This is a genomic window from Achromobacter marplatensis, from assembly GCF_002209535.1.
In the GTDB taxonomy this organism is placed as follows: domain Bacteria; phylum Pseudomonadota; class Gammaproteobacteria; order Burkholderiales; family Burkholderiaceae_B; genus Achromobacter; species Achromobacter marplatensis.
The window spans coordinates 115,126-227,709 of sequence record NZ_NJIG01000007.1; the positions used below are offsets into that span (position 1 = coordinate 115,126).

Here is a 112,584-nt window from a genome sequence, read left to right on the forward strand (position 1 = left end):
GCATGGCCTCTTCGACGTTGTCCTCGCGGCATTCGAGCCAATCGAACAGAAGATGGTCCACCAGATGACCCCAGCGCGCCCGGCGCTCCCATTGCGCGCGATCGGCATCGGGATCGCCACGCAGCGACCACGCCCAGTCCAGGCGCGCCTGCGGGATCGGGGCGGTGTGCAGGCGATCCTCCAGTTGGCTCAACGCCTCCTGGAAGGTCTTGGGCAGCGCCGTGCCGCGTTTCGCGACATATTGTTCGAACAGCGCCTCGGCTTCCTGCTTGCGGCCCGCCTGCGACAGCGCGCCAATGGCCGAACGCTGCCAGAGCAGCTTGTCTGGGGATTTCTCGACCAGCTTCATCATCTGGTCGGCGGCATCGTCGTACTGCAGCGTATAGCGCAGCGCGCGTGCATACAGGGCCCGCGTCTGCTCCAGCTCGGGCGCCAGGTCGATCGCCTGCGCAAGCGGCGCCACCGCTTCCTTGTATCGCCCGGCACGCAGCAAGGTCTCACCATAGAGCGTCAGCAGCCTGACATCCGCCGGCGCCGCCTTCAGGCCCGCCTCGAAGTGCGCCAGCGCATGCACCTTGCGGTCGTCCTCGGAAGCACGCCGCAGGTGCGACATCCCCAGCGAGGCGCGCAATGCGGCGCTGTCATGGCCCGCGGCCAATGCCGCGTCGCCAAGCCGGATCGACGCCTCCACCCTGCCGTCCTCAAGCAGGGCGCGCACGGCCATCGTCGCCGCGCGTTCGTTGGGCAGATTGTCCGGCTCCAGCGCCGCGGCAATGCCCGCTGCTTCGGCGGCATCGCCGTTGCGCACGAAGGCAAGCAACCAGAAGTAGGCTTCGCCTGGGTCGCGCTGCGCCAGGCCGAGGGTCGCGCGGGCGACGTCGGCCGCCTCGGCCACGCGCCCGGCCTGCACGCGCAATTGAATCCTTGCGGCATGCAGCGCTGCAGCGTCGGGCTCGATGCGGGCTGCGGCGTCCGCCTCGGCGATGGCGCGGTCCCACTGTTCCGTGCGCCCCAACAGGCTCGCCAGCATGCGGCGATCATCGGCGCGCAAGGGGTAGGCCGCCGCCAGGACTTCGAGCGCGGCGATCGCCGGCGCAAACCTGCCTTCTCGCACGAAGGGAGACACCAGCAAGCGCCGGACGTCGCGCCAGCCGTCGCCGACCTGCGCCAGCGCCGGCGCCAGCCGGGCCATGTGTTGTTCCGGGTCGGCCGCGGAATAAATGTCTTTGATGACCTCGCGCAGCCCGGCCGTGGCGTCGGCCGCGGCACGACGGTTTTCGATCGCCGTATCAACCATGACGCAGCCCCCTCAACAACGCCATCCCGACCCGCGAGATGAACATCAGCACAAAGCCCAGTGCCAGCGCTTGCAGCAGCAGGATTCCCGTACGCGGGCTGCTCGGCCGGTCGGTCGGCACCGGTTGCGCGATGATGGACAAATACCGCTGCAACCGCAGCGCGTCCGTCACGGCCTGCTGGTACGTCTGTTGCGCCAATGTCAGGTTCGAATCCGCGAACGCCTGGGTGTTCCTCAGCGTCTCGTAGGACTTGAGCTGCTTCGCTTCGGTATTGCCGTCGCCGCTCAGGCGACGGCGCAATGACGCGATGCGCTTTTGCAGCGCCGCGACCTGCAGCTCAGCAGGTTTGAGCATGAAATGGTCTTTGTTGCCCAGCGCGCGGATCTTGTCCAGATTGACCTGCGCACTGCTGAGCTCGCCTTCAAGCTGGCTGGACAGGTTCAACAGCATCGCCACCGTGGCGGACGGATCGATGTTGCCGTGCGTGGTGCGCCACGCCGTCAGTGCCTCCCGGGCGGCAAACGCCTTCTGCTCGGCAAGCTTCACCGATTCCTCGCTGACCTTCAATTTGTCGGCCACGCCTTTTTCGTTCATCGAGCTGACGAAGTCCTCGGCCAGGCCGATCAGCGCCTTCGACAGCGTCGCGGCATCCGCAGGCGAGAACGCGCTGACGCGCAGCACGTCGATCTGCTCCAGCGCATTGAACGACACCTGCACCGACGCCTGATAGGCACGATACAGATCGTCTTCGCTCGAGTCTTCGGCAAGATGGTTTACCGGGTCCATGCCCGCACGGATCAGGTATTGGCGTAAACCTACCTTCTTGTCCAGCTGCTGCATGGCGTCGCGCGACTTCAGGAAATCCGCAACCGCCCAGCCGTCGACAAAGCCGCCCAGCATGCCGCCCATGTTGCCTGTGGTGAGCAAGCTTGCCGCGCCGCCTCCGCCGCCTTGCTGGCCGGACCCCGATTGCACGAAGAACCGCGACTCCGCCTCGTAGCGCGGCGTGGCGATGCAAAGCACGTAGATCAGTGCGAACACGACCGGCGCAATCACGATGATCGCATTGATCCAACGGTGACGCCGGCGCTCGCGCAACGACGACTGCCGCTCACGGCGGCGGCGTTCGATCTCGGACCCGCCCTCAGAGGCCGAGCTGCCCTTCCTCGAAGCCGCCTCCGAAGCCGTCGTCGCCTGTGCCGGATTCGCTCCTTGATCGTCGCGGGGGGAACTTGCTGATGCACTGGTCGAGGTCGTCTTCGATGCTGAGAGCGCTTCGTTCATAAATCAAGCCTTTTAGGCAGTAATCCGCCATCTGATTCTGGCGGTAACTGGAAAAAATGAGTGTCCGGCCAATCAGCCGCTCTTCAAACAGAGCCAGCCAAAGGCGGGTGAAACGGCAAGGTTCGAAAGGGATGGCCCCTTCGATCACGTAGACATCGAACGCCGGCGCCAGCGCCAGGGCGAACGAAAACTCCTGCCGGGCGTAGAGCGGCCAATGTTCCATGGGCTTGGCCAGGACTTTCGGGTCGCTGATCAGGTCCGCGACCAGTTCGTACGTGGCATCCACGTCGATCTCGTACATCTCGCACACGAAATCGATGATGCTCAGGCCGCTTGCCTTGCCGCGGATGAAGCCTTGCCGGCCGATCGCCCACGAGACGTTTCCGTCGTGCTTGACGAAGCCCTGGCGCGGCGGCCGCAGGCAGCACAAGACGTCGACGATCTGGCGATGCAGCTCGGGCGAATGCGACAGCAAGGCATAGCGCCCGACAGGAATGTCGAGATCGACATTGGCCAGCAGCGGTTGCCGGCTTCCGAATGCATAGGGTTCGTCAGTGACGCCATTGAGATGAATCATTCTCTTGCCTCACATCGGCTGGACATTGGGACGGGCCAGCCGCTCGGCCGCCAGGGCGACCACCATCAGGAACACCAGCGACGTCAGGAAATAGCCCAGGCTCGCGTCGTGCGACTCGTAGGCCTCGAAGTACGCCGAACGCAGCAGTTGCATGCCATGCGCGAAAGGCGACCACAGGATCCAGGGGCGCAGGTGCTCCGGCAGTTGCTCCGACACGAAGAAGACGCTTGAAAAGATCTGGAGAAACCGCTCGATCACCGGCGCCAGCCGCAGGTAGAAATGCCAGAAGGTCGCGATCGAACCGAACAACACGCCCATCGCCGCGCCGCAACACCCCATCAGCACAACGAAAAGAATGAACCCCGCCCAGCTTTCCGGCAGCGTGATCAGGTCCAACGCATGTCCCGCACTGATCAACACCGCGAACACCACCAGATACACCGATACATAAATCAGCGCCTGCACCAGCGCGCACATCAGTGGCGTCACGCCCTGGAAATTCAGCAGGCCCCGCGCGGATATGTACGCCGCGCTGCTCCGGAAGATGATCTGCCGGAACATGATCCAGGTCGTTGCGCCCAACAGCGAGAACGTCTGCACATCCATGCCCAGGATGTAGTGCGTGCCCATCAGGATGTACAACGACGAAATCAGCGTCAGCAACACCACCGGGCCGACCAGCGCCCACAGCAACGCGATCCGGCTTTCGCCATGTATCACGCGCAGCTGGTAGACGAACAACGCCAACAGCGTGCGCCCCACGGGCCGGACATTGCCGGCGCCGTTTGCGGGATGCCCTTCATGCAAGGCCTGCAAGCGTTCACGCAAGATCGCAAGATCGCCCGCCTCGCTGTCGGGCAGTGCTATCTCCAGCGCAATGTCATTGCGTGAGGCATGGCGGCGCGCTTCGCGTGCCTCGTCCTGCTTGCGACGCTCCACGCGCCGCGCGTGCGCGGCGGCCAATCGCGCGTCTTCCGCCACCAGCTTGGCCGGCATGTACCCCGGCCCGAACACCTCGACGCCCGCGCGGATATCCTGTTCCAGCAGGCGCACGATGAGACGCAGGCGCCGCCGTGAAAAATCGGCCAGCGTCTCGTCGACCGCGCTGCTTGCGATCTCCGCGTCCAACTCCGCCTGCACGGCCTCGTACACCGCCCGGCGGGCGGCCACGGAGTCGTGCGGCTCGCCCTGCAGGCGGGCGAGCAACGGCTTGAACAAAACCGCCGGCGTGGCGTTTGCTTCAAACAGGGCGGCAGGATCCAGGCGCCAGGCCGCGACGCCCGCTCCCACCGCGTAGTTGCTGTCTTTGCGGCGCGAGCGCCAGCCCTTGATCCGGTCCTCGTTACTCATCGACACGCTATTGGGATACGCCGGAACTGGGGCCCGAATCGCTATCAATAGCTCGCGTGGCGCTGAAGCCGGCACTCATGGTGACGCGGAAGGCCGACAAGACCTTCTGCACCTGCGTGAACGGCGCATCCGAGATATAGATGGCCTGGCCTTCATGCACGCTGAATTCACGCGCCAGCGCCACCTGCTCCGGCCGGGTCAGGTCGAACTGATAGACGACCGGCAGCAAGTCCGGCTTGCCTTCGGCCCCGGCCTTGGCAGGCGTGAACAGGAACACGGAACGCGGATCCGCGGTCTTGTCGTCAAGCCCCTTGGAATCGGCCAGCGCATCCAGCACCGTGTAGTTGCGCTTGCTGATGGCCACGCGCCCCTGATTGCCCGCCGCGCCCAGGACAGTCAGGTACTCTTTCGAGTCATACGCGGTAATGACATCCCCCGGCCGCAGCAGGATGTCGTTGTTCTGGTTGCGGTAGATATCCGACAACCGCACCGACGCCACCTGGTTGTCGCGCCGCAGGCTGATGACAAGCTGCTCGGGGTTGGTCTGCACGGGCGCCGCTTGCGCCAGCGCACTGCTCAGGCGTTGCGCGGTCTGCGTGATCGGGAACATGCCGGGCTTGGTCAGGTTGCCCTGCACCGTCACCATCTGCCCGCGCGCGTCCGCAGCGCGCGTGACACTGACGTCGGCGCCGACGACAAGCTTGGCCAGACGCGCAACGATGGCGTCATGCAGCTTGCCCAGCGTCATGCCCTCGGCGTGGAATTTCCCCAGGATGGGAAAACTGACGTTCCCCGCCCGGTCTATCTCCTGGTTGCCCAGGTCGCTCACGCCCGACGGGTCCGCCGCGAACACGCCCAGGCCGCCGCGCTCCCACACCTTCACGTTGATGCCGTCACCAGGCACCAGGCTGTCGAATCCAGCCTTCGTCAGGTCCCGGTAGCGCACGGGAAAGTCCGCGACCTCCGGGACCCGGCTCGCCTGCGCAAGCTGGCGCGACACGGGCATCACGATGACATCCTTCTCGTCGTGAGCCCCCGTCATCTCGCTCAACATCGGACCGGAACGCGGCAGCTGGCATCCCGAGAGTGAAAGTGCGGCAAGCAGCACCATGGTCAAGCCTGCCTTGCGCCGCAGGCCCAAGGCCGGGACGTTCATTTGCATAAAACCCTTTATTTTCAGAACACCGAAAGACACGCCGGCAATCAGGCCGTCATCCGGCACAGCGGCGCAGCATCCATGCGTTCATCGTTCTCGGACATGCCCATGACCGGCATGCACAGGCCCAGAAACTTGGTCAGCATCGCGTCAAGCGAAAACAGCTTCTGCGCCCGCTCGCGGCTTTGCTGTCGAAGTTGCGCATTGCTGCGCACCCGATCCACCATCGAGGCGACCTTCTCGCAGGCCTCGTGCAGATCCGGGTGATCGACGTCGCTCAGCAGATGACCCGTCTCGTCCTCCACGAAACACTCGCCTGCCCCGCCGGCCGGTGTCGAGATCACCGGCACGCCCAGCAGCTGGGCTTCGATCAGGACGTTCGGCAACCCTTCGTAGCGCGACAGCAGCACGCTGGCATCCATTTGCGAATACCAATAGCCGACGTGGTTCGACAGCCCGACAAGCAACAACCGGTCGGTCACGCTCAGCTCTTGCGCCAGCGCCTCGATGATGTCGCGCAGGCGCCCGTCGCCGACGATGACAAAGCGGGCTTGCGGGCGCTCCTTCAAATACAGCGCCGCCAGCTTGATCCACAATTGCGGCCGCTTATCCGGCTCCAACCGGAACACGCCGCCGATCGTCTCGGTGGCGTCGGTCGTGCTTTCCTGGAAGGCCTTCCACTTTTCCTGGTCGGCGCGCGACGCGTCGGTCGCCAGATCTGGCACGCCGTTGTACAGGATGTGAAAACGCATGATCGGGATGTCGAGCCATTCCGCATACGCTTCCGCGGCCTTGCGGCTATTGCTGACGAAAACCACGCCCGGCACCTGCGCCAGGGCCTGGTAAAGCTCGGGATACTCTTCGCGGAAACGGTCCTTGCGGATATTCGGCGGCAGCCCGCGGAAAACCAGATGGATGGTCGGCGCGCCGGCTAGCAACGCGGCCAACGCACCGAACAGGCACGTTCCGTCCTGCCACAGGCTCACCACGTCGAACGAGTTGGCGCGCAACACCGGCGCCAGGCGCGTCACGCCGTAATGGACGGGGGGAGGCAACTGCTCAAGCAGCCGGCCCAGGCTGCCTTCGGGAACGGTTTGATGAGACACCGAAATGGCGGGCAGTTTGTTGATTTCCGTGACCGGGATCTGCGCCTTGACCAGCACGGGCAGGAAAAAATCCAGCTCCTGCTTCTTCTTCGCGGAGCCCGACGGGTCGGTGTGCTGCTTCACCAGCACTTCCACCTTCTTCGGCTTCATCAGCACGTCGGCCAGCTGCAAGTCGGGCGACTCCGCCCAACGCGTCAGTTCGCCGGCCAGCCGCGTCAGCTGCCGCTCTGCGCCGCCCGGCCCAAGACTGCCGGTCACCAGCGCGACCGATACGGGCTTTTCCGGGGGATTCTCGGCAATCTGTCGGTCACGGAAGTGCAGGATCGCATGCTTCATCGACACGATCCTGATGTCCTTTCCCGCCAACGCCTCTTCGGTTTCAAAGCGCTGGTAGAAGGCGTAGTCGCTTGCCAACCCGTCGGCCAGCTCCGCTGCCTTGCTGCCGGGCGCCAGGTGTTTCGCAACGGGCGCGATCGCCTCGAAGGCGTCGGCCAGCAGGCCGCGCTTGCGCAGACGCTTGGCGAACTCGACCCGCATGTTGCGGTCCGTGTATTGCGTGATCAGCCGGCGAAACAGCGCGTCCGATTGCTCGTGCGCGCGGATGTCGCTCAGCAGCTTGGCCCGCGCAAACAGGCGGTCAGGGCTTTCCGCCGACTCGGGAAGGTGGCGGTCGACGAGCGACAGGGCCTCGTCGACATGCCGCTCCTTCACGAGACGGGTCGCGCAGTAGCGGACGATCTGAAGATCGTCCGGGCACTCTTGCAAGAGCGTGGCCCACTGCTCGGCCATGCCCTCGTTCAAGCCCGCCGATTCCTGCAGCCTGAGCAGAAGAAAGCGGACCTTCGAATCTTCCATGTGATCCCGGGCCAGCACTTTCGCCCGAGCCAGGTTCTCCTGTGCCACCTGAACCCGCCCCGACGCGGCGACGATCTCCTCCAATTGCGCTTGGACCCGTTGAAGATCGGACTTGGCGTCCGCCCGTTCGGTTATCAGTGGCGGATTCATGCGGCCTTTCTCCGGTTGATCTTTTCGATCCACACCTGGCAGCGTTCGATGTAGTGGTCAAACTGCGCCGGATTCTCGGAACGTTCCTGCAGCTTTCGCCAGTAAGGCAGGGCCTGCTCGAAGCGATGCAGACGCATGGCGCCCACCGCGGCTAGACGCAGGCCGATGGGATCCTCGGGCACGAGTTGCACGATCTTTTCGCCCAGCGCCAGGCGCTCGGTGGTGCTGGTGGGTTCCAGCGCGCGCGCTTCGGCGTACAGGACGGTGAGGATGCGCCGCTTTTCGTGGTCGACTTCCGACATTCCCGGCCACGACTGGGCCACGCGGTCCAGCAGCTGCCACGCCTTCAGCGGGTCGCCGGCAGACAGGATCTCGCGGGCGCCACGGATGGCGCGGGGGCCGAGCCTGCCCAGCTGGCGCTCGGCTTCTTCCTTGGCGCTCTGGTCGGCTGACGAATGGGCCAGCACCGACTTGTAGGCGTCGATCGCTTCGCCGAACCAGCCGCCGTTGAATGCCACCCGGGCGAAATACAGCTGCGTGCTGAGCGGAGCGGATTCGCCCGCGGCCGCCTGTTCCAGATGTCGCATGGCGGTTTGCTTGTCGCCCAGCGCATCCGCGGCGCGGCCGCGCATGGCGTCCAGCTCGGGGAAATCGACTTGCGTGTCGATGGCGATGTCCGTCAGGTCGATCACTTCCTTGTGGTTGCCCGCCACCAGCGCGGCGCGCACGCCTAGGCGCATCGCACGTTCGAACGCCCGCTGCGCGCGCGCTCCGGCCAAGGCATTGGGATTGAGCAGGCGGTGCGCGCAGATGCGTTCCGCCGCATCGCGCAGGCGTCCTTCTTCCAGGGCGCGATTGCCTTCCTCGGCCCACGCCGTCGACTGCGCAACCAGCCACGCGCGGATGTCCTCTTGCTCGCTGTTGGCCAGGTCGCACGACACGGCAAGCGCCGCTGCCGCCATGATGCAACCGCGCCACGACGCTTCCTTCACGAGTTCCAGCGCGTCCACGTCCTCCAGCGCGGGGGACTCGGAGGCCAGGGCGCGCAGCCCGGCGCGGTCGCTGGCCAGCAGCCGGTCGCGCCACAGCACCGCGAAACCTCGGCCATACGTGGGGATGGCCGCACGGACTTCATGCACCCAGCGTATGGCGGACTCCATGTCGCCGCTTGCCTGCAGCAGCGACAGCACCGTGTCCGCCGCTTCCACGGCGCCTGCCTCGTCCGGCGAGGAAATGCGGAACAGTTGCTTCCAGTTGCCCAGGGACTCGTCGCCGTGGCCCAGTTGACCCGCCGAGACTGCCGCGATTCGGACGATCTCGGGCGTCTCGATCTCATCGCCCAGCAGGCCGGCCGCCAGCGAGTACGCCACGTCATGGCGTCCCAGCTTGAAGTGGTTGCGCATCAGGATCTGCTCGGCCTTGCTGCCGGAAGCCAGCGCGCCGTCGGCGCTGCCCAGAAGCGCCAGCGATCCTTCGTAATCGCCCAGCTCTTCCTGGATCTTCGCGAACAGCAGCATGTGGTCGGGCAGTCCGGGATGGCGGCGCAGCACCTCGCGCACTCGGCGCGAGGCCTCGCGCAGTTCGCCCGAATCCCACAGCTTTTCAATGCGTTCGACGCTTTCGTCGGCGCTGAGCTTGGGCACGGCCAGCTGCGGCGTAGAGGCGCTCATTCTCGGGCGCATGAAGTTCTTGAACCAATCGACGTACAGGCGCTCGGCAAAGGCCGACGTGTAGTGCGTCAGGTCCAGGCCGCCGTCTTCCATCGCATCGGCTTGCCCGATCTTGTTCATCAGCGGCGTCGGGTCGTAGCACGGCACGCCGATGCGCTGCGCGCTGGCGGTGATCGTGGCGATCAACTGCTCACGCTGTTCGATCGGCACGTTATCCGGCGTCAGGGCGTTGACGTGCGTGACGAACACCACCTTGTCGCGGCCCAGCAGTTCGACCAGCTGGCGCATCTCCGTCTCGATCTCGTCATCGGTCTGGTCGCGCTTGACGATGCGCGAAAGCAGGTCGCGATCATCCGAAGACAGGCTCTTGAACACGGGGTCCTGGTCCAGCAACGCGCGCCGTTCGGCAAGCTTGTCGGCGTGGGCCAGCGACCAGAACATGCGGGTGCGCGTGCGGTCGGCGAAGAATTCGCTGAAGTAGCGCACCAGATAGTTGGATTGGATGGGATAGCCGTCGACGGTCAGCAGCTTGCGCGAGGACAGTTCGACCATGTACAGGTCTGCCGGCTTATGCGTGCCGCGGCGCGCCTGCTCGCCGTTCGAGGGCCGGAAGATCACGCGTTGCACGGCGGCGGGAATATCGGCTTGCCCGAACATGAAACGCGCCTGCTGTAGCGCTTCGGCGGTGGTGTGCACGAAACCGTAGTTACGGCCCAGTTGCAGCTTGATCGGGTAGCGGCCCACGGCATCGCGCAGCGGCGTATGGATGCGGCAGGTTCCAATCGGAGCGGTAGTGAATGCGGTCATTGAGGGTCTCTCCTGTAGAGATGGATCGCGAGACCGAACTTAGAGAGTCCAGTACAAGAGGTCGGATTGCAGACGTTTGCTGTCAAGCACGGACTTCAGGTCGCACACCATGCCCCCGCTCTTGACCAGCTGCGGCATGTCTTCCCAGATGGAGTCCATGGTTTCGCGGTGCGGCACCGCCAGAATCAGCACATCCATGTCCCGGAATTCGTCGCGCTTCACAAGCTTGATTCCGTACTCGTGTTCCATCTGGTCGGCGTCGGCCATCGGATCGCACGCCACCGGCGTAATGCCGTACTTGCCCAGGGCGTTGTATAGGTCCACGACCTTCGAATTGCGGATGTCCGGGACGTTCTCCTTGAACGTCATCCCCAGGATGCCGACGCGCGTCGACGCGTTCAGGCGGCCGTTGCGGGCCAGGGTCTGGACCACGCGCGAGGCGACGTGGGTCGCCATGCCGTCGTTGATGCGGCGGCCCGACAGGATGACCTCGGGGTGGTAGCCCAGTTCCTGCGCCTTGGACGTCAGGTAGTAGGGATCCACGCCGATGCAGTGCCCGCCCACGAGCCCGGGCGTGAACTTCAGGAAGTTCCACTTGGTGCCTGCGGCCGCCAGCACTTCCGACGTGCGGATGCCGACCAGGTCGCAGATCTTCGACATTTCGTTCATCAACGCGATGTTGATGTCGCGCTGGGTGTTCTCAAGCACCTTCGCCGCTTCGGCCACCTTGATGGACGAGGCGCGGTGCACGCCCGCGTCGATGATCTTTTCGTAGACGCCGGCGATGATTTCCAGGGATTCCTCATCCTGGCCGGACACGATCTTGACGATCTTCTCAAGCGGATGCTCGCGATCGCCCGGGTTGATCCGTTCGGGGCTGTAGCCCAGCTTGAAGTCGACACCGCAGCGCAGGCCGGATACTTTTTCCAGCTCCGGTCCGCAGATTTCCTCGGTGGCGCCAGGGTGGACGGTGGATTCGAAAACCACGATGCATCCCGGGCGCAGCACGGGGCCGATCGAGCGGCACGCCCGGACCAACAAAGAAAAATCGGGGTTGTTTTTCTCGTCGACCGGCGTGGGCACGGCGACGACGAAAAAGTCGCAGCCTTCCAGTTCCGTCACCTGGTCGGTGAACTGCATCGGGGAAGCCAGCAATACGTCGCGTTCGATCTCGCCTGTCCAGTCATCACCCTCTTTCAGTCGTGCGATTCGCCGCTTGTCCACATCGAAGCCGATGACATCAAAGCGCTTGGAAAATGCGACGGCTACGGGCAGGCCGACATATCCAAGGCCACACACTGCGATTCTCTTTACCACGGGGGACCTCACTGTCTTCATCGTGTCGCAGACACTAGAAATTGACGCCCAGCGACAAGTTATCGACGTGAAATCGAAATAACTTTGTGCTATTTGGGCGGACGTATTGCTTAAGAATAATTACATCTCGATACCCCTTAATACGTGGGGCGAGACGAGCCAACGAATGGTAGAGGTCCCCGACAGCAAACTTTTTTCTAAAAATTTTTATTGCTGTGGAAATAAATCAGAGATGCCCGTAATAAACCCGGGATATCCCTCAAATAATTACATTCATTACACAAACGGCAACACAACCAGGCGGCTGAGTTGTTAGTAAATATGAAAAAGCGTTTTTCTTATTTTTGTTTAACCAAACTGAAAAGACATAATACCCTACCGCGCATTATTTATTAATTACCCGGGGGTATAGCGGCGTAAATGACCGGGATCTCCCCGCATTATTCGCCTTGTGCCGCGCAAATCGGAACCGATCCTGGGCCGCGAGGCAATCCGCATTTGAACGCCACGCCCCGGATCGCCTCGTAATTTGAAACATCGATCAACCTTATGTTTAATAGCGGCCAATCGCGCCCCCTGAAATTCGCTAGCATGCACCCGCGAAGCCAATCCAGGGGACGGCCAACCCGTTGCAGGCAACCCACCCTCTAACCCGACACCTAGGATTCCCATGAGGCCGGCAGTACAAAAAGAAGGGCCGGCCCCGTGAGCGAGGCGTGGACCATCGGCAAATCGCGCTTCAAGCGTCCGATCCAGGCCGCGCTTGCCGCGGCGGCGCTGCTGTATGCCTCCTGGCTGAGCTTTGACGCGGCGGAGGGTCTGCTCCTGCCTCCCGACCCGGCGTCCCTGCACAGCGTGACGATGCAGGTGGACAAAGTGGCCGAATGCCCGTATTCAGACCGGATCCGGGTCGGCAGCCAGACCAGTTGGCGCAGTCCGCGCTGCCTCTATTCCAACGCGTACCCCGGTGCGGCATTGGAGGTGCGCGGCGCGGCCGCCCGCTACACATTCGAACCGCCCATCCGCCTGGACCTGCTGATCGATCGCGACCCGGCGGCCAACCTGGCCAACGAGTATCACGGGAAGATGGCCAGCGTGTTCACGCGGATCGGGGTCTACGGCCTGCGCCAGGACGGCACATGGCTGGCGGACCCGACTGCCCAGTACCAGAGTGTCCTGGCCAACAAGCAGGGCAAAAAGCGCAACGGCTGGCTGTTGATTCTGGCGGCGCTTGGCGCCTTGGCCTATGCCTACCGGCAAGCGAAGAAGGTGTTCAAAGACGACCCCTACCTGTGGTGATCCGGCGGCCTCGGCCATTGAAGGACAGGAACGGGTCGGAGGGCTGAACATGCCCCACATCCATGATCAAAACCAGAAGGGCCGCGATTGCGGCCCTTCTGTGCACCAAAGGTGGAACTCAGGCCAGGCGGGGCGGCACCCGCCTGAAAGTAGGAAATAAAGTCGGTCGCAGATGCCGCTTGCAACCCCTTGATCTTGAAAGACTTCGAAGATTAGAAAAGTTGGATCAAAGTCGGTCGCACCCCAGGCCTTCCCGCCTTCAGCGCAAGAAAATTGAACAAAAGTCGGTCGCAGGAGGTTCGGGTTCGGTAAGTTAGGTCGCTAAGCTACGAAAAGGGCAGCCTATCTCGGGGCTCACACAGCCTAGGTGCCAAGCGAACAGCCGCGCAGTCTTGGAGCGGGGCGGCGCAAAAAGCGCGTGGGGCACCCGGCACCGCCGTCATAAGACAGCTATCGGCCAATTTGATACATTCGCCAACAAGAAATGCGCGAGCGAAAGCTGCCATTCACGGTGCAAGGTAAGCTTCAGGGGCGCACCAGATGCAACAAAGCATAGAATGATGGTTGTGGCCTGTTCACGGCATTAATCCCCCGGAGTCGGATCGCATGAAATCAGCCGCGGACAAGATCATCGATCTGTATGACCGGCATGCGCATGACTATGTCGCGGATCGTCGGCACGGCATCGGGAACGAAGCCGCTTGGCTCGACAGATTCTGTGCGCTATTGAAACGAGGATCAGCGGTACTCGACATTGGTTGCGGTTCAGGCACGCCGATGGCGGAATATCTCGTCAGTCAAGGCTTTGCGGTGGATGGTATCGACAGCTCCCCAACGTTGATAGCGCTCTGCCGTGAGCGGCTTCCGCAACGGTCTTGGCGTGTAGCGGATATGCGTGGCCTCGCGCTAGATCGGATATTCGATGGCTTGCTCGCCTGGGACAGCTTCTTTCATCTCAGCCACGATGATCAGCGCCGAATGTTTCCAATCTTTAAGCGACACGCGTCACGGCGCGCTGCGCTGATGTTTACCAGCGGGCCTTCGCACGGTGAAGCCATTGGCTCTGAAAGTAGGAAATAAAGTCGGTCGCAGATGCCGCTTGCAACCCCTTGATCTTGAAAGACTTCGAAGATTAGAAAAGTTGGATCAAAGTCGGTCGCACCCCAGGCCTTCCCGCCTTCAGCGCAAGAAAATTGAACAAAAGTCGGTCGCAGGAGGTTCGGGTTCGGTAAGTTAGGTCGCTAAGCTACGAAAAGGGCAGCCTATCTCGGGGCTCACACAGCCTAGGTGCCAAGCGAACAGCCGCGCAGTCTTGGAGCGGGGCGGCGCAAAAAGCGCGTGGGGCACCCGGCACCGCCGTCATAAGACAGCTATCGGCCAGAGCCGGCCATTCATATACAGCGTGTCAGTACCGACGCGCAGCGAAAATTGCGGCATTGAGTGCGGCACAATGATCGAAGCATCGGACGCTTACGGAACACGTGAAATGGAGTATTCCTTGCACCCTCTGCCTCCTCCCTCTGTCCCTCAATCATTATGCGACATGCTCGAGGACTATCCGGACTGCGTCGAGCGATTGCAAGACTGCCTGAACAGATACGTAGGCAATCCTTCCTATCGAGACCTATTTAGAGGTGCCATTTTGGCGCTGCAAGGCACGCTGCAAACCTTATCAGCCGAAGCTGGCAATGAACTCGCTGCTGCCAAAGTCACCGACGACGCGAGAATGATCGCCAGCGCATCCAAGAAGCAACAGCAGCTATTTACTGCGGGATGGTTCGTCTTCGAGATGGTGGATATGGAGGACCTTTGGGCTTACTTTCGGGCAAACAAGGACGCTTTCAAATGAGCACTCCTGTGTATCGGTTGAGCCAAGGTATGCGGTCAATTAGCGACGCCTCTGAGCATACGCGAACCGTTGAACTTGGCATTCTCTACCGTAAAGTCATTGAACTTGGGCGACGCTTTGTTTCCTGCCCTCGTCTGGAGCTTTCATCTCCGGCCGCAATCCGCCGTTGAAGAGGCAATGAGGCGCGATCGGGCGGCACTCGCCACACAGCAGCCGTTGGTGAGCGCACGTTGAAGCTTCCGCTTTGGGTCGGATAGCGCCCTTCACCAGCGGCGGCTGGCGGTCGATTCTGTTGAAAACCTCCTTCCAGTGATGCTCGACTACTTCTTGAAGGTGCTTCACCCTTGCTCGGGATGAGATCCTTGATCTGGCGCCGATCTGAAGGGACAATTTTTCGATCCCGGTGCGATTGCGCCCGGAGATCGAGTTTTTCAACAGCATCGGCCGGAAGCCGACGGTCAAGGATTCTGCAAGATCGACTTGCTCTGCCCGAGCGCCGGCTTCCTTAATACCCGCTCACTTCGCACCGACACAGCAAACCGTTAGCCGACAGCCCCTCGGATGCGACCAAGCTAAACGGTCATCGTCAGAATAATTTTCCCCACGTTCTGCGCCGACTCCATCCGGCGATGTGCATCCGATGCAAGTTCAAGCGGATAGGTACTGTCAACCACGGGAATCAGGCCCGCACCTCTGGAAAAGCGGTCCAGCCAGTGTTCGCGAAACCGCTGCACCATCGCGTGCTTTTCAGCCTGCGGACGCGATTTCATGACGGTGCCGAAAATTTGCAGATGGCGATACAGGATGTCTTCCAACGCAACACTGACTTGACCGCCTCCGCCCAGGATGCCCACCTGAACCAACCGCCCGCCGTTAGCCAGCGAGGCAATGTTGCGCGCAAAGTTGGGCGCGCCAATAAAGTCGATCACCACGTCCACGCCACGTTTCGATGTCCGCTCGGCCACGACCTGCGCATAGTCCTGCGTGCGATAGTCGACGACGCAGTCGGCGCCCAGCCGCTGGACCTGCTCAAGCTTGCTGGCCTCGGCCGTGGCGTACACGGTGGCGCCCGTTGCCCGGGCGAGCTGCACCGCCGCCGACCCCACGCCGCCAGCTGCCGCGTGAATCAACACGGAATCCCCCGCTTTCAGGCGACCCAGGTGCAACATGGCTTCGTGCGCCGTGACGAACACTTCGGGGATGGCGGCCGCGTGAACGTAGTCCAGCTCCTGGGGAATGGGCAAGGCCATGCGCCAATCCAACCGGGCGACCTCCGCATACGCACCGCCACCCACCACACCCATCACGCGGTCACCGGGCTTGAAGCCGCGCACGGAGCTGCCGGCTTGCGTCACTTCGCCGGCGATCTCCAGACCCATGATGGTCGAGTCGCCGAAGTTCGGGCGGCCGTAGCCGCCACGGCGGTGCGTCAGGTCGGCGCGATTCACGCCTGCGGCATGGACGCGGACGATGAGGTCGTCGGGCCGCATGTCGGGCGGGGAAACGTCGGCCACCTGGAGCACATCGGCGTCGCCAAACTCTTCAAAAATAATCGCTTTCATTGCTTATCCTTCAGGCCGCTTTCTTGTGACGCGGCCAATGTGGCTTGCGCAATCGCCGAGGCGGTGATTGCGGCGGGAAACCCGACGTAGAACGCCAGGTGCGTGATGACGGCCGACAGCTCTTCCTGTGTCAGCCCATTGCCGACGGCGCGGCGCAGGTGCGCGGGCAATTCATCCTTATGCCCTCCGGCGATCAAGGCGGCCACGGTAATCAGGCTGCGGTCTCGAGGCGTCAACGCGGGGTCGCTCCAGATATCGGGGTACAGCGTGTTGTCGACGAAGGCAGACAGCGCCGGGGTGAAGGCACGCGCGGCTTCGCGCGGATGGCTGAAATCAATATTCGACATGGTGCGCTCCTGGTTCAAGCCTGGCTGATGAACTTGTGCGTAAGGTAGTACTCGATGCCTTCCACCCCGCCCTCCGAACCGTGTCCGCTTTCTTTCATGCCGCCGAACGGCAGTTCCGTGGCCACGATGCGGTATTGATTGATGCCGATCATTCCGGCTTCCAAGCCGTCGGCCACGTCTATCGCCGTGCGGGCATTGCTGGTGAACGCATAGGCCGACAAACCATAGGGCAGCCGATTGGCTTCCTGCAAACCCTGCGCCAGTTCATCGAAGGCCATCAGCACCGCAATCGGGCCGAACGGCTCTTCGTGCATGATCTTGGCCTGCATCGGCACATTGGCCAGCACCGTCGGTTCGAAAAAGTAGCCCGCGCCGTCAATGGCCTTGCCGCCGGTCAGTACCGTGGCGCCGCATGCCACCGCGTCGGCAATCAACGCCTGCATCTTCTCCAACTGACGCGGGTTCGCCAACGGCCCGACTTGCGTATCCGGATCAAGCCCATTTCCGACTTTCAGGGCGCGGGTCGCCTTGACGAATTGTTCGCGGAATTCGTCATAGACGCCGCGCTGGACCAGAAAGCGCGTGGACGAAATGCAGACTTGGCCGGTGCCACGGAAGCGGTTGGCGGCGCCCTCGACCGCGGCGCGCTGGACATCGGCATCGTCAAACACCAGCACCGGCCCATGTCCACCAAGTTCCAGCGTGATGGGCTTCACGCCTTCGGCGGCACGCGCCGACAACAAGCGGCCGATGGGGACGGAGCCCGTGAAGGTCACCTTGCGGATCACCGGCGACGCAATCAGATGCCGGGACACGTCGTCCGGCACGCCGAAGACAACTTGCAGCACCCCTTTGGGCAAGCCGGCATCGTCCAGGGCGCGAGCCAACGCCAGCGCGGTGGCCGGGCTTTCTTCACCGGGCTTGATGATGACGCTGCAACCGGCTGCAAGGGCGGCAGCGAGTTTGCGCGCCGGCGTGATGGCGGGAAAATTCCAGGGCGTGAACGCGGCCACCGGGCCGATCGCCTGCCGCTTGACCAGTTGCTGCACACCGGGGCGATTCGCCGGCACGACGCGGCCGTCAATCCGCTTGGCTTCTTCGGCAAACCATTCGAAATACTCGGCGGCGCGCAACACTTCATCACGGCTTTCAACCAAGGGTTTGCCCTCTTCAAGCGTCATCAGCGTGGCAATGTGCTCGGCACGTTCGCGCATCAATTCCGCACCGCGCTTGAGAACGCGAGCGCGCTCGTTGGGAGCCGTCGTACGCCATGCATTGAAGGCCGGCTGCGTCGCGGCAAGCGCGCGATCCAGATCTGCCGTCGTCGCAAGCGGCACGCGGCCCAATTCCTGACGTGTGGCGGGATTCACCACGCTGGCCGTGTCGCGTTCGCTAGCGCCTATCCATTCGCCGTTGATGAAGAGGTAAAGCGGGTCATAGTTGCCGTTCATGGTTGCAAACTCCGATAAGATTGTTGGTGACCTCGGAACGGAGTCTAGGCGTGAGGGGCGCGCGGATTTAGCCCCTCGCGGAAGAATGACTTTCCCTTCCAGAGGAAAAGTCGCACGAACACAATGGACCCACGATGGACAAGCTATACAACATGTCGGTTTTTGCGAAAGTGGTGGAAATGGGCAGTTTCACTGCCGTGGCCAACCATCTTTCCACCACGGTCGGCAACATTTCACGCGCCGTCACGGTGCTGGAAGAAGGCCTGAATGCCCGGCTGATTCAGCGTTCCACCCGCCGCCTGGTCGTCACTGACGTGGGGAATCGCTTTTATGACCGCTGTATAGCGATCCTGGCCGACGTCGAGCAAGCCGAAGCCGAAGCGGGGCACGCAACGGTCGCGCCACGCGGCGTGTTGCGCGTTCACGCCGTCCCCGGCCTGGGGCGCACCTTGGTCGCCCGCGCAGCCTTGGCGTATAGACAGACCCACCCCAACGTCTCGGTGGACCTGCTTCTATCGCAGCGCATGCCGAATCTGCTTGAAGAACAGTTGGATGTCGGGATCGTGATCGCGCGCGCCTTGCCGGATTCCACCTACGTCAGCCAGAAGATTGGCGTCAGCCACTGCATCTTGGCGGCATCGCCTGAGTACCTGGCGCAGCATCCCCCGGTGCACACTCCCGAGGACCTTGCCCAACACGCTTGCGTCTTGTTGACCACGGTGGACTATGCCCCGGACGAGTGGCATCTGGAAGGTAAGGAAGGCACGTTCAACCATCGGCCGTCGGGCGGGCATCTTGGCGTGAACGACATGGACGCCATGGCGACTGCGCTGCGCGATAGCGCAGGAATTGGCCTGCTGGCGGGTTTCTCAGCAATCGACGAACTTCGCCGGGGCACGCTGGTGCGGGTATTGCCCGGGTTCCACACGAACCAGCGCAACGTGTATGCGCTGTACCCATCGCGTCAGTTTGTCGACGCCAAAATCAAGCTGTTCGTGGACGCGTTGAAGCTGCATGTGGGCGAGCAGCTTGCGGGCTATGCCGCTGAGCTGGGCATCGAGGCGAAAGAGACGACTTAAATACCCCTCGACCTCAACGCCTTATCGGCACCAGCGGGCCAAGAATTCTCCATCTCCGACGTCAGCCTGCACTGATTGAATGACCGAAATGGGTCGGGAACGGTCATCGACCCGACTCGACCGCCCCTCCTTACTGCTCTCGTTCCCCCGTCACTCCCATCACTTCAGTTCTGGAAAGTCCACCACGGTGTCATTCGCACGATTGAACACGTTCGTAAACGTGATGACGGCGATGGCCAATGCGATATCCACGACGGCCTCGTCTGGAAAGCCCGCCGAGCGCAAGGCCGTGAGTTGCTCGGCGTCGAGGGTGCCTCGGCCTTCTTGAAGGTGCCGGACAAACTGGATCAGAGCATCGCGCTTTGCATCGCCGGTCGGCTGCAGCGCCCTGATGGCGCGCACGGTGTCCACGGCCAGGCCCGACGCCTTGCCCGCCAAGCTGTGTGCAGCGACGCAGTAGTCACAACCGGCAATCGCGCTCACCGCCAACTTGATGGTTTCCCGGTCCTGCGCGGACAGGACGCCTTGCGCCAGCACCGCGTCGGCGGACAGCATCGCCTTAAGTGCGGGCGTATTCAAGGCGCCAATGGCCGCATAGGCATTGGGGACCATGCCCACCGCTTTGCGAATAGCGGCGAAAACGTCGGCGGTTTCGCCGGAGGCGCTAGCGGCGGTGGGCGTATTGATACGGGAAGTCATTTTCTTGGTTCCTTTCAAACTGGTGTTGCTGAAAACCGGCAGCGGTGAACCCGCCGATACAGAGAAATTCAAGCTCTACGCGCAATGGCGGCGTTCAGGCCCAAGGCGATCAGTTCCGCCATGGCCGCCACGACGCCAATTGCCCAAATGGCGCCAGCGCCCAACACGGTGGCCCCCAGGGCGCTGCCGATTGAAAATCCGAAATACATCGTCGAGGTGTTAAGCGCTAGCGCAACGGGCGCTTGCGAGGGGACGCCCGCGCCGATAAGCCGTGCCATCTGCGCGGGAAAGAATGACCACACGGTGAAGCCCCACACAGCCACTGCGACCATCACCAGACCCAACGAAACTCCCGATGGCAGCGTCGTTGCAACGGCCAAAGCCAGGAACGACAACGCCAACAGCACGAGCGACCCGCGCACCACCGTGTCAGCCCCGAAGCGATCATTGAGGACCCCACCCGTCATGACCCCAGCCGCTGCACAAAGCCCCCAGAGCGAGACAGACGCTGTGATCTCCAATGGACCAAAGGCCAACACGGCGCTCAGATACTCGGCGATATACGGGTAGGCAGCAAAGGCGCCGATCGACCAGAACAGGCTGACCGCCAGCAAACGCAACACGGAACGCTGCGCCACCACCGAGACACGTTCGCGCAAACTGGCCACCGCGATGCCCTGCCCCGCGTCACGGTCGATGCCAGTCAAAATGCCTGCAATGGCCACCAGGCTCATCGCGCCGACCAGCAGAAAGGTTGCCCGCCAGCCGAACGCGTGGCCGATCAGTCCGCCAAGCGGCAGGCCCAATGCGATGGCCAATGTCTGCCCCCCGCTGACAATGGCAAGCGCACGCCCCCGCATCGTGGGTGGGACGATGACGCCGGCCAGGCCATTGGCGGCGGGCACATATAGCCCCGCCGCAATGGCCATCAGCACGCGCGCGGCGATCAGCACGGTGAACGACGAAGACAGCGCGGCCACGACGTTGCCAATGGCGAACAGAGCCATCGCAATCAGCAGCACCTGCTTGCGCGCCATGCGGCCGGTGGCCACGGTGGTCACCGGCGACGACAATGCCAGCACCAGCGTGAACACGATCACCAACAGGGCGACCGTGGGAACCGGCAGCGCAAAGTCCTTCGCCATGACCGGCAGCAAGGGCGCGATCATGAAGCCTTCGGTGCCAATGGCGAACGTTCCCAAGGCCAGGAATCCCGCCGGCAGCAACACCGTGCGCGAATCGTCGGCAAGCGTTGCGGTCATGACGCAACTCTCCTAAAAATGCAGTCTGTGCGGGCGCAAGCCCGACTATCAGGCGTCTTAGACGGGGATGGGATTGGCGGCGATTTCAGTGTTGAAACCGTCAATCAGCGCATGTTCACCAATGCCGGGGTTGTCTCGCAGGGCACGAATCGCCTCAACAAACACTTCCGGTGCGTCGGTCGCCAGCCCCTTCATCGTTTCGGCGATAAAGGCGTCCAGCGGCATGGCGCGAGGGTCACCGCTCTTTTTGATCAGGTCGGTGTCGACCCACGGAGGCGCGATTTCCTGGACGCACACGCTGGTGCCTTTGAGCATGAAGCGTTGCGACAAGGCATACGAGTGCAGCGCCGCCTTCGAAGCGGAATAGACGGCATTGGTGGCGATAGGCACGTAGGCCAGAACCGAGGTGTTGTGAATGATCGTCGCGCGCGGCTGCGCCTTCAGATGTTCGATCAGCGCAGAGGTCAGCCGGATCGGGCCAAGCAGGTTCGTGTCGAGAATCTGGCGCGACACGGCATCATCGATCCGGCCCGAAGGATCGTCGAACGGCATGATCCCCGCATTGTTGATCAGTACATTCAGCGTCGGGTAGTCGCGGATCAGTTGCGCGGCAACGCGGTCGATGTCGGCCGCATCCGAGATGTCCAGGGCGACGCCCTCGATCCCCGGACGGGCCGCCGCCACTTCATCCAGCAGCGCCTGACGGCGCCCGGCGATGATGACCTTGTTACCCAGGGAATGAAACTGTTCGGCAAGCGCGCGGCCAATGCCCGAGGTGCCGCCCGTGATAAAGATTGTGTTGCCCGTCATCTGCATGATTTGTCCTTGTGTTGCGCCTGGATGGCGCCTTCGATGGACGTACTATGCGCGGGTCGGGTGAAGTCTCAAATGCCATAGATCCGGCAAAAACGGACACGGGTTATAAGCAGGCCGCCCAAGGTCAGTCAGGCGGCGTCGCGGTCTTGCATCGACACCAGGCTCCGCTTCACGCTGGCCGGGGGCTGACCAAGGTTGCGCAGGAAGGCGCGCCGCATTCGGTCACGGTCAGCAAAACCCGTGTCACGCGCCACGATTTCCAAAGGGTGACGACCGTCTTCCAACATGACGCGCGCAGCCTCCAAGCGCAGCATTTCCACGGCTTTGGCCGGAGACCGCCCGGTTTCTTCGCGAAATACCCGGCTGAACTGACGCGGTGACAGGCTGGCAGCCTCGGCAAGCTCTTCGACAGACAAGGGATTGCGCAGGTTTTCACGGGCGTAGGCCAGCGCGCGCTTTACCCGGTCAGAGCGAGGCTCCAGCGCAAGCATCGCCGAAAATTGCGATTGCCCGCCGTGGCGACGATGGTAGACGACAAGCCTACGAGCCAGTGCCCGGGAAAGCGCAGCCCCATGGTCGTCCTCGATCAGCGCAAGCGTCAGGTCGATGGCCGATGACATTCCCGCCGACGTCCAGATGTTGCCGTCACGGATGAAAATTCGGTCCTCTTCGACCCTGACCTTCGGAAAGCGCGCCCGAAGCGCCGGCGCATGCGCCCAGTGCGTGGTGGCAGTACGGCCGTCAAGCAGACCGGCGTGCGCTAGTACAAAAGCGCCTGTGCATACCCCAGCCACCCGGCGGGCTTGTTCCCCCGCACGGGCGAGATACGCACGCAGCCCGGGCGAAATATCCTGGGGCGCCAATTGGCCGGCAACCATCAGGGTATCGGGTATGACACCTAGCGGCGTCGTTTCGATACCTGCGTTCATGGACGACCTGACCGTGCCGCCTTTTTCAGAGAGCACCGTCAGCCGATAGCCTTTATCGCCCAGCTCAATATTGGCGAGCTCAAAGGCAGAGAGCGCCGCCAAACCCATCAGCTGGAAGCCATCTTCCAGGATCAAACCAACGTGCCGCATCATGCTTCCTTTTCAGGCAATGAAAGATCAGCTTAATCCGGCACGGGGAACGGCATCCACGTTGTTGAAAAATATCGGCCCACTTTGTTGCGCCATCTGGACGTCGAAAGCCATCCTTCGTTATTCCTGTTTCCGGCAATCGCGCAGCAGCGCATAAAGCCCCGCCGCACCAAAAGCCGCCATACCCAGGCCCACGCTGACGAACAGCCCGGTCTGCGTGGCGGCGATCAGCCCCCCACCCAACGCCACCACCGTGCGCGCCAAGGCCCCCGCCAACGGTACGGCCATCTTTCCGGTGCCTTGCGCGGCGCAGTACTGGGTGAATCCAAGCCCGAAGAAGCCAAAAAAGGGGCCAACATGGCGCAGGTAAACGCTTCCCGTCGCCACACTTTCGGGGTCCGTCAAAAACGCGCCCAGCCATAACTCGGGCCATATCGCAACCACCAACCCAATAGTCTCAGCAACGCCGAACCCCAGACAGGCTGCGATCAACGCGGCGCGGCGTGCGCGATCGATCCTGCCCGCCGCCGCGTTGGTGCCAATCAGGATCGCGGCGGGCCCGCCGATGCCGAAACTGAGCGGCACCAACAAGAATTCCAATCGCGCAGCCGCGCCGTATCCGGCCACGGCCGCCAGACCGTACGCCCCAACGTAGCCGGTAACGATGGCGATGGTGAGATTGGTACTTGTCGCGATAAGGGCCGACACGCCGCCGACCTTGAGAATTTCGGCAAATAGCCGACGTTGCAGCCGCACCGGTCTGGCGGCCGGCTGCAGCACCCCTTGGCCACGCCAAAGATATATTGCGAAAACCAGGCTACCAACGGCGTAATACAAAACCATTGCCAACGCGCCGCCTGTCACGCCCAGCCCCTGAAAGCCTGCCGCGCCAAAGATCAGCAGCCACGATACCGGTATCAGGATGACGCCACCGCCGCACACCACCCGCATCGGCAAGCGCACATTGCCACTGCCCCGAATGACCGCCAGCAGTGCATTGAACAGCCATATCAGCGGTGCGCCGCCAAAGACGACGGCAGCATAGTGGTCGGCGTGCGCAAGCGCTTCGCCGCTAGCTCCCATGGCACTGAACGCCGCGGAGCCAAAAGCCAAGACGAGCCCTGCCGTGACAAGCCCAAACGCCACCGCAATGGCGACAGCATGCCAAACCAGCGCGTTGGCTTGCACGCGGTCGTTGCGCCCCAGCGCCCGCGCAACCGCGCCAAGCATTCCCCCACCGACCGCGCCGGTCGCAAGCGCCGTCGTCAATGCCAGCAGTGGAAACACAACCGACACGCCAGCGAGCACGTCTTCACCGAGCTGGGAGAGAAACCACACCTCCATCAGTCCGACAAAGGTTTGGCTGAGCATCACCAGCAGTGTCGGGCCGGCAAGCGACAACATCACAGGCAAAATCGGGGCGGTCAGCAGGCGCTCGGTCTGGACGTCACGGCTGCGGGAATCGGTCTGCGCGGTCATGACGGCACTCGAAGACGGTTCTGGGCGAGCGCAGAATAGGCCAATGTCGTGTTGGCGGGAATGTCGAATACACGGCAATTCGCGCCATGCTGAGAGTCAGATGCGAAACAATGGGGTCAGGCTGGACTCACCCGGATTTCCCCGGTTGCTCAAACCAGCCCACATCTGACTCATGCGCCCACGCGCTGAAGCGTCTTCAGTTTCAAGCCATGTGCAGTAGCAGCTTGCCCACGGTGAAACGGCTTGCCATCTCTACGGGGGGCCCTTGCGGCTTCGGCAAGTGGATACTCGCCTCCGATAAGCACTCTGAGCTTGCCTTCGGCTATCCAATCGAACTTCCGCTACGACGGTAATCGGCCAGATGCGGACGCTCGCAAGCGGCTTTCCAAAGCGGCCCTTCGCGCAGCTCAGACTGAAATGCATCATCGACGCCTAGGGTTCTGCAATCTTCGAGCCCGTGAAGCATCACTTCCAATCTGCGTGTGGAAACCAGATCACGACTGAGCAGCGACAGGAACTCGAAATGGCGCTCCCAGCCGATTGAACGCGTTCATCGCGGCGATCGTGATCGTGAGGTCAACCAGATCCTTGGGCGCGAATTGTGCCGAGGCGGCGGCATACGCCTCTTCAGACGCGTGCGTCTCGCTGACACGGGTCACCTCCTCAGCCCAGGCCAGCGCGGCGCGCTCCTGCTCAGAGAATAAATGGTGCACCTCGTCCCATACCGGTACCAAACTGATCTTGTCGATCGACATGGTTTTTCTTAGATCGCGACTGTGCATATCGATGCAGTGTGCGCAGCCATTGATTTGCGAAACGCGGAGGAACACGAGGTGCACGAGTTCCTCCGGAAGGTTCGTCCTTCTCGTGACGTAGTGGTGGATACCGAAAAGTGCCTTTGCGCCTTCAGGTGCGATCTCTTGCCAGTTCAAACGGGTCATCACAGTCCTTTGCTGTTGTTGATGACTTTCGGATCGCGGCCAGCGCGCCCCGAAGGCCGCCTATCGACTTCGACCGCGATCCATGTCATAAGCAGACGTTACTCCACCGGCTGTTGGAGAAACAGGCCCAAAAACTGCCGAAACGACTGACCCAAGATGACTGACTTAAGTAAGTTCGATGCACTGTCGATTCAGGTGGACCGAGCCGCCGTCGCGGCAATCGGCGACCAGATCCATGCGAGCCTGCGACAGGCGATCCTCGACGGCCGGCTTGCGCCAGGACAGCGTTTGCCTTCCGGTCGAGACCTCGCCGCGCAGCTTGGTGTCGCGCGCGGCACCATCCGCGTGGCATACGATCGGCTAATCGCCGAGAACCTGGTATTCGGCGCCGGACCCGCTGGAACGCGCGTAAGCGCTCGGCCGCCTACCATCGAAGCGGTCGACGCCTTGCCAATCGACAGACCTTTGGCGGCTTTCAACCGTCCATTTTCGAGCGCCCCACGGCCGTTCCAAATGGGCGTACCCGCTCACGACGCGTTTCCGGCCAAGCTCTGGGCCCGCATGCGAGCGCGTGCCCTACGCGACGACGCGATCACTGACACGGCCTACGCTGACCCGCGAGGCGAACCCGTGCTGCGGGCCCAGATCGCGAGCCACCTTGCCATCAGCCGGCAAATGCAATGCCATCCCGATCAAATCATCGTCACCGGTGGATACCGGCAGGGCCTGCTGCTTGCCCTCACGGCGCTACGCGCTCAGGGGCGCAAGGCGTGGATCGAAGAGCCAGGTTATCCGCTGGGTAGGCGCGGGCTCGAGCTGATCGGCGCCACCCTCGAACCTGTGGCCGTTGACGCCAAGGGGCTGCGCGTGGACGATGGCATCGCCCGGGCCCCAGACGCCATGCTGGCACTGGTCACCCCAGGCCAGCACGCACCGCTAGGCGTGACCCTATCGCGCGCACGAAGACACGCCTTGCTCGACTGGGCGGCGTCAAGTGGCGCCTGGATCATCGAAGATGACTATCTCGGAGAACTTCAGCTCGACGGTCGGGCGGCACCGGCCCTCGCCTCAGGCGCAGGCGCCGAGCGTGTGATTCACATCGGGTCGTTCAGCAAAACGCTCAGTCCGGCGCTCGGCCTCGGGTTCGTCGTCGCCCCACGTTCGCTGGCGGAGCGTCTGGTCGAGGTCGCCGCCGTGTTGGCCCCGGCTCCGAACCGGATCGCCCAGTTGGCTGTTTCGGAGTTTCTATCCAATGGGCACTTCCTGCGGCACCTGCGGCAGATGAAGGCTCTCTATACCGAGCGCCGCAACCTCGCGCTAACGCATGTAAACAGAGTTCTGCCGGGCACGCTAGCGGCTGGCCTGGGCGTAATCGCACCGCTCCCACAGATTGCCGACGACATCGCCGTGGTGCGTGCCGCCCGCGCACATGGCCTCGCGCCCTCGGCGCTCTCCGCTTGGCACCTTAGCCGCGGGCACGCGCAACGTGGCTTGCTACTCAGCGTGACCAATCTACACCCCGACAACATAGAAACCGCATGCGCGACGCTTGCAAGAATCGTTGCATCTCATTAAATCGTGGGCCGCATATCCCCGTGGATCATGCACCCGGCGTCGGAGCGTCCGGTTCTCGCGGATAGTGACCTCTGCGGTCGGCGGCGAAGTTCCGCCGACGGCCACGACCTGCCGGTGCAGAACGGCAGGTCTCCGGCTCTTCAGCGTGGCCGGCGATGCCTCTTGGCGGCTCGGTCTCAGTCAGTGGCCCACGATGCCGCCATTAGCCTTCTAGTGTTCCAGCCGATTTATATCTCGCAGCCATGGCTTGTTGGCAAAACGCCACTTGGTGACCATAATCTGCCTTACAAGAAAGGGAGAGGTCATGCGAATTCGCAAAGTTCAGATTAGCAATCTGAGAGCCATTGCTGACGCGACTGTTGAGTTTGACGACTACACCTGCCTGGTCGGCGCGAACGGCGCGGGCAAATCGACTGTCCTGTTTGCCCTCAATGTCCTGTTCCGCGAAACCGACGCTCAGGGCAATCCCCTCACCGTCTTGGCGGAGGAGGACTTCCATCGTCGAGATACCAGGAGGCCCGCCTCGGTGACCGTGTGGTTTGACCAGCTGTCTGCCGAGGCGCAAGAAGACTTCAAGGACTACTACCGAAACGGTTTCCTGGTCGTCACAGCTGCAGCTACCTTCGATCAAGCGAAGGGCAAAGCCGAGATCAAACAGTTGGGGCAACGCATGGCGATGGCCGAGTTCGCAGAGTACTTCGGACGAAAGGGCGACGGTGCCAAAGTTGCCGAGTTGAAAGAGCTCTATACGGGCCTGCGTGCCAAGTTTCCGGATCTCAATGCAGCTACGACCGGCCCGGCAATGGAGGATGCACTGCGTACCTTCGAGGCAGCCAGGCCAGACTTGTGCACCTTGATCCCAAGTGAGGATCAGTTTTACGGAGCGACCAAAGGGCAGGGCCGACTCCAGCGGCATATCCAGTGGGTGTACGTGCCCGCGGTGAAGGACGCGAGCACGGAGCAGGCGGAGGGAAAGGCGACGGCGCTGGGCAAGTTGCTTGCGCGTACGGTGCGTGCCAAGGTCAACTTCGCCGAGGGATTGAGCGAGCTCACCCTGGCGGCCCGGCGCAGCTACCAGCAGCTCCTTGACGAGAGCCAGGAGCAGCTGTCGGAGGTGTCTTCGGCCTTGAACGCTAGACTCGCCCAATGGGCACATCCGGAAGCAAGCCTCCGGCTTCAATGGCATCAGGATTCGGAGAAATCCATTCGCGTCGAAGATCCGTTCGCGCGAGTTCTGCTGGGCGAGGGCGAGTTTCAAGGTGAACTGGGTCGCTTCGGCCATGGTTTCCAGCGCTCCTATCTTCTTGCCCTGCTGCAGGAACTGGCCAACGCCGACACCGGCAGCGGTGCGCCCAAGCTCATCTTGGGTTGCGAGGAGCCTGAGCTGTATCAGCACCCGCCGCAGGCGAGGCATTTGGCGGGTGTTCTCCAAGAACTGGCCAACACGGGTTCGCAGGTCATGGTGTCGACTCACAGCCCCCTGTTCGTCGGCGGCGATTCCTTCGAAAGCGTCAGGCTGGTGAGGCGCGACGCGGCTTCCCATGCGACATCTGTTTGCCAGCCAACGCTGGCTACCATCGGCGATGCGATTGCGCACGCACTCGGCGAACAGCCTGTCGCGGAACTGGCGACGCTGTCGAAGATCTATCAGCTTCTTCAGCCCCAACTGGCCGAGATGTTTTTCACGCAACGCCTGGCACTAGTAGAAGGCATTGAGGACTGCGCGTACATCCATGCATGGTTGGCGCTCAAAGACCGCCTGCTGGAGTTCCGTCGGCGCGGCACCCACCTGGTGCCTGTAGGCGGAAAGAGTGAGTTGTTGCGGCCGGCGGTTATCGCTCGGCACATGGGCATACCGCTGTTCCTGATTTTTGATGCCGACGGCGACAAGATTGCGAACGAAGCCCATCGGCGAAATCACGAGCGCGATAACAAGTCTCTTTTCCGGTTTCTGGGTGTTGACGATGCGAACTTGTTCCCTGACGAAACGCTCTGGTCTGGCACGCATGCGATCTGGCCCAAGGAGCTTTCCGACTGCGTCGATGCGGATCTCCGGCAGTCCCTCGGCGATGAAGTGTTTGAGGCGGTGAAGAACAAGGCAGCTGTGCGTTGCGGTCAAGCGTCGGGCGCTAGAAAGCACACGATGATGGTGGGCGCGAAGCTCGCCTATGCTGTAGACGCGGGCGCGTCGTCACCTACGTTGGACCGACTATGCGATCAGCTGATCGCGTTCTAGCAGTTGCAGTCGTGTGCGGAGTGACCCCTTTGAGGCATGAAGGCCGAATGGCTGACTGGCCGCTCAGGGTCGAGAGCGGCCAGTCGTCGACGGCCGCTAGCCCCTAGTGCTCTCAGACGCGCAGTCCCCAACTCCGGCCGGACAGTGCCTGGTGCGCATCAAGCTAATCGGTGCACCAAAAAGAGGGCCGCTCTGCGGCCCCTTTAACGCCCTAGCAACCGATGAATCCATCTTCGCCACACAATTGGTGAAGATATGGCGCGTTCGACTCGCGACCGACTTTATTTCTCGTTTTCAATGGCGGCCGGCCCAGTCCTTACATCACTCCACCGTCACGCTCTTGGCCAGGTTGCGCGGCTTGTCCACGTCGGTGCCGCGTGCGCAGGCCGTGTGGTACGACAGCAGTTGCAGCGGGATCGTGTGCAGGATCGGCGACAGCTTGCCATAGTTCTCCGGCATGCGGATCACGTGCATGCCTTCGGCGCTTTGGATCTTGCTGTCGGCGTCGGCAAAGACGTAGAGCTCGCCGCCGCGCGCGCGCACTTCCTGCATGTTGGACTTCAGCTTTTCCAGCAGCTCGTCCTTGGGCGCGATGGTCACAACGGGCATGTGCTCCGTCACCAGCGCCAGCGGGCCGTGCTTCAGTTCGCCGGCCGGATAGGCTTCGGCGTGGATGTAGCTGATTTCCTTCAGCTTCAGCGCGCCTTCCAGCGCGATCGGATAGTGCATGCCGCGGCCCAGGAACAACGCGTTTTCCTTGGAGGCGAAGCGGTCGGCCCACGCCATGATCTGCGGTTCCAGCGCCAGCACCGAACCGATGGCCACCGGCAGGTGGCGCAGCGCCTTCAGGTGCTCGGCTTCCTGCTCGTCGGTCAGGCGGCCGCGCACTTGCGCCAGCGTCAGCGTCAAGAGGAACAAGGCGGTCAGCTGCGTGGTGAAGGCCTTGGTCGACGCCACGCCGATTTCAACGCCGGCGCGCGTGATGTAGGACAGCTTGCACTCGCGCACCATCGCGCTGGTGGACACGTTGCAGATGGTCAGCGTGTTTTCCATGCCCAGCGAGCGGGCGTGCTTCAGCGCTGCCAGCGTATCGGCCGTTTCACCGGACTGCGAAATGGTCACGACCAGCGAACGCGGGTTGGGCACGCTGTCGCGGTAGCGGTATTCGCTGGCGATTTCGACGGCGACGGGGATCTTGGCGATGGACTCGATCCAGTACTTGGCGGTCAGGCCCGCGTAGTAGCTGGTGCCGCAAGCCAGGATCAGGAGCGAATCGATGTCCTTGAAAATCTTGAAGGCATCATCGCCGAACAGTTCGGGCGTGATGGCTTCGATGTCTTGCAGCGTATCGCCGACGGCGCGCGGCTGCTCGAAGATTTCCTTCTGCATGTAGTGGCGGTAGGGCCCAAGTTCGGCGGCGCCGGTATGCACGTGCACCGTGTGGACTTCGCGGTCCACGTTCTTGCCGTTGGCGTCCACGATCCACACACGCGACAGCTGCAGATCGACGACGTCGCCGTCTTCCAGGTAGATGATCTGGTCGGTCGTGCCGGCCAGGGCCAGCGCGTCGGAGGCCAGGAAATTCTCGTTCTGGCCCACGCCCACCACCAGCGGCGAGCCTTGGCGCGCACCGACCACGCGGTGCGGTTCGTCGCGGCAGAACACGGCGATGGCGTAGGCGCCATGCAGGCGGCGCACGGCGTTTTGCACAGCTTCGAACAGGTCGCCGGCGTACAGGTGGTTCACCAGGTGCGCGATGACTTCGGTGTCGGTCTGGCTTTCAAACACATAGCCCACGGCCTGCAGCTCGGCGCGCAGTTCGTCGTGGTTTTCGATGATGCCGTTGTGGACCAGCGCAATGCGCGGCTCGTCGTTGCCCAGGCGCGAGAAATGCGGATGGGCGTTGTGCGTGGCCGGCACGCCGTGCGTGGCCCAGCGGGTGTGGGCGATGCCGGTGAAGCCTTGGACCTTGTCCTCGGCAACCTGCTCGGCCAATTCAGCCACGCGCTGCGTGCTGCGCGTGCGGCGCAGATGGCCGTCGGCGTAGACGGCGACGCCGCAGGAGTCGTAGCCACGGTATTCCAGCCGCTTCAGGCCTTCAACCAGGATCGGGGTGATGTCGCGCTGGGCGACGGCGCCAACAATGCCGCACATAGGAGAGACTCCGCTAAGTTCGTGTACCGACGCATTGTGCGCGACCCGCCAAGAAATTTGATTTCTTTATGTGGCCAAAAATGGAATTTAATTCTCTTACATAATTGTGATTAAATAATATTTCTTCCAGACGACGATTTTGAATTAATAATGCAAAACATGCCGATTTCGCTACCGGAACTGGATGATCTCGACCGGCGCATTCTTGAACAGTTACAAGAAGACAGCGCGCTGACCAATCAGGATCTGGCCGCGCGCGTGCATGCGTCGCCCCCGACCTGCCTGCGGCGCGTGCGGCGGCTGGTGGACGAGGGCGTGATCGACCGGCAGGTCGCCATCCTGGCCGCCGAGAAACTGGGCAGCACGCTGACGGCGATCGTGGAGATCACGCTGGACGTGCAGGCGGCGGAAAGCCTGGATGCGTTCGAGCAAAGCATGCTGGCCGAACCCGCGGTGCTGCAGTGCTACCGGGTGTCGCCGGGGCCGGATTTCGTGGTGATCGCGCAGGTCAAGGACATGCCGGCCTATCACGCGCTGGTGCACCGGGCCTTTACTGCCCAGGCCAACGTGCGCAACGTGCGTACGTTCTTTTCGGTGCACCGCGCCAAGTTCGAGACGCGGATCGACGTGCGGGGGTGATGCCGCGGCGGGTGGCGCCTACTGGCGGCCCAGCAGGCGCTGGAACTGCGCCAGGTAACGGTTGCCCATCTCCTGGACGTCGTGCTCGCTCTTCACGTACGCATAGGCGCGCTCGGTGACCTCGTGGCGGAAGGCCGCATCGTCCAGGCACCGGGCCATGCCGGCCGCCATGGCCTGGTGGTCGCCCACCGCAACCAGCACGCCGCGGCCGTCGGCCAGGCTTTCCTTCAAGCCGCCCGCGTCGGTGGAGACCACCGGCACGCGTTGCAGGAAGGCGTCCAGCACGCTGCTGCCCAGCGCTTCTTCCTCTGAGCTCATGACGAACACGTCGAGGATGCTGTAGAAGTCTTCGACGCCCTTGCGGAACCCGGCGAAACGGTAAACGTCTTCGATGCCAAGCTTTTTCGCCTCGTCCTTGGCCTGCTGCTCGCGGTCGCCGCCGGCGCCGAAGTGCAGGAAGACGAAGTCGCGGCGCGTCTTGGCCAGTTCCCCCACCGCACGCACCAGCGTCACGGGGTCCTTGTCGCGGATCAGCGCGGCAGACGTTGCCATGACCTTCTTGCCGGCCAGATCGAACTCGCGCACCAGGTTGGCAACGTTGTCGGCGTTGATCTCGTGCGGCTCGACGGCGCTGCGGATGATGACCGGTTCAATGCCCAGCCGGCGTGGTTCGCTCGCTGCCATCTCGCTGATGGCCACGAACAGGTTCGCGTGGCGCCACTTGAAACCGGTCTTCCATTCGTCGCCCGGCTTGACCACGAACGACGTGCGGCGCGAGAACGCCACCGGGCTGCGGTGCAGCCATTTGGTCAGGACGGCCCAGGTGATGGTGTTGGCGGTCTGCGCGTGAATGATGTCGTAGCGGCTGGCGCCCGCCAGGAATGCCAGCTGCCCCGGCACGTTGCGGCAGGTGTGGGCTACAAAGCCCTCCTGGCGCGCGCGTTCGGCCAGCGGCGCGCCCTCGCGGCACATCACTTCGACGTCATGGCCCGCCTTGCGGAAGGCGCGCATGCAATACAGCGTCTGCCGTTCGCCGCCACGCCAGCCTTTCTCGAAGTTCAGTTGCAGGATCTTCATGCGCGCCCGATGCCGGAATACTCGAAGCCCAGGCCGCGCACGTCGGCCGGCGTGTACAGGTTGCGGCCGTCGATGATCAGCGGCGTCTTCAGCAAGGCCTTCACACGGTCGAAGTCCGGCGCGCGGAAGACCTTCCATTCGGTGGCGATCAAGAGCGCGTCCGCGCCGTCCAGCGCGTCGTACATGTCGGTGGCGAAGCTGATGCCCGGCTGGCCGACCAGCACGCGGGCGGCCTCATGCATGGCCACGGGGTCATAGGCCCGCACGTCGGCGCCGCGGCGCGTCAGTTCGGCGATGACCGTCAGGCTGGGGGCCTCGCGCATATCGTCGGTGTTGGGCTTGAACGACAAGCCCCACAGCGCGATCTTGCGGCCGCGGAGGTCTTCGCCGTAGCGTTGCACCAGCTTTTCCGACAAGCGGAACTTCTGCGCGTGGTTGGCGGCTTCGGCGGCTTCGATCACCCGCATGGGCAGGGAATTTTCGGCAGCGGTATTGACCAGCGCCTGCACGTCCTTGGGGAAGCAGGAACCGCCGTAACCCGCGCCGGGGTACAGGAAGTGGTAGCCGATGCGGGGATCGGCGCCGATCCCGCGGCGCACCTGCTCGATGTCCGCGCCCAGCGCTTCGGCCAGGTTCGCCATCTCGTTCATGAACGAGATGCGCGTGGCCAGCATGGCGTTCGCGGCGTATTTCGTCAGTTCTGCCGAGCGCACGTCCATCACCATCAGGCGGTCGTGCGTGCGCTGGAACGGTTCGTAGATGCGGCGCATCACGCCGACGGTGTAGTCGTCGTCGGCGCCGACGACCACGCGGTCCGGGCTCATGAAGTCATTGATGGCGGCCCCTTCCTTCAGGAATTCGGGGTTGGAGGCCACGCTGAACGGGATCTCGACGCCGCGCGCGGCCAGTTCCTTGTTCACCACCGCACGCACCTTGTCGGCCGTGCCGACGGGCACGGTGGACTTGTCCACGATCAGCTTGCGGGACGTCATGTGCCGCGCGATGTTCTGGGCGGCGGCCAGCACGTACTTCAGGTCGGCAGAGCCGTCTTCGCCCGGCGGCGTACCCACGGCGATGAACTGCACGTCGCCGAAGGCCACGCTTTGCGCCACGTCGTCGGTGAAATGCAGGCGGCCCGCCTGCACGTTGCGGCGGACCAGGTCTTCCAGACCGGGCTCGTAGATGGGGATGCCGCCCTGGCGCAACAGGGCGATCTTCGCCGCGTCCACGTCCAGACACATGACGTCGTTGCCCATGTCGGCCAGGCACGCTCCCGACACCAACCCCACGTAACCGGTACCCACGACCGTGATTTTCATGCCTGCACGCCTTCAAAATAGGGAATCTTGCGCGCCTGGCCTCAGGACCAGGCGCCGGCCGCCATTATAGAAGCGGCCGCAAGCCAGGGGCGGAACCGCCCTAGACCCGCAGTTTGTTGAACCGGACGGTGTTGACGACCACCGCCAGGGCGGCGCAAACCGTCCCCAGCACCAGCGCCAGCCCGGGGCCATGCGCCACACTGACGCTGAAGGCGATGGCCACCAACGCCGTGCCGAAGCTCTGGCCAAAGACCCGGGTGGTGGCCTGCAAGCCGCCTGCCGCGCCGCTGCGCGAGCGGGGCGCGGCCGACAGCATGGCGCGGTTGTTCGGCGTCTGGAAAAAGCCGAAGCCCACCCCCGCCACGAACATGCCCGCCACGATGGGCCAGTTGGACACCGATGACGGCAGCAGCGCCAGCCACAGCATGCCGGCCACCATGGTCGCCGCCCCCACGCCGCTCAGGGTGGCGGCGGAATAGCGGTCGGACAGGCGGCCCGCCAGCGGGGCGATGATGGCCGTGCCCACGGGCCAGGCGCCCATCAGCATGCCGACCTCCAGATACGGCCGGCCCAGCACCTGCTGGAAATAGAAGGGCAGCGACACGTAAGACGCCATCTGCGCGGCAAAGGTACAGGCCGACGCGCCCACGGCAAACGCCAGCGGACGGATGCGCAGCAGGTCCACCGGCACCAGCGGCGCCGGTTGCTTACTGACGCGGCGCACCAGCACCAGCCCTGCGACGCAGGCGATCGCCACCAGCCCGATGCCGCGCAGCAGGTCCTGGCCCATCATGTCCACGCCCGAAATGAAAACGCCCAGCGTCGCCATGCACAGCAGGGCGCTGACCCAATCCAGTTTCACGTCGTTGCGCGGCACTTCGGGCAGATGGCGCAGGCCGAACATGGCCAGCACGCAGATCGGCAGGTTTACCGCGAAGATCCACGGCCAGGGCGCCACCGACAGGATGGCGGACCCGATGGTGGGACCCAGCACCGACATCACGGCCACCGTGGTGGCGTTGATGCTGATGCCCCGGCCCAGCATTTTCAGGGGATAGATATTGCGCACCAGGCCGCCGAACATGCACATCAGCGTCGCCGCGCCCACGCCCTGGAAAACGCGCGCTGCGGTCAGCTGCCACAGCGTGCCGGCCAGCGCGCACCCCAGCGAAGCCAGGGTGAACAGCATCAGGCCGAAGGTGAACATGCGGCGAAAGCCGATGCGCTCGGCCAGCGCCGACAGCGGCAGCAGCGTCATCACCACCGCCAGGTTGTAGGCGTTGACGACCCAGACGGCTTCGGCGGGCGAGGCGTGCAGATCGACGGCAATGGTGGGCAGGGCCACGTTGGCGATGGTGGTGTCCAGCACCGACAGGCTGATGCCCGTCATCACCGTGGCCGCCGCCCAATACCGGCGCGGGGCCGGCAAACCGTCGGGCGGGGCGGGTTTGGCGCCGCCGCCCTGGGGCGTGTCCTTTGCGGCGTCGTTCTCCGCCATCACGACTTCTTGACCGGACGCTGCCAACCCTCAACGGTGAGCTGTTTCGCGCGCGACACGGTCAGCTTGTCGGCCGGTGCATCGCGGGTCAGGGTGGTGCCGGCGCCCAGGGTCGCGCCACGGCCCACGCGCACGGGCGCCACCAGCTGCGTATCCGAGCCGATGAAGGCGTCGTCCTCGATGATGGTGCGGTGCTTGTTGACGCCGTCGTAGTTGCAGGTGATGGTGCCGGCGCCCACATTGACGCGCTCGCCGATGTCGGCGTCGCCGATGTAGGCCAGGTGATTGGCCTTGCTGTCGGCGCCCAGCACGCTCTTCTTGATCTCGACGAAGTTGCCGACGTGGCTGCGGTCGCCCAGTTCGGCGCCCGGACGCAGGCGGGCGTACGGACCCACGCGCGCGTCGCGGCCCACTTCAGCCTGCTGCAGATGGCTGAACGCTTCGATCTGCGTGCCCGCGCCGACGGTCACGTCGCGCAGGACGCAGTGCGGGCCCACGCGCACGCCATCAGCCAGCGTCACGGTGCCTTCGAACACGCAGCCCACGTCGATGAACACGTCGCGTCCGCAGGACAGCGTGCCGCGCACGTCAAAGCGCGCCGGATCGGCCAGCGTGACGCCGGCTTCCAGCTGGCGGCGCGCCTGCTCACCCTGCCAGCGGCGTTCCAGTTCGGCTTGCTGCACGCGGCTGTTCACGCCCAGCGTTTCCCAGCCCGCGCCGGGTTGGGCCGCGCCCACCGGCACGCCATCGACGACCGCCAGCCCGACCACATCGGTCAGGTAGTACTCGCCCTGGGCGTTCTTGTTGTCGATGCGGGTCAGCCAGTCTTTCAGCTTGGCGGTCGGCGCGGTCAGGATGCCGGTGTTCACTTCCTTGATGGCGTGTTCGGCTTCCGAGGCGTCCTTGTGTTCGACGATGCGGCACACGTTGCCCTGGGCGTCGCGCACGATGCGGCCGTAGCCGGTGGAGTCCGCCAGCACTTCGGTCAGTACCGCTGCGCCCGAAGCGCGCGCGGCCAGCAGGCGTTGCAGCGTGCCCGGCTGCACCAGCGGCACGTCGCCATACAGCACCAGGGTCACGTCGTCCTTGCCATCGCCTTCCAACAACAGCGGCACCGCCTGCTGCACGGCGTGGCCGGTGCCTTGCTGCGGCTGCTGCAGCACGAAGTGCAGATCGGCCTGGCCCTCGAACGCCTGTTTGACGCGGTCGGCGCCATGGCCCACCACGACGATGATGCGCGCCGGCTTCAATTGGCGCGCGCTGTCCAGCACATGGGCCAGCATGGGCTTGCCCGCCAGCGTGTGCAGCACTTTGGGAAGGTCGGACTGCATGCGTTTGCCCAGTCCGGCGGCAAGGATCACTACATTAAGCATAAGTTCCAGGAAAGGTTGGGACGGTCGAGCGGCCTTGCGGCCGTCTCGCGTGTCGATTGAAAAGGGTCAGGGCTTGCCGTCGGCAGGCCCCGTTTTCTTGGCGGACTTGGCCGCAGATTTGGCGGCGGGCTTGCGTGCCGCAGGCTTGGACGCCTTGGCCTCGGTCTTCGCGGCGGACTTGGATTCGCCGGGTTTGGCCTTGGCATCCGCCCCCGGGTCCGCGCCGGGCGCGGCGGGATTGGCCGGCATGGACGCCGCGGTGGCCGCAGCGATCTGGTTGAACTGCTGCTGCAGCAGGTCCCACCAGGCCTTGGACGCCGATTGCGCGGCGGCGCCCATCTGTTCGCTCATGCCTTGCATGGCCGATTCCGGCCCGGCCTTGTCCGCGGGGGCGTCCGCCTCCTTGCCGTCCGGATCCTGCTGGGCCTTGTCTTGCCCAGACGGCGGATTCGATGCCGGCTTGGCAGCGGCCTTGGGCGCGGGTTTCAGGCCCAGCACCACTTCCAGCGGAGACGCTGCGCCGCTGTCACGGACCGCGCCCAGGTCCATGTTGGCTGCGCTATCCACAAACGCGCGCAGCGTGCTGATGGTGGAGCGCTGCACTTCCATGCCCTGGATGGTGGAAGACAGCATCGACAGGTTCATGCGCAGCCAGTTTTCCACCGAGCGCAATTCGGCGATGCGGCGGTCCAGGTCTTCAAGGTTCATGGGAGGCGCCATCGGCAGGCTGCTGGCCAGGCCGCCAGGCCCGGTCAGGCCGGCCCAGGCCTGGCGCATCATTTCCATGCTGGCCAGAAGGGGATTGCCCGACAGGTCGGAGTTCTGTCCCATGCCAGGAAGGACGAACGGATTCGTGAATTGGTCGCTCATGCCAGGTCTCCCCAAATACGGATGGTTTCCGCCGGCCGCCGGTCAACCCGGCAGCAGCTGATTATTCTCCACGCGCACACGGTCGCCCGAGGCAAAGGCGAACGGCTGCGCGCTACGGAACTGGCGCGCACTACCGTCGCCCATGCGGACCGTGAGTTCATAGTGCGTCACCGTTTGTTGCTGTCTGATATTACGCTCAACTTCACGGCCTGCCAAAGCACCGCCGACCGCGCCCAGCACGGTCAGGGCCGTCTTGCCGCTGCCTCCGCCAAACTGATTACCCACAACGCCTCCCACCACTCCGCCGCCAATGGTGCCGACCAGATGGTCGCTATTGTCCTTCACAGGCACCTGCACCTGGCGGACCGATTCCACCACGCCGCAGCTCTGGCAAGCCTGCTGCGCCGGCACAGGGGCCGCAGGACGGGGCGCCGCGGCCGAGGCCGGGCGGCCGGTCTGCGCCGGGACGGGCGCGGGCGGCACGGCGGCCTGGGGCGCGGGCGCCAGGTTGGCGCTTTCCGGGCCGGCGCCCGCCACGGGCGCATCCGCATGCGGATTGGCCGACGGCGAGGGCAACCAGCCCATCACCGCGGCCACGCCTACCGCGCACATGACAATGACGGCAATCGCCGCCGCCGCGACCAGCGGATGCAGGCCGCGGCGCGGGTTCTCGATTCGGGTGGTATTCATGACGAAGCTCCATCGTAACTAACCGGCATCGGTATAGCACCCGGGCGCGGTTTCGGCATGTTGCGATGGTGACGCTTCTTTGCAGGCGCAAGCCCGGTGGACAGGCCATCCCATTCGTGGACAATAGGCGCATGGATTCCATTTCCCTGCCCCAGCTCGAACAGGCGATCAACTATTGGCGCAACATCTCGCCGTCGATCGGCGAAGAATCGCGCCTGTGCCCCGAAGCCGCGGCGCTGGCCACGCCCTACGCCTTGATGATCATTTCGCACCGGCACGACATCGCGGTCGCCGAACTCAATGAAAAAGCCCAGGCGGCGCTGGCCGGCTGGGCTGCTTCAGGCGCACGCGCCCCATCCAATCCCTGATCAGCCTTTCAGCAGGGCCTTGATGTCGTGCGTCAGGGCGTCCACGCCCAGATTGTTGTTGGCCAGCACGCGGGACTCGCCCTTGCCGTCCAGCAGGTAGAACGCGGCGGTGTGGTCCATCGTGTAGTTGCCGTCCTTGGTGGGCGCCTTGGCGTAGTAAGCCTTGAACGACGCGGCCGCCTTCTTGACCTGGTCCGGCGTGCCGGTCAGGCCCAGGAAGCGCGGATCGAAGGCCGTCACGTACTGCTTGAGCACTTCCTGCGTGTCACGCTCCGGGTCCACCGTGATCAGCAGCACCTGCACGCGATCGGCGTCCGGACCCAGATTCTTCATGACCTCGGTCAGTTCGGCCAACGACGTGGGGCACACGTCCGGGCACTGCGTGAACCCGAAGAACACCACGACGACCTTGCCGGCGAAGTCGGACAACTGGCGCGTCTTGCCGTTGGTGTCGGTCAGCTCCATGCCGCGGCCCAGCTGGGTGCCGCTGATGTCGCTGCCTTTGAACGTGGGCGCGCTTTCACCGCAAGCGGCAAGAGCGGCGGCGAAGGCGGCAGCAGCGCCGAAGCGCAGGGCCAGCCGGCGGCTGGCGGAAAACACGGACATCAACAACCTCCAGGGGGTCAGCGCAGCAGGCCGACCCAGTGGTCCACCAGCAGGGCGCCGAACAGCAGCGCCAGGTAGAGAATGGAAAAACGGAACATGCTGCGCGCCAGCTGGTCGCTGTAGGCGCGGTACAGGCGCCACGCATACGAGACGAACATGCCGCCCAGCACCAACGCCGACAATAGATACAGCTCGCCGCTCATGCGGATGGCGTAGGGCAACAGCGTCGTGGCCACCAGCGCCACGCTGTACAGCAGGATGTGCAGGCGCGTGAACTGGTTGCCGTGGGTGACCGGCAGCATGGGCAGGCCGGCCTTGGCGTAGTCATGGTTGCGGTACAGCGCCAGCGCCCAGAAGTGCGGCGGCGTCCAGATGAAGATGATCAGCACCAGCACCCAGGCCTCGGCCGGCACCGAGTCCGCCACGGCGGCCCAGCCCAGCGCCGGCGGCATCGCGCCCGACAGCCCGCCGATCACGATGTTCTGCGGCGTACGCGGCTTGAGGATGACGGTGTAGATGACGGCGTAGCCCACAAAAGTGGCGAAGGTCAGCCACATGGTCAGGGGGTTCACCAGCGTGTACAGCACGAACATGCCCGCGCCGCCCAGCAGGCCAGACAGGCTCAGCACCTGGAAGGCCGAGATGGTGCCCTGGGCGGTGGCGCGGCGCGCGGTGCGCAGCATGCGCGCGTCGACTTCCTGTTCGATCAGGCAGTTGATGGCGAAAGCGGCTGCGGCAAGCAGCCAGATGCCGAGCGTGCCGAACAGCACGCGGCGCATATCGGGAATGCCCGGTGCGGCAAGAAACATGCCGATGACTGCGCAAAACACCGCCAGCTGCGTGACGCGCGGCTTGGTGAGTACGAAGTATTGGCGGAACAATCCGGGTTGAGGAGCGGCAAGACTGGTCATAGTGGACCCTATTTTAAACGCGCACCGAATTGGGGCCATAGCCCCCCGCCGGTGCGCGTCCCGCCGTGGACAAACGCACCATCAGCACCACCGCAGCCAAGGTCAGCCCGGCGGCGCCCCCATTGTGCAGCACGGCGATCAGCAGCGGCCACTGGAAGAAGATGGTGGTCAGGCCGGTGAACAACTGCGCGACCAGCAGCGCCAGCATCAGCGTGGCGGGGCCGCGCAAGCCGGGTTCGGCCCGCAGCCGCCAGGCCAGCGTGCCCAGGTACAGGAACACGACGAAGGCGAAGTTGCGGTGCACCCAGTGGATCGCGGTCAGCGCCGGCTGCGAGATCATCTCGCCCGAGGGCAGTTCACCCAGGCCGCGGATGACCGAATAGCCGCCGTGGAAGTCCATGTCCGGCACCCACTGCCCGTGGCACATGGGGAAGTCCATGCAGGCCAGCGCGGCATAGTTAGTGCTGACCCACCCACCCAGCGTCACCTGCACCAGCAACAGCCCGAAGCCGACTGCCACCCACGGTTTCCACCGGGCAGCCGCGGCGCCGATGGCCAGATGCGGGCGTTCGCGGGCCGATAGCCACGTCATCAGCGCCAGCACCGACAACCCGAACACCAGATGGGAGGTCACCACGGCCGGCATCAGCTTGTGCGTGACGGTCCAGGCGCCGAACGCGCCCTGCACGCACACGGCCACCAGCGTCGAGATGGCCAGCGCGGGCGAACGGCCCAGTTCGCGGCGATAGCGCCACGCCATGTAGACGATGCCGATGATGAGCATGCCCAGGATGGTCCCGACGTAGCGGTGGATCATTTCGATCCAGGCCTTGGACATCGTCACCGGCCCGAAGGGCATCGCCTGGGACGCCTGATGGATGTCACCCTGCGCGCCCAGCGGCGTCACGCTGCCGTAGCAGCCCGGCCAATCAGGGCAGCCCAGGCCCGAATCCGTCAGGCGCACGAAGGCGCCGAACATGATCAGGTCCAAGGTCAGGAACCAGGTGAAAAAAACAAGTTTGCGGTACCGCGCTTTGATACGTTCCATTTCCCTAAACCATGACTCTGCCGCGCCGCGCGGATCCCGCGGCACTCGGCCATCCCACTATCGGTGGGGTCACCCTATCCTCGAGTTATAGACCAGCTTGCTGATGTCCTTGCGCACTTTCACGCCATCGGCCTCGGCAGGGTACTGCATCATCAGGTTGCCCAGCGGGTCGATCACCCAGATCGGCTCCGGCAGCCCGGGCTGGCCGGCGGCCGCATCCCGCGCCAGCAGGTAGCGCGCCAGCTGGTCCGGGTCGGCGCGCAGCATGACCGTGCCCTTGTAGGCTTCCAGCACCTTGTCCGGCACCGGCGCATTGTCGGTGATGAACCAGACGCGCGCCAGGCGGTCCACGTTCTTGCCCTGGCTGGCGTGGCTGTTGCGCGTGATGTAGAGCTTGCGGGCGCAGCTTTCCGGGCAGGCCGCGCCGTCGGCCGTCACCAGCAGCCACTTGCCTTTCAGGCTTTGCAGGTCGAACGGCTTGCCGTCCAGCGTCGTCAGTTTCAGTTCGCCCGCGGCCGGCATGGGGCGCTGCGGCGACACCAGCGTGCCGTAATTGCTGGAATCCGCCGGCCACCACTGCGGGTTCATGTACACCACGAAGGCGGCCACGATCGGCGCCAACGAACACAGGAACACCAGCAGCATGGGCATCAATGAGCGCTTGCGTGCCGGTTTGTCAGGTGAAATTTCGCGAGCCACTTTATATCCTGGATGATTCATTCATTGACGTGCGCATCAGGCCCGAGGGCCGCTCTGCGCGCGTTGGCGCATGCGCTTGATGGCGCCCCCCAGCACCACCAGCCATGCGATGGCGGCTATCAGACCAAACGCGAACCACTGCACGGCGTAAGACGTGTTCTTCTGGAAATCCACCGACGGCTGCGGCCAGTCGCGGACCAGGCCGTCGGCGGCGGCCGGGTCTTGCCCTGTCTGGCTGAGCACGACCGGCAACAGGTTCAGCCCGGTCGCGCGGGCATAGTCGGCAAGCGGCAGGTTCTGCACCTGCGGCACCCTGCCGCCCGCCACGGGCAAGGCGCGAGGCAGCGCGGAATGGTCCTGCCCGCCCATCGACCACAGCTCGAACATGCGTGGCACGCGGTCGGAGAGTTCGCCGGTGATGGTCTGCATGCCTTCTGGCGTGGCCGGAAGTTGGGGGTCGCCCTGGCCCTGGATCACCCGCGGCAGCCAGCCCCGCAACACCACCACCGCCTGCCGCGACGACACGTCCAGCAGCAGCGGCGTGGCCAGCCAATAGCCGGGCCTGCCATCGTGGTTGCGGTTGTCCAGCAGTACACTGAATTGCGGCAGCCACGCGCCGCTGGCCTGGGCCACGCGCCACGCGGTCATGTCGTCGGAAGGCGTTGCCGGGGTCAGCATCAGCGGCGCCTGCTTGCGGCCCGCTTCGATCGCCGCCAGAATGGCGCGTCGCTCGTCGCTGCGACGCAACTGCCATTGCCCCAGCGACACCAGAATCACCACGGCGATGCCAAGCAGGAGTAGGGCGGCTACCGTGTAGCGGGTTGAATGCGGTCGGGCCATGTATCGTTGCTAACTCTGTTTTGTCCGGAGACCACCATGCGCGTTTTCGTCGTACTGGCCTTCATCGGTATTCTGGCCAGCCTGGCATCCGCCCTGGTCTACCTGATGCGGGACAAAGGCACTACCAGCCGTACCGTCAATGCGCTGACGGTGCGCATCGGGCTGTCGGTCGCCCTGTTCCTGTTCGTGCTGTTCGCCCATCACATGGGCTGGATCGAAAGCACCGGGCTTAGATAGGCCCGCGGGGCATCGGTTCCCGCCCCCATCGCAACAAAGCGCGATCGGCGCCCGGCATTGTCGCCGCCTGGCCCCCTATCGCGCTTTACCCGCCCTGCGCCGCAGAGCGGATCCGTGCCCACCTGCGTCAGAACCAATAGACGAACAGGTACAAGCCCAGCCACACCACGTCCACAAAGTGCCAGTACCAGGCCGCGCCTTCAAAACCGAAGTGGTGGTCGGCGGTGAAATGGCCCCGGATCAGGCGGATCAGGATGACGGTCAGCATGGTGGCGCCCAGGATCACGTGGAACCCGTGGAAGCCGGTCAGCATGTAGAACAGCGAGCCGTACGCGCCCGAGTTGAACTTCAAGTTCAGCTCCGTGTACGCGTGGTGGTATTCGGCGGCCTGACAGGCCACGAAGATGAAGCCCAGGATGACCGTGGCGGCCAGCCAGAACATAGTCTTGCCCCGGTGGTTCTCGCGCAGCGCATGGTGGGCGATGGTCAGCGTGACGCCCGAGGACAGCAGCAGCGCGGTGTTGATGGTGGGCAGCCAGAACGGGCCCACCGTCTGGAACTGTTCGACCACGCCGGCGGGACCGAAGTTGGGCCAGGCGGCCTTGAAGTCGGGCCACAGCATCAGGCGGTGATCGATGTCGCCCAGCCACGGCGTGGTGATCGTGCGCGTGTACCAGAGCGCGCCGAAGAACGCGGCGAAGAACATCACTTCCGAGAAGATGAACCAGCTCATGCCCCAACGGTACGAACCGTCGATGCGCTTGCTGTTCATGCCGGCTTCGGATTCCTGGATGGCGTCGCCGAACCAGTAGTACAGCACGACGATCAGCCCGATGAATCCCGCCAGCACGGACCATTTGGCCCAGCTGACGCCGTTGATCCAGGCTGCGGCGCCCAGCCCCATGAACAGCAGGGCCACCGCCGTACGCACGGGGTGCCCCGAGTCGGCGGGCACAAAGTAGTACGGTGCCTCTTTACCTTGAACCGAGTGGCTTGCACTCATGGCTTTCTCCCTGGTACAGATTTTTAGATTAAGTGATTCAAGTCAGGCTAGAAACCGCCCAACGCACAATTAATACCAGCACAGTAACGAAGATTGCCGCTGCCAGCAGCCCGGCCACGATCACGTGCACCGGGTTCAGCCTGGCGCTGTCTTCCCGGTAGCCCGCGCCCTTGCGCACGCCGAAGAACCCCCACGCCACCGCCTTCATCGTCTGAAGGAAACTCAGCTTGCGCCGAGAGGTTTCGTGCAGGTCGTCGCTCATGGCCGTGGCCTAGCCGACCGCGTTGCCGGTCAGCAGCGCCGAACCCCGCAACACGGTCCAGGCAAACACAGCAAGGACGAAAGCCAGCAGAACGAGTCCTGCGATTTTGTTGCGGCGGCGCTGCTCGGGTGTCATTCTCGTGCTACCTGGAACATGAAAGGCTTGTTCACTTCACTTCGGGCGGGGTTTCGAAGGTATGGAACGGGGCGGGCGACGGCACCGTCCATTCCAGCCCTTCGGCGCCTTCCCACGGTTTCGCGGCGGCGACTTCACCCTTGCCCATGTAGCAGCGCAGGATCGCCCACAGGAAGATCAGCTGCGACAGGCCGAACCAGAACGCGCCGATGGTGGCCATCTGGTGGAACGTCGTGAACTGCGCGGCGTAGTCGGCATACCGGCGCGGCATGCCGGCCAGACCCAGGAAATGCATCGGGAAGAAGGTCACGTTGAACGAGATCAGCGTCGACCAGAAATGCAGCTTGCCCAGCTTTTCGCTGTACATGCGGCCGGTCCACTTCGGCACCCAGTAGTAGGCGCCGGCAAACAGCGCGAACAGCGAACCCGCCACCAGCACGTAGTGGAAGTGCGCCACCACGTAATAGGTGTCGTGGACCTGGATGTCGATCGGGGCCACCGACAGGATCAGCCCCGTGAAGCCGCCCATCGTGAACACGAAGATGAAGCCGATCGAGAACAGCATCGGGGTCTCGAACGTCATCGAGCCGCGCCACATCGTGGCGACCCAGTTGAACACCTTCACCCCGGTGGGGATGGAGATGAGCATGGTGGCGTACATGAAGTAGAGCTGACCCGTCACCGGCATGCCCGTCGTGAACATGTGGTGAGCCCACACGATGAACGACAGCACGGCGATGGAGGCGGTGGCGTACACCATCGAGGCGTAGCCGAAGAGCTTCTTGCGGGCGAACGCAGGCACGATGGCCGACACGATCCCGAACGCCGGCAAGATCATGATGTAGACCTCGGGGTGCCCGAAGAACCAGAACACGTGCTGGTACAGGACGGGGTCGCCGCCGGCGGCCGCGTTGAAGAAGCCCGTGCCGAAGTGGCGGTCGGTCAGCACCATGGTGATGGCCGCGGCCAGCACCGGCATCACGGCCAGCAGCAGGAACGCGGTGATCAGCCAGGTCCAGCAGAACAGCGGCATCTTCATCAGCGTCAGGCCGGGTGCGCGCATGTTCAGGATGGTCACGATGATGTTGATCGCGCCCATGATCGAGGACGCGCCCATGATGTGCATCGCGAAAATGCCCAGGTCCATGCCCGGACCCATCTGCAGGGACAGCGGCGCATACAGCGTCCAGCCCGCGGCGGTGGCGCCGCCCGGCACGAAGAACGACGCCGTCAGCATGATCGCGGCCACCGGCAGCAACCAGAAGCTGAAGTTGTTCATGCGCGCGAACGCCATGTCGGATGCGCCGATCTGCATCGGGATCATCCAGTTCGCAAAGCCCACAAACGCCGGCATGATGGCGCCGAACACCATGATGATGCCGTGCATGGTCGTGAACTGGTTGAACAGTTCGGGGCGGAAGAACTGCAGGCCCGGCTCGAACAGTTCGGTGCGCAGCAGCAAGGCGAGCGTGCCGCCTTCCAGCAACATGGCAAACGAGAAGATGAGATACATCGTCCCGATGTCTTTATGGTTCGTGGCGAATAGCCAGCGGCGCCAGCCCGTGGGCATGGCGTGGTGGTGGTCATCGTGACCGTGGCCGTGGCCCGGCGACACGTGGTCTACAGTGACGCTGCTCATGATGGACTCCTTCCTGCTGAGTGCCGCCCCCGTTCCACGGGGACGGCAGGGTATCTCTAACTAAACGGAACCGGTTCTAACGGTGGGAACGTGGGTGCGCGATCAACGCGCAGCCGCGACGTCCTTCGGTAGAACCGTCGGGTCCTGCCCCTTGCCTGCATTGCTCCAGGCATGGCGCGTATAGCTGATGACCGCTGCGATCTCGACATCATTGAGCTGCCCGCCGAATGCCGCCATCGCGGTGCCGGGCTTGCCCTTGAGCACGGTGTTGATCTGGTCCGCCTTGGGGCCCAGAACAACCTTGTCTCCGTCAAGCGGTGGGAAGCTACCCGGGATGCCCTTGCCGTTGGCCTGGTGACAGGCAACGCAATTGGCGGCGAAAACCTTCTCGCCACGGGCAACCAGTTCGGCTTCCGTCCACTCTTTATTAGGATCGTCGGCGTTTGCCGCCATCTTCTTTTTCTGGTCTTCAACCCACTTATCGTAGTCGGCTTGCGCCAGGACTTCCACGACGATGGGCATGAAGGCGTGGTCTTTGCCACAGAGCTCCGCGCACTGGCCCCGATAGATGCCAGGCTTTTCCGCGCGGAACCAGGTGTCGCGCAGGAAGCCGGGGATGGCATCCTGCTTGACGCCGAAGTCGGGGATCATCCAGGAGTGGATGACGTCGGCCGCGGTCAGCACGACCCGGACCTTCTTATCCACGGGGACCACCATGTGGTTGTCCACTTCCATCAGATAGAACTCGCCCTTGGGCTCGCGGTTCTCGATCTGCGCGCGGGGCGTGGACAGCGTGGACAGGAACTTGACGCCGGCGGCGGAGCCGTCGAGGTATTCGTAGCCCCACTTCCATTGATAGCCCGTGACCTTGATGGTCAGGTCGGCGCTTGAGGTGTCTTTCATGGCCACGACCGTCTTGGTGGCCGGTAGCGCCATGGCGATGACGATGATGAAGGGGATGACCGTCCAGGCGACTTCCACGCCCAGATGCTCATGGAAGGTCGCGGCCTTGTGCCCCCGGGATTTCCGGTGTGCCCAGATGGAGTAGAACATCACCCCGAACACACCGATGAAAATCACGATACAGATCGTGAGCAGCAACCAATGCAGCCACATGATGTCGCGCGAAATCGCCGTGACACCTTCATGCAGGTTCAGCTGATTGACCTTCGGGCCGCCGGGCATGTCTTGCACCTGAGCGCTGGCCACGCTGCCAATCAGCATCGCACAAGCCCCCAGTATCCCTCTCCACTTCTTCATGCTTACCTCGAAACACGGCGCGAGGGCCCTTGTCGCCTAGTGGCACGAGTGTCACTTCAACAGGACTACGCGCAATTATTAGATGGCAGGGCTAGGCAGGGAGATAGAGCGGCCCCCGCATTCCCACTCGAAATCACAAAGAAACTGGCGGATTATAGCGGACACGCAAACAGATGTAAGACGGGCCTCTTGATTTCATGGGGCTCGCCCCCATCTGCACGCGCCCCTTGACCTCACGCCATAAACAGGGTGGCATAAAATCACCGCCAACCTCATCACGGCGCCCGACGATGCCCAAGCAGTTGCCCGATTTGTATGCCGACCTGTGCGCCCGCGCGCAGGAACCCGCCCCGGAGGGCGCGCACGCTTTATATATTGCGGGCCGCCGCTGCGGCTGGGCCACGCACGCGGCGTGCGACGCGCTGCGCGACGCACCCGGTGTGGCCTGCGACGACACGACGCTGCGCATCGGCCAGGACCTGACCCCGGGCGCCGCGCTGAACGCCGTGCTGGAAAATGCCGCGGAACTGTTGCGCCAGGCCAACTGCCTGCGCGGCTGGCGCGACGAACTCCTGGACGTGATGGACGGCGAACAACCGCTGGGCGTGATCGAACGCGCGGCGGTGCGGCCCCTGGGCCTCTTGACCAAGGCGGTGCACCTGAACGCCTGGACGCCCGACGGGCGGCTGTGGGTCGCGCGGCGCGCGCTCAGCAAGTCCACCGATCCCGGTATGTGGGACACTCTGGTGGGCGGCCTGGCAGGCTGCGGCGAAGACCTGGAATTGGCGCTGCTGCGCGAATGCGGCGAAGAAGCGGGCCTGGACGCGCCCGACCTGGCCCAGCGCACGCCCTTGCGCACCATCCTGCGCATCCACCGCCGGCTGCCCGAGGGCTATCAGGTGGAAGACGTGCTGACCAGCACCTGCGTGCTGGCGGCCGACGCCCGCCCCGCCAACCGGGACGGCGAAGTCATGCAGATCGCCACGGTAGACGTGGCGACCGCCATCAAGCAGGTCGCCGACGGCGAATTCACGCTGGAAGCGGCGCTGGTGATCATCGAAGACATCATGCAGCGCCAGGCCGCCGGCCAGATCTGAATCAGCGGGGGGCAACCCCCGGCTCGCCCAGCATGCCGGACGACGGCTCCGGTGAGTCGGATGGGTCGGCTTTGGCGGCAGGCTGCGGATGAGGACCTGCCACCTTGACGTCAGACTCGTCCGATACCTTCGGTGCTGGCGCCTCGGCGCCCGCGGCTTCGGCCGCTTCGGCAGCCTGGGCCGGGCTTGGGGCCGAGACCGGCGCGGGAGTCGGCGCGGCTGCCGCGGCGGACGCCTGCGAGAACTGCTTCCAGACCTCGATCGCGCGCAGGCGCTGCTTGGCCACGACCTGGATGCGCTCGCGCAAGTGCTCGTCGCGCGCCAGCAGGGCGTGGAAATCGCGCGAAGACAGCATCAGCAGCTTGCTGTAGCCCAGCGACGTCACGTCCGGCGTGATCTGCTGTTCGCCCAGCAAGCCCAATTCACCGAAGAACTCGCCACTGCCCAGTTCGATCATCGTGTGGTCGGGCAGATGCACGGCCACGGCGCCAGACGCCACAAAGCACATCTCTTCGCCATGGCGGCCCTGGGTCAGGACGCGCTGGTCGGGCAACGACAGCCGCGGCTTGAGCAGCTTGCTGATCGCGCGCAGCGAATCGGGCGACAGGCCTTCGAACAGCGGCACGCGCTTGATCAGTTCGGACGCGCTCATTTCGATATCCAGCGGCGGGTGCGTGTCGATATGCGCCCAGCGGCTCTTCAACTGCGCCATCAGGTCCGCATAGACCTCACCGCTGATCAGGAACTGCTCAAGCATGTCGCGGTAGCGGATGCGCTCGAGTTCGCGCGCGACGCGGCCCAGGTAGCTTTCCTGCAGCCACTGCGCGTACGAGGGGTACTGCAGGTTCAACGCCTGCATGGCGCTTTCAATCAAGTCCAGGCGGCGCTGGTGCAGCGACACGATGCGCTGGGTGGCCGCTTCGCCCAACAGGGGCGTGACCTGCTCGCGCGCGAACACGATCAGCCGCTGCGCGACGGAGCGCTTGCTCATCAGGTTGGCGAACCGCTGGCCCAGTTCGCGCGCCAACCAGCCCTGAAAGCCAAACAGGTAATGCATGCGCAGCGCCAGGCGAAAGCCCGTGGAATAGCGCACGTCCGCCACGATGGCGCGTTCAAAGCCCGGCACGCCGCCCAGGCGGATGGCGTCCTCCAGCCGTTCGGCCCGCGCCAGCAGGGCCTCGGCCATGCGCCAGTCCACGATCTGCGCCTTCAGAATGTCGAAGAACATTTCCTCTTCGCGCTGGGCCACGATGGCCAGGCCCACGGCCACGCGCTGTTCGTCGCTCATCTGGCCGACCTGGCCGTCATGCACGCTGGTCAGGCTGGCGTCGAACACGGCGCGGATGCGGTCACGGACCTCGGTGCCGATATGCTCGGTCTTGGCCACTTCGTCGGTCTTGCCTTGCAGGTCTTCCAGCGCCACGGCCAAGGCCTGATTGCGGATGGTGCGTTCCACCGAAGACAGCTGATTCAGGCCCAGCATGCGGATCAGCGGCCGCAGGCTGATGCCGTTGATGAACAGGGTAAGCAACACGTAGCTGGTCGTGGCCACAGCGATGAACTGGCGCGCCTCTTCAGGCACCCCGGTTTGCTCCGTGACCGCCAGCGCCAGCGCCAGGGACACGGCCCCGCGCAGTCCGCCCCAGAGCATCACCACCTTGTACGGGTTGCTGACCTTGGTGCCCAGCCGGGTCAGCCCCAGCAGCGGCAGCAGGCCGAACACCACGATGGCGCGCGCGATCAGCGTCGCGACGAACACCACGGCCACCAGCACCAGTTCCTGCCAATCGGCGGCGGCCATCAGCTTGGGAATCAGCATGGCCGCGAACAGGAAAATCAGCGAATTGGCCCAGAACCCGAACTGTTCCCAGGCGCTGGACAGGTATTCGAAGGTGGTGGGCGACATGCGCGTGCGGCCCGTCGACCCCACCACCAGGCCCGCGATCACGGTGGCGACTACGCCCGACACGTTCAGGTAGTGCTCGGAGATGAAGAAGGACAGGTAGGCCAGCGTCAGGGTGAGCGTGATCTCGGCCGTGGGAAAGCCGCGCAGCCATGCGAACAGGAAGCAGGCCAGCCGCCCCATCGCAAAGCCGGCCAGGCCGCCTCCGATGAAGTGCACGATGAAGTCGTTGAAGATGCCGCTGACGGTCAGTTCGCCGTGGCCGCTCAGCACGGCCAGCAGCACGGAGTACAAGGCGATGGACGCCGCGTCGTTGAAGAGGCTTTCGCCTTCGACCAGCGTCGTCAGCCGCTTGGGCGCGCCGACTTCGCGGAAGATGCCGACCACCGCGACCGGGTCGGTCGTGGCGACGATGGCGCCCAGCAGCAGGCAGACCACCAAGCCGTAGGGCGAGATCGCGTCCAGCGTCACCCCGACCACCACTGTACATACCACCACGGCCACGATGGCCATCATCAGGATGGGGCCGATGTCGTCCATCAGGCGGCGCACGTTCATCGACAGCGCCGTCTCGAACAGCAGCACCGGCAGGAACACCATCAGGAAGGTTTCAGACGAGATCTCGAAGCGTTCCAGCGAATCGAGGAAGTCGCCGATCCAGCTGGGCGCCCAGCCGTGCACGTGAATGATGATGCCCAGCAGACAGCCGACGATAGCCAGCAGCACCGAGTACGGCAGCTTGAGGCGGCCGGCCAGCGGTGGCATGAAGCAGACCAGTGTGAGCAAACCGGCCAAGCCGAAAACAAGAAAACCTACATCCATGGATAGCGCCGCGTCCCGATCATGAAGCGTGTGTGAAGTTCCCCAAGAATAGCGGCTTTTTTCCCAGGCTCCTGCCGGCAAACGAAGGAGAATCATGAAGAACGCACGTTTCGTTACCCCAAGCCGGGCAAGAAATATGCGCCACGCCCTGTTTTTTGGGTAATGTGCAAACGGTATCCACTTCGCAGGAGCGGCACTTGCCCCGCGTCCATTCCCTGGCCCGGCGCCAACACGCGCCCGCCATGCTCGTCCAGCTGACCGACTGCCATTTGTTCGGCGAACCCGACACCGCGATGCTGGGCGTCAATACCGATGCGAGCCTGCGCGCCGTGCTGCGCCAGATCCAGGCCGACGGCAAGCACCCCGACCTCTTGATGGCCACGGGCGACCTGTCGCAAGACGGGGAAGCGGCTTCCTACCGGCGCTTTGCCGCCATCCTGGGCGAGTCCGAGGCATTGGCCCGCGCGCAGATCCGCTGCCTGCCGGGCAATCACGATCAGCCGGCCGTGCTGCGCCAGGAATTGCCGCAATGGTCGGCGCCGGTAACCGACGTCGGCGCCTGGCGCGTCGTGGCGCTGGACACCACGGTGCCCGGCTCCAATGCCGGCCACTTGCCCGACAGCCAGCTGGACCTGCTTGAGGCCGCCCTGGCGGACGCGCCCGGCCGCCACACCCTGGTCGCGATGCATCACAACCCGATGCAGATAGACAGCCACTGGCATGACTCGATGATGATCGACAATCCGCAGGCGCTGTTCAAGCGCCTGGCCCGCTTTCCGCAGGCGCGCGTGCTGCTGTGGGGACATGTGCATCATGAGTTCGACCGCCGCCGCCACAACCTGCGCATGCTGGCCACGCCGTCAACCTGCTTTCAGTTCAGCATCCGCGACGGCAAGCATGTGGTCGACAACATGGCGCCCGGCTACCGCTGGATCAAACTCTATGAAGACGGGTCGATGGCCACCGGCGTGCGTCGCGTGCAGGACGCGCTATGGCATACGGCGCTGGCGCCGGACGACGCGCAAGCCGCATAACGAGCGGGCATAAAAAACGGGGCACCAAGATATGCATGGTGCCCCGCAAGCATCCGTCTCATAGGGGAGGGGAAAGAGGAGAAGCCGAGACGGATGACAAGACTGCTAACCGAAGTTCGCGGTCTACATGAAGTTAGTCGGCGCGATCCCCATTAAGTTTCTGCAATCACGCAAAATTAAGGGCCAAATTTGTATCAATTTATTGATCGATTGTGGCGCTTGTGCCGCCGCAGCATGCCCGGGCGGTCGCGTGCAAAGAAAAGGGCCGCTTGCGCGGCCCTTCTTGCTGATTGATGCAGCGGGTGGAACCCGGCGGATCAGGCGGCCAGGTTGCCGCGCATCTTCTTCAAGGCAGCGGCTTCGATCTGGCGGATGCGTTCGGCCGACACGCCGAATTCCTGCGCCAGTTCGTGCAGCGTAGCGCCGCCGTCGTCTTGCAGCCAGCGGGCCTCGACGATACGGCGCGAACGGGCGTCCAGCGCTTCCAGCGCGGTATTCAGCCCCGTGCTCTGCAACTCGTCGCGCGCAGCGCGTTCCAGCACCCGCGTGGGTTCCTGGCGGCCGTCGTCGGACAGGTAGGCGATGGGCGCATAGCTATCGTCGTCGTCGTCCTGGTTTTCCAGCGACATGTCGCGGCCGGACAGGCGCACTTCCATTTCGCTCACGTCTTCGCGGCGCACGTTCAGTTCGCGCGCGATGTGATCGACCTGTTCCGGGTCCAGCGTCTGGCCATCGGGGCGCATGCTGCGCAGGTTGAAGAACAGCTTGCGTTGGGCCTTGGTGGTAGCCACCTTGACCAGGCGCCAGTTGCGGATGATGTATTCGTGGATTTCGGCCTTGATCCAGTGCACGGCGAACGACACCAGGCGCACGCCGCGCTCGGGGTCGAAACGCTTCACGGCCTTCATCAGGCCGACGTTGCCTTCCTGGATCAGGTCGGCGTGCGGCAAGCCATATCCGAGGTACTGGCGAGCAACCGACACCACCAGGCGCAGGTGAGACAGAATCAGCTCGCGCGCCGCGCCCAGGTCTTCCTGGTCGCGCAGGCGACGGCCCAGCTCGGTTTCACGCTCGGCGGACAGGACCGGCAGGCGGTTGACCGAAGAGATATACGCGTCGATCGTGCCAAGTGCGCCCGGATTGGCAATGGCCAACGCCAGGGCGTTGCCGGAAGCGGCCAACGAGGTACTGGGTTGTTTCATAGCGGGGGTCTCCGGAAAGCGAAGGGGTAACGACATGGATTCGATGTTAGCACTCTAGTAAAGGGAGTGCTAATTCGACTATTGCGGTGCGTCAAAGTTTCACCGGGACATTTTGTCCCTGTTTATTTTTTGCTCGTCCATTCGCACGACATCTCAGCCGTGAGTGGACTGCGGGTGCCTGTGCGACGGCCCTACCAACCCAGGCGCTTCAGGCCTTCTGCGGTCGCTTCGCCGTCCGGGCGGACGAACAAGGCGCCGCGGGGGTCCATGAACACCTGGTATTTCGCGCCATCGAACAGCGGCATGTAGGCCCCGCTTCCAAATTGGACATCGACAAAGGGGAACCAGTTCGGAAAACTTTTCTTCAAGGACCCCAGGTCGGGGGCCGGCCAGTCATCCAGCGCATGGACCGAGCGGGTCGCCGACGCCTCGCGCGCCGTATCGCTATAGCGTCCTGACAAGCGCTCCAGACGGTACAGCGGCGGCACGCCGGCCATCAGCGCGGGCAGTTTCCAGCGCACGACCCGGGCGTCGATCTGCCACTGGTCGCCGTACAGCACGTATTGCTTGGGGCTGATGCCCGGCGCCGTGGCCGTGACCTGGAACTGGCCTTCGGCCTGCTGGCGCACCTCGATGCGGGCCACGGATTCGTCCGTGGTCAGGCGGAAGAACTGGACCAGCGACAGCGCCAGCAACCCCGACACGCATCCCAGCAACACCAGCATCAGGCCGAACAGGCGCCGCACCGGCCGGAACTGGAACATCTTGCGGCCGCGTTCGTCGCGGGGGCCGCCCCGGCCCAGCAGCATGGCCAGGCCCGGCAGCAGGACGACGACGGCGCCCAGAAGGATCCAGACGAAGGGAGCGATACCGTTGATCAAATCAGGCGTTCCTATTCAAGGAAACCGCGGGTCCCAGCCCGGCGCGCGCAGGGCGCCACGAGCCTGCCGCGGCAGGCTCCCCAGTATAGAAGCGCGTTTTCAGGCTGCCGGTTTTCCAAGCCGTTCGACGTGAAACCGGATGTGATCCTCGATATAGGTCGAGATGAAGTAGTAGCCATGGTCGTAACCGGCCTGGCGGCGCAGTGTCAGCGGCTGATCGGCGGCGGCGCAGGCCGCCTCGAATACGTCGGGATACAACTGCTCGGCCAGGAATTGGTCTGATTCGCCTTGGTCGATCAGGATGCCGTCGGGGAAGGGGCGGGTCAGACCGCGCATCAGGGCCGACGCGTCGTACGCGGCCCAGTCCTGGACGTTCTCGCCCAGATAGGCGCCGAACGCTTTCTTGCCCCACGGGCACAGGCTGGGCGCGGCAATGGGTGCAAACGCCGACACCGAACGGAACTTGCCGGGGTTGCGCAGCGCCAGCACCAGCGCGCCGTGGCCGCCCATGGAGTGGCCGAAAATGCCTGTGCGCGACGCGTCGCCGGGCAGGGCGCCGCCGGTGACGATGCCATGCAGTTCGTCAGTGACGTAGCTGTACATGCGGTAGTGGTCGCGCCAGGCGGGCGTGGTGGCGTCCACGTAGAAACCGGCGCCCGTGCCCAGATCCCAGCTTTCGTCTTCGCCGGGCACATTCGCGCCGCGCGGGCTGGTGTCGGGCGCAACCAGCATGACGCCCAGTTCGGCCGCCAAGCGCTGGGCGCCCGCCTTGATCATGAAGGTCTCTTCCGTGCAGGTCAGCCCCGCCAGATAGAACAGCACCGGCACCGGGCCATGCTCGGCTTGCGGCGGCACGTAGACCGAAAAACGCATGGGCAGGCCGATGGCGGCGGAGTCATGGCGGTAGTAGCGCTGCGTGCCGCCAAAGCACCGATGTTGGGAAATGAGTTCCAAGGCCACAGGCATGGATTTTCTCCGGTCAGGGGGTGAAAAAAACGTCTGCGGGTTAGGGTATATCCACGGTACGACGTTCCGTCGCCAAATGTTAACCTGCCCCTCATACGGGCCCGGCGGTAAAAAAAGAAACGATTCCGTGCCCATATTGTGATCACGGGACTTGACCAGCGCCCACCGTGGCACTATTTATATACCGTGAGCGAAGACAACCCGTTCTTCCAGATACGCAAGCCCTGACACTATGGCCCGTCTGCCCCGTCTGTACGCCCCCGGGCTGCCCCAACTGGTGCAGGCCAACTTCATTTCGCCGCTGGCCGCGCCATCGCAGCCCGCGCCCGCCGATATCCTGAACCAACTGGCCACGTGGCTGGGCGAATCCGCCCAACGCCATCGGGTCTCGGTTCACGGCTGGCTGCTTGCCAACGACCGCATCCTGCTGCTGGCCACACCGGCCGACGAAGAAGGCCTGCCCAGGCTGATGCAGACGCTGGGCCGCAATCTGGCGGCGCGCTTGCGCGGCGGCCGGGTGTTCGCGGGCCGATACCGATCCGCGCTGCTGGAACCTGGTGCCTGGGTCTTGCCCGCGCTGGTCTGGCTGGAAACCTACCCGGTGCGCAGCGGCGCCTCGCAAGATCCCGATTCGTGGCCCTGGTCCTCGGCGGCCAGCCACACCGGCAATACGACGGCGGCGCCCGCGCAGTGGCAATCTGATCACGCCGATTACTGGGCGTGCGGCAATACGCCGTTCGATCGCCAAGCCAATTACCGCAAACGCCTGCAGGACGGCTTGTCGCGCGAGGAAACGCAGCGCATCGATCAAGCCGTTTCGGGCCAATGGGCGCTGGGCGGCGCAAGCTTCATCGCAAGCCTCGCCCATACGGCCAGCCGGCGCGTCGCACCCGGCCAGCGTGGCCGGCCGCGCAAGAAGCCGGCTGCCCCGGCGGACGCCGAGTCCGGCTCCGCCGCCCCGCCGACATCCACGCCGACCACAACCTCCTGACAACCGACCCGCCTTTATGGCGGGTTTTCTTTTTGGCGGAGTTCTTTCCGGCAGCCTCTTTCGGCGCCGCCGGGGCGAGCCTGTGCATTTTTCGCCACATCACGCGGTTGATATTTCGCAGCTGAACACCCTATTTAAATGGGGACGTATAAAGCGAAAATTGGGGATTACACCAGGTCCGACGGCAAGGGGCCAGACACCCCGCCGTGGCAAGCCAATAATGGCGCGGCCGTTGTTATGTCCCTATATTTATGCCCTATGATGGAGCATAGATATAAATAGGGTCATACCCTATTTGTTCTTATTGCACCCTACTTGCAGCGGGGGTATTGTCCGTCTCCTGCACTGCAACATTACGACGCAGGCCCACTGCGGAGCGCGCCATGCCCCAAATTACCCCGATCGAATCCTGTCCCACCGCCAAGGCGACCCCCATCGATGCCAGCCGCATCGGTCTGCCTTCGGCCCAGGGCCTGTACCACCCCAAGAATGAGCATGACGCCTGCGGCGTCGGTTTTGTTGCGCACATCAAGGGCAAGAAAAGCCACGCGATCATCCAGCAAGGCCTGAAGATCCTGGAAAACCTGGACCACCGCGGCGCGGTCGGCGCAGACAAGCTGATGGGCGACGGCGCGGGCATCCTGATCCAGATCCCGGACACGCTCTACCGTGACGAACTGAGCCAGCAAGGCATCATCCTGCCGCCTCCGGGCGAGTACGGCGTGGCCATGGTGTTCCTGCCCAAGGAAACCGCCTCGCGCCTGGCGTGCGAACAGGAACTGGAACGTTCCGTGCGTGCCGAAGGCCAGGTCGTCCTGGGCTGGCGCAATGTTCCGGTGGACGTCGACATGCCCATGTCGCCCACCGTGCGCGACTGCGAACCCGTCATCCGCCAACTGTTCATCGGCCGTGGCGCCGACGTGATGGTGCCCGACGCGCTGGAACGCAAGCTGTACGTGATCCGCAAGACCGCCAGCCACGCCATCCAGGCCATGCATCTGGCCCACGGCAAGGAATACTTCGTGCCGTCGGCCTCGGTGCGCACCGTGGTCTACAAGGGCCTGCTGCTGGCCGACCAGGTGGGCCGCTACTACCGCGACCTGGCCGACACCCGCACGGTGTCCGCCCTGGCGCTGGTACACCAGCGCTTCTCGACCAACACGTTCCCCGCCTGGCCGCTGGCCCACCCGTACCGCATGATCGCCCACAACGGCGAAATCAACACGGTCAAGGGCAACTTCAACTGGCTGCGCGCCCGTGAAGGCATGATGCAGTCGGCCGTGCTGGGCGACGACCTGAAGAAGCTGTACCCCATCGTCTACGAAGGCCAGTCCGACACCGCCACGTTCGACAACTGCCTGGAACTGCTGGTGAATTCGGGTTATTCACTGGCCCACGCCATGATGATGATGATCCCGGAAGCCTGGGAACAGCACACGCAGATGGACGAGTCGCGCCGCGCATTCTACGAGTACCACGCCGCCATGATGGAGCCGTGGGACGGCCCCGCCGCCGTCGCGTTCACCGATGGCCGCCAGATCGGCGCCACGCTGGACCGCAACGGCCTGCGTCCCGCCCGCTACCTGGTCACCGATGACGACATGGTCATCCTGGCCTCGGAAGCCGGCACGCTGTCGATCCCCGAGAACCGCATCGTCAAGAAGTGGCGCCTGCAGCCGGGCAAGATGTTCCTGATCGACCTGGAACAGGGCCGTATCATCGACGACGCCGAGATCAAGTTGCAGCTGGCCAACAGCCGCCCGTACCGCCAGTGGATCGAACGCCTGCAGATCAAGCTGGAATCGCTGCCGGCGCCGCGCCAGGTCGCCGTTGCCACGCAGTCGTCCGTGTCGCTGCTGGATCGCCAGCAGGCCTTCGGCTGGACCCAGGAAGACTACAAGTTCATCCTGGAACCCATGGCCTCGACCGGCGAGGAAGTCATCGGCTCGATGGGCAACGACGCCCCGCTGGCCGTGCTGTCGGACCGCGCCAAGCCGTTCTACAACTACTTCCGCCAGTTGTTCGCCCAGGTCACGAACCCGCCGATCGACCCCATCCGCGAACAGCTGGTGATGTCGCTGGTGTCGTTCATCGGCCCCAAGCCCAACCTGCTGGACATCAACAACGTCAACCCGCCGCTGCGCCTGGAAGTGTCCCAGCCGGTGCTGGACTTCGCCGCCATGGCGCAGATCCGCGACATCGAGCAGGTCACGGGCAAGAAGTTCCGCAGCTTTGAACTGGACATCACGTACCCCGCCGCCTGGGGCCCCGAGGGCATCGAAGCCCGCGTGGCCGCGCTGTGCGCGCGCGCCGTCGATGCGGTGCAAAGCGGCTACAACATTCTGATCGTGTCGGACCGCCTGGTCGACAGCGAGCGCGTGGCCATCCCCGCGCTGCTGGCAACCTCCGCCGTCCACCAGCACTTGATCCGCGCCGGCCTGCGCACCAACACCGGCCTGGTCGTGGAGACCGGTTCGGCACGCGAAGTGCACCACTTCGCGCTGCTGGGCGGCTACGGCGCCGAAGCCATTCACCCCTACCTGGCGCTGGAATCGCTGGGCAAGATGAATGACCCCGAAAAGGCCGTGAAGAACTTCATCAAGGCCATCGGCAAGGGCTTGAACAAGGTCATGTCCAAGATGGGCATCTCGACCTACATGTCCTACACCGGCGCGCAGATCTTCGAAGCCGTGGGCCTGCAAAGCGGCCTGGTGAACAAGTACTTCACCGGCACCTCGTCCAACATCGAAGGCATCGGCATCTTCCAGGTGGCCGAAGAAGCGCTGCGCCAGCACCGCGCGGCGTTCAGCACCGACCCGGTGCTGGCCAACGACCTGGACGCCGGCGGCGAATACGCCTACCGCGTGCGGGGCGAAGAACACATGTGGACGCCGGATTCCATCGCCAAGCTGCAGCACGCCTCGCGCGCCAACAACTACCGCACGTATAAGGAATACGCGCAGATCATCAACGACCAGAGCCGTCGCCACATGACCTTGCGCGGCCTGTTCGAGTTCCGCTTCGACCCGTCGCGCGCCATCCCGCTGGACGACGTCGAATCGGCCAAGGACATCGTCAAGCGCTTTGCCACCGGCGCCATGTCGCTGGGTTCGATCTCGACCGAAGCGCACTCGGTGCTGGCCGTGGCCATGAACCGCATCGGCGGCAAATCCAACACCGGCGAAGGCGGCGAAGACGAGCTGCGCTACCGCGCCGAAATGCGCGAAGGCAAGAGCACCATCAAGGACGGCGACACGCTGGCCTCGCTGCTGGGTTCCGACCGCATCGAAGCCGACGTCGTGCTGAAGAAGGGCGACTCGCTGCGCTCGAAGATCAAGCAGGTGGCGTCGGGCCGTTTCGGCGTGACCGCCGAGTACCTGTCGTCGGCCGACCAGATCCAGATCAAGATGGCGCAAGGCGCCAAGCCCGGCGAAGGCGGCCAGTTGCCCGGCCACAAGGTGTCGGAATACATCGCCAAGCTGCGCTATTCGGTGCCGGGCGTGGGCCTGATTTCGCCCCCGCCGCACCATGACATCTACTCGATCGAAGACTTGGCCCAGCTGATCCACGATCTGAAGAACGTGAATTCCAAGGCCTCGGTGTCGGTCAAGCTCGTGTCCGAAGTGGGCGTGGGCACGGTCGCCGCCGGTGTCGCCAAGGCCAAGGCCGACCACGTCGTGATCGCCGGCCATGACGGCGGCACGGGCGCGTCTCCGGTGTCGTCCATCAAGCACGTGGGCACGCCGTGGGAACTGGGCCTGGCCGAAACGCAGCAGACGCTGGTGCTGAACCGCCTGCGCAGCCGCATCCGCGTGCAGGCCGACGGCCAGATGAAGACCGGCCGCGACGTCGTCATCGGCGCGCTGCTGGGCGCCGACGAATTCGGCTTCGCGACCGCCCCGCTGGTCGTCGAAGGCTGCATCATGATGCGCAAGTGCCACCTGAACACCTGCCCGGTGGGCGTGGCCACGCAAGACCCGGTCCTGCGCAAGAAATTCCAGGGCAAGCCCGAGCACGTCGTGAACTTCTTCTTCTTCATCGCCGAAGAAGTCCGCGAAATCATGGCCCAGCTGGGCATCCGCAAGTTCGACGACCTGATCGGCCGCGCCGATCTGCTGGACATGCGTTCGGGCGTCGAGCACTGGAAGGCGCAAGGGCTGGACTTCGCCCGCGTGTTCCATCAAACGCAGTCGGATGCCGACGTGCGCCAGACCGAAGAGCAGGACCACGGCCTGGCCGGCGCGCTGGACCACCAGTTGATCGACCGCAGCCGCCCCGCGTTGGAACGCGGCGAAAAGGTGTCGTTCATCGTGCCGGTGCGCAACCGCAACCGCACGATCGGCGCCATGCTGTCGGGCGCCGTGGCTTCGCGCTACGGCCATGACGGCTTGCCGGACGACACCATCCACATCCAGTGCAACGGCACCGCCGGCCAAAGCTTCGGCGCGTTCCTGGCGCACGGCATCACGATGGACCTGGTGGGCGAAGGCAACGACTACGTCGGCAAGGGCCTGTCCGGCGGCCGCATCATCGTGCGCTCGCCCAACGACTTCCGCGGCTTCGGCCCCGACCACATCATTGCCGGCAACACCGTGCTGTATGGCGCGCTGGCAGGCGAAGCGTTCTTCAATGGCGTGGCCGGCGAACGTTTCGCGGTGCGTAACTCGGGCGCCGCGACGGTCGTGGAAGGCACGGGCGACCACGGCTGCGAGTACATGACGGGCGGCACGGTCGTGGTGCTGGGCGCGACGGGCCGCAACTTCGCGGCCGGCATGTCGGGCGGCGTGGCGTATGTGTGGGATCCGGAACGCACGCTCAAGCACCGCGTCAACCTGTCGATGGTGGAACTGGAAGGCGTGGCACCGCATGCGGAACAGCAGGCGGGCAACAACATCGACATCTGGCACAGCGCGCAGCGCGGTGGCGAACGCGAGACGGATGAAACCATCCTGCGCCGCCTGGTGGAAGACCACTTCCGCTACACCGGCAGCTACCGCGCCCGCGAGATCCTGGGCGACTGGGAAGCCTCGCGCGGCAAATTCGTAAAGGTCATGCCGACGGACTACCGTCGCGCATTGGGTGAAATGTGGCGTGCAGCCAACCAGCAACAACTGGCTGCGTGAGGGATACCATGGGAAAGATTACCGGCTTTATGGAATTTCAGCGTCTGCAGGAGGCCTCCGAGGCCCCGCAGAAGCGGCTGAAGAACTGGCGCGAATTCGTGCTGCACCTGACCGATGACCAGGCCAAGCAGCAAGCCGCGCGCTGCATGGACTGCGGCATCCCGTTCTGCAACAACGGCTGCCCGGTCAACAACATCATCCCGGACTGGAATGACCTGGTGTACAAGCAGGACTGGCGCCGCGCGCTGGACGTGCTGCACTCCACCAACAACTTCCCCGAGTTCACCGGCCGCATCTGCCCGGCGCCGTGTGAGGCCGCCTGTACCTTGAACATCAACAGCGACGCTGTCGGCATCAAGTCCATCGAACACGCGATCATCGACAAGGGTTGGGCCGAAGGCTGGGTCGCCCCGCTGGTGCCGGCCAAGAAGACGGGCAAGAAGGTCGCGGTCGTGGGCTCCGGCCCCGCCGGCATGGCGTGCGCGCAGCAACTGGCGCGCGCCGGCCACTCCGTGACGCTGTTCGAAAAGAGCGACCGCATCGGCGGCCTGCTGCGCTACGGCATCCCGGACTTCAAGCTGGAAAAGCACCAGATCGACCGCCGCATTTCGCAGATGGAAGCCGAGGGCGTGGAATTCGCGCCGTCGACCTACATCGGCAACCCGAAGGACCCCGTGGCCGATGGCCTGACGGTGCGCACGCCGGATTCGCTGAAGGCGGAATTCGACGCGATCGTCATGACGGGCGGTTCCGAGACCCCGCGCGACCTGCCGGTGCCGGGCCGCGAACTGTCGGGCGTGTACTACGCGATGGACTTCCTGCGCCAGCAGAACAAGGCCGTTGCCGGCGACCGCCTGACCGACCAGACGCTTGCGAAGGGCAAGCACGTGGTCGTGATCGGCGGCGGCGATACGGGTTCCGACTGCGTGGGCACGAGCAACCGGCACGGCGCGGCTTCGGTCACGCAATTCGAACTGATGCCTCAGCCGCCCGAATCCGAAAACAAGACCATGACGTGGCCGTACTGGCCGCTGAAGATGCGTACGTCGTCCTCGCACGAAGAAGGCTGCGACCGCGACTGGTCCGTGACCACCAAGCTGCTCAAGGGCAGCAACGGCAAGGTCGAAAAGCTGGTCGGCGCCCGCGTCGAATGGTTCAAGGACGACGCCACCGGCCAGATGAAGATGCGCGAAGTCGAAGGCTCGGAGTTCGAGATCAAGGCTGACCTCGTGCTGCTGGCCATGGGCTTCGTATCGCCGGTGCAGACGGTGCTGGACGCTTTCGGCGTGGACCGCGACGCGCGCGGCAACGTGCGCGCCAACACCGACGACTACCGCACCAACGTTGAAAAGGTGTTTGCCGCGGGCGACATGCGCCGGGGCCAGTCGCTGGTGGTTTGGGCCATCCGCGAAGGCCGCCAGTGCGCGCGTTCGGTGGATGCCTACCTGATGGGCGCGAGCGAACTGCCGCGCTGATCCTTTTCTTCTGAAAAGCCCCGTTCGCCGCCTTCGCGCCCCCCGCGCCAAGGCGGCGAATGCATTCAGGCTGGCGACATTCGCGTTTCCGTAAGATGCGCCATCGCCCCCTCCCTTGCCCGCCATGTCCTCCGACGCCGCCACCGCTCCGCCCACCTTGCCGCAGATCTTCCTGGCATTCACCAAAGTCGGCCTGACGAGTTTCGGCGGGGGCTTGAGCGGCTGGATGATGCGGGAATTCGTGCAGCAGCGGCGCTGGATGTCGGAATCCGATTTCCTGTCCGGGCTGGCCCTGGCGCAGTCCTTTCCCGGCGTGAACGTGGTGAACCTGGCCATCTGGATCGGCTTCCGGCTGCGCGGCGGGCCCGGCGCCTTGCTGGGCGGCCTGGGCATCACCGTGGCGCCCATGCTGGTGGCGATTGCGCTGGCGGCGCTGTTCGCCAGCATGGCGCAGTCGCACGGCCTGCACGTGGCGATGGCCGGGGTGGCCGCCGCTGCGGTGGGCGTATCGCTGCAGACGGGCTTGCGCGCCGCGCGGCGGGCCTTGATCGGACGGGTGCCCGCCGCCATCATGCTCTGCACCTTCATCGCCATCTTTCTGTTGCGCCTGCCGCTGCTGTGGGTGGTGGGCGTGATGGCGCCGTTGTCGATCTTCATTGCGTACACGCGCATCCGCCGGCAGGAGCCGCGCAAATGAACCTGGCGACGCTGCACGACCTGTTCGCGGTGTTCACGCCGCTGTCGTTCCTGACCGTGGGCGGTGGCCAGAGCATCCTGCCGGACATCCATCGCCAGGCGGTGGACAGCTATGGCTGGATCAACGATGCGCAGTTCCTGGACTACTTCGCGCTGTCGCGCATCACGCCCGGACCGGCATCGCTGCTGGTGACCCTGATAGGCTGGCACGTGGGAGGCTGGGCCGGCGCGATCGTGGCATCGATCGCCATCTTCCTGCCGTGCTCGCTGCTGATCTACGCGCTGGCGCGGGTCTGGGCGCGCTACCGGCATACCGCCTGCATCCGTTCCATCGAAGCCGGGCTGGTGCCGGTGGCCGCCGGCATGATCCTGGCCTCGTCATGCACGATCCTGCGCGCAGCCGAGGGCGGCGCGTGGGCCTGGGCCGTGGCGGCCGCCTCCACCGCGGCGCTGGTCTATACGCGCATCAGCCCTTTCATCATGCTGGGCCTGGGCGCCGGCGTTTTTTTGTTGGCGCTTGCATAGGATCTGTCTGCTTCCTGTTGCCGGTCCGCCACGGCGACTCCCGCATCTTTTCACGGTTTGACACATATCAACCGGGCCCTGCGCCAGGTTTGAGAACCTGTGGTCTCACCCTCATGGAAAGATCGGAGAAGAAAAATGTTTTCGCTGAACGGGCGTTTCCGCGCCACCGCCATCGCCGGCCTGATCGCCGCCGGCGCACTCGCCGCTCCCGCGCATGCCCATGAGGCAGGCGACGTGCTGTTCCGGGTGGGCGTGACGCAGGTCCGTCCTTCATCCAACAACGGGTCGGTGCTTGATGGCAGCGTCAAGCTCGACGTCAACAACAACGTGCGCCCGAGCTTCACGCTGGGCTACATGGTCACGCGCAACATCGGCATCGAACTGCTGGGCGCCTGGCCGTTCGAACACGACGTCAGCGGCAGCGGCCTGGGCAAGATCGGCTCCAGCAAGCAACTGCCGCCCACGCTCAGCCTGCAATGGCACATCCTGCCCGACAGCATGATCCAGCCGTACATCGGCGTCGGCATCAACTACACGCACTTCTTCGACACCAAGGCCGAAGGCGCGCTGAAGGGCTCGAACCTGAAGCTGGGCGACTCCTGGGGCGTGGCCGCGCAATTGGGCGCGGACTTCAAGATCAACGAACGCTGGTTCATGAACGCCGACATCCGCTACATCGACATCAAGTCGAAGGTGAAGCTGGACGGCCAGCACATCGGCACCGCACGCATCGATCCGTGGGTGGCCACGCTGGGCGTCGGCTACCGCTTCTAAGCGATCAACTGCTGGCGCAACGCCTGCAGCGCAGGCGTATCGTCATCCGCACGCCAGACCAGCTGGGTCTGCGCGTGCGCATACGAGCCGGACAGCGCGCTGACGCAGACCGAATGTTCCGCACCCAGCACCGCCAGCACCGAACGCGGCACGATGGCGACGCCTGACCCTGCCGCCACGCACGCCACGATGGCGTGGTACGACGCAAACTCCATCACCCTGCCTGGCGCCAGGCCTTCGTGGTTCAACCACGATTCCAGGATGCGCCGATACGAACACCCTGCCGCAAACGCGATGACCGTACGGTCGCCAAGATCCTGGGCGCTGGTGATTGCTCCCCAGGCCAGCGGCGAAATCAGCGTCAGCTCTTCTTTGAAGGCATCGATGGCCGCCAGGCCGTCCGCCGAAAACGGCTGGGCCACGAACGCCGCGTCGATGTCGTAGTTGCGCACCTTGGCCGCCAACGCGCCGGACGTGCCCGTGACCAATTCGATTCCCACCTGCGGCCACGCCGCGTGATAGGCCGCCAGGATCGGCGGCAGGCGCGCGGCTGCCGTGCTTTCCATCGTGCCGATGCGCAACACGCCTTGCGGCGCGCCATCGCGCACCGCAGCCTGCGCCTCGTCCGACAGGCGCAGCAGACGGTCGGCGTACGACAGCAGCACGCGCCCCTGGTCCGACAACACCAGACGGCGGTTCTGGCGCCGAAAGAGTGGGGCATTCAGCGAGGCTTCCAGCTGCTTTAACCGCGTCGAGACATTGGACTGCACTCGGTTCAGGTGCTGGGCCGCGCGCGCCACGCCGCCCTGGTCGGCCACCGCCTTGAAGATCTGCAACGCGTCGAGATCCAAGTTTCTCATTTCAAGAACCTATGTTCTTAATAATTCACTATTAAAGATATTAGTACAGCCGTAGAGTGGATGCATGTCAACGCCTGCTTACCCTTCCGTTCCCGACTCCCGCAGCGCCGCCAGCCTGGCCTGGCCCGCCGCTCTGGCGCTGGCCGCCGCCATGGGGATCGGCCGTTTCGCCTTCACCCCGGTCTGGCCGCTGATGGCGCAGGAAGGCGGCTTGTCTTTGGCGCAGGGCAGCTGGATCGCCTCGGCCAACTATGCGGGCTATCTGCTGGGCGCCCTGGCGGCCGTCGTCTGGCCGGTGCGCCACCCGCGCGGCCAATTGGCGCTGAGCCTGCTGGCGGTAGCGCTGCTGACGCTGGCCATGCCGCTGATCCATGACGTCGCGTTCTGGTGCGCGCTGCGGCTTGCCGCGGGGTATGCCAGCGCCAGCGCCTTCATCTGCGTGGCCAGCTCGCGACCCGTGCCGGCGGGCGACCCGCGCGAGCCCGCGGCGTCGGGGCTGACCTATGCCGGCGTGGGCGCGGGCATCGCGCTGACGGGGCTGGCCTGTCTGGCGCTGATGGCCTGGGGCGTCCGGGCCGACGGCATGTGGCTGGCCCTGGGCGGGTTGACGCTGGCCCTGTCCGCCATCGCCTGGCCGGGGCTGAACCGGCCCGCCGCCTCCGCCCGGCCATCGGCCGCCGCCGCGCGACCCGCCCCGATGTCCCCCGCGATTCCCCGGCTGGCGTTGCACTACGGCGTATTCGGCGTGGGCTACATCATTCCCGCCACCTTCCTGCCCGCGATGGCCAAGGAAGTCATCTCCGACCCCGCCATCTTCGGCTGGGCCTGGCCGCTGTTCGGGTTGGCCGCGGCGGTTTCCTGCCTGCTGGTTCCCAGGCTTGCGCGCGGTCGTGACGACAAGCGCGTCTGGCAGGGCGCCCAGGCGCTGATGGCGCTGGGCATGCTGGCCGTGGCGCTGTGGCACCACATCGCCGCCGTGATCGTGGCCGCGTTGCTGGTGGGCGGCACCTTCATGGTGATTACGCAGGCAGGCATGCTGACCGCCCGGCGCGCCGCCGGCGCCGCCGCCCCCCGGGCCGCCGCCATCATGACCGCCGCGTTTGCCGCCGGACAGATCCTGGGGCCGCTGCTGGCCTCGTGGGCCGCGCACTGGGGCGCGGGCCTGCCGCAAGTGCTGGGCGCCGGCGCGGGCCTCCTCGCGCTCTCGGCCTGGCGCTTGGGAAAAATCACGACAGAAGACAAAGGCGCTGGGCATAATGCGATCGGCCCGCAGGGCTGCACACATTAGAGAAAAGAACGAGGAGTCACCCAGCATGAAATCTTTGCGCCCCCTGATCGCCGCGTTGGCGGCCGTTGCCGCCTTCAGCGGCACCGCCCAGGCCCAGACCACCGACTGGCCCGCCAAACCCATCACCATGATCGTTCCCTACGCGCCGGGCGGCTTTGCCGACACGCGCGTGCGGTTGCTGGCGCGCAAGCTGGGCGAATCGCTGGGCCAGCCCATCGTGGTCGAGAACAAGGCGGGCGCGGGCGGCGTGGTCGGCACCAACCTGATCGCCAAGGCTGCCCCGGACGGCTACACCATCGGCACAGGCAACCTGGCCCCCATGGCGGTGAACCCGTCGCTAATGACGGAAATGCCGTACAACCCGCAAAAGGACCTGGCCCCCATCGTCCTGATCGAAAACAGCCCGCTGGTGCTGAGCGTGAATAACGAGCTGCCGGTCAAGACGCTGGCTGACCTGATCGCACTGGCGAAGAAGCAACCCGGCAAGCTGTCCTTCGGCTCGTCTGGCGTGGGCGGCGCGCACCACCTGTCGGGCGAAATGTTCCGCGAACAGGCCAAGATCGACATCGTGCACGTCCCTTACAAGGGCGGCAGCCTGGCCGCGACCGACCTGATGGGCGGCCATATCTCGATGATGTTCGAAATGGGCTATTCCGCGCTGCCCGCCATCCAGGGCGCCAAGATCCACCCCATCGCCGTCACGTCCGCCAAGCGCCTCGACGTGCTGCCTGACGTGCCCCCGATGGCCGAATCGGGCCTGCCGGGCTTCGAGTCCTATAACTGGCAGGGCATCGTGGCCCCGGCGGGCACGCCGGCGCCGATCATCGCCAAGTTGAACGCCGAATTCAACCGCATCCTGAAGGAACCGGATGTGCAGAAGGCCATTGCCGACACCGGTAGCCAGGCCGGCGGCGGCACACCCGAAGAATTCGCGGCCTTCATCAAGAGCGAAACCGAGAAGTGGGCCCACGTCATCAAGGCTGGGAACATCCAGCTTCAATAACCCCTAGGAGTCTTCCCATGGCCACCCGTCTGCTTGACCTTCTAAAGTTGGACCATCCCATCATCCAGGCCCCCATGGCGGGCGGCGCAACCACGGTGGAGCTGGTGTCCGAGGCGTCGAAAGCGGGCGTCCTGGGATCGCTCGGGGCGGCCTACATGAGCCCCGAGCAGATCGAGGCGGCGGTGGCGGACATCCGTGCCCGCACGCCGCGCCCGTTCGCCATCAACCTGTTCGCATCCGTGGCGGAGCAACCCACCCAGGGCGACACCGGCCGCATGCTGGCCCTGATGGCCCGCTACCATGAACAATTGGGCCTGCCGGCCCCGGCCGCACCCGGTCCGCAGGCCGACCCGCTGCCCGGGCAGATCGACGCCATGCTGCGACTACGCCCGGCGGTCTTCAGCTTCACCTTTGGCCGGATCCCGGCCGACGTGCTGGCGCGCTGCCGCGAACTGGGCATCCTGACCGTCGGTACGGCCACCACCGTGCGCGAGGCGGTCGCGCTGGAGCAGGACGGCGTGGACGCCGTCGTGGCCCAGGGGGCCGAAGCGGGCGGGCACCGCGGCACCTTCCTGGACGATTTCGAACAATCGCTGATCGGCACCATGGCGCTCGTGCCGCAGATGGCGGACGCGGTTTCCGTGCCGGTGATCGCCTCCGGGGGCATCATGGACGGCCGCGGCATCGCCGCCGCGCTGGCGCTGGGCGCCGACGTGGCACAAATGGGGACGGCCTTCCTCACGACAGACGAGTCGGGTATCAGCGACGCCTACAAGGCCGTGCTGCCGGCATCGCGCGCCGAACAATCCCGCGTGACCCGCGCCTTCTCGGGCCGGCCCGCGCGCGGCATCTCCAACGCCTTCATGCGCGACGCCGACGCCATCGCCGCCGACATCCTGCCGTATCCGCTGCAGAATGCGCTGACCCGCCCCATGCGCACGGCGGGCGGCAAGGCCGGCAATATCAACGTGCTGTCCCTGTGGGCAGGGCAGGCCGCCCCGCTGGCCCGGCGCGAACGCACGGCCGACCTGGTCGACCGCCTGGCGCGGGAAACCCGGGCGGCCCAGGCGCGCCGCTGAGCGCCGGGCGGGTCTCGCCCGGCGTCCCGCGCCGGGGCGGGCGATTGTCCCTGATACCGAAAACACTGTTCCACTGGCGACCTATCGCATTGTGATTACAAAGCGTCGGGCTACAATGGCGCCTCGCCGCTGGGGGCCAGAGTCCGTCTTGGTCCCCCGCACCTGAGATAACCGGGCGCTTCCCGACGCAGCCTGTCTTGCCCGCGCCGCCCCGGTTAGCCGTCCTGCGTGTCGACAAGGCAACAGGGCAAGCTCCGCCACCGAAACACCCATTTCGTTGCCCATGCCCGCTCAAACAAGCAGCACCCCGGAATTCGCCCTGCGCCTGGAAGGTGTGGCGCTAGGCTACGGTGATTTCACCGTCTTGCGCGATATCTCCATGGACGTGCGCGCGGGCCAAGTGGTCGCCGTCATGGGCGGCTCGGGTTCGGGCAAGACCACGCTGTTGCGGGCGGCCACCGGCCAGCTCGTCGCGCAGCAGGGCCAGGTCCTGGCGTTCAGCCAGGACATCGGCCGCGCCAGCCGCGCCGAATTGCAATCCCTGCGCAAGCGCATGGGCGTGCTGTTCCAGCAGGGCGCGCTCTTCACCGACCTGAATGTGTTCGAAAACGTCGCGTTCCCGCTGCGCGAACACACCAAACTGTCCGAATCCGACATCACCGACCGCGTCCTGGACAAACTGGATGCCGTCGGCCTGCGTGCTGCGGCGCACCTGAAGGTGGCCGAGATCTCCGGCGGCATGGCGCGCCGCGTCGCGCTCGCCCGCGCCGTGGTGCTGGAACCCGAACTGATCCTGTACGACGAACCCTTCGCCGGGCTGGACCCGATCTCGCTGGGCATCACCGCCCGCCTGATCCGCAGCCTGGCCGACCGCCTGGGTTGCGCCTCGGTGCTGATCACCCACGACGTGCAGGAGTCCTTCGCCATTGCCGACCAGGTGTACCTGGTGGGGCAGGGCAAGCTTGCCGCCGCCGGCACCCCGGAATCGCTGTCGGCCTCGCAAGACCCGTATGTCCAGCAATTCCTGAAAGGCGAACCCGACGGCCCGGTCGCGTTCCAGTATCCCGAAACGCCCGCTTTCCAGAAGTGGCTTTCCGAACAGAAAGGGCGCAAAGCATGAGCGGATCCCACAATCCCGTGAGCGCGCTGGGCGGTTGGGTGCGCAACCTCGTCTCCGGCATCGGCTACTTCACCCGCTTCTTCGGCGGCATGCTGGCACGCAGCGGCATCGTGTTCTCGCGCCCGCGCCTGGTCTCGCAACAGGTCCATTTCATCGGCAACTATTCGCTCCTGATCATCGCCGTGTCCGGCATGTTCGTGGGCTTCGTGCTGGGGCTGCAGGGCTATTACACGTTGAACCGCTATGGTTCCGAAGAAGCGTTGGGGCTGCTGGTGGCCCTGTCGCTGGTGCGCGAACTGGGTCCTGTCGTGACGGCGCTGCTGTTCGCGGGCCGCGCGGGCACGTCCCTGACCGCCGAAATCGGCCTGATGAAGGCCGGCGAACAACTGTCGGCCATGGAAGTCATGGCCGTCGACCCGATCCGCCGCGTGCTGGTGCCGCGCCTGTGGGGCGGCATCATCGCCATGCCCATCCTGGCGGCGGTGTTCTCCATGGTGGGCATCCTGGGCGGCTGGGTCGTCGGCGTCCTGATGATCGGCGTGGACGCGGGCGCGTTCTGGTCGCAGATGCAAAGCGGCGTCGATGTCTGGAACGACGTGGCCAACGGGGTCATCAAGAGCCTGGTGTTCGGCGTCACGGTGACGCTGGTGGCGCTCTATGAAGGCTGGCAGGCTCGGCCCACCCCCGAAGGCGTCGCCCGCGCCACCACGCGCACCGTGGTCGTGGGCTCCCTGGCGGTACTTGGGCTGGACTTCCTGCTCACCGCCTTGATGTTTGGAAATTGAAACGGATCGATCATGTCACGCGAAAAAACCGACTTCTGGGTAGGCCTGTTTGTACTGCTGGGCGCGATCGCGCTGGTGTTCCTGGCGTTGCGCGCTGGCAACCTCAGCACCTTTTCCTTCGCCCCGACCTATACGCTATCGGCCAATTTCGATAACGTAGGCGGCCTCAAGCCGCGCGCCGCGGTCAAAAGCGCTGGCGTCGTGGTGGGCCGCGTGTCCAGCATCACCTTTGACGACAAGACTTTCCAGGCGGTCGTATCGGTGAATCTGGAGAAGGCCTACCAGTTTCCCAAGGACACCTCGGCGTCCATCCTCACGTCCGGCTTGCTGGGCGAACAGTACCTGGGCCTGACGGCGGGCAGCGAAGAAGAGAACTTTACCGACGGCGGAAAAATCCGCTATACACAAAGCGCGGTTGTGCTTGAACAGCTGATCAGCCAGTTCCTGTACGGCTCCGCGGAGAAGCAGGGCGCGGCCTCAGAACCCGAACCCGCGGCGAAAGCGCCAAATTGAAGACGATGCGAAAGAAGCCGTAACAGGCTGCACTTGGCCATCGCAATATCATAAGAATCGTCGATAGGAATGCCCTGATCATGAACAAGAACGCAATTTCCCGAATTGCCACCATCGCAGCGGCGGGTGCGCTGATGGCCGGCTGCGCCGCGCCGCAGAACCCGGATCCGCGCGATCCGTGGGAAGGCTTCAACCGGGGCGTCTACAAGTTCAACGACACGGTCGACCGCGCGGTCTTCAAGCCGGTCGCTCAGGCCTATACCTTCGTCACGCCGCAGCCCGTGCGCAGCTGCGTGCACAACATCTTCAGCAACGTCGGCGACCTCTGGTCCGGCGCCAACAGCTTCCTGCAGGGCCGCGGCCACGACTTCGTGAACACGCTGGGCCGCTTCCTGTTCAACACCACGATGGGCGTGGGCGGCTGCTTCGACGTGGCCTCGGCCAACGGCGCGCGCAAGATCCCCAACGACTTCGGCACGACGCTGGGCGTGTGGGGCTTCGGCCAGGGCCCGTACCTGGTGCTGCCGTTCTTCGGCTCGTCCACGGTGCGCGACGGCGCAGGCCTGGTCGGCGACATCTACGGCACGACCTACGGCTACATGGGCGTCGACTCCATCGACAACGTGCGCCTGCGCAACTCGCTGTGGGGCCTGCGCCTGGTCGACACGCGCGCCAGCCTGCTGAACGCCACCGACACGATCGACCGCGTCGCGCTGGATCCGTACAGCTTCATCCGCGACGCCTACCTGCAACGCCGCAACGCCATGGTGCTGGGCCACCGCGTGGAAGACGAAGGCGCCCTGCCCAACTACGAAGACGACGAGGGCGATGCCCCTGCCGCCGGCAAGGCCGCCCCCGTGCCGGCACCCGCAACCAAGTAAGCTGTGGCTTGCGTTCATCGGTACAGTAAGGAGTTTTGATGCGATTTGCTTTTGTTTCCCTGTTGCAGCGCCTGACTTTCGCGGGCCTGCTGGGCCTTGCCGCCGCCGGCGCCGCGCAGGCCAAGCCCGACCCCAACGGCTCGCCCGACCAGTTCGTCCTCGCGACCGCCAATGAAGCGCTGGACGTGCTCAAGGCGGACGGAGCCGTCAAGGCCGGCAATACCACCCGCATCAACGAAGTGGTCAACCAGCACATCCTGCCCTACGTCAACTTCCAGAAGACGACGCGCCTGGCCGCAGGCCGCTACTGGCGCCAGGCGTCGGAACAGCAGAAGACGGCCCTGGCCGATGCGTTCCGCGGCACGCTGGTGCGCACCTATAGCGGCGCGTTGACCCGCGTCACGCCCAGCACCACCGTCAAGGCCCTGCCGTTCCGCGGCGACCCCAAGGCCGACGACGTGGTCGTGCGCACGCTGATCAGCCAGGCCAACGGCCAGCCGACCGGCGTGGACTACCGCCTGGAAAAGACACCGCAAGGCTGGAAGATCTACGACATGAACGTCGAAGGCATCTGGCTGATCGAGAACTACCGCAACCAGTTCGCGCAGCAGATCAACCAGAGCGGCATCGACGGCCTGATCAAGGCCTTGAACCAGCGCAACCAGTAATTCCACGGTTCCGGCTGCTGTCGGCCCGGCGCGCCCTTAGTGGCCCGCCGGGCCAATTATTTAAGGGACGGATGATGCCTCCATCCCTACGCCGTCCGGGGCCATAGGCGCTTGCCGCCACGGCGCGCTTATATAATGATCAATTCGCTCTTTCCGGGCACCTCCCCGCCGTCATGTCAGCCGTCAGTCTAGAAAACGTCTCCAAGGTCTACTCGCCGCGCCAGCGCGGCTGGCAGAAGCTGCTCGGGCGCACGCCCGCTCCCGGCTTCCAGGCGCTGGACCATGTCAGCCTGAACATCGAGCACGGCGAGTTCTTCGGCCTGCTCGGCCCCAACGGCGCGGGCAAGACCACCCTGATCTCCATCCTTGCCGGCCTGGCGCACGCCTCGTCCGGGCGCGCCACCGTCTGTGGCTACGACGTCGTGGCCGACTACAAGTCGGCGCGGCGCGCGCTGGGCGTGGTGCCGCAAGAGCTGGTCTACGACCCGTTCTTCACGGTGCGCGAGACCCTGCGCATCCAGTCCGGCTACTTCGGCCTGCGCAACAACGACGACTGGATCGACGAAATCCTGTTCAACCTGGGCCTGGCCGACAAGGCCGACAACAACATGCGCGCGCTGTCCGGCGGCATGAAGCGCCGCGTGCTGGTGGCGCAGGCGCTGGTGCACCGTCCCCCCGTGATCGTGCTGGACGAACCCACCGCGGGCGTGGACGTGGACCTGCGCCGCACCCTGTGGGAATTCATCTCGCGCCTGAACAAGGCCGGCCACACGATCATGCTGACCACGCACTACCTGGAAGAAGCGGAAGCCCTGTGCGGCCGTATCGCCATGCTCAAGCGCGGCCGCATCGTGGCGCTGGACACCACGCAGGCCCTGATGGCCCGCGTCGGCGGCGTCGACCTGGAAGACGCGTTCGTGCGCATCATGCATCAGGGCGACGAGCCCGCCACGCCCGCCCTGCAACCCGAAGAGATTTCGTCATGACGCCGCCCACCGCGACCGCCAGCCAGCCGCTGGTGCAGCCCCGCCTGGATGCGGGCTCCGGTTTTCCGACCCTGCTGCGCAAGGAGCTGCTGCGCTTCTGGAAGGTCGGCTTCCAGACCATCGCCGCCCCCGTCATCACGGCGCTGCTGTACCTGCTGGTGTTTGCGCACGTGCTGGAAGGGCGCCTGATGGTGTACGGCACCGTGCCCTACACCGCGTTCCTGATCCCGGGGCTCATGATGATGAGCATGCTGCAGAACGCGTTCGCCAACCCGTCCTCGTCGCTGATCCAAAGCCGCATCACGGGCAACCTCGTCTTCATGCTGCTGCCCCCGCTGTCGCACCGCGACATCTTCGGCGCCTTCGTGCTGGCGGCCGTCGTGCGCGGCCTGGCCGTAGGCCTGTGCGTGTGGGCGGTGGCGCTGTTCTTCGTGTCGCTCGTCCCCGCCAACCCGCTGTGGCTGCTGGTGTTTGCCGTGCTGTCCTGCGGCATCATGGCCGTGCTGGGCGTGGTGGCGGGCCTGTGGTCTGAAAAATTCGACCAGTTGGCCGCCTTCCAGAATTTCCTGATCATGCCCGCGACGTTCCTGTCCGGCGTGTTCTATTCCATCCACACGCTGCCGCCCTTCTGGCAGAGCGTGTCCCACTGGAACCCCATCTTCTACGCCATCGACGGATTCCGCTACGGGTTCTTCGCGGTGTCGGACGTCTCGCCCTGGCGCAGCCTGGCGGTGGTGACGGCGGTGTTCCTGGCGCTATCGCTGTATGCGCTGCGGCTTCTGGCCAGCGGCTACAAACTCAGGAACTGACGTCCATGCTTCCCACTCCCGCGCAAGTCCGCCAATACATCGCGGACGGCCTGTCCTGTGAACATCTCGACGTGCAAGGCGACGGCTCGCATTTCGATGCCGTCATCGTCAGCACCGCCTTCGAAGGCAAGCGCCTGATCCAGCGCCATCAGCTGGTCTACGCCGCGCTGGGCGACCGCATGAAGGCCGAGATCCACGCGCTGTCGATGCGCACGCTGACCCCCGCCGAATACCAGCAAGCAGGCAAGTGATGGATAAACTCCGCATCACGGGAGGTGCGCGGCTACACGGCGAAATCTCGATTTCCGGCGCCAAGAATTCGGCGCTGCCGATCCTGTGCGCGGGCCTCTTGACTGCCGATGCGCTGACCCTCACCAACGTGCCGCACCTGAATGACACGGCCACCATGCTGCGCTTGCTGGGCCGCATGGGCATGCGCGCCGAACGCGGCACGGACGGCGTGGTGACGCTGCAGGCCGACCGCGTCGACAACCTGGAAGCGCCGTACGAGCTCGTCAAGACGATGCGCGCCTCCATCCTGGTGCTGGGCCCGCTGCTCGCCCGCTTCGGCGAGGCGCGCGTCAGCCTGCCCGGGGGCTGCACCATCGGCCAGCGGCCGGTGGATCAGCACATCAAGGGCCTGGCCGCGCTGGGCGCCGACATCAGCATCGAACACGGCTTCGTCGTCGCGCGCGCCAAGCGCCTGAAGGGCGCGTCCGTGCGCACCGACATGGTCACCGTCACCGGCACCGAGAACCTGCTGATGGCCGCCGTGCTGGCCGAAGGCCGCACCGTGCTGGAGAACGCCGCGCGCGAACCCGAAGTGGTGGACCTGGCCGAACTGCTCATCAAGATGGGCGCCCGCATCCAGGGGCACGGCACGGACCGCATCGTGATCGACGGCGTTGCCCGCCTGCACGGCGCCGAACACCGCGTCATTTCCGACCGCATCGAAGCCGGCACCTTCCTGTGCGCCGTGGGCGCGGCAGGCGGCGACATCCTGTTGAAGAACACCGACGCCAGCATCCTGGGCGCCACGCTGGACAAGCTGACCGAAGCCGGCCTGACCATCGAGACCGGCCCGGACTGGATCCGCGGCGCGATGTCCACGCGCCCGAAAGCCGTGGGTTTCCGCACGCATGAATACCCCGGTTTCGCCACCGACATGCAGGCCCAGGTCATGGCCCTGAATGCGGTCGCCGAAGGTACCTCGGTCATCGCCGAGACGATCTTCGAGAACCGCTACATGCACGTGCAGGAACTGCGCCGCATGGGCGCCGACATCGACATCGACGGCCACACCGCCGTCGTGCGCGGCGTCACGCGCCTGTCGGGCGCCGCCGTCATGGCCACCGACCTGCGCGCCTCGGCCAGCCTCGTCATCGCCGGCCTGGCGGCCGACGGCGACACGCTGGTCGACCGCATCTACCACCTGGATCGTGGTTACGACCAGATGGAAGTCAAACTGCGCGCCCTGGGCGCGAATATCCAACGCGTTACCGGCAAGGAACAGGCATGAACGATGCCAAAACGAAACCCCTGACCCTGGCCCTGTCCAAGGGCCGGATTTTTGAAGAAACCATGCCGTTGCTGGCCGAAGCCGGCATCGAAGTGACGGAAAGTCCGGAAAGCTCGCGCAAGCTGATCCTGCCGACCAGCGACCCTGGCCTGCGCCTGATCATCGTGCGCGCCTCCGACGTGCCGACCTACGTGCAATACGGCGCGGCCGACCTGGGCATCGCGGGCAAGGACGTGCTGATCGAGCACGCCAAGGAACAGCCCGGCGGCCTGTACCAGCCCATCGACCTGAACATCGCCAAGTGCCGCCTGGCCGTGGCCGTGCGCAACGGCTTCGACTACGAAGGCGCCGTGCACCAGGGCGCGCGCCTGCGCGTGGCCACCAAGTACGTCCACTCAGCCCGTGAACACTTTGCGGCCAAGGGTGTGTACGTCGATATCATCAAGCTGTATGGTTCGATGGAGCTGGCGCCGCTGGTCGGCCTGGCCGACTGCATCGTCGACCTGGTGTCCACCGGCGGCACGTTGCGCGCCAACGACCTGGTCGCCGTGGAAGACGTCATGCCGATCTCGTCGCGCCTGATCGTCAACCAGGCCGCGTTGAAGACCCGCGGCGCCCGCCTGCAACCGCTGCTGGACGCCTTCGAAAGAGCCGCCTCCCGCAACGCCTGACCCCCGCCCGCCGCGACGCGCGGCGGCCGCTTTCCGCTTTGCTGCATGACGCCATGGCCCTGATCAATCGTCTCGACTCCCGCGATCCCGGATTCAAATCCGCCCTGTCCAAGCTGCTGGCCTTCGAGGCCACCGAGGACGAGTCCATCGACCGCGCCGCCGCCGGCATCCTGGCCGACGTGCGCACCCGTGGCGACGCCGCGCTGGTGGAATACACGCAGCGTTTCGACCGCATGCCGGGCGCATCGGCCGCCACGCTGGAAATCCCCAAGGCCGACTGGCATGCCGCGCTTGCCGCGCTGCCGGCCGCCCAGCGCAATGCGCTGGAAGCCGCCGCCGACCGCGTGCGCAGCTACCACGAACGCCAGCGCGCCGAGACCTGGACCTACACCGACGCTGAAGGCACGATGCTGGGCCAGCAGGTGACCCCGCTGGATCGAGTGGGCCTGTACGTGCCGGGCGGCAAGGCCGCCTATCCGTCGTCGGTACTGATGAACGCGATCCCGGCCAAGGTCGCGGGCGTGCCGGAACTGATCATGGTCACGCCCACGCCCGACGGCGTGCGCAACCCGATCGTGCTGGCCGCGGCCGCCATCGGCGGCGTGGACCGCGTGTTCGCCATCGGCGGCGCGCAGGCCGTTGGCGCACTGGCCTACGGCACCGGCACCGTGCCCGCCGTGGACAAGATCGTCGGCCCGGGCAACGCCTATGTCGCCGCCGCCAAGCGCCGCGTGTTCGGCACGGTCGGCATCGACATGATCGCCGGCCCCAGCGAAATCCTGGTCATTTGCGACGGCAAGACGCCGGCCGACTGGATCGCCATGGACCTGTTCTCGCAAGCCGAGCACGACGAACTGGCGCAGTCCATCCTGCTCTGTCCCGACGCCGCGTTCATCGAGGAAGTCGAAGCCGCCATCGCGCGCCTCCTGCCCACGATGCCGCGCGCCGACATCCTGCGCGTCAGCCTGGCCAACCGCGGCGCGCTGATCCAGGTCCAGAGCCTGGACGAGGCCTGCCAGATCGCCAACGACATCGCGCCCGAGCACTTGGAAATCTCCACCGAGCAGCCCGAGATCTGGACCGCCAAGATCCGCCACGCCGGCGCGATCTTCATGGGCCGCTTCAGCTCGGAAGCGCTGGGCGATTACTGCGCGGGCCCGAACCACGTGCTGCCCACGTCCCGCACGGCGCGCTTTTCGTCGCCGCTGGGCGTGTACGACTTCCAGAAGCGCTCCAGCCTGATCCAGGTCTCGCACGCGGGCGCCCAGACGCTGGGCCGCATCGCCGCCGAACTGGCGCTGGGCGAGGGCCTGCAGGCGCACGCCGCCAGCGCCCAGTACCGGATCGACAAGCCATGAGCGCGGCCCCGGCGGCAAGCGTCGCCGGCCGCATCGCCGGCACGGTCCGCGCCGATATCCGCGAACTGGCCGCGTATCCGGTGGCCCACGCGGAAGGCTGCATCAAGCTGGACGCGATGGAATGCCCCTACGAGCTGCCCGACGCCGTCCGCGACGACATCGCCCGCACCGTGCGCGACACGGCGCTGAACCGATACCCCGCGGCCGACCTGTCCGCGCTGCAGCAGGCGGTGAAGGCCAGCTTCGGGGTGCCTGACGGCGCCGACGTGCTGTTCGGCAACGGCTCGGACGAACTCATCCACATCGTCGTGCAGGCCTGCTGCAACCCGGGCGATACGGTGATGTCGCCCTGGCCGTCGTTCGTCTATTTCGACATGGCGGCCCGTTTCGACCACGCTCGCTTCGTCGGCGTGCCGCTGACCGATGATCTGACCCTGGATTTGCCGGCCATGCTGGCCGCCATCCGCGAACACCAGCCCAAGGTCGTGTTCCTGGCCGTGCCCAACAACCCCACCGGCGGGCTCTGGTCCGACCACGACGTGCAGGCGATCATCGCCGCCGCCCCCGGCCTGGTGGTGCTGGACGAGGCCTACCAGCCCTTTGCCGAGCACAGCTGGATGCCCCAGGTGCTGGACGCGCCCAACGTGGTCGTCATGCGCACGGTCTCCAAGATCGGCCTGGCGGGGCTGCGTTTCGGCTACATGGCCGGCCACCCGGACTGGATCGCCGAACTGAACAAGGTGCGCCCGCCCTACAACCTGGACGTACTGACCCAGGCCACGCTGATGACGGTCCTGCGGTACAAGGACGTGCTGGACGAGCAGGCCGCGCGCTTGCGCGCCGACCGCGAACCGCTGGCCGCCGCCCTGGCCGCCTTGCCCGGCGTCAGGGTATTCCCTTCCGCCGGCAACTTCATACTCGCGCGCTTTTCCGGCAAGCTGGACGGCAACGCCGTGCATCTTGCGCTGAAAACGCGCAAAATATTGATTCGTAACTTCTCCAACGCCCATCCGCTCCTGGCCAACTGCCTGCGCATCTCGGTGGGCGCCCCGGCCGAGAACGCCGCCTTGCTGGCTGCCCTGCAAGAGATTTTGAGTGCTTAACATGCGTACCGCAGAGATCACCCGCAACACCAACGAAACCCGCATCCGCGTGGCCATCAATATCGACGGCACCGGCAAGCAGACGATCGACACGGGCGTGCCCTTCCTGGACCACATGCTGGACCAGATCGCGCGCCACGGCCTGATCGACCTCGACATCAAGGCCGATGGCGACCTGCACATCGATGCGCACCATACGGTGGAAGACGTGGGCATCACGCTGGGCATGGCAATCGCCAAGGCCGTCGGCACCAAGGCCGGCCTGCGCCGCTACGGCCACGCCTACGTGCCGCTGGACGAAGCCCTGTCGCGCGTCGTGGTGGACTTCTCGGGCCGCCCCGGCCTGGAATACCACATCCCGTTCACGCGCGCCCACATCGGCAATTTCGATGTAGACCTCACGCGCGAGTTCTTCCAGGGGCTGGTCAACCACGCGCTGATCACGCTGCATATCGACAACCTGCGCGGCTTCAACGCCCACCACCAGGCGGAAACCGTGTTCAAGGCCTGTGGCCGCGCCCTGCGCATGGCCATGGAAGTCGACCCGCGCATGGGCGACGTCGTGCCCTCCACCAAGGGCGTGCTGTAACGTTCGCCAACCCCACCGCACCAGGCAAAAGAAGTGACCACTATCGCCATCGTCGACTATGGAATGGGCAATTTCCACTCCGTCGCACGCGCCCTGAAGTTCGCCGCCCCCGATGCGGACATCCGCATCTGCAACCAGCCCCAGGACATCGACGCGGCTGACCGCGTGGTGTTTCCGGGCCAGGGCGCCATGGCGGACTGCATGCGCACCCTGAATGAATCCGGCCTGCGCGAAGCGGTCGTACGCGCCGCGCGCAACAAGCCCCTGCTGGGCGTCTGCGTGGGCGAACAGATGCTGTTCGACTCCTCTGAAGAGGGCGGCACGTCCTGCCTGGGCCTGTTCCCCGGCGTCGTGCGCCGCTTCTCGGGCCCGCGCTTTGCCGACCTGATCGCCGCCGACGACGAAGCCTGCCTGACCGACACCGGCGCGGCAGGCGCGGTCGATACGCGCCCGGAACGGCTGAAAGTGCCGCACATGGGATGGAACAAAGTCCGCCAGACGCGCTCTCACCCTATCTGGGACGGCATTCCGGACGATACGCACTTCTATTTCGTCCATAGTTACTACGCCGACCCGGACGATTCCGGCCTGACTGTTGGTGAAACCGATTATGGCGTCGCCTTTACCTGCGCAGTGGCGGCAGCTAACATTTTCGCGGTGCAGTTCCACCCCGAAAAGAGCGCCGAGCACGGTTTGCGCCTGTATCGCAATTTTGTAGACTGGCAGCCGTAGGCCTAGAGCCTGCTGCGCCAGCCCATTCAACCCCTCTTTCTTTTTTGCTGCCCACCATGCTGCTGATCCCCGCCATCGATCTTAAAGACGGGCGCTGCGTGCGCCTGCGCCAGGGTGACCTGGACGATGCAACGGTGTTCTCCGAAGACCCCGCCGCCATGGCCACCCGTTGGCTTGACCAGGGCGCGCGCCGCCTGCATCTGGTCGACCTGAACGGCGCCGTTGCCGGCAAGCCGAAGAACGAAGCGCCTATCAAGGCCATCCTGGACGCCGTCGGCGACGACATCCCCGTCCAGATCGGCGGCGGCATCCGCGACCTCGACACCATCGAGCGCTACCTTGACGCCGGCATCTCCTACGTGATCATCGGCACCGCCGCGGTCAAGAACCCGGGCTTCCTGCAAGACGCCTGCGGCGCTTTCCCCGGCCAGATCATCGTCGGCCTGGACGCCCGCGACGGCAAGATCGCCACCGACGGCTGGAGCAAGCTGACCCGCCACGACGTGCTCGACCTGGCCAAGAAGTTCGAAGACTACGGCTGCGAAGCCATCATCTACACCGACATCGGCCGTGACGGCATGCTGTCGGGCGTCAACGTCGAAGCCACGGTCCGCCTGGCCCAGCACGTGCGCATCCCCGTGTACGCTTCGGGCGGCATCGCCGGCATCCAGGACATCGAAGCCCTGTGCGCCGTCGAGGAAGAGGGCGTCGAAGGCGCCATCCTGGGCCGCAGCATCTACGAAGGCACGCTTGATTTCCAGGCAGCCCAGACTCGCGCCGACGAATTGGCAAAATGACCACCTCCAGCAGCACCCCCGGGGCCGGCGCGCCCGTCCAGAGCGCGCTGACCCGCCGCATCATCCCTTGCCTTGACGTCACCGCCGGCCGCGTCGTCAAGGGCGTGAACTTCGTCAACCTGCTGGACGCCGGCGACCCCGTCGAGATCGCCCGCCGCTACAACGAGCAGGGCGCCGACGAACTCACCTTCCTGGACATCACCGCCACCAGCGACGGCCGCGACCTGATCCTGCCCATCATCGAGCAGGTGGCCTCGCAGGTCTTCATCCCGCTGACGGTGGGCGGCGGCGTGCGCCAGGTGTCCGACATCCAGCGCCTGCTGAATGCCGGGGCCGACAAGATCAGCATCAACAGCGCGGCCGTGGCCAATCCGGAACTGGTCCGCGCCGCCTCCGACTACCATGGCTCGCAATGCGTGGTCGTGGCCATCGACGCGCGCCGCGTGTCGGCGGCCGGCGAGCCCGCGCGCTGGGAAGTCTTCACGCACGGCGGCCGCAAGGCCACCGGGCTGGATGCCGTGGCCTGGGCGCGCCGCATGGCTGCCTATGGCGCGGGCGAGATCCTCTTGACCAGCATGGACCGCGACGGCACCAAGTCGGGCTTCGACCTGGAGCTGACTCGCGCCGTGTCGGACGCCGTGCCGGTGCCCGTCATCGCCTCCGGCGGCGTCGGCAACCTGCAGCATCTGGCCGACGGCGTCACCACCGGCCGCGCCAGCGCCGTGCTGGCCGCCAGCATCTTCCATTTCGGCCAGCACACCGTTGGCGAATGCAAACGCTTCATGGCCGAACAAGGTATTGCAGTAAGGTTGGACTGATATGAGCAATGAACCCACCTGGATGGCCGACGTCGTTTTCGACGAAAACGGCCTGATTCCCGCCATCGCGCAAGACTTTGAAAACGGCCAGATCATGATGGTGGCCTGGATGAACCGCGAAGCGCTTGCGGAAACCGCCGCCACCGGCCGTGCGGTGTACTGGTCGCGCTCGCGCCAGCGCCTGTGGCGCAAGGGCGAGGAATCCGGCCACGTCCAGGAAGTGCATGAACTGCGCCTGGACTGCGACGGCGACGTCATCCTGCTGAAAATCCACCAGGAAGGCGGCATTGCCTGCCATACGGGCCGCGCCAGCTGTTTCTACCGCCGCCTGGAAGGCCAGACGGACCAGGCGTCCTGGGTCACGGTGGACCCGGTGCTCAAAGACCCGGAAATGATCTACAAATGACCGATCAAGCCTTAAGCGCCGCCGATATCCTGGCGCGCATCGCCGACACGCTGGAAACCCGCCGCCCCGAAAACGGCGGCGACCCCACGGCGTCGTATTCCGCCAAGCTGCTGGCCAAAGGCCCCGACTCCTTCCTGAAGAAGATCGGCGAAGAAGCCACGGAGCTGGTCATGGCCGCCAAAGACGGGGTGCCCGAGCGCATCGTCAGCGAAACGGCCGACCTGTGGTTCCACTGCCTGGTCGCGCTGACCCATTTCAACCTGCGGCCGGAAGACGTGCTGGCCGAATTGGCCCGCCGCGAGGGCCTGTCGGGCCTGGCCGAGAAGGCAAGCCGCCCCAAAGACTGACCACGGAGCCCCGGAAAATGAGCGACAACTGTCTTTTCTGCAAGATCGCCGCTGGCGACATCCCGTCCAAGAAGGTCTACGAGGACGAGGACTTTGTTGCATTCCACGATATCAATCCGGCCGCACCGGTGCATTTACTGCTGATCCCTCGACGTCATGTCACATCCATGCAGGATATTACGGGTGAGGACGCAGGTTGGTTGGGTAGAATGATGTCGTTGGCGCCGCGGCTAGCAGCCGAAAACGGTTGCCGTCCGGGCCCTGATGGCGGATTTCGCATCATGATCAACTCTGGCGTCGAAGGCGGCCAGGAAGTCCCGCATTTGCATTTCCACATCATCGGCGGCTCGCGGCCCTGGAAAGGGCGCGTAGCCCCCACCGCGTAATTCGGAGAAACATCATGGGTAGTTTCAGCATTTGGCATTGGTTGGTCGTTCTGGTCATCGTGGCGCTGATTTTCGGCACCAAGAAACTGCGCAACATCGGCTCGGACCTGGGTGGCGCGGTGAAGGGTTTCAAGGAAGGCATGAAGGACGCCAACGGCGAAAAGCCGGCAGACCCGATCGCGCAGCAGCGCGTTTCCGGTGAAACCATCGACGTGCAGGCCAAGGAAAAGACCAACTCCTGAGCCCCGGCTCGTCTCCCGGGCCTACCCTGAACGGGCCGGCCCTTATTGCTTCAATTCCCGAGCGGCCGTCGAATGTTTGATGTCAGCCTCACTGAACTGATGGTGATCGGCGTCGTCGCCTTGATCGTCATTGGCCCCGAACGCCTGCCCAAGGTAGCCCGCACCGTCGGCCACCTGCTTGGGCGCGCGCAGCGTTACGTCAATGACGTGAAGTCCGATATCCAGCGCGAAATCGAACTCGACGAACTGCGCAAGTTCAAAAACGAGATGGAAGACGCCGCGCAAGGCGTGCAGCAGTCGCTGAACGACACGCACGCCTCGCTGCAGGAACCCGTCCAGCAATTCCGTGCGGAACTCGATGAAGTCGCCCGCGAAGCCAGCGGCAAGGTCGCGCCGGTGATCGTGGGGGATGCCTCGGCCGTGAACGCCTCCACTGCCAACGCCCCCGCCGAAGCCGCCCGCACCATCGCGCCGGCCACCATCCCGACCTCGGCTTCCGCGTCCGCCCCCGCTACCGCCCCCGCTACCGTCCCGGCTCCGGCTACGGGTCCGGTCCACGGGCCGGTGATCGCACCCGCTGCCCTCCAACAACCCGCCCCGGCGCCCAGCGCGCCCAAGGCTGACGAGGCCGCGCCCGCCGCCCAGCCCGTCACGCCCTACGGAACACCGACGTGACCCAGGACGCTTCCCAAGAAGAAGGCCAGCAAGAGACCTTCATCTCTCACCTGGTCGAATTGCGCACCCGCCTGCTGCGCGCCGTAGGCGCCGTGGTGGCCGTGTTCATCGTATTGTTCATCTACCCCGGCGCATCCGCCATCTATGACGTGCTGGCCGCGCCCATGCTGGCCTCGCTGCCCGAAGGCACGCGCATGATCGCCACGGGCGTCATCACACCGTTCATGGTGCCCGTCAAGGTCACGATGATGGCCGCCTTCATCGTGGCGCTGCCGGTGGTGCTCTACCAGGCCTGGGCCTTCGTCGCGCCGGGCCTGTACCGGCACGAAAAGCGCCTGGCGCTGCCGCTGATCATCTCCAGCACGTTCCTCTTCATCGCGGGCATGGCGTTCTGCTATTTCGTGGTGTTCCGCACGGTCTTTCACTTCATCGCCACGTTCGCGCCGCAATCCATCACGCCGGCGCCGGACATCGAGGCCTACCTGAGCTTCGTCATGACGATGTTCATGGCCTTCGGCATCACCTTCGAAGTGCCCGTGGCCGTCGTGCTGCTGGTGAAGATGGGCATCGTCGAACTGTCCAAGCTGAAGGCGGCGCGCGGCTATGTCGTGGTCGGCGCCTTCATCATCGCCGCGGTCGTCACGCCGCCCGATGTGGTCAGCCAGTTCATGCTGGCGGTACCGCTGTGCCTGCTTTACGAAGTGGGGCTGATCTGCGCGCGCATGGTGTCACCCCAACCGGGTGCCGCCACCGACGAAGAAACCGCGGATTCCCTGACCGAACGGCACTGATCCTGCGGCTGGCGGGGATGGCAGGGCAAGATAGGACTGATTAACTCTTGCCCGCTCCTTGCCTGCAATCCTACATTGCAGGCATGTCGCTTGCCCAAAGGCTGCGCGCCCTGATGCGGTGGCGCGGCATCCACAGCCAGAATCAACTGGCACGCATCTCCCGCGTGCCGCAATCCTGCATCCATCGCATTCTTACCCGCGAAGACCGCTATTCGCCGTCTCGCGGCACGCTGCTGCGCCTGGCCTCCGCGCTTGAGACCAGCGTGCCCTGGCTGACCGACGGCGTGTTGAGCGGCGCCGAGCCCGGCCCCCACGGCCTACCCGCCGGCAAGGACGGCTTGCGCCCCGCCGCGCAAACTATCACGCCGGCCATCGACGGCTACTGCGCGGAAATCTGCGCCCTGCTGCGGGAACAGCCCGACAGCACGAAGAAAACCGTACTGTCGGTCGTACGGCTGCTGGTGGAGGGGCCCGGGCCCGGTCCCGGTCCCGCGCCCTGACCGCTTAACGGCCGAGGGGTTTAACGGGGCTGGCCCGGCCGCGTGCCCACCACGATGGACACGTCCTGCGGTTTGCCCCCGCGCAGAATGCCCAGGGTGACACGCTGGCCCGGAGGCTGCTGCGCGATTTCCGCCAGAAGCTGGGCCGTATCCGTCATGCGCTTGCCATTGACCGACTGCACGATGTCGCCCACGCGCAGGCCGCCACGCGCCGCGGGGCCGTCGCGCATCACGCCCGCGATGATTGCGCCTTTCGCATCCGCGCCCAGCCCGAAGGCCCGCGCCAGTTCGGGCGTAACGTCCTGCGGCTCCACGCCCAGCCAGCCCCGCTTGACCCCGCCCGTCTTGACGATGTCGTCCATGACCTTGCGCGCGATCTCGATGGGCGTGGCAAAACCGATGCCCATCGACCCGCCCGATTCGGAATAGATGGCCGTGTTGATGCCGACCAGATTGCCCTCGGCGTCCACCAGCGCGCCGCCAGAGTTGCCGGGGTTGATGGCGGCGTCTGTCTGGATGAAGTTTTCGTACGTGTTCAGGCCCAGCCCGTTGCGGCCCAGCGCCGACACAATGCCTTGCGTGGTGGTCTGCCCCACGCCGAATGGATTGCCGATCGCCAGCACCACGTCGCCCACGCGCAGCCCCCGGTCGGGCGCCAGCGTGGCGGCGGGCAGGGCGCGCAACGTGCTCAGCTTCAGCACGGCCAGATCGGTGTCGGGGTCGGCGCCCACCACCTTGGCGGTGTCGCGGCGTCCGTCGGTCAAGGCCACCTCGATCGCGTCGGCCGCCTGCACGACGTGGTAGTTCGTCAGCACGTGGCCGTCCTGGTTCACGATGACGCCAGACCCCAGGCTGGTCGTGGCCTGGCGGCGGCTGACGCCCGGCACCTGGCCGAACAGCTGGCGCAGCACGGGATCATCAGGTAGCGGAATCAAGGGCACGTTGACGTGCTTGGTCGTGTAGACGTTGACCACCGACGGCGCCGCGCGGGCAACGCCGTCGGCATACGACACCGGCCCCACGCCGCTGCCTGCGGGCGCGCGGGACGCCGCAGAGGCGGCCACCGCGGCCGGCGGCGACGCCCCCGGCCCCGCCAGGCGCAGCAGGTCAGGCCGCAGGGTCGTGACCACGAATAGAATACCCAGGCAGACCGTGACGGCCTGAGCGAAGATCAGCCAATATCGGCGCATGATTCTAGATAGGACAAGCAATGAAAAAAGTGGACTCCCACGTGCTGGCCAGCTGGCTGGACGACACCCTGCAAGCGGCGCGCTTCAAGGACTACTGCCCCAACGGCTTGCAAGTGGAAGGCCGATCTGAAGTCGGACACATTATCACCGGTGTCACCGCCAGCGAAGCCCTGTTGCGCACGGCGGTCGAACGCGGAGCCGACGCGGTGCTGGTGCATCACGGCTGGATGTGGCGCAACGAAGACCGCCGCATCATCGGCACGCGCCGCACGCGCATGGCGCTGGCCTTGAAGAACGACCTGAACCTGTACGCCTATCACCTGCCGCTGGATGCGCACCCGACGCTGGGCAACAACGCACAACTGGCCCGCGTGCTGGGACTGACCCCGGAACGCCGCGACGACGGCTCTGCCCGCACCTGTGGCCAGGACAACCTCGTCTGGCTGGGCGAGGCCGCCGGCGTGCAGACGCTGGGCCAACTGGGCGCGCGCGTGGCCGAACGTCTGGGCCGGCAGCCACTGGTCGTGGGCGATCCGGACCAGCCGGTGTCGCGCGTGGCATGGTGTACCGGCGGCGCGCAAGGCATGCTGGCCGATGCCGTGGACGCGGGCGTCAGCGCCTACATCACGGGCGAAGTCTCGGAGTCCACGGTGCACCTGGCGCGCGAGACCGGCGTGGGCTTCATCGCCGCCGGCCATCACGCGACCGAGCGTTTTGGTGCGCAAGCGCTGGGGCAGGCGGTCGCCGAGCACTTCGGCATCAAGGTGGAATTCATCGACATCGACAACCCGGCCTAGCAAACGCCGCGCACGCCCCGTGATCCGCCCCCGAAAGGGGGCGTTTTTATTTCACGACGCCAACGTCGACATGGGCGTCGCAAGCCCCTGAATCTGCCGCACTCGGCTCCGGGAAAACCAGAGGGTGCGGTCAAAGCAGCGCCTGTGCGTCGCATCTGGTCAATCGCGGTTCTCTCCCTGTCAATTCTGGCCGCAGCCCCAGCCCTAGCATTCCATGCAGCCGCCCGCAGCCGATCTCCTTCCCGGCCGGGCCTCCTTCACACGGAGCCACTGAATGCTGACCCTCTACGACCACCCGCGCTCCGGCAACTGCTACAAGGTCCGCCTCTTTCTAGCCCTCATCGGCAAAACCTACCAACGCACGTTTGTCGACGTGCTGGCCCGCAAAAACCAGACGGCGGAATTCGAGCGCGTCAGCGCCTTCCAGCAGGTCCCCGCGCTGACCGATGGCGCCACCGCCATCTGGGACAGTCACGCCATCCTGCTGCACCTGGCGCACCACTACGCCCCCGAATGGCTGGCGCCGCTGCCCAGCATCGGCGCCATGCACGCCTGGCTATCGGTATCCGCCAACGAAATCGCCAACAGCCTGCAGCCGCTGCGCTTGACGCACGTGGTCAGCAACGCCGAAGCCGCGCACCACCTGGGCGTCAGCGAAGCACTGCTCGACATCCCCGGCATGCAAGCTCGCACGGACCGATTCCTCTGCCGCATGAACAAGCGCCTGGCGGAAAACCGGTGGCTGGCCGGCACCGACGTACCGAGCGTGGCCGACATTGCCTGCTACGGCTACGCCGCGCTGGCCGAAGAAGCCGCCATCGACATCACCGCCTATCCGGCCGTTGCAGCGTGGCGCGAGCGCATACGGCAGTTGCCGGGATACGTACCCCCAGGCCCCTGAGCCCCGCACGCCACGACAAAAAACCAATACGACAAGACAAGAGGAAAAACCATGGACGCCATACCGGCCGTGCAGTCCGCTGCCCGCTCACACAAGAAACCGAACCTGTTCCGGGTCGCCGTTGCGACCGTCATCGGCACCGCCGTGGAAGCCTTCGACTTCCTCGCCTACGGCACCGCCGCGGCGCTGGTTTTCAACAAGATCTTCTTTCCGCAGTTCGATCCGGTGACCGGCACGCTGGCGGCCTTTGGCGCATTCGCCAGCGGCATGCTGGCGCGGCCCATCGGCGGCATCCTGTTCGGCCACTTCGGCGACCGCGTCGGCCGCAAATCCATGTTGACGTTGAGCCTGTTGCTGATGGGCCTGTGCACCGTGCTCATCGGGCTGCTGCCCACGTATGAACAGATCGGCATCTCGGCGGCGGTGCTGCTGGTCGTGCTGCGCATCGGCCAGGGCCTGTCGTTCGGCGGCGAGATGGGTGGCGCCATGCTGATGGCAGTCGAACACGCGCCGCCGAAGTGGAAGGCGTTCTTCGGCAGCCTGCCGCTGGTGGGTGCGCCCCTGGGCATCCTGTTGTCGGTGGGCTCCTTCGCGCTGGTGACGCGGCTGCCGGAAGCAGACTTCCTGTCCTGGGGCTGGCGCCTGCCGTTCCTCGCCAGTGCCGTGCTCATCGTCGTGGGCCTGTTCATCCGCCACGGCATCGATGAATCGCCCGAGTTCGAGCAGGTCAAGCGCGAGCGCGCGCAGGCCAGGCAACCACTCGCCAACAAGGTGCCGCTGCGCGAACTGCTGCGCGCGCACGGCAAATCGCTCTTGCTGTGCATCGGCTGCAAGATCGCCGAGGTCACCTGGATCTATACCTTCCTGGTGTTCTCGGTGTCTTACGCCGTGTCCAAGCTGGGTTTCAGCCGCGCCGACGCGCTGCACGCCTTGCTCTACGGCGCCGGCGTGCTGATGTTCACCATCCCGCTGTTCGGCGTCCTGGCCGACCGCATCGGGGCGCGCCGCGTCTGCGGCTGGGGCGGCATGTTGCTGGGGCTCATGGCCATTCCGATCTTCATGGCGGTGGGCAGCGGTTCGCTCATGGCATACAGCCTTGCCGTCTTCGTCGCCATGGCGTTGAACTACGCGATCATGATCGCGCCCCAGTCCAGCCTCTACAGCGCCCAGTTCCCCCCGGAGCTGCGCTATTCCGGGCTGTCCATCGGGGTCCAGTTCTCGGCGGCCATCGGCGGCGGCCTGGCGCCGCTGATCTCGGCCACGCTCGTCCAGAAGTTCGACAGCATCCTTCCCGTCGGCGTCTATCTGGCCTTCCTGGGCATCGTCGCCGGCACCTCGGCGTTCCTCATGAAACCCACGGCTCAGGACTTGCGCCGCGGCTGACGCGCCCAAGCCGTCCCGCAGCGGCGGCGCGACCTATGCGCCGCCGCTGCCGCTTCTGGCCGTCTTCCGATACAAGGCGGGAGACATGCCGAAGCGCTCGTGGAAGCGCCGGATGAAATGGCTGGCGTGCTGGAAACCGCAAGAGACGGCGATCTCCTTGACCTCGACGTGCGAGCGCCGCGGGTCCTCCAGCGCCTCCCTGGCCAGTTGCAGGCGGCGCTCGCGCACATAACTCGTGTATTGCAGCGAACGCATCTTGAACAGCCGGTGCACCCAGCGTGTGGTCACGCGCAGCACATCCGCCACCGCCTGCACCGACAGGTCCGGATCGGTGACGTGGGCATCGATGTAGCTCGCCAGCACCTGCCAGTTGTCCGCCGGCGCCCGCGCGTCGCCCGGTATCTTCTCCAACGCCTGGCTGGTGTAGATCGAGGCCAGCAGCGCCAGCAGGGCCTGCTCGGCAAAGAGCGACGAGGTGGGATTGGATTCCGCCTTGTCGAAAAATACGTGATGCAGGCAGCGATGGGCGGTCTGCACCATCGGCAAGCCGGCCACCCCGCGCTGCGCGGTGAACTGCGACATCGCCAGGCTGTGCGCGCCCAGCAGGCGCGAAAGCGGCCCCTTCACCATCACGATGCGCGAATCGGTGTACATCCGGATCTCGGAGGGCAGTGCGGTCGTGCGAAAGATAATGTCCCCCGGCTCCAGCGGCAGGGTCGCCTCGTTCTGAACGATGACGCCATGCCCCGCGATCACGAAGCTTGCCAGGAACTCCGCGTGGTCCAGGTCGGCCGCGTGCTCCGCGCGATGGTGCACGCTGATCGGCGTGGATTCCAGGCTGACCACCAATCCGCCTGCACGCAGTCGACAGGCCTGCAACTGCAGCCTGGGCTGCTCCGTCAACGCCCGGAACTCGCCCGGCAGGACGAGCTTGTCCAGCTCGCGCTCATAGCCGGCGATCTCTTGCGCGTAGAAGGGGCGGAACTGGGGCGCAAAGTTGAGATCCGCCTCGGAACAAGCGGGCCGGGCGGGTGCGTTCACGGTCTGGCTGGCGCTGGGCATGCTCGGAATTCTCCGTCGGGCCGGCCGACAACGGCCGAAAAACGCCTGCCGTCCTGTCGCATTGAGTCAACCCGCGTTCGTGATCGGTCAATTGCAGGCCGCGCTGGCGGGCGTGTAATTGAGCCATTATCCCCAAGGAGACCCCATGCTGGAAAAACAAGCTCATGCCGACGCCTTCTTTGCGCGCTCCGCGAACAAGCTCGACTTCGGAAACTGGGGCGAGAAGGAAAAGGTGGCGCTGAGCTGCCGCATTCTCGCCAGCGAAGGCCATTCGGAAACCCTGGCAGGCCAGATCACCGTGCGCAAGGAAGACGGCACGTTCCTGACCACGCCCTTGGCACAGGCGTTCGACGAAATCGATCCGGCTTCGGTCATCCGCATCAACGAGGACATGGAAGTGCTCGAGGGCCCGGGCACGCCCAACCCCGCCGTGCGCTTCCATTTCTGGGTCTATCGCCAGCGTCCCGACGTGCAATGCATCATCCACACGCACCCGCCGCATGTGTCGACGTTGTCGATGACGGGCCAGCCGCTGGTCGTCGCGCACATGGACGCGACTCCGTTTCACAACGACTGCGCGCACCTGAAGGAATGGCCGGGCCTGCCCATCGCCGACCAGGAAGGCGAGATCATTTCAGCGGCGCTGGGCGACAAGCGCTGCATCCTGCTGGCCAACCATGGATTTCTGGCCGCGGGATCCTGCGTGGAAGAGGCGCTGTACCTGTCGGTGCTGATCGAACGCGCGGCCCGCAATCAGTTGCAGGCAGCCGCCGCCTACGGCGAGGTAAAACCGGTGAATGATGCACTGGCCGCCGAATCGCATGACTTCCTGCTCAAGCCCAGCATCGTGCGGGCGAGCTTCGCCATGTTCGCGCGCCGCGTCGAACGGCAAATGGCCGCGCGATAGCGCACGCGGGCAACAAGCCGCAGCCGGGATCCGCGCGTGGGCGGGTCCCGGGGCTGCGGCAAAACAAATCAGGGCTTTTTGAGCAGGTCGCGGATTTCGCGCAGCAGCGCCACGTCTTCCGGCGTTGCGGCCGGTGCGGCCGGCGCTTCCTCGGCCTTGGTGCGGGCCTTGTAGATGGCCTTGACCATCCAGAAGATCACGAACGCCAGCAACACGAAGTTGATGATGATGGTGACGAAATTACCCCACGCGAACACGTTTGCGCCCGCTTTGGTGAGGTCGGCATACGTCATCGGGCCGTTGTAGCCGGCCGGCATGGACAGCACCAGGAACTTGTTCGAAAAATCGACCGAGCCGCCAAGGATGAAGTTGACCAAAGGCATGACGATGTCTTTGACGAGCGAATCGACGATCCTGCCGAACGCTGCACCGATAATGACACCCACCGCCAAGTCGACCGCATTGCCTTTTACGGCGAAATCTCGGAATTCTTTGACGAAACCAGTTGCTTTGCTCATAAAAGCACTCCCTTCGTGATACGCCCGTCAGTGGGCTGGCGCTATAATACGCGGTTGCTATGTTGTTACATATTCCCGCGAACCCGATGCCGCAGAAATGATGCTACTCGTAGAGCGGGCGCATCAACAAGGATAGGAAGATGAGTCAGGATACGCTGGTGCACGATGATGACGGTGCGGTTGATCCCAACCTGCCACCTGATCCTTCGCGACGTTTCTGGGTTACCACCGCCTGTGCTGTGGGTGGCGTAGCAGGTGTCGCAACGGCTTTGCCGCTTGTGAGCACATTTTCTCCCTCTGAAAAGGCCCGTGCGGCCGGGGCCCCTGTAGAAGTGGATATCGGCGATATACCCGTCGGCACCATGAAGACAGTGGAATGGCGTGGGAAGCCGGTGTGGATCATTCACCGTTCTCCCGAACAGCTCGCCGCCCTGAAAGCGCTGGACCCTCTACTGGCCGATCCCGATTCCAAGCGGCCTGGCTTCACTCCCAAATACGCCGAAAACGAAGCTCGCTCGCGCAAGCCCGAGATCTTCGTCTGTGTCGGCATCTGTACCCATCTGGGCTGCTCGCCCACCTCGCACTTCGAAACAGGCGGCGGTGGCGGCATGGGCGCCAATTGGCAAGGCGGATTCCTCTGTCCGTGCCACGGCTCCACGTTCGACCTGGCTGGCCGGGTCTACAAGAACAAGCCTGCTCCCGATAATCTCGAAGTACCGCCTTACCAATATCTCAGCGACACCCGCATCATTGTGGGCGTTGATGAAGACAACAAGGCCTGACGCTCGCGTCGCGCTTTTTTCCCGAATTACGTAAGTAAAACAAATACGCCACGTATTAGAGAAGGAGCCGTTACATGGCTGGCGAGAAAACCGTCGAGACGACAGGCCTGTTGGGCTGGCTGGACCGGCGCTTTCCGGTGACCTCCACCTGGAAAGCCCATCTGTCCGAGTACTACGCACCGAAGAATTTCAACTTCTGGTATTTCTTTGGCTCTCTGGCCTTATTGGTCCTGGTGCTGCAGATCGTGACCGGCATTTTCCTGGTCATGCATTACAAGCCGGACGCCGAACGCGCGTTCCAGTCCGTCGAATACATCATGCGCGAAGTCCCTTGGGGCTGGCTGGTGCGCTATATGCACTCCACCGGCGCGTCGATGTTCTTCGTCGTCGTGTACCTGCACATGCTGCGCGGGCTGCTTTACGGTTCCTACCGCAAGCCGCGCGAACTCGTGTGGATCTTCGGCGTGGCGATTTTCCTCTGTCTGATGGCCGAAGCTTTCTTCGGCTACCTGCTTCCCTGGGGCCAGATGTCGTATTGGGGCGCCCAGGTGATCGTGAACCTGTTCGCGGCCATTCCGTTCATCGGCCCTGAACTGTCGATCTGGATCCGCGGCGACTACGTCGTGTCGGACGCCACGTTGAACCGCTTCTTCGCCTTCCACGTCATCGCGATTCCGCTGGTGCTGGTGGGCCTGGTGGCGGCTCACCTGGTGGCGCTGCACGAAGTCGGCTCGAACAACCCGGACGGCATCGAGATCAAGCAGGGCCCGAAAGACAAGTACGGCCGGCCCAAGGATGGCATCCCGTTCCACCCGTTCTACTCCGTGCATGACCTGATGGGCGTGGCGGGCTTCCTGCTCGTGTTCGCGTTCATCGTGTTCTTCGCGCCGGAAATGGGCGGGTACTTCCTCGAGTTCAACAACTTCATCCCTGCTGACTCGCTGAAGACGCCTCCGCACATCGCTCCGGTCTGGTACTTCACGCCGTTCTACTCGATGCTGCGCGCCACCACCGACGAATTCACGTGGGTGCTGGCAGGCGCATCGGTGCTGGGCGCCATCGCGTTGCTCGTCAAGAGCAACCTGAAGGGCATCCTGCGCGTGGCCATCCCCGGCATCCTGATCGTCGTGGCCGTGCTGCTGCGCGTGATCGACGCCAAGTTCTGGGGCGTGGTCGCCATGGGCGGCACGGTCGTCATCCTGTTCTTCCTGCCGTGGCTGGACCATTCCCCGGTCAAGTCGATCCGCTACCGCCCCACGTGGCACAAGTGGATCTACGGCATCTTCATGGTCAACTTCCTGGTGCTCGGCTACATCGGTACGCAGCCGCCCAGTCCGCCGTTGAACATCACGTCGCAAATCGGCACGCTGCTGTACCTGGCATTCTTCTTCCTGATGCCGGTCTGGAGCCGCCTTGGCACCTTCAAGCAAGTGCCTGAGCGCGTTACGTTCCACGCCCACTGAGCCCCACCAGATAACGGATTAACCATGATCAAGAAGCTGATTGGTGCCGTGGCCTTGATGCTCACGTGTACCGCCGCATTCGCCGCCGAAGGCGGGTTCCCGCTGGACAAGGCGCCGTACCGCGTCAACGACATGGCGTCGCTGCAAAACGGCGCCAAGCTGTTCGTCAACTACTGCCTGAACTGTCATAGCGCATCGTCGATGCGCTACAACAAGTTGAAGGACATCGGGCTGACCGACCAGCAAATCAAGGAAAGCCTGCTGTTCACCGGCGAAAAGGTGGGCGACATGATGACTGTCGCCATGACGCCCAAGGACGCCAAGAAGTGGTTTGGCACGACGCCCCCGGACTTGTCCGTGATCGCCCGCGCCAAATCGGTCAACGCCGGCCCGTCCGGCGCGGACTACATCTATACCTACCTGCGCACCTTCTACCGCGATTCGTCACGCGCCACCGGCTGGAACAACCTGGTTTTCCCGGCCGTGGGCATGCCCCACGCGCTCTGGGAGCTCCAGGGTCCGCGCGAGCTGACGACCGTGGCCATGCATGAAGTGGAAGCCAAGGATGCCAAGGAAGGCGCACCCAAAACCTGGGAACGCGTCACGACGGTGTACGATGCTCAAGGTTTTTCCACGGTCAAGGCCGAACCGGTAGCTGATTACCGCGGCCATGCCACCTTTGATGCCAAATTTAAGGCCGCCAACCCGGCCCAAGTCGCAACATACGACAACGACGTCGCAGACCTGACCGCGTTCATGTCCTGGATGGCCGAGCCCGTCCAGACGTTACGCGTCCGTATCGGCGTCGGTGTCATGTTGTTCCTGCTGTTGTTCTTCCTGGTTACGTGGCGCTTGAACGCTTCGTACTGGAAGCACGTGCGCTAACCGCAACGCCCCGCCAGGCATACAACCGTCCCCGTTTAAAAACAGGGACGGTATTGGCGGATAGGGCTGTACGCCTATCCCGCCTGGCAATCGGGGCCAGCGCCTGCTAGATTTAGGCGCTGGCCTTTCGTTTTTCATAAAGGACTTTCACCATGATGGTGCTCTATTCCGGAACCACGTGTCCGTTTTCGCAACGCTGCCGCTTCGTGTTGTTCGAAAAGGGTATGGATTTCGAGATCCGCGACATCGACCTGTACAACAAGCCCGAAGACATCTCGGTGATGAACCCGTACGGTCAAGTGCCCATTCTGGTCGAGCGCGACCTGGTCCTGTACGAGTCGAACATCATCAACGAGTACATCGACGAGCGCTTCCCGCACCCGCAGCTCATGCCCGCTGACCCGGTCATGCGCGCCCGCACCCGCCTGTTCCTCTACAACTTCGAGAAGGAACTGTTCGTTCACGTCTCGACGCTGGAAGACCGCAGCGCCAAGCCGGACGAGAAGAAGCTGGCCCATGCCCGCCAGAACATCCGCGACCGCCTGGCCCAGCTGGCCCCCATGCTGCTGAAGAACAAGTACATGCTGGGCGAAGAGTTCTCCATGCTGGACGTGGCAGTGGCTCCGCTGTTGTGGCGCCTGGACCACTACGGCATTGAACTGCCCAAGAACGCGGCTCCGCTGCAAAAGTACGCCGAACGCATCTTCTCGCGTCCGGCCTACATCGAAGCGCTGACGCCTTCGGAAAAAGTGATGCGTCGTTAAGGCTGTTGTGTGATGGGTGAAACTTCGACCAAACCGTATCTGATCCGCGCACTGCACGAATGGTGCACTGACAACGGCTACACGCCGTACATCACCGTGCAGGTCGACGAGCACACCATGGTGCCCGTCGCGCATGTACGTGACGGTCAGATCACGCTGAACGTGGGCACGCTGGCCACCAACCGTCTGGTGCTGGGCAATGAATTCATCGAATTCCAGGCCCGCTTCAGCGGCGTGACCGAAAACGTCTACGTTCCCGTCGGCGCCGTCAGCGCCATCTACGCGCGCGAAACCGGCGCCGGCATGGGCTTCGAAGTGCAGCCCTACGAACCGCCGGCAGCCGGTGCACAAGGCGTGGCGGACACCGCCGCGCCCGAAAGCACCGATGCCGAGGCCACGCCGGGCGACGACGGCGGTGATGATGACGAACCCAAGCGTCCGCGCCTGACCATCGTCAAATAGCCGCCGCGATGCGGGGACGGCGCGCCTGGCGCAATGTCCTTGCAAGCCAGACTGATTCCCGTGCTCCGTGCCAGGCAGGATGCCCATCCTGCCCGCGCGGGGCTTTTTGCTGCGCGGCGTTTACGCACGTCGCCCCAGCACGGCGGCGCTGAACCGCCGCCATGGGGAAGGCTGTATTGCGGCACGCGTCGGCCCGCACACGGCGGCAGCGTTTTTTCATTACAATGCAGTCCCTGCGCGTGCCCTGGCACGCCAAGCCGGTGTAGCTCAGTTGGTAGAGCAGCTCACTTGTAATGAGAAGGTCGAGGGTTCGATTCCTTTCACCGGCACCAAACGCATCCAACAAAAAGCCCAACCTCCCGGTTGGGCTTTTTGCTTTTCGACAGCCGTGTGCGGCCCTTGGCTTCAGCCCAGCGGGGGCAGCATGTTGAACAAGAGGACCATGATCAGGCCCACGACCGACACGATCGATTGCACCACCGAAATCGTCTTGGTGGCTTCGCCCATCGTCATACCGAAGGATTCCTTCACCATCCAGAAACCGGCGTGGTTGGCATAGTTGAAGAACAGCGAACCGCAACCGATCGACAGCGCCAGCAACGGCAGGTTCAACGAGGGGTCGGCGCCGGCCAGCGGCGCCAGCAGGCCCGCGGCACCCACGATGCCGACCGTGGCCGAACCCGTGGACACCGACAGCAGCATGGCGATCAGCCAGCCCAGGATCAGGGGCGGGAAGGCAAACTGGTGCGTCAGGTGCACGATGGCGTCACCGACCTTGGCGCTGGTCAGCACCTGCTGGAAGGCGCCGCCGCCGGCGATGATCAGCATGATGCCGGCGATGGGCTTCAAGCTCTGACCGAGCGCCTCGCGCAGTTTTTCCGCGTCGCCGCGACGCATGAAGACCAGCGTGACGGCGGCAAACAACACGCCCAACAGCATGGCGACGACCGGGTTACCCAGGAAGGCGGCCACGTGCAGGCCGCTTGAACCCTTGGGCAGCAGCATCTCGGCCACGGCGTGCACCAGCATCAGCAACGCCGGCAACAGGGCCGCAAGGATGCCCAGGCCCACGCTGGGCGCGCCGTTGCCGGCGGCCGCTTCGCGGGTAGCGGTGAACTGGTCCAGCAGCGCCTCGTCCGGACGGGTCGTCATGCGCGGGGCGATGAACGCGCCATACAGCGGACCGCCGAAGATCATGGCTGGCAGCGCGGCGATGAAACCGTAGATCATGGTCGGACCGACCGTGGTCTTCAAGGTGGCGATCGCCGTCAATGGGCCCGGGTGCGGGGGCACCATGCCGTGCATGGCCGCCAGGGCTGAAATCACCGGCACGCCGACATACACATACGCCGACCCCTTGAAACGCTGCTGGCCCTCCAGCTTGCGCGCCACGCTGAAGATCAGCGGCAGCATCACCACCAGGCCGACCTCAAAGAACATGGGGATGCCGATGACGAACGCCACCAGCGTCATGGCCCAGGGGATCATCCGGGGCGAGGTGTGGCGCAGGATGGCGTTGGCCAGGCGCTCGGTGGTGCCGGAGTCGGCCAGGATCTTGCCCAGCATGGCACCCAGCGCGATCACCACGCCGACCGCGCCCAGGGTCTTGCCCGCGCCGTCGGTCAGGTTCTTGACGATGGCCACCGGCTCCATGCCCGTGGCGAAGCCGACGCCGATGGAAACGATCAGGAGCGCCAGCAGCGGATGCATGCGGATGCGCGAAACAATCAGTGCGACCAGCACCAAAACGCTCACCAGGGCGGTGAGCAGCAATTGAATGTCGAACGAAGACATGTGTGAACCCAGAAAAGACGAGAGAGGTCGCGAACCTTCTGGGTGCCATCATAAGGGATCGGCTTTACGCCCGCCGGTCACAGGGCGACGGGCGGGCGGCGAGGCCTCAGGGCGCCCCGCGCAGCCTATCCCCCAAGCGCTCAGTCGGGCTTGATCCCTGCGGCCTTGATGATCGCCGCATTGCGCTCCAGTTCCGTCTCGACTTTGCGGCGGAACGCGACCGGGTCCTGGTAAGTCGCGTCAAAGCCCAGCTCCTGCAGCTTGGCCCGGGTGTCCGGTTCCGCCATCACCGCTTCGATTTCCTTGGACATGCGGGCGACGATGGGCGCGGGCGTGCCTTTGGGCATCACGACGCCGAACCAGGTTTCGAAGTCGTAGCCGGCCACGCCGCCTTCGGCAACGGTGGGCACCTCGGGCACCAGGGAAGAGCGCGCGCGGCCCGTCAACGCCACGGCACGCACCTTGCCCGCCTTGATCTGGGGCAGGCCCGCCACCAGGGTGTCGATCGACAGCGGGATCTGGTTGCCGATCAGGTCCGTCATGGCCGGCGCGCTGCCGCGGTAGGGCACGTGCAGCAGCTTGGCCCCCGTGCGCTGGGCCAGCGACTCGCCCGCCATGTGCGGCGTGGAGCCGTTGCCGAACGAACCGAAGCTGAGCGGCTGCGCGGCCGACTTGCTGGTGATGTCCGCCACCGTGCCGATGCCGGTCTGCGGATTCGTCAGGATCACGAACGGCGTGCTGCCGGCGACGGCGACGTATTCGTAGCTCTTGATCGGGTCGTAGTTCAGGTTCGGATACAGCAGCGGGTTCGACGTGAACGTCGGCGCGCCGGTGATCATGAAGGTATAGCCATCGGGCGCAGCGCGAGCGACGGCGGCAGCGCCGATGCCCGTGTTGGCGCCGGGCTTGTTTTCAATCACGACGGCCTGGCCCAGGCGCGCGCCCAGCTTCACAGCGAAGAGGCGGCCGATGACATCGGTGGATCCGCCCGGCGGGAACGGCACCACCATGGTGATCGGCTTGTCCGGATAGGACTGTGCCGAGGCCATCAGCGGCGTTGCGGCCAGGACGCACAGCGCGAGGGCGCGGGCGACGGTTTGGTTCATTGGTTTCCCCTTGTGTTGTTGGTGTGGTGATCAGTGCGGCAGCACAGGCGCCTGGCGCCAGTACTGCGTGGCCTGTTCGAACGCGTGCGCCAGCTGCAGCAGCGTGTGTTCCTGGCGATAGCGCCCGACGATCTGGATGCCCACGGGCAAGCCCGCATCGGTGAAGCCGCAGGGCACCGAGATCGCCGGATGGCCGGTCAACGACAGGTAGTAGCCCGAGCGCATCCAGTCGATGTAGTTGTGCATCGGCGTGTCTTCGATGCGGCTCACGGTTTCCTGCTCGACCGGGAACGGCAGCACCTGGCTGACCGGCCCGATCAGGAATTCATGGGTCTGCATGAAGGCCTGCATGCGCGCGAACAGGGCAGCGCGGTCGCGCTCGGCCTGGAGGACGGCAGACGGCGGCTGTTGCAGGCCCAGTTCGACGTTCCAGATGACCGTGTCTTTCAGCAGATGCCGGTGGTCGCGCAGCACCGCTTCGTAGCCCACCGCGAAGGCCTGGCCGCGCAGGGCCTGGAACGAGGCGTCTGCGCCAGTGAAGTCCGGGCAGGCGGGTTCCACCACCGCGCCAAGGTCCGCGAAGACAGGCAGCTGGCGTTCCAGCGCCTGCAGCACCGCGCGTTCGACGGGCAGGCCGCCCCAGGTCGGCGCATAGGCGATGCGCACGCCATTGAAATCGCGCGTCAGGCTGTCGAGAAAGCGAGCCGGGTCCTGTTCGATGGCCAGCGGGTCGCGCGGGTCTGCGCCGGCGATCGCGGCCAGCAACAACGCCACGTCGGCGACCGTGCGCGCCATCGGTCCCGCCACCGTCAACGCGTTGAAAGGATTGGCCGTCGGCCATTGCGGGACGCGACCGGGCGACGGCCGCAGGCCCACCACGTTGCAGAACGAGGCCGGATTGCGTAGCGACCCGCCCATGTCGGTGCCGTCTGCCAGCGGCGCCATGCGCGTGGCCAGCGCGGCGGCGGCGCCCCCGCTGCTGCCGCCCGCGGTCAGGCACAGGTCGTAGGGATTGCGGGTAGCGCCAAATACCGGATTGAACGTCTGCGAGCCAGCCCCGAATTCGGGCAGGTTGGTCTTGCCCAAGGTAATCGCCCCGGCCGCGCGCTCGCGGCTGACGATCAGGCTGTCGCGCTCGGGCACGAAGTCGCGGTACAGCGGCGAACCGTAAGTCGTGCGCAGGCCGGCCGTCAGGAACGAATCCTTGTGCACGATGGGCAGCCCATGCAAGAGGCCCAGCGGGTGGCCGGCCGCCTGGCGTTCATCGGCCTGCGCGGCGCGCGCCAGCGCGCCTTCGGCATCCACGGTCACCACCGCATTCACTTGGGCATTGCAGGCGTCAATGCGCGCCAGATGCGCGGCCGTCACGTCACGGGCGCTGAGATGGCCGGCGGCGATCTCGGCGCGCAATGCCACGGCGGTCATGTCGCATAAAGAGGAAGTCTGTGTCATTGCAGCTTAGGTTTATTGCTATGCGATACAAAGTATTTAATAATCAACTTTATAGTGGGTATTCCGCCCCCGGACAATTCGGGGAAACTAGCGCTGCCCCGCTTTCACTGCCCTCCTTTTCGCTGCCTCCGATCCCTTTCGCCGCCCGGCCCGGAACCCCCATGACGACACGCCCGCCCCCTATTGCCGATACCACCGCCGTGGACAGCGACGACCCCTTGTTTGTCGCTTCGCTGGAAAAGGGCATGCGGGTGCTGGACGCGTTCCGCGACGCCTCAGACTCGCTGGGCCTGACCGATATCGCCTTGATCACAGGCTTGGGAAAAAGCGCTGCGCAGCGCTTCATCCACACCTGGGAGCGCATGGGCTACCTGATCAAGGATCCGGCCTCGCGCCGTTACCGGCTGGGGCCCCGCGTCGTGGAACTGGGCTACTTCTTCCTGCGCAGCGACCGGCTGGTGTCCATGGCTGCGCCGCATCTGGTGGCGCTGCGCGACCGCTGCGGCCTGGCCGTGCACATGAGCGTGCTGGCCGGCACCGACATGATCTATCTGCTGCGCCTGCCCAGCCGGCAATTGACCCTGGCCGAAATGCTGCCGGGCCGCCGCATGCCCGCCTGGTGCAACAGCGGCGGGCGCATGCTGCTGACCCCGCAAGACGATGACGCCATCCGGCAGGCGCTGCTGCGGGCGCCGCCACGCGCTTTCACGCCGCGCACGGTCGTGGACCCGGAGGCCTTGCTGGCGTTGATCCGCCAGGCACGCGAAGACGGCTATGCGCTGACTGAAGACCAGGTGCTGCAAAACCAGGTCGGCGCGGCGGTGCTGCTGCGCGACGCGCGTGACGTCCCGCTGGCCGCGATCAGCGTGAGGGCGCCGCGCCACGACTATCCCACCGACCGCTTGCTGAGCGATATCGTGCCGCAGCTGTTCCGCACGGCGCAGGCGATCCAGGACGCCTGATTGAAATTTTTCAGGCCGTTTTGCATTCTTTCGATTTTTTGTGCATAATTCGGCCCCTCTACCTGTTCCCCGATAGCTCAGTCGGTAGAGCGACGGACTGTTAATCCGCAGGTCGCTGGTTCGAGCCCAGCTCGGGGAGCCAAGAATTCAGCCGCGCAATCTTCATCCGCACGGCTCGCAAGACAAGCAGTACCCGCAGTACCCTTAAAAAAGCCCGCAACCTGTTTGCGGGCTTTTTGCATTGCCCTCCACAAAGCGTAGGATGACGCGCATCCCGCCTCGACGCTTTCCTCCCCTTGCCCATGCGTTCCACGCGATCCCTGCCTGCCCTGGTTTCTTTGCGCGCCTTCGAAGCGGCAGCGCGGCGCCTGAGCTTTTCGCTGGCCGCCCAAGAGCTCTTCGTCACGCAAAGCGCGATCAGCCACCACATCCAGCGCCTGGAAAACGAGCTGGGCGTGGCGCTGTTCGAGCGGCGCACGCGCGCGGTGGCGCTCACGCCTGCCGGCCAGGCCTACTACGAACACGTGCACGCCGCCTTTGAATTGCTGCGCCAGGGCACCGACGCCATCCGCGCACCGACGGCCGCGCGCACCACGCTCAAGGTCGGATTGCTGGCGTCGTTCGCCACGCGCTGGCTGGCCCCGCGCCTGCCGGCGTTCGCCGCTGCGCATCCGGACATCGACCTGCAACTGCAGCCGGACATTGGCTTGGCCGATGTAGCGGGCGGCGAAGTGGACGTGGCGATCCGCTACGGCCGCGGCGGTTGGCCCGGCGTGGCCTCGCGGCTGCTGATGGGCGAACGGCTGTCGGTCGTATGCGCGCCCAGCCTGATCGCCGGCCGCAAGCGCCCGCGCACGCCGGACGATCTGCTGCGACACCCGTTGCTTGCCTCGCATGCCAAGCAGCCATTTGAATGGGACGCGTGGGCGCGGCAGTTCGGCATGGACCTGGGCCGCGCCCAGACCGTGCGCCTGCACGACTACAACATCGTCGTCGAAGCCGCGCTGGCCGGCCAAGGCCTGGCCATGGGCCGGCATCGGCTGATCGCCCCGCACCTGGCCAGCGGTGCGCTGGTCGAGGCGCTACCGGAGACGATGCTGGAGGATCCGCGCATCGGCTGGTGGTTCGTCGCCCCCCGTGGCGCCCTGACGCCCCCGGCAAAGGCCCTGCATGACTGGCTGGTCCAGGCCGCACAGGCGGCGGCGGACACGTATTAGTTCTACTCATGTGTAAAAGGCAAGAATTGATTGGTCACGCGCGGCAGTGGCCGATAGCATCGAAGCTCGCGCTTTTTCGCTAACCCCTTTTGCAGGTGAATCGACATGACCCGCACCATCTCCGGCCGCGTGGCCGAACTGGGCTACACCCTGGAAGCCGCCGCCGCGCCCGCCGCCAACTACGTGCCGTTCGTCCTGGAGGGCAACCTGCTCACCATCTCGGGCCAGATCTCGCGGCAGGGTGGCAAGCCGCGCTACCTGGGCCAGCTGGGCAACCAGATCTCGGACGCCGACGGCGTCGAAGCCGCGAAGCTGTCAGGCCTGAGCATCCTGTCGCAGATCGCCGCCGCGACGGGCGACCGCCTGGACCGCGTGGCGCGCGTCGTGCGCTTGGGTGTCTTTGTGGCCAGCACGCCTGACTTCAACCGCCAGAGCGCCATCGCCAACGGCGCGTCCGACCTGATGGTGGACGTGTTCGGGGACGCCGGCCGCCATGCGCGCAGCGCCGTCGGCGTGGCCTCTCTGCCCCAGGGCGTCGCCGTGGAAATCGAAGCCGTCATCGCCTTGACCCCCGCCTGATCGCCAGCCGCCATGCCAGCCCCTCTGACCCCTGACGCCATCGACGCGTTGCGCGCCCGCACGCCGGGCGCGAAAACCAGTATCCACTTCAATCACGCCGGCTCGTCGTTGCCGTCTGCCGGCACGCTGGAGGCGATCTACGGGCATTTGCAGCGCGAAGCGGCGCAGGGTCCGATGGAGGCCGGCGTGGCCGCGCGTGCGCTGACCGAAAGCGCCCGCACGCTGGCGGCCCGGCTGCTCAATGCGCAGCCGGACGAGATCGCGCTGACCACCGGCAATTCCCCGGGCTGGGGCGCGGCCTTCGCCGCGATGGCGCCGTGGCGTCCCGGCGACCGCATCCTGGTCGGCCGTCACGAATGGGGCGGCAACCTGGCGGCGATGCGGCTACGGGCGGAACGCGCTGGCGCCGTCCTGGAAACCATCCCCTCGGATGACAGCGGCTGCGTGGACCCGGAGGCGCTCGCCGCCATGCTGGACGACCGCGTGCGCCTGATCGCGTTGACCTGGCTGCCCGCCAACGGCGGACTGATCAATCCGGCGGCCGCCATCGGCCGCGTGGCGCGCCAGCACGGCATTCCGTATTTCGTGGACGGCGCGCAAGCAGTGGGCCAGTTGCCCATCGACGTGGCGGAGATCGGCTGCGACGTGCTGAGCGGCGCCGGCCGCAAGGCCTTGCGCGGCCCCCGCGGCACGGGCCTGTTGTACGTGCGGCAGGATTTCCTCGACCAGCTCACGCCTGCGTTCGTCGATACCCATTCGGCCCCGCTGGGCGCGGACGGCCAGCCGCAATTGCGCGCCGATGCCGCCCGCCTGGAATCCGCCGAAAACTCGCTGGCGTTGCGCTGCGGCCTGGCCCACGCCTTGCAGGAGGCGCTGGACATCGGATTGGAGGCCATCCGCGCCACCATCGATGCCAAAGCCCAAACGCTCAGAACGGAGATCGCGGCCATCCCGGGCATCACCGTGCTGGATCAGGGCCGGGAGCTGTCCGGCCTGGTGTCCTTCAACCTGGCCGGACAGGAGGCGGCTGCCGTGCAGCGCGCCCTGGCGGTGCAGGGCATCACCATCGGCAGTAACGGCGTGCCCTACACGCCGCTGGACATGCAGACGCGCGGCCTGACGCAGATCGCGCGCGCCTCGGTCAGCTATCTGACGAGCGATGCCGAAGTCGCCCGCTTGCTGGATGGGCTGCGGCAACTGGCGCGCTAGCCCGGCCCTTGCCGCCTCAGGCCACCGCGCGGCGCATGAAGGGCGACCACTTCGTGAAGACGAGCAGGTTGCCCACCATCACCAGCGCCAGGCCGACAAAGGCCGACGGAGTCCATTGATAGCCCTCGGCAACCGTCGACACGGTAAGCGCGACGACGGGGAACAGCACCGTGCAATATGCGGCGCGGGCCGGCCCCATGCGACCCACCAAGGTCAAGTAAGCGGTAAAGCCGATCACCGATCCGGGAATCGCCAGGTAGAGCAGGGCGCCCACATACGCCGGCGACGAATCGAACTGGAACGGCAGGCCCGCCACCAGGCAGCCCGCCAACAGGATCGACGCGCCGTAGACCATGCTGAAAGCATTGCCCGTCAGCGGCCGGATGCCGGCGCGCTGCTGCAACGACGACAGCATGTTGCCGGTGGAAAAGCAGAACGTGCCCAGCAGCGCGAAGCCCAGGCCCAGCAACGTTTCGTGGCTGGCCTGCTGGCTGGCCAGTTCGGGCCAGAACAACAGCACCAGGCCTGAAAAGCCGAACACGCCGGCCAGCATCACGCGCGGCGCGATGCGGGTGCCGAACCACAGCCGGGCGTTCAGCGCGTTCCACAGCGTCGCGGCGGAAAACACCACCGATACCAGTCCGCTGGGGATCCACTGCGTGGCGGTGTAGAAGCACAGGAAATTCAGGCAGAACAGGCAAAGGCCCTGGCCCACGCAGAGCCAATGGCCGCGCCGGTCCAGCTTCTGCAGTTTGCGGGTCAGCAACAGGGCGGCGAACAGCACCAGGCCCGCCAGCGCGAAGCGGTAGAAGATGGACACGGGAATGGCCACCACGCCCAGTTGCAGCTTGATGGCGATCCAGGTGGTGCCCCAGATGACGACGGTCAGGAAATACAGGAAGAGATTCACGATGCGATGGGCAAAAAATAGGGGACACGAAGCGGGCGAACCAGAGCACAAGCCGCCTTGCCGCGAGTGTGCGCCGCCCGGCCGGCCCCGGATTGCCGGTTCTTGCGGTTTTTGCACGGTCGCGCGCGCGGCGCGCGCGAGATCGCAGTAGCATTTCAGTCCTATGGGCACCACCGCCTCGGCCCCGGCCGATTTCTCCGTCTTTCGCACCTTGTCGCGCTCCACCGCCACGCTGGAGCGCGCCTCCCCGTTGGGCGAAGGCATGGCGATTTCGCAATGGGGCCGCAGCGCCAACGAAACACTGGGCTACGACACCCCGGGTCACCACACGCTGTCGCTGTACCTGCATGGCGGCGACAAGTCGTTCCGGGTCGGCCACGACACCCTGCACGGCGGCGCCGGCAAATTCTGCGTGCTGCCCGCCGAACACTATTCGCGCTGGTGCATGAACGACACCGTGCATTTCCTGCACCTGTACATCGCCCCCGAACGGCTGGCGCGCGAAGCCGTCATGCGGCTGGACTGCGAACCCCGCACCCTGGAACTGCGCGACCGCACCTACATCCAGGACGACTCTCTGATCGACGTGTGCCGGCAGTTGCTCGGCACAGACTGGTCGCAGCCGGCGGACCGGCTGGCGGCCAGCAGCGCAGCGGAAACCGTGCTGCACCACCTGCTGAACCAGGGCGTCGCTCGCAAGTCCGCCCCGCCTGCCCGGGGCGGACTGGCGCCCGCCGTGCGCCGGCGCGTCATGGATTACGTGGACGCACATCTGCACGAAGCCCTGACGCTGGACCAGCTGGCGGGCGTCGCCGCGCTGTCGACCTACCACTTCGCCCGCATGTTCCACACCTCGTTCGGCGAACCGCCGCATGCGTGGGTGCGCGGGCGCCGCCTGGCGCACGCCCGCAGCCTGCTGGCCGCCGGCAAGGGCGACCTGGCCGGCATCGCGCAGGCCAGCGGCTTCGGCAACGCCAGCCACCTGTCGCGGGTGTTCCGCGACGCCATCGGCGTCACGCCCGGCCAGTACCGCAGCGCGCGCCGCCAGCACTGAAGGCGGCCGCCGTCCGGCCCCGTTTCCCGACCCACGCGGTCTACAATGGCCCATCGCCCTTAGCGGCCTGACACCGCGGTCCCACCGCGCTTGCCCACGACGCGATGCCGTCCACGACCTCTCGCGATTCCGATCTCCTGGCCGGCCCCGCCGCCCCGCGCCCGCTGCGCGCGCATTGGCTGGCCGAACTCATCCGCCTGCGCGAAACCCATTGGGGCCCGCTGGACGACGCCGACGCCGTGCGGCACGTGCGGCAGCTGGACACCGATCTGCCCTCGCGCATCCTGGCCCGCGCCGACCTGTTGGCGCAACGTGAAAACCTGACCCCGCTGGTCGATGCCTGGCGCCGCAGCGCGCGCGGCATCCTGGCCGTACTGTTCGTGCTGGCGCTGATATCGGGCATCGGCGTTGCCCTGGGCGCGCTGGGCGACGGATCGCGGCCGGTCAACGTGCTGTGGGCGCTGGGCGCCTTGCTCGGCCTGCACGCGCTGACCTTCCTGGTGTGGCTGGCCAGTTTCCTCGTCAGGGCGTCGGCCATGACCGGGCTGGGCCGCCTCTGGCTCTGGGCCACCCGCAAGCTGGCGCGCGGCCCCGATGGCGCCCTGGTGCCGCAGGCCTTCCTGAACCTGCTGGCGCGCGCAGGCGCGTTGCGCTGGCTCTTCGGCGCCATCAGCCACCTGCTGTGGCTGACTGCCTTGTGCGCCGCGCTGGCGACCTTGCTGGCGGTGCTGTCCACCGCCAGCTACCGCTTCATCTGGGCCACCACCTTGCTGGCCCCCGACACCTTCGTGGGGCTGACGCAGGCCATCGGCTGGCTGCCCGCGCACCTGGGTTTCCCGATGCCGGACGCCGCGGTCATCCGCGCCAGCGACGGCGCGCAGACCCTGACCGCCGACGCGCAGGTGCAGTGGTCGCTGTGGCTGATCGGGGTGCTGGTGGTCTACGGCATCCTGCCGCGCCTGCTGGCGGGCGCGCTGTGCGTGGCCGCCACGCTGCGCGCGCTGCGCCGGGTACGCATCGACCCCATGCTGGCCGGCTTTTCACCGCTGCGCGACCGCCTGGAACCGCCGGCGCAATCCCTCGGCATCGACCGCCCCGTGGACCCGCTGCACGAACCCCGCGTCCGCGCGCCATCGCTAGCCGCTCTCGGCGGGCAAGCTGTGCTGCTGGGCCTGGAACTGCCCGCCGACCTGCCCTGGCCGCCCGCGAACGTGCCCACGGGCATCCAGATGGCCGGCAACCTGGACACGCGGGAAGAACGCAACCGCGTGCTGGACGCGCTTGCGCAGGCCGCGGCCTCGCGCCTGCTGATCGCCTGCGACGCCCGCCAGACGCCCGACCGCGGCACCCTGTCCCTGATCGCCGAACTGTCCGCCCACGCGCAGGCTACCGGCGTGTGGCTCATCACGGGGCCCGAGGCTGAGTCCGGCGCGGGCACGCGCGCCGCGCTGTGGCGCGAACGGCTGCTGGCCCTGGGCCTGCCTGCCGACGCCATCCTGCAAACCCCTACGGCCCCGCTGACGTGGCTGGAGTCCGGCCATGGCTGACGACGTCATCAAGATCGCGGTGGTGGGCCACACCAACACCGGCAAGACCTCGCTCTTGCGCACCCTCACGCGCGACACCGCGTTCGGCGAGGTGGCCGACAGCCCCGGCACCACGCGCCACGTCGAAGGCGCGCGGCTGCGCCTGGAAGGCCGCGCCGTGCTCGAATGGTTCGACACGCCCGGGATGGAAGACAGCATCGCCTTGCTGGAATACCTGGAGCGGCTGGATGGCCCCGAAGAACGGCTGGACGGCCCGGCGCGCATCCGCCGCTTCCTCGACACGCCCGAAGCGCACGGCCGCTACGAACAAGAGGCCCGCGTCCTGACCAAGATGCTGGACTGCGACGCCGCGCTCTATGTGATTGACGCGCGCGATCCTGTGCTGGGCAAGCACCGCGACGAACTCTCCATCCTGGCCGCCTGCGGCCGGCCCTTGCTCCCGGTGCTGAACTTCGTGAACGCGCTCGCCCACCGTGCCGACGAATGGCGCGGCGCGATGGCGCGGCTGGGCCTGCATGCGGTGGTGGAATTCGACACGGTCGCGCCGCCGCTCGATGGCGAACAGCAGTTGTACGCCAAACTGGGCGTGCTGCTTGACCGGCACGCCGGCGCGTTGGCGCGGCTGTCCGACAGCCTGTCCGCGCAACGCCGCGAACGCCACGCCGCCGCCTACGAACTGCTGGCCGATCTGCTGGTCGACGTAGCGGCGCTGCACGTGTCCAGCGCCAGCGACGAGGCCGCCCTGGCCGCTGCATCGAACCAGTTGCGCGATCAGGTCCGGCAACGCGAACAGACCTGCGTGAACGCCTTGCTGGCGCTCTATAACTTCCGTCCGTCTGATTTTTCGGATGATGCGCTGCCGCTGCAAGGCGAACGCTGGGGCATGGACCTGTTTCATCCGCAGGCGCTCAAAGACATGGGCGTGCAGGTCGGCATGGGTGCGGCCGCCGGCGCAATGGCGGGCGCGGCGGTGGACCTCTTCAGCGCAGGCCTGAGCCTGGGCACCGGCATGCTGATCGGCGCGGCCGCCGGCGGCCTGTGGCAGGGGGTGGAGAAACTCGGCAAGCGCGTGGCGGGCAAACTGCGCGGCTGGCGCGAGATCAGCGTGGACGATGCCGTGCTGCGCCTCCTGGCGCTGCGCCAGCGGCAATTGATCGACGCGCTGGAACGCCGCGGCCATGCCGCGCGCGAGCCATTGAAACTAGCCCTTCCGGATGACGCCGCCTGGCAGAAGGGGCCCTTGCCCGACGGCCTGAAAGAAGCGCGCAGCCGCCCGGAATGGTCGGCGCTGGGCAAGCATTACGAAGACAGCGACCGCAGGAAGCGCATCGTCCACGAGTTGGCGAAAACCCTTGCCGCCACGCCTCGTCCGGACGCCTGATCACCGCGCCGTTCCCGGCGTGGAACGCACCATTCAAGGCCGACGGCAAGCGCGGACTAACCCCAATCCAAACCGATTGACGCTTAAACGAATCGATCTATAAGATTCGTTTTGCATCGGCGCGGTCCGTCCCCGCCATGACAATCACAAGGGGTTGGGTCTATCGTGAAGTCGAAGTCCTCGGCAGTGATTCCCGGCATCGCCCTCCACGGCCCGTGCGCAGTTCGCGCCGCGCGCCTTCCGACCCCACGCCGTCTTTCGTCGTAAGCAGCAACGCCATGCCCCGGATCCCGATGGGGCCGGGGCCCTGTCACTTCTGTCGCGCGATCCGCGCACCACACGGAGCATGAGGGCTATGCGTACTTTTCCCCACCTGAAGCAGGCTGCGCTGGCGGCTGCCGTTGCGGCATCGCTGGCATTCAGCGCCGGCGCGGCCGCCAAGACGTTCCACTGGTCCTATCAAGGCGACGCCACGTCGATGGACCCGATGGCCTTGAACGAAACCTTCACGCTCGGTTTCCAGGGCAATATCTACGAGACGCTGGCGGGTTACGACGGCAACCTGAAACTGACCCCCTTGTTGGCCGAAAGTTGGGAAAACCCCGAGCCGACCAAATGGGTGTTCAAGCTGCGCAAAGGCGTGAAGTTCCACGACGGTTCGCCCTTCACGGCGGACGACGTGGTCTTCTCGTGGAAGCGCAGCCTGACCCCGGGCTCCGACATGAAGGGCTACGGCGCCAAGGCCTCCGACATCAAGAAGGTGGACGACTACACGATCGAAGTCACCACCCCCACGCCCAACCCCATCCTGCCGCGCGAATGGGTGTTCCTGTACATCATGAGCAAGACGTGGTCCGAGAAGAACAAGACCACCGAAGCCACCAACGTCAAGGGTGACAACCAGGGCAACTACGCCAACCTGAACGCCAACGGCACCGGCCCCTTCATGCTGGTCTCGCGCCAGCCTGACGTAAAGACGGTGCTCAAGCGCTATGGCGACTATTGGAACAAGGACATCAAGACCAACGTCGACGAAGTCATTTTCCAGCCGATCACGCAGGAAGCCACGCGCGTGGCCGCGCTGATCTCCGGCGAAATGGACCTGGTGCAACCCGTGCCCGTGCAGGACTGGAAGCGCCTGGAAGACGCCAAGGGCGTCAAGCCGCTGACGGCGCCCGAAGCGCGCGCCATCTTCATCGGCATGGACCAGGACCGCGACGAACTGCTGTTCTCGGACGTGAAGGGCAAGAACCCCTTCAAGGACGCCAAGGTACGTGAAGCCGTGGTGCTGGCGGTCGACACCAAGGCCATCAACGAGAAGATCATGCGCGGCGCAGCCAAGCCGCTGGGCTCGCTGGTGGCTACCGCCATCAACGGCTACGCCGACTCCTACGGCGCGCCCTACAAGCCCGATCCCGAACGCGCGAAGAAGCTGCTGGCCGAAGCGGGCTACCCCAAGGGCTTCACGGTGACGATGGACTGCCCGAACGACCGCTACGTCAATGACGAAAAGGTCTGCCAGGCGGTGGCCGGCATGCTGGCTCGCGTCGGCATCAAGATCAACCTGCTGGCGCAGACCAAGTCCAAGTACTTCGGCAAGATCCTGCTGCAGGCGGGCAACCAGACCAGCATGTACATGCTGGGATGGACGCCCAGCTCCACCGACGCGCACAACGCGCTGCTGAACCTGGCAGCCTGCCGCGACGCGAAGACGGCGGCCGGTCAGTTCAACCTGGGCGGCTACTGCAACAAGAAGGTGGACGACCTGACCAACAAGATCGGCGTCGAAACCGATCAGACCAAGCGCAACGCCATGATCAAGGAAGCGTTCGAGATCGTGCGCAGCGACTTCGGTTACCTGCCGCTGCACCAGCAACCGATGTCTTGGGGCGTGAAGGACAACATCAAGGTCATCCAGCGCGCCGACGACGTGCTCGACCTGCGCGACGTGGTGTTGCCGTAACCGCCTGCC

The 112,584-nt window shown here is 65.0% G+C and carries 107 protein-coding genes and 2 tRNA genes (1 of these 109 only partly in view); 62 read left to right on the forward strand and 47 right to left on the reverse strand.

From position 1 onward, the window contains the following. The 8 genes from CEY09_RS17920 to CEY09_RS17955 all read right to left on the reverse strand — a co-directional run. A protein-coding gene (locus CEY09_RS17920; protein WP_088589702.1) for a tetratricopeptide repeat protein crosses the window boundary here: on the reverse strand, positions 1-1,297 show its 5' portion. It extends 605 nt beyond the left edge of the window; only the first 1,297 of its 1,902 coding nucleotides appear in the window; its start codon is at positions 1,295-1,297; its stop codon lies beyond the left edge, outside the window. Next, a complete protein-coding gene (locus CEY09_RS17925; RefSeq protein ID WP_088589918.1) occupies positions 1,290-2,321 on the reverse strand; it encodes a KpsE/RkpR family capsule polysaccharide export protein in 1,032 nt (343 codons plus the stop codon). Before CEY09_RS17925 ends, CEY09_RS17920 begins: the two co-directional genes overlap by 8 nt. 121 nt (positions 2,322-2,442) lie before the next feature. Beyond that, complete coding sequence (locus tag CEY09_RS17930; RefSeq protein ID WP_088589703.1) at positions 2,443-3,159, reverse strand: P-loop NTPase family protein; 717 nt, start codon at positions 3,157-3,159, stop codon at positions 2,443-2,445. A 9-nt stretch (positions 3,160-3,168) separates the two neighbouring features. Next, a complete protein-coding gene (locus tag CEY09_RS17935; protein WP_088589704.1) occupies positions 3,169-4,509 on the reverse strand; it encodes an ABC transporter permease in 1,341 nt (446 codons plus the stop codon). A 7-nt stretch (positions 4,510-4,516) separates the two neighbouring features. After that, positions 4,517-5,671 (reverse strand): polysaccharide biosynthesis/export family protein, encoded by a 1,155-nt coding sequence (locus CEY09_RS17940; protein WP_088589705.1) that lies wholly within the window; start codon positions 5,669-5,671, stop codon positions 4,517-4,519. A 41-nt stretch (positions 5,672-5,712) separates the two neighbouring features. Then, positions 5,713-7,776 (reverse strand): glycosyltransferase, encoded by a 2,064-nt coding sequence (locus tag CEY09_RS17945; protein ID WP_088589706.1) that lies wholly within the window; start codon positions 7,774-7,776, stop codon positions 5,713-5,715. Beyond that, positions 7,773-10,253: a hypothetical protein gene (locus tag CEY09_RS17950; protein WP_088589707.1), complete on the reverse strand. Its 2,481-nt coding sequence runs from the start codon at positions 10,251-10,253 to the stop codon at positions 7,773-7,775. The genes CEY09_RS17945 and CEY09_RS17950 overlap by 4 nt, the downstream gene beginning before the upstream one ends. 39 nt (positions 10,254-10,292) lie before the next feature. Further along, a complete protein-coding gene (locus CEY09_RS17955; RefSeq protein ID WP_088589708.1) occupies positions 10,293-11,552 on the reverse strand; it encodes a nucleotide sugar dehydrogenase in 1,260 nt (419 codons plus the stop codon). Positions 11,553-12,275: 723 nt separating this feature from the next. Between CEY09_RS17955 and CEY09_RS17960 the strand changes: the two genes are divergently transcribed. The 3 genes from CEY09_RS17960 (at position 12,276) to CEY09_RS17970 (ending at position 14,718) form a co-directional block, all read left to right on the forward strand. Then, positions 12,276-12,869 (forward strand): hypothetical protein, encoded by a 594-nt coding sequence (locus CEY09_RS17960; RefSeq protein WP_088589709.1) that lies wholly within the window; start codon positions 12,276-12,278, stop codon positions 12,867-12,869. Between the two features lie 606 nt (positions 12,870-13,475). Further along, on the forward strand, positions 13,476-13,949 hold the full coding sequence (locus CEY09_RS17965; protein WP_088589710.1) for a class I SAM-dependent methyltransferase: 474 nt from the start codon (positions 13,476-13,478) through the stop codon (positions 13,947-13,949). Positions 13,950-14,319: 370 nt separating this feature from the next. Next, positions 14,320-14,718: a hypothetical protein gene (locus CEY09_RS17970; RefSeq protein ID WP_143219565.1), complete on the forward strand. Its 399-nt coding sequence runs from the start codon at positions 14,320-14,322 to the stop codon at positions 14,716-14,718. Positions 14,719-14,814: 96 nt separating this feature from the next. Here CEY09_RS17970 and CEY09_RS31965 read toward each other — a convergent pair whose 3' ends face one another. The 4 genes from CEY09_RS31965 to CEY09_RS17985 form a co-directional block, all read right to left on the reverse strand. Continuing rightward, entirely contained in the window at positions 14,815-15,180 is a 366-nt protein-coding gene (locus CEY09_RS31965) for a hypothetical protein (protein ID WP_143219566.1), read from the reverse strand. Between the two features lie 110 nt (positions 15,181-15,290). Further along, on the reverse strand, positions 15,291-16,280 hold the full coding sequence (locus CEY09_RS17975; RefSeq protein ID WP_088589712.1) for an NAD(P)H-quinone oxidoreductase: 990 nt from the start codon (positions 16,278-16,280) through the stop codon (positions 15,291-15,293). Beyond that, complete coding sequence (locus CEY09_RS17980; protein WP_088589713.1) at positions 16,277-16,627, reverse strand: carboxymuconolactone decarboxylase family protein; 351 nt, start codon at positions 16,625-16,627, stop codon at positions 16,277-16,279. The genes CEY09_RS17975 and CEY09_RS17980 overlap by 4 nt, the downstream gene beginning before the upstream one ends. Positions 16,628-16,641: 14 nt before the next feature. Continuing rightward, a complete protein-coding gene (locus tag CEY09_RS17985) occupies positions 16,642-18,078 on the reverse strand; it encodes an NAD-dependent succinate-semialdehyde dehydrogenase (RefSeq protein WP_088589714.1) in 1,437 nt (478 codons plus the stop codon). Positions 18,079-18,212: 134 nt separating this feature from the next. Here CEY09_RS17985 and CEY09_RS17990 point away from each other — a divergent pair, with 134 nt between their 5' ends. Beyond that, positions 18,213-19,157, forward strand: coding sequence for a LysR family transcriptional regulator (locus CEY09_RS17990; protein WP_088589715.1), 945 nt, complete (start codon positions 18,213-18,215; stop codon positions 19,155-19,157). A 159-nt stretch (positions 19,158-19,316) separates the two neighbouring features. Here CEY09_RS17990 and CEY09_RS17995 read toward each other — a convergent pair whose 3' ends face one another. From CEY09_RS17995 to CEY09_RS18020, 6 genes are all read right to left on the reverse strand, one after another. After that, a complete protein-coding gene (locus CEY09_RS17995; protein WP_088589716.1) occupies positions 19,317-19,856 on the reverse strand; it encodes a carboxymuconolactone decarboxylase family protein in 540 nt (179 codons plus the stop codon). A gap of 68 nt (positions 19,857-19,924) precedes the next feature. Beyond that, positions 19,925-21,118 (reverse strand): MFS transporter, encoded by a 1,194-nt coding sequence (locus CEY09_RS18000; RefSeq protein WP_088589717.1) that lies wholly within the window; start codon positions 21,116-21,118, stop codon positions 19,925-19,927. Between the two features lie 57 nt (positions 21,119-21,175). Continuing rightward, positions 21,176-21,934 (reverse strand): SDR family oxidoreductase, encoded by a 759-nt coding sequence (locus CEY09_RS18005; protein ID WP_088589718.1) that lies wholly within the window; start codon positions 21,932-21,934, stop codon positions 21,176-21,178. 128 nt (positions 21,935-22,062) lie between these two features. After that, a complete protein-coding gene (locus tag CEY09_RS18010; protein WP_088589919.1) occupies positions 22,063-23,013 on the reverse strand; it encodes a GlxA family transcriptional regulator in 951 nt (316 codons plus the stop codon). Between the two features lie 120 nt (positions 23,014-23,133). Next, a complete protein-coding gene (locus CEY09_RS18015; protein WP_088589719.1) occupies positions 23,134-24,492 on the reverse strand; it encodes an MATE family efflux transporter in 1,359 nt (452 codons plus the stop codon). A gap of 494 nt (positions 24,493-24,986) precedes the next feature. Further along, a complete protein-coding gene (locus tag CEY09_RS18020) occupies positions 24,987-25,433 on the reverse strand; it encodes a carboxymuconolactone decarboxylase family protein (protein ID WP_088589720.1) in 447 nt (148 codons plus the stop codon). A gap of 156 nt (positions 25,434-25,589) precedes the next feature. Between CEY09_RS18020 and pdxR the strand changes: the two genes are divergently transcribed. Both pdxR and CEY09_RS18030 read left to right on the forward strand, forming a co-directional pair. After that, a complete protein-coding gene (gene pdxR, locus CEY09_RS18025; protein ID WP_088589721.1) occupies positions 25,590-27,008 on the forward strand; it encodes a MocR-like pyridoxine biosynthesis transcription factor PdxR in 1,419 nt (472 codons plus the stop codon). A gap of 304 nt (positions 27,009-27,312) precedes the next feature. Further along, positions 27,313-29,244 carry an ATP-dependent nuclease gene (locus CEY09_RS18030; protein WP_088589722.1) on the forward strand — a complete coding sequence of 644 codons (1,932 nt, stop codon included), beginning with the start codon at positions 27,313-27,315 and terminating at the stop codon, positions 29,242-29,244. A gap of 321 nt (positions 29,245-29,565) precedes the next feature. Here the strand turns inward: CEY09_RS18030 and glmS are convergent, their stop codons facing one another. Then, positions 29,566-31,398 (reverse strand): glutamine--fructose-6-phosphate transaminase (isomerizing), encoded by a 1,833-nt coding sequence (gene glmS / locus CEY09_RS18035; RefSeq protein ID WP_088589723.1) that lies wholly within the window; start codon positions 31,396-31,398, stop codon positions 29,566-29,568. Between the two features lie 150 nt (positions 31,399-31,548). Between glmS and CEY09_RS18040 the strand changes: the two genes are divergently transcribed. Continuing rightward, on the forward strand, positions 31,549-32,037 hold the full coding sequence (locus CEY09_RS18040) for an Lrp/AsnC family transcriptional regulator (protein WP_006226720.1): 489 nt from the start codon (positions 31,549-31,551) through the stop codon (positions 32,035-32,037). An 18-nt stretch (positions 32,038-32,055) separates the two neighbouring features. Here the strand turns inward: CEY09_RS18040 and CEY09_RS18045 are convergent, their stop codons facing one another. From CEY09_RS18045 to CEY09_RS18070, 6 genes are all read right to left on the reverse strand, one after another. Further along, positions 32,056-33,114, reverse strand: a complete 1,059-nt coding sequence (locus CEY09_RS18045; protein WP_088589724.1) for a glycosyltransferase family 4 protein — start codon at positions 33,112-33,114, stop codon at positions 32,056-32,058. Then, a complete protein-coding gene (locus tag CEY09_RS18050; RefSeq protein ID WP_006226718.1) occupies positions 33,111-34,433 on the reverse strand; it encodes a UDP-glucose dehydrogenase family protein in 1,323 nt (440 codons plus the stop codon). Before CEY09_RS18050 ends, CEY09_RS18045 begins: the two co-directional genes overlap by 4 nt. A gap of 100 nt (positions 34,434-34,533) precedes the next feature. Further along, positions 34,534-35,931, reverse strand: a complete 1,398-nt coding sequence (locus CEY09_RS18055; RefSeq protein ID WP_088589725.1) for an MFS transporter — start codon at positions 35,929-35,931, stop codon at positions 34,534-34,536. Beyond that, entirely contained in the window at positions 35,931-37,304 is a 1,374-nt protein-coding gene (gene glmU / locus CEY09_RS18060; RefSeq protein ID WP_088589726.1) for a bifunctional UDP-N-acetylglucosamine diphosphorylase/glucosamine-1-phosphate N-acetyltransferase GlmU, read from the reverse strand. Before glmU ends, CEY09_RS18055 begins: the two co-directional genes overlap by 1 nt. Before the next feature lie 66 nt (positions 37,305-37,370). Then, on the reverse strand, positions 37,371-38,174 hold the full coding sequence (locus CEY09_RS18065) for a PhaM family polyhydroxyalkanoate granule multifunctional regulatory protein (protein ID WP_088589727.1): 804 nt from the start codon (positions 38,172-38,174) through the stop codon (positions 37,371-37,373). A 42-nt stretch (positions 38,175-38,216) separates the two neighbouring features. Beyond that, positions 38,217-38,864: a glycine zipper 2TM domain-containing protein gene (locus CEY09_RS18070; protein ID WP_088589728.1), complete on the reverse strand. Its 648-nt coding sequence runs from the start codon at positions 38,862-38,864 to the stop codon at positions 38,217-38,219. Between the two features lie 131 nt (positions 38,865-38,995). Between CEY09_RS18070 and CEY09_RS18075 the strand changes: the two genes are divergently transcribed. Continuing rightward, positions 38,996-39,232: a DUF3717 domain-containing protein gene (locus CEY09_RS18075; RefSeq protein WP_088589729.1), complete on the forward strand. Its 237-nt coding sequence runs from the start codon at positions 38,996-38,998 to the stop codon at positions 39,230-39,232. Here CEY09_RS18075 and CEY09_RS18080 read toward each other — a convergent pair whose 3' ends face one another. The 5 genes from CEY09_RS18080 to CEY09_RS18100 all read right to left on the reverse strand — a co-directional run bounded on the left by CEY09_RS18080 (position 39,233) and on the right by CEY09_RS18100 (position 43,336). Next, complete coding sequence (locus tag CEY09_RS18080) at positions 39,233-39,838, reverse strand: SCO family protein (protein WP_006224575.1); 606 nt, start codon at positions 39,836-39,838, stop codon at positions 39,233-39,235. A gap of 17 nt (positions 39,839-39,855) precedes the next feature. Beyond that, on the reverse strand, positions 39,856-40,749 hold the full coding sequence (gene cyoE, locus CEY09_RS18085) for a heme o synthase (RefSeq protein WP_006224574.1): 894 nt from the start codon (positions 40,747-40,749) through the stop codon (positions 39,856-39,858). Between the two features lie 13 nt (positions 40,750-40,762). Further along, positions 40,763-41,797: a COX15/CtaA family protein gene (locus CEY09_RS18090; protein WP_088589730.1), complete on the reverse strand. Its 1,035-nt coding sequence runs from the start codon at positions 41,795-41,797 to the stop codon at positions 40,763-40,765. Positions 41,798-41,866: 69 nt separating this feature from the next. After that, positions 41,867-42,448, reverse strand: a complete 582-nt coding sequence (locus CEY09_RS18095; protein ID WP_088589731.1) for an SCO family protein — start codon at positions 42,446-42,448, stop codon at positions 41,867-41,869. A gap of 84 nt (positions 42,449-42,532) precedes the next feature. After that, a complete protein-coding gene (locus CEY09_RS18100; RefSeq protein WP_088589732.1) occupies positions 42,533-43,336 on the reverse strand; it encodes an SURF1 family protein in 804 nt (267 codons plus the stop codon). A 36-nt stretch (positions 43,337-43,372) separates the two neighbouring features. On the opposite strand from CEY09_RS18100, the gene CEY09_RS18105 reads away from it, so the two are divergent. Beyond that, on the forward strand, positions 43,373-43,573 hold the full coding sequence (locus CEY09_RS18105; protein ID WP_006224570.1) for a twin transmembrane helix small protein: 201 nt from the start codon (positions 43,373-43,375) through the stop codon (positions 43,571-43,573). 127 nt (positions 43,574-43,700) lie between these two features. Here CEY09_RS18105 and CEY09_RS18110 read toward each other — a convergent pair whose 3' ends face one another. The 5 genes from CEY09_RS18110 to coxB form a co-directional block, all read right to left on the reverse strand. Further along, positions 43,701-44,576, reverse strand: coding sequence for a cytochrome c oxidase subunit 3 (locus CEY09_RS18110; protein WP_006224569.1), 876 nt, complete (start codon positions 44,574-44,576; stop codon positions 43,701-43,703). Positions 44,577-44,613: 37 nt separating this feature from the next. Next, on the reverse strand, positions 44,614-44,838 hold the full coding sequence (locus tag CEY09_RS18115; RefSeq protein ID WP_088589733.1) for a DUF2970 domain-containing protein: 225 nt from the start codon (positions 44,836-44,838) through the stop codon (positions 44,614-44,616). 9 nt (positions 44,839-44,847) lie between these two features. Next, on the reverse strand, positions 44,848-44,973 hold the full coding sequence (locus CEY09_RS32560) for a cytochrome oxidase small assembly protein (protein ID WP_006224567.1): 126 nt from the start codon (positions 44,971-44,973) through the stop codon (positions 44,848-44,850). A 31-nt stretch (positions 44,974-45,004) separates the two neighbouring features. Next, positions 45,005-46,612: a cytochrome c oxidase subunit I gene (gene ctaD, locus CEY09_RS18120; RefSeq protein WP_006224566.1), complete on the reverse strand. Its 1,608-nt coding sequence runs from the start codon at positions 46,610-46,612 to the stop codon at positions 45,005-45,007. Positions 46,613-46,714: 102 nt separating this feature from the next. Next, positions 46,715-47,872, reverse strand: coding sequence for a cytochrome c oxidase subunit II (gene coxB, locus CEY09_RS18125; RefSeq protein WP_088589734.1), 1,158 nt, complete (start codon positions 47,870-47,872; stop codon positions 46,715-46,717). Positions 47,873-48,162: 290 nt separating this feature from the next. Here coxB and CEY09_RS18130 point away from each other — a divergent pair, with 290 nt between their 5' ends. Next, complete coding sequence (locus CEY09_RS18130; RefSeq protein WP_088589735.1) at positions 48,163-48,969, forward strand: NUDIX hydrolase; 807 nt, start codon at positions 48,163-48,165, stop codon at positions 48,967-48,969. 1 nt (position 48,970) lies between these two features. Here the strand turns inward: CEY09_RS18130 and CEY09_RS18135 are convergent, their stop codons facing one another. Continuing rightward, a complete protein-coding gene (locus CEY09_RS18135) occupies positions 48,971-51,694 on the reverse strand; it encodes a cation:proton antiporter (protein WP_088589736.1) in 2,724 nt (907 codons plus the stop codon). A 197-nt stretch (positions 51,695-51,891) separates the two neighbouring features. Here CEY09_RS18135 and cpdA point away from each other — a divergent pair, with 197 nt between their 5' ends. Next, entirely contained in the window at positions 51,892-52,728 is an 837-nt protein-coding gene (gene cpdA / locus CEY09_RS18140; RefSeq protein ID WP_088589737.1) for a 3',5'-cyclic-AMP phosphodiesterase, read from the forward strand. A 317-nt stretch (positions 52,729-53,045) separates the two neighbouring features. Here the strand turns inward: cpdA and rpoH are convergent, their stop codons facing one another. From rpoH to fghA, 3 genes are all read right to left on the reverse strand, one after another. After that, on the reverse strand, positions 53,046-53,966 hold the full coding sequence (gene rpoH, locus CEY09_RS18145; protein WP_377785555.1) for an RNA polymerase sigma factor RpoH: 921 nt from the start codon (positions 53,964-53,966) through the stop codon (positions 53,046-53,048). Positions 53,967-54,121: 155 nt separating this feature from the next. Next, positions 54,122-54,811, reverse strand: coding sequence for a hypothetical protein (locus CEY09_RS18150; RefSeq protein WP_006224560.1), 690 nt, complete (start codon positions 54,809-54,811; stop codon positions 54,122-54,124). Between the two features lie 99 nt (positions 54,812-54,910). Further along, positions 54,911-55,777 (reverse strand): S-formylglutathione hydrolase, encoded by an 867-nt coding sequence (gene fghA, locus CEY09_RS18155; RefSeq protein WP_088589738.1) that lies wholly within the window; start codon positions 55,775-55,777, stop codon positions 54,911-54,913. A 232-nt stretch (positions 55,778-56,009) separates the two neighbouring features. Between fghA and CEY09_RS18160 the strand changes: the two genes are divergently transcribed. From CEY09_RS18160 to CEY09_RS18185, 6 genes are all read left to right on the forward strand, one after another. Then, positions 56,010-56,768 (forward strand): hypothetical protein, encoded by a 759-nt coding sequence (locus CEY09_RS18160; RefSeq protein ID WP_006224558.1) that lies wholly within the window; start codon positions 56,010-56,012, stop codon positions 56,766-56,768. Positions 56,769-57,151: 383 nt separating this feature from the next. Then, on the forward strand, positions 57,152-61,891 hold the full coding sequence (locus tag CEY09_RS18165; RefSeq protein ID WP_088589739.1) for a glutamate synthase-related protein: 4,740 nt from the start codon (positions 57,152-57,154) through the stop codon (positions 61,889-61,891). An 8-nt stretch (positions 61,892-61,899) separates the two neighbouring features. After that, complete coding sequence (locus tag CEY09_RS18170; protein ID WP_006224556.1) at positions 61,900-63,366, forward strand: glutamate synthase subunit beta; 1,467 nt, start codon at positions 61,900-61,902, stop codon at positions 63,364-63,366. 124 nt (positions 63,367-63,490) lie between these two features. Continuing rightward, complete coding sequence (locus tag CEY09_RS18175) at positions 63,491-64,063, forward strand: chromate transporter (RefSeq protein WP_088589740.1); 573 nt, start codon at positions 63,491-63,493, stop codon at positions 64,061-64,063. Beyond that, complete coding sequence (locus CEY09_RS18180) at positions 64,060-64,587, forward strand: chromate transporter (protein WP_088589741.1); 528 nt, start codon at positions 64,060-64,062, stop codon at positions 64,585-64,587. Before CEY09_RS18175 ends, CEY09_RS18180 begins: the two co-directional genes overlap by 4 nt. 135 nt (positions 64,588-64,722) lie before the next feature. After that, entirely contained in the window at positions 64,723-65,361 is a 639-nt protein-coding gene (locus CEY09_RS18185) for an OmpW/AlkL family protein (RefSeq protein ID WP_006224553.1), read from the forward strand. Here CEY09_RS18185 and CEY09_RS18190 read toward each other — a convergent pair. Then, on the reverse strand, positions 65,358-66,221 hold the full coding sequence (locus tag CEY09_RS18190; protein WP_088589742.1) for a LysR family transcriptional regulator: 864 nt from the start codon (positions 66,219-66,221) through the stop codon (positions 65,358-65,360). The genes CEY09_RS18185 and CEY09_RS18190 overlap by 4 nt on opposite strands. A gap of 64 nt (positions 66,222-66,285) precedes the next feature. Between CEY09_RS18190 and CEY09_RS18195 the strand changes: the two genes are divergently transcribed. The 26 genes from CEY09_RS18195 (at position 66,286) to CEY09_RS18320 (ending at position 86,287) form a co-directional block, all read left to right on the forward strand. Next, entirely contained in the window at positions 66,286-67,509 is a 1,224-nt protein-coding gene (locus CEY09_RS18195; protein WP_088589743.1) for a YbfB/YjiJ family MFS transporter, read from the forward strand. Positions 67,510-67,534: 25 nt separating this feature from the next. Next, positions 67,535-68,512 carry a Bug family tripartite tricarboxylate transporter substrate binding protein gene (locus tag CEY09_RS18200; RefSeq protein WP_088589744.1) on the forward strand — a complete coding sequence of 326 codons (978 nt, stop codon included), beginning with the start codon at positions 67,535-67,537 and terminating at the stop codon, positions 68,510-68,512. Positions 68,513-68,529: 17 nt separating this feature from the next. Further along, a complete protein-coding gene (locus CEY09_RS18205; protein ID WP_088589745.1) occupies positions 68,530-69,591 on the forward strand; it encodes an NAD(P)H-dependent flavin oxidoreductase in 1,062 nt (353 codons plus the stop codon). Between the two features lie 283 nt (positions 69,592-69,874). Further along, entirely contained in the window at positions 69,875-70,711 is an 837-nt protein-coding gene (locus CEY09_RS18210) for an ABC transporter ATP-binding protein (RefSeq protein ID WP_088589746.1), read from the forward strand. Then, complete coding sequence (gene mlaE / locus CEY09_RS18215; protein ID WP_006224547.1) at positions 70,708-71,496, forward strand: lipid asymmetry maintenance ABC transporter permease subunit MlaE; 789 nt, start codon at positions 70,708-70,710, stop codon at positions 71,494-71,496. The genes CEY09_RS18210 and mlaE overlap by 4 nt, the downstream gene beginning before the upstream one ends. Before the next feature lie 12 nt (positions 71,497-71,508). Beyond that, positions 71,509-72,009 (forward strand): outer membrane lipid asymmetry maintenance protein MlaD, encoded by a 501-nt coding sequence (mlaD, locus tag CEY09_RS18220; RefSeq protein ID WP_006224546.1) that lies wholly within the window; start codon positions 71,509-71,511, stop codon positions 72,007-72,009. An 80-nt stretch (positions 72,010-72,089) separates the two neighbouring features. After that, positions 72,090-72,890 (forward strand): MlaA family lipoprotein, encoded by an 801-nt coding sequence (locus tag CEY09_RS18225; protein ID WP_088589747.1) that lies wholly within the window; start codon positions 72,090-72,092, stop codon positions 72,888-72,890. Positions 72,891-72,928: 38 nt separating this feature from the next. Continuing rightward, entirely contained in the window at positions 72,929-73,558 is a 630-nt protein-coding gene (locus CEY09_RS18230; protein ID WP_088589748.1) for an MlaC/ttg2D family ABC transporter substrate-binding protein, read from the forward strand. Positions 73,559-73,731: 173 nt separating this feature from the next. After that, positions 73,732-74,544: an ABC transporter ATP-binding protein gene (locus CEY09_RS18235; protein WP_006224543.1), complete on the forward strand. Its 813-nt coding sequence runs from the start codon at positions 73,732-73,734 to the stop codon at positions 74,542-74,544. Beyond that, positions 74,541-75,353: an ABC transporter permease gene (locus tag CEY09_RS18240; RefSeq protein WP_006224542.1), complete on the forward strand. Its 813-nt coding sequence runs from the start codon at positions 74,541-74,543 to the stop codon at positions 75,351-75,353. The genes CEY09_RS18235 and CEY09_RS18240 overlap by 4 nt, the downstream gene beginning before the upstream one ends. A 5-nt stretch (positions 75,354-75,358) precedes the next feature. Then, positions 75,359-75,604 carry a BolA family protein gene (locus CEY09_RS18245; RefSeq protein WP_006224541.1) on the forward strand — a complete coding sequence of 82 codons (246 nt, stop codon included), beginning with the start codon at positions 75,359-75,361 and terminating at the stop codon, positions 75,602-75,604. Next, positions 75,604-76,872 (forward strand): UDP-N-acetylglucosamine 1-carboxyvinyltransferase, encoded by a 1,269-nt coding sequence (gene murA, locus CEY09_RS18250; RefSeq protein WP_088589749.1) that lies wholly within the window; start codon positions 75,604-75,606, stop codon positions 76,870-76,872. The genes CEY09_RS18245 and murA overlap by 1 nt, the downstream gene beginning before the upstream one ends. Then, complete coding sequence (hisG, locus tag CEY09_RS18255) at positions 76,869-77,543, forward strand: ATP phosphoribosyltransferase (protein WP_088589750.1); 675 nt, start codon at positions 76,869-76,871, stop codon at positions 77,541-77,543. Before murA ends, hisG begins: the two co-directional genes overlap by 4 nt. Before the next feature lie 53 nt (positions 77,544-77,596). Next, positions 77,597-78,901, forward strand: a complete 1,305-nt coding sequence (gene hisD / locus CEY09_RS18260) for a histidinol dehydrogenase (RefSeq protein ID WP_088589751.1) — start codon at positions 77,597-77,599, stop codon at positions 78,899-78,901. Next, complete coding sequence (hisC, locus tag CEY09_RS18265; RefSeq protein WP_088589752.1) at positions 78,898-80,004, forward strand: histidinol-phosphate transaminase; 1,107 nt, start codon at positions 78,898-78,900, stop codon at positions 80,002-80,004. Before hisD ends, hisC begins: the two co-directional genes overlap by 4 nt. Before the next feature lies 1 nt (position 80,005). Continuing rightward, the gene (gene hisB, locus CEY09_RS18270; RefSeq protein WP_088589753.1) at positions 80,006-80,593 is read left to right on the forward strand and encodes an imidazoleglycerol-phosphate dehydratase HisB; all 588 of its coding nucleotides are present in this window, start codon (positions 80,006-80,008) and stop codon (positions 80,591-80,593) included. A 33-nt stretch (positions 80,594-80,626) separates the two neighbouring features. Next, a complete protein-coding gene (gene hisH / locus CEY09_RS18275) occupies positions 80,627-81,325 on the forward strand; it encodes an imidazole glycerol phosphate synthase subunit HisH (RefSeq protein WP_088589754.1) in 699 nt (232 codons plus the stop codon). A gap of 56 nt (positions 81,326-81,381) precedes the next feature. Next, positions 81,382-82,122: a 1-(5-phosphoribosyl)-5-[(5-phosphoribosylamino)methylideneamino]imidazole-4-carboxamide isomerase gene (gene hisA, locus CEY09_RS18280; RefSeq protein ID WP_088589920.1), complete on the forward strand. Its 741-nt coding sequence runs from the start codon at positions 81,382-81,384 to the stop codon at positions 82,120-82,122. Beyond that, positions 82,119-82,940, forward strand: a complete 822-nt coding sequence (gene hisF / locus CEY09_RS18285; protein WP_006224534.1) for an imidazole glycerol phosphate synthase subunit HisF — start codon at positions 82,119-82,121, stop codon at positions 82,938-82,940. The genes hisA and hisF overlap by 4 nt, the downstream gene beginning before the upstream one ends. A 1-nt stretch (position 82,941) precedes the next feature. Continuing rightward, positions 82,942-83,346 carry a phosphoribosyl-AMP cyclohydrolase gene (hisI, locus tag CEY09_RS18290; RefSeq protein ID WP_006224533.1) on the forward strand — a complete coding sequence of 135 codons (405 nt, stop codon included), beginning with the start codon at positions 82,942-82,944 and terminating at the stop codon, positions 83,344-83,346. Beyond that, on the forward strand, positions 83,343-83,693 hold the full coding sequence (locus CEY09_RS18295; protein WP_006224532.1) for a phosphoribosyl-ATP diphosphatase: 351 nt from the start codon (positions 83,343-83,345) through the stop codon (positions 83,691-83,693). Before hisI ends, CEY09_RS18295 begins: the two co-directional genes overlap by 4 nt. Positions 83,694-83,710: 17 nt before the next feature. Continuing rightward, the gene (locus tag CEY09_RS18300) at positions 83,711-84,079 is read left to right on the forward strand and encodes a histidine triad nucleotide-binding protein (protein WP_006224531.1); all 369 of its coding nucleotides are present in this window, start codon (positions 83,711-83,713) and stop codon (positions 84,077-84,079) included. A 14-nt stretch (positions 84,080-84,093) separates the two neighbouring features. Then, the gene (tatA, locus tag CEY09_RS18305) at positions 84,094-84,321 is read left to right on the forward strand and encodes a Sec-independent protein translocase subunit TatA (protein WP_006216828.1); all 228 of its coding nucleotides are present in this window, start codon (positions 84,094-84,096) and stop codon (positions 84,319-84,321) included. Between the two features lie 72 nt (positions 84,322-84,393). Next, entirely contained in the window at positions 84,394-84,996 is a 603-nt protein-coding gene (tatB, locus tag CEY09_RS18310) for a Sec-independent protein translocase protein TatB (protein WP_088589755.1), read from the forward strand. After that, positions 84,993-85,787: a twin-arginine translocase subunit TatC gene (tatC, locus tag CEY09_RS18315; protein ID WP_088589756.1), complete on the forward strand. Its 795-nt coding sequence runs from the start codon at positions 84,993-84,995 to the stop codon at positions 85,785-85,787. The genes tatB and tatC overlap by 4 nt, the downstream gene beginning before the upstream one ends. An 83-nt stretch (positions 85,788-85,870) precedes the next feature. Then, complete coding sequence (locus CEY09_RS18320) at positions 85,871-86,287, forward strand: helix-turn-helix domain-containing protein (RefSeq protein WP_088589757.1); 417 nt, start codon at positions 85,871-85,873, stop codon at positions 86,285-86,287. A 20-nt stretch (positions 86,288-86,307) separates the two neighbouring features. On the opposite strand, the gene CEY09_RS18325 is transcribed toward CEY09_RS18320, so the two are convergent. Further along, entirely contained in the window at positions 86,308-87,477 is a 1,170-nt protein-coding gene (locus tag CEY09_RS18325) for a trypsin-like peptidase domain-containing protein (RefSeq protein WP_088589758.1), read from the reverse strand. Positions 87,478-87,497: 20 nt separating this feature from the next. On the opposite strand from CEY09_RS18325, the gene CEY09_RS18330 reads away from it, so the two are divergent. From CEY09_RS18330 to CEY09_RS18340, 3 genes are all read left to right on the forward strand, one after another. Then, a complete protein-coding gene (locus CEY09_RS18330) occupies positions 87,498-88,274 on the forward strand; it encodes a Nif3-like dinuclear metal center hexameric protein (RefSeq protein ID WP_088589759.1) in 777 nt (258 codons plus the stop codon). A gap of 274 nt (positions 88,275-88,548) precedes the next feature. After that, positions 88,549-89,175, forward strand: coding sequence for a glutathione S-transferase family protein (locus tag CEY09_RS18335; RefSeq protein WP_088589760.1), 627 nt, complete (start codon positions 88,549-88,551; stop codon positions 89,173-89,175). A 51-nt stretch (positions 89,176-89,226) separates the two neighbouring features. Beyond that, the gene (locus CEY09_RS18340) at positions 89,227-90,558 is read left to right on the forward strand and encodes an MFS transporter (RefSeq protein WP_088589761.1); all 1,332 of its coding nucleotides are present in this window, start codon (positions 89,227-89,229) and stop codon (positions 90,556-90,558) included. A 33-nt stretch (positions 90,559-90,591) separates the two neighbouring features. Here CEY09_RS18340 and CEY09_RS18345 read toward each other — a convergent pair whose 3' ends face one another. Then, positions 90,592-91,620, reverse strand: coding sequence for a helix-turn-helix transcriptional regulator (locus CEY09_RS18345; RefSeq protein ID WP_088589762.1), 1,029 nt, complete (start codon positions 91,618-91,620; stop codon positions 90,592-90,594). Between the two features lie 145 nt (positions 91,621-91,765). Between CEY09_RS18345 and CEY09_RS18350 the strand changes: the two genes are divergently transcribed. Next, positions 91,766-92,527, forward strand: a complete 762-nt coding sequence (locus tag CEY09_RS18350) for an aldolase (protein WP_088589763.1) — start codon at positions 91,766-91,768, stop codon at positions 92,525-92,527. 68 nt (positions 92,528-92,595) lie between these two features. On the opposite strand, the gene mscL is transcribed toward CEY09_RS18350, so the two are convergent. Next, positions 92,596-93,045, reverse strand: a complete 450-nt coding sequence (gene mscL, locus CEY09_RS18355) for a large conductance mechanosensitive channel protein MscL (protein WP_006224521.1) — start codon at positions 93,043-93,045, stop codon at positions 92,596-92,598. Positions 93,046-93,185: 140 nt separating this feature from the next. Here mscL and petA point away from each other — a divergent pair, with 140 nt between their 5' ends. From petA to CEY09_RS18385, 6 genes are all read left to right on the forward strand, one after another. After that, complete coding sequence (gene petA / locus CEY09_RS18360; RefSeq protein WP_006224520.1) at positions 93,186-93,827, forward strand: ubiquinol-cytochrome c reductase iron-sulfur subunit; 642 nt, start codon at positions 93,186-93,188, stop codon at positions 93,825-93,827. A gap of 74 nt (positions 93,828-93,901) precedes the next feature. Further along, the gene (locus CEY09_RS18365; RefSeq protein ID WP_006224519.1) at positions 93,902-95,290 is read left to right on the forward strand and encodes a cytochrome b; all 1,389 of its coding nucleotides are present in this window, start codon (positions 93,902-93,904) and stop codon (positions 95,288-95,290) included. 24 nt (positions 95,291-95,314) lie between these two features. Next, positions 95,315-96,175, forward strand: a complete 861-nt coding sequence (locus CEY09_RS18370; protein WP_088589764.1) for a cytochrome c1 — start codon at positions 95,315-95,317, stop codon at positions 96,173-96,175. Positions 96,176-96,327: 152 nt separating this feature from the next. Then, entirely contained in the window at positions 96,328-96,939 is a 612-nt protein-coding gene (locus CEY09_RS18375; RefSeq protein ID WP_006224517.1) for a glutathione S-transferase N-terminal domain-containing protein, read from the forward strand. Positions 96,940-96,951: 12 nt separating this feature from the next. Further along, complete coding sequence (locus tag CEY09_RS18380; RefSeq protein ID WP_006224516.1) at positions 96,952-97,401, forward strand: ClpXP protease specificity-enhancing factor; 450 nt, start codon at positions 96,952-96,954, stop codon at positions 97,399-97,401. Positions 97,402-97,657: 256 nt separating this feature from the next. After that, positions 97,658-97,733: transfer RNA gene (locus CEY09_RS18385), tRNA-Thr, on the forward strand. 73 nt (positions 97,734-97,806) lie between these two features. Here CEY09_RS18385 and CEY09_RS18390 read toward each other — a convergent pair. The 3 genes from CEY09_RS18390 to CEY09_RS18400 all read right to left on the reverse strand — a co-directional run bounded on the left by CEY09_RS18390 (position 97,807) and on the right by CEY09_RS18400 (position 101,753). Continuing rightward, on the reverse strand, positions 97,807-99,195 hold the full coding sequence (locus tag CEY09_RS18390; RefSeq protein WP_006224515.1) for a GntP family permease: 1,389 nt from the start codon (positions 99,193-99,195) through the stop codon (positions 97,807-97,809). Between the two features lie 140 nt (positions 99,196-99,335). Continuing rightward, positions 99,336-100,301 carry a Bug family tripartite tricarboxylate transporter substrate binding protein gene (locus CEY09_RS18395; protein WP_088589765.1) on the reverse strand — a complete coding sequence of 322 codons (966 nt, stop codon included), beginning with the start codon at positions 100,299-100,301 and terminating at the stop codon, positions 99,336-99,338. 30 nt (positions 100,302-100,331) lie between these two features. Further along, positions 100,332-101,753, reverse strand: coding sequence for an amidase (locus tag CEY09_RS18400; RefSeq protein ID WP_088589766.1), 1,422 nt, complete (start codon positions 101,751-101,753; stop codon positions 100,332-100,334). 161 nt (positions 101,754-101,914) lie between these two features. On the opposite strand from CEY09_RS18400, the gene CEY09_RS18405 reads away from it, so the two are divergent. From CEY09_RS18405 to CEY09_RS18425, 5 genes are all read left to right on the forward strand, one after another. Then, positions 101,915-102,715 (forward strand): IclR family transcriptional regulator, encoded by an 801-nt coding sequence (locus tag CEY09_RS18405; protein WP_088589767.1) that lies wholly within the window; start codon positions 101,915-101,917, stop codon positions 102,713-102,715. A gap of 66 nt (positions 102,716-102,781) precedes the next feature. Next, a tRNA-Asn gene (locus tag CEY09_RS18410) sits at positions 102,782-102,857 on the forward strand. A 160-nt stretch (positions 102,858-103,017) separates the two neighbouring features. Beyond that, positions 103,018-103,932: a transcriptional regulator GcvA gene (gene gcvA, locus CEY09_RS18415; RefSeq protein WP_088589921.1), complete on the forward strand. Its 915-nt coding sequence runs from the start codon at positions 103,018-103,020 to the stop codon at positions 103,930-103,932. 105 nt (positions 103,933-104,037) lie between these two features. Then, on the forward strand, positions 104,038-104,511 hold the full coding sequence (locus tag CEY09_RS18420) for a RidA family protein (RefSeq protein ID WP_006224510.1): 474 nt from the start codon (positions 104,038-104,040) through the stop codon (positions 104,509-104,511). A gap of 12 nt (positions 104,512-104,523) precedes the next feature. Then, positions 104,524-105,720, forward strand: a complete 1,197-nt coding sequence (locus CEY09_RS18425; RefSeq protein WP_088589768.1) for an aminotransferase class V-fold PLP-dependent enzyme — start codon at positions 104,524-104,526, stop codon at positions 105,718-105,720. 16 nt (positions 105,721-105,736) lie between these two features. On the opposite strand, the gene CEY09_RS18430 is transcribed toward CEY09_RS18425, so the two are convergent. After that, entirely contained in the window at positions 105,737-106,630 is an 894-nt protein-coding gene (locus CEY09_RS18430; protein ID WP_088589922.1) for a DMT family transporter, read from the reverse strand. 163 nt (positions 106,631-106,793) lie between these two features. Between CEY09_RS18430 and CEY09_RS18435 the strand changes: the two genes are divergently transcribed. From CEY09_RS18435 to CEY09_RS18450, 4 genes are all read left to right on the forward strand, one after another. Next, complete coding sequence (locus CEY09_RS18435) at positions 106,794-107,684, forward strand: helix-turn-helix domain-containing protein (protein ID WP_088589769.1); 891 nt, start codon at positions 106,794-106,796, stop codon at positions 107,682-107,684. A gap of 104 nt (positions 107,685-107,788) precedes the next feature. Continuing rightward, positions 107,789-109,231 carry a DUF2868 domain-containing protein gene (locus CEY09_RS18440; protein ID WP_088589770.1) on the forward strand — a complete coding sequence of 481 codons (1,443 nt, stop codon included), beginning with the start codon at positions 107,789-107,791 and terminating at the stop codon, positions 109,229-109,231. After that, entirely contained in the window at positions 109,224-110,612 is a 1,389-nt protein-coding gene (locus CEY09_RS18445) for a GTPase/DUF3482 domain-containing protein (RefSeq protein WP_088589771.1), read from the forward strand. Before CEY09_RS18440 ends, CEY09_RS18445 begins: the two co-directional genes overlap by 8 nt. 355 nt (positions 110,613-110,967) lie before the next feature. Beyond that, entirely contained in the window at positions 110,968-112,575 is a 1,608-nt protein-coding gene (locus CEY09_RS18450; protein ID WP_088589772.1) for an ABC transporter substrate-binding protein, read from the forward strand. Positions 112,576-112,584: the final 9 nt, after the last annotated feature.

What these genes read in the sequence shown, in the direction of transcription:
- CEY09_RS17930 (WP_088589703.1), bottom strand. Translation starts at nt 3,159, where the DNA reads ATGATTCATCTCAATGGCGTCACTGACGAACCCTATGCATTCGGAAGC.
- CEY09_RS17935 (WP_088589704.1), bottom strand. Translation starts at nt 4,509, where the DNA reads ATGAGTAACGAGGACCGGATCAAGGGCTGGCGCTCGCGCCGCAAAGAC.
- CEY09_RS17940 (WP_088589705.1), bottom strand. Translation starts at nt 5,671, where the DNA reads ATGCAAATGAACGTCCCGGCCTTGGGCCTGCGGCGCAAGGCAGGCTTG.
- CEY09_RS17945 (WP_088589706.1), bottom strand. Translation starts at nt 7,776, where the DNA reads ATGAATCCGCCACTGATAACCGAACGGGCGGACGCCAAGTCCGATCTT.
- CEY09_RS17950 (WP_088589707.1), bottom strand. Translation starts at nt 10,253, where the DNA reads ATGACCGCATTCACTACCGCTCCGATTGGAACCTGCCGCATCCATACG.
- CEY09_RS17965 (WP_088589710.1), top strand. Translation starts at nt 13,476, where the DNA reads ATGAAATCAGCCGCGGACAAGATCATCGATCTGTATGACCGGCATGCG.
- CEY09_RS17970 (WP_143219565.1), top strand. Translation starts at nt 14,320, where the DNA reads ATGATCGAAGCATCGGACGCTTACGGAACACGTGAAATGGAGTATTCC.
- CEY09_RS17975 (WP_088589712.1), bottom strand. Translation starts at nt 16,280, where the DNA reads ATGAAAGCGATTATTTTTGAAGAGTTTGGCGACGCCGATGTGCTCCAG.
- CEY09_RS17980 (WP_088589713.1), bottom strand. Translation starts at nt 16,627, where the DNA reads ATGTCGAATATTGATTTCAGCCATCCGCGCGAAGCCGCGCGTGCCTTC.
- CEY09_RS17985 (WP_088589714.1), bottom strand. Translation starts at nt 18,078, where the DNA reads ATGAACGGCAACTATGACCCGCTTTACCTCTTCATCAACGGCGAATGG.
- CEY09_RS17990 (WP_088589715.1), top strand. Translation starts at nt 18,213, where the DNA reads ATGGACAAGCTATACAACATGTCGGTTTTTGCGAAAGTGGTGGAAATG.
- CEY09_RS17995 (WP_088589716.1), bottom strand. Translation starts at nt 19,856, where the DNA reads ATGACTTCCCGTATCAATACGCCCACCGCCGCTAGCGCCTCCGGCGAA.
- CEY09_RS18000 (WP_088589717.1), bottom strand. Translation starts at nt 21,118, where the DNA reads ATGACCGCAACGCTTGCCGACGATTCGCGCACGGTGTTGCTGCCGGCG.
- CEY09_RS18005 (WP_088589718.1), bottom strand. Translation starts at nt 21,934, where the DNA reads ATGCAGATGACGGGCAACACAATCTTTATCACGGGCGGCACCTCGGGC.
- CEY09_RS18010 (WP_088589919.1), bottom strand. Translation starts at nt 23,013, where the DNA reads ATGCGGCACGTTGGTTTGATCCTGGAAGATGGCTTCCAGCTGATGGGT.
- CEY09_RS18015 (WP_088589719.1), bottom strand. Translation starts at nt 24,492, where the DNA reads ATGACCGCGCAGACCGATTCCCGCAGCCGTGACGTCCAGACCGAGCGC.
- CEY09_RS18020 (WP_088589720.1), bottom strand. Translation starts at nt 25,433, where the DNA reads ATGACCCGTTTGAACTGGCAAGAGATCGCACCTGAAGGCGCAAAGGCA.
- pdxR (WP_088589721.1), top strand. Translation starts at nt 25,590, where the DNA reads ATGACTGACTTAAGTAAGTTCGATGCACTGTCGATTCAGGTGGACCGA.
- CEY09_RS18030 (WP_088589722.1), top strand. Translation starts at nt 27,313, where the DNA reads ATGCGAATTCGCAAAGTTCAGATTAGCAATCTGAGAGCCATTGCTGAC.
- glmS (WP_088589723.1), bottom strand. Translation starts at nt 31,398, where the DNA reads ATGTGCGGCATTGTTGGCGCCGTCGCCCAGCGCGACATCACCCCGATC.
- CEY09_RS18040 (WP_006226720.1), top strand. Translation starts at nt 31,549, where the DNA reads ATGCAAAACATGCCGATTTCGCTACCGGAACTGGATGATCTCGACCGG.
- CEY09_RS18045 (WP_088589724.1), bottom strand. Translation starts at nt 33,114, where the DNA reads ATGAAGATCCTGCAACTGAACTTCGAGAAAGGCTGGCGTGGCGGCGAA.
- CEY09_RS18050 (WP_006226718.1), bottom strand. Translation starts at nt 34,433, where the DNA reads ATGAAAATCACGGTCGTGGGTACCGGTTACGTGGGGTTGGTGTCGGGA.
- CEY09_RS18055 (WP_088589725.1), bottom strand. Translation starts at nt 35,931, where the DNA reads ATGGCGGAGAACGACGCCGCAAAGGACACGCCCCAGGGCGGCGGCGCC.
- glmU (WP_088589726.1), bottom strand. Translation starts at nt 37,304, where the DNA reads ATGCTTAATGTAGTGATCCTTGCCGCCGGACTGGGCAAACGCATGCAG.
- CEY09_RS18065 (WP_088589727.1), bottom strand. Translation starts at nt 38,174, where the DNA reads ATGAGCGACCAATTCACGAATCCGTTCGTCCTTCCTGGCATGGGACAG.
- CEY09_RS18070 (WP_088589728.1), bottom strand. Translation starts at nt 38,864, where the DNA reads ATGAATACCACCCGAATCGAGAACCCGCGCCGCGGCCTGCATCCGCTG.
- CEY09_RS18075 (WP_088589729.1), top strand. Translation starts at nt 38,996, where the DNA reads ATGGATTCCATTTCCCTGCCCCAGCTCGAACAGGCGATCAACTATTGG.
- CEY09_RS18080 (WP_006224575.1), bottom strand. Translation starts at nt 39,838, where the DNA reads ATGTCCGTGTTTTCCGCCAGCCGCCGGCTGGCCCTGCGCTTCGGCGCT.
- cyoE (WP_006224574.1), bottom strand. Translation starts at nt 40,749, where the DNA reads ATGACCAGTCTTGCCGCTCCTCAACCCGGATTGTTCCGCCAATACTTC.
- CEY09_RS18090 (WP_088589730.1), bottom strand. Translation starts at nt 41,797, where the DNA reads ATGGAACGTATCAAAGCGCGGTACCGCAAACTTGTTTTTTTCACCTGG.
- CEY09_RS18095 (WP_088589731.1), bottom strand. Translation starts at nt 42,448, where the DNA reads ATGCCCATGCTGCTGGTGTTCCTGTGTTCGTTGGCGCCGATCGTGGCC.
- CEY09_RS18100 (WP_088589732.1), bottom strand. Translation starts at nt 43,336, where the DNA reads ATGGCCCGACCGCATTCAACCCGCTACACGGTAGCCGCCCTACTCCTG.
- CEY09_RS18105 (WP_006224570.1), top strand. Translation starts at nt 43,373, where the DNA reads ATGCGCGTTTTCGTCGTACTGGCCTTCATCGGTATTCTGGCCAGCCTG.
- CEY09_RS18110 (WP_006224569.1), bottom strand. Translation starts at nt 44,576, where the DNA reads ATGAGTGCAAGCCACTCGGTTCAAGGTAAAGAGGCACCGTACTACTTT.
- CEY09_RS18115 (WP_088589733.1), bottom strand. Translation starts at nt 44,838, where the DNA reads ATGAGCGACGACCTGCACGAAACCTCTCGGCGCAAGCTGAGTTTCCTT.
- CEY09_RS32560 (WP_006224567.1), bottom strand. Translation starts at nt 44,973, where the DNA reads ATGACACCCGAGCAGCGCCGCCGCAACAAAATCGCAGGACTCGTTCTG.
- ctaD (WP_006224566.1), bottom strand. Translation starts at nt 46,612, where the DNA reads ATGAGCAGCGTCACTGTAGACCACGTGTCGCCGGGCCACGGCCACGGT.
- coxB (WP_088589734.1), bottom strand. Translation starts at nt 47,872, where the DNA reads ATGAAGAAGTGGAGAGGGATACTGGGGGCTTGTGCGATGCTGATTGGC.
- CEY09_RS18130 (WP_088589735.1), top strand. Translation starts at nt 48,163, where the DNA reads ATGCCCAAGCAGTTGCCCGATTTGTATGCCGACCTGTGCGCCCGCGCG.
- CEY09_RS18135 (WP_088589736.1), bottom strand. Translation starts at nt 51,694, where the DNA reads ATGGATGTAGGTTTTCTTGTTTTCGGCTTGGCCGGTTTGCTCACACTG.
- rpoH (WP_377785555.1), bottom strand. Translation starts at nt 53,966, where the DNA reads ATGTCGTTACCCCTTCGCTTTCCGGAGACCCCCGCTATGAAACAACCC.
- fghA (WP_088589738.1), bottom strand. Translation starts at nt 55,777, where the DNA reads ATGCCTGTGGCCTTGGAACTCATTTCCCAACATCGGTGCTTTGGCGGC.
- CEY09_RS18160 (WP_006224558.1), top strand. Translation starts at nt 56,010, where the DNA reads ATGGCCCGTCTGCCCCGTCTGTACGCCCCCGGGCTGCCCCAACTGGTG.
- CEY09_RS18165 (WP_088589739.1), top strand. Translation starts at nt 57,152, where the DNA reads ATGCCCCAAATTACCCCGATCGAATCCTGTCCCACCGCCAAGGCGACC.
- CEY09_RS18170 (WP_006224556.1), top strand. Translation starts at nt 61,900, where the DNA reads ATGGGAAAGATTACCGGCTTTATGGAATTTCAGCGTCTGCAGGAGGCC.
- CEY09_RS18175 (WP_088589740.1), top strand. Translation starts at nt 63,491, where the DNA reads ATGTCCTCCGACGCCGCCACCGCTCCGCCCACCTTGCCGCAGATCTTC.
- CEY09_RS18180 (WP_088589741.1), top strand. Translation starts at nt 64,060, where the DNA reads ATGAACCTGGCGACGCTGCACGACCTGTTCGCGGTGTTCACGCCGCTG.
- CEY09_RS18185 (WP_006224553.1), top strand. Translation starts at nt 64,723, where the DNA reads ATGTTTTCGCTGAACGGGCGTTTCCGCGCCACCGCCATCGCCGGCCTG.
- CEY09_RS18190 (WP_088589742.1), bottom strand. Translation starts at nt 66,221, where the DNA reads ATGAGAAACTTGGATCTCGACGCGTTGCAGATCTTCAAGGCGGTGGCC.
- CEY09_RS18195 (WP_088589743.1), top strand. Translation starts at nt 66,286, where the DNA reads ATGTCAACGCCTGCTTACCCTTCCGTTCCCGACTCCCGCAGCGCCGCC.
- CEY09_RS18200 (WP_088589744.1), top strand. Translation starts at nt 67,535, where the DNA reads ATGAAATCTTTGCGCCCCCTGATCGCCGCGTTGGCGGCCGTTGCCGCC.
- CEY09_RS18205 (WP_088589745.1), top strand. Translation starts at nt 68,530, where the DNA reads ATGGCCACCCGTCTGCTTGACCTTCTAAAGTTGGACCATCCCATCATC.
- CEY09_RS18210 (WP_088589746.1), top strand. Translation starts at nt 69,875, where the DNA reads ATGCCCGCTCAAACAAGCAGCACCCCGGAATTCGCCCTGCGCCTGGAA.
- mlaE (WP_006224547.1), top strand. Translation starts at nt 70,708, where the DNA reads ATGAGCGGATCCCACAATCCCGTGAGCGCGCTGGGCGGTTGGGTGCGC.
- mlaD (WP_006224546.1), top strand. Translation starts at nt 71,509, where the DNA reads ATGTCACGCGAAAAAACCGACTTCTGGGTAGGCCTGTTTGTACTGCTG.
- CEY09_RS18225 (WP_088589747.1), top strand. Translation starts at nt 72,090, where the DNA reads ATGAACAAGAACGCAATTTCCCGAATTGCCACCATCGCAGCGGCGGGT.
- CEY09_RS18230 (WP_088589748.1), top strand. Translation starts at nt 72,929, where the DNA reads ATGCGATTTGCTTTTGTTTCCCTGTTGCAGCGCCTGACTTTCGCGGGC.
- CEY09_RS18235 (WP_006224543.1), top strand. Translation starts at nt 73,732, where the DNA reads ATGTCAGCCGTCAGTCTAGAAAACGTCTCCAAGGTCTACTCGCCGCGC.
- CEY09_RS18240 (WP_006224542.1), top strand. Translation starts at nt 74,541, where the DNA reads ATGACGCCGCCCACCGCGACCGCCAGCCAGCCGCTGGTGCAGCCCCGC.
- CEY09_RS18245 (WP_006224541.1), top strand. Translation starts at nt 75,359, where the DNA reads ATGCTTCCCACTCCCGCGCAAGTCCGCCAATACATCGCGGACGGCCTG.
- murA (WP_088589749.1), top strand. Translation starts at nt 75,604, where the DNA reads ATGGATAAACTCCGCATCACGGGAGGTGCGCGGCTACACGGCGAAATC.
- hisG (WP_088589750.1), top strand. Translation starts at nt 76,869, where the DNA reads ATGAACGATGCCAAAACGAAACCCCTGACCCTGGCCCTGTCCAAGGGC.
- hisD (WP_088589751.1), top strand. Translation starts at nt 77,597, where the DNA reads ATGGCCCTGATCAATCGTCTCGACTCCCGCGATCCCGGATTCAAATCC.
- hisC (WP_088589752.1), top strand. Translation starts at nt 78,898, where the DNA reads ATGAGCGCGGCCCCGGCGGCAAGCGTCGCCGGCCGCATCGCCGGCACG.
- hisB (WP_088589753.1), top strand. Translation starts at nt 80,006, where the DNA reads ATGCGTACCGCAGAGATCACCCGCAACACCAACGAAACCCGCATCCGC.
- hisA (WP_088589920.1), top strand. Translation starts at nt 81,382, where the DNA reads ATGCTGCTGATCCCCGCCATCGATCTTAAAGACGGGCGCTGCGTGCGC.
- hisF (WP_006224534.1), top strand. Translation starts at nt 82,119, where the DNA reads ATGACCACCTCCAGCAGCACCCCCGGGGCCGGCGCGCCCGTCCAGAGC.
- hisI (WP_006224533.1), top strand. Translation starts at nt 82,942, where the DNA reads ATGAGCAATGAACCCACCTGGATGGCCGACGTCGTTTTCGACGAAAAC.
- CEY09_RS18295 (WP_006224532.1), top strand. Translation starts at nt 83,343, where the DNA reads ATGACCGATCAAGCCTTAAGCGCCGCCGATATCCTGGCGCGCATCGCC.
- CEY09_RS18300 (WP_006224531.1), top strand. Translation starts at nt 83,711, where the DNA reads ATGAGCGACAACTGTCTTTTCTGCAAGATCGCCGCTGGCGACATCCCG.
- tatA (WP_006216828.1), top strand. Translation starts at nt 84,094, where the DNA reads ATGGGTAGTTTCAGCATTTGGCATTGGTTGGTCGTTCTGGTCATCGTG.
- tatB (WP_088589755.1), top strand. Translation starts at nt 84,394, where the DNA reads ATGTTTGATGTCAGCCTCACTGAACTGATGGTGATCGGCGTCGTCGCC.
- CEY09_RS18320 (WP_088589757.1), top strand. Translation starts at nt 85,871, where the DNA reads ATGTCGCTTGCCCAAAGGCTGCGCGCCCTGATGCGGTGGCGCGGCATC.
- CEY09_RS18325 (WP_088589758.1), bottom strand. Translation starts at nt 87,477, where the DNA reads ATGCGCCGATATTGGCTGATCTTCGCTCAGGCCGTCACGGTCTGCCTG.
- CEY09_RS18330 (WP_088589759.1), top strand. Translation starts at nt 87,498, where the DNA reads ATGAAAAAAGTGGACTCCCACGTGCTGGCCAGCTGGCTGGACGACACC.
- CEY09_RS18335 (WP_088589760.1), top strand. Translation starts at nt 88,549, where the DNA reads ATGCTGACCCTCTACGACCACCCGCGCTCCGGCAACTGCTACAAGGTC.
- CEY09_RS18340 (WP_088589761.1), top strand. Translation starts at nt 89,227, where the DNA reads ATGGACGCCATACCGGCCGTGCAGTCCGCTGCCCGCTCACACAAGAAA.
- CEY09_RS18345 (WP_088589762.1), bottom strand. Translation starts at nt 91,620, where the DNA reads ATGCCCAGCGCCAGCCAGACCGTGAACGCACCCGCCCGGCCCGCTTGT.
- CEY09_RS18350 (WP_088589763.1), top strand. Translation starts at nt 91,766, where the DNA reads ATGCTGGAAAAACAAGCTCATGCCGACGCCTTCTTTGCGCGCTCCGCG.
- mscL (WP_006224521.1), bottom strand. Translation starts at nt 93,045, where the DNA reads ATGAGCAAAGCAACTGGTTTCGTCAAAGAATTCCGAGATTTCGCCGTA.
- petA (WP_006224520.1), top strand. Translation starts at nt 93,186, where the DNA reads ATGAGTCAGGATACGCTGGTGCACGATGATGACGGTGCGGTTGATCCC.
- CEY09_RS18365 (WP_006224519.1), top strand. Translation starts at nt 93,902, where the DNA reads ATGGCTGGCGAGAAAACCGTCGAGACGACAGGCCTGTTGGGCTGGCTG.
- CEY09_RS18370 (WP_088589764.1), top strand. Translation starts at nt 95,315, where the DNA reads ATGATCAAGAAGCTGATTGGTGCCGTGGCCTTGATGCTCACGTGTACC.
- CEY09_RS18375 (WP_006224517.1), top strand. Translation starts at nt 96,328, where the DNA reads ATGATGGTGCTCTATTCCGGAACCACGTGTCCGTTTTCGCAACGCTGC.
- CEY09_RS18380 (WP_006224516.1), top strand. Translation starts at nt 96,952, where the DNA reads ATGGGTGAAACTTCGACCAAACCGTATCTGATCCGCGCACTGCACGAA.
- CEY09_RS18390 (WP_006224515.1), bottom strand. Translation starts at nt 99,195, where the DNA reads ATGTCTTCGTTCGACATTCAATTGCTGCTCACCGCCCTGGTGAGCGTT.
- CEY09_RS18395 (WP_088589765.1), bottom strand. Translation starts at nt 100,301, where the DNA reads ATGAACCAAACCGTCGCCCGCGCCCTCGCGCTGTGCGTCCTGGCCGCA.
- CEY09_RS18400 (WP_088589766.1), bottom strand. Translation starts at nt 101,753, where the DNA reads ATGACACAGACTTCCTCTTTATGCGACATGACCGCCGTGGCATTGCGC.
- CEY09_RS18405 (WP_088589767.1), top strand. Translation starts at nt 101,915, where the DNA reads ATGACGACACGCCCGCCCCCTATTGCCGATACCACCGCCGTGGACAGC.
- gcvA (WP_088589921.1), top strand. Translation starts at nt 103,018, where the DNA reads ATGCGTTCCACGCGATCCCTGCCTGCCCTGGTTTCTTTGCGCGCCTTC.
- CEY09_RS18420 (WP_006224510.1), top strand. Translation starts at nt 104,038, where the DNA reads ATGACCCGCACCATCTCCGGCCGCGTGGCCGAACTGGGCTACACCCTG.
- CEY09_RS18425 (WP_088589768.1), top strand. Translation starts at nt 104,524, where the DNA reads ATGCCAGCCCCTCTGACCCCTGACGCCATCGACGCGTTGCGCGCCCGC.
- CEY09_RS18435 (WP_088589769.1), top strand. Translation starts at nt 106,794, where the DNA reads ATGGGCACCACCGCCTCGGCCCCGGCCGATTTCTCCGTCTTTCGCACC.
- CEY09_RS18440 (WP_088589770.1), top strand. Translation starts at nt 107,789, where the DNA reads ATGCCGTCCACGACCTCTCGCGATTCCGATCTCCTGGCCGGCCCCGCC.
- CEY09_RS18445 (WP_088589771.1), top strand. Translation starts at nt 109,224, where the DNA reads ATGGCTGACGACGTCATCAAGATCGCGGTGGTGGGCCACACCAACACC.
- CEY09_RS18450 (WP_088589772.1), top strand. Translation starts at nt 110,968, where the DNA reads ATGCGTACTTTTCCCCACCTGAAGCAGGCTGCGCTGGCGGCTGCCGTT.